The sequence below is a fragment of the Thermodesulfobacteriota bacterium genome (assembly GCA_025062045.1).
Lineage (GTDB): Bacteria > Desulfobacterota > Syntrophorhabdia > Syntrophorhabdales > JANXAF01 > JANXAF01.
In genome coordinates, this window is record JANXAF010000001.1 from 229,237 (window position 1) to 333,843 (window position 104,607).

At 42.2% G+C, this 104,607-nt stretch carries 106 protein-coding genes, 2 tRNA genes and 2 pseudogenes (1 of these 110 only partly in view); 28 read left to right on the forward strand and 82 right to left on the reverse strand.

What is annotated here, in order from left to right; genetic code table 11:
• From NZ583_01120 to NZ583_01160, 9 genes are all read right to left on the reverse strand, one after another.
• Positions 1–370, reverse strand: the beginning of a protein-coding gene (locus NZ583_01120) for an ATP-binding protein (protein MCS7280219.1). The gene continues 1,271 nt to the left of window position 1, outside the view; the window shows 370 of its 1,641 coding nt (coding positions 1–370); it begins with the start codon at positions 368–370; its stop codon lies beyond the left edge, outside the window.
• Between the two features lie 71 nt (positions 371–441).
• Complete coding sequence (locus tag NZ583_01125) at positions 442–654, reverse strand: hypothetical protein (protein MCS7280220.1); 213 nt, start codon at positions 652–654, stop codon at positions 442–444.
• A gap of 1 nt (position 655) precedes the next feature.
• The gene (locus NZ583_01130; protein ID MCS7280221.1) at positions 656–1,564 is read right to left on the reverse strand and encodes a hypothetical protein; all 909 of its coding nucleotides are present in this window, start codon (positions 1,562–1,564) and stop codon (positions 656–658) included.
• A gap of 227 nt (positions 1,565–1,791) precedes the next feature.
• Complete coding sequence (locus NZ583_01135; protein MCS7280222.1) at positions 1,792–4,293, reverse strand: alpha-amylase family glycosyl hydrolase; 2,502 nt, start codon at positions 4,291–4,293, stop codon at positions 1,792–1,794.
• Positions 4,290–4,997, reverse strand: coding sequence for an ABC transporter ATP-binding protein (locus tag NZ583_01140; GenBank protein MCS7280223.1), 708 nt, complete (start codon positions 4,995–4,997; stop codon positions 4,290–4,292). Before NZ583_01140 ends, NZ583_01135 begins: the two co-directional genes overlap by 4 nt.
• A complete protein-coding gene (locus NZ583_01145; GenBank protein ID MCS7280224.1) occupies positions 4,990–5,760 on the reverse strand; it encodes an ABC transporter ATP-binding protein in 771 nt (256 codons plus the stop codon). Before NZ583_01145 ends, NZ583_01140 begins: the two co-directional genes overlap by 8 nt.
• Positions 5,757–6,695, reverse strand: coding sequence for a branched-chain amino acid ABC transporter permease (locus NZ583_01150; protein ID MCS7280225.1), 939 nt, complete (start codon positions 6,693–6,695; stop codon positions 5,757–5,759). The genes NZ583_01145 and NZ583_01150 overlap by 4 nt, the downstream gene beginning before the upstream one ends.
• Entirely contained in the window at positions 6,692–7,582 is an 891-nt protein-coding gene (locus NZ583_01155; GenBank protein MCS7280226.1) for a branched-chain amino acid ABC transporter permease, read from the reverse strand. Before NZ583_01155 ends, NZ583_01150 begins: the two co-directional genes overlap by 4 nt.
• Positions 7,583–8,704, reverse strand: coding sequence for an ABC transporter substrate-binding protein (locus NZ583_01160; protein MCS7280227.1), 1,122 nt, complete (start codon positions 8,702–8,704; stop codon positions 7,583–7,585).
• 119 nt (positions 8,705–8,823) lie between these two features.
• Here NZ583_01160 and NZ583_01165 point away from each other — a divergent pair, with 119 nt between their 5' ends.
• Both NZ583_01165 and NZ583_01170 read left to right on the forward strand, forming a co-directional pair.
• Entirely contained in the window at positions 8,824–10,095 is a 1,272-nt protein-coding gene (locus NZ583_01165) for a hemolysin family protein (GenBank protein ID MCS7280228.1), read from the forward strand.
• Positions 10,092–11,513 (forward strand): glycosyltransferase, encoded by a 1,422-nt coding sequence (locus tag NZ583_01170; GenBank protein ID MCS7280229.1) that lies wholly within the window; start codon positions 10,092–10,094, stop codon positions 11,511–11,513. Before NZ583_01165 ends, NZ583_01170 begins: the two co-directional genes overlap by 4 nt.
• On the opposite strand, the gene NZ583_01175 is transcribed toward NZ583_01170, so the two are convergent.
• The 3 genes from NZ583_01175 to NZ583_01185 form a co-directional block, all read right to left on the reverse strand.
• Positions 11,491–13,443: a DUF3488 and transglutaminase-like domain-containing protein gene (locus NZ583_01175; GenBank protein MCS7280230.1), complete on the reverse strand. Its 1,953-nt coding sequence runs from the start codon at positions 13,441–13,443 to the stop codon at positions 11,491–11,493. The two genes, NZ583_01170 and NZ583_01175, sit on opposite strands and share 23 nt — an antisense overlap.
• Positions 13,430–14,206: a DUF58 domain-containing protein gene (locus tag NZ583_01180; protein ID MCS7280231.1), complete on the reverse strand. Its 777-nt coding sequence runs from the start codon at positions 14,204–14,206 to the stop codon at positions 13,430–13,432. The genes NZ583_01175 and NZ583_01180 overlap by 14 nt, the downstream gene beginning before the upstream one ends.
• Positions 14,207–14,295: 89 nt before the next feature.
• The gene (locus NZ583_01185; protein ID MCS7280232.1) at positions 14,296–15,219 is read right to left on the reverse strand and encodes a MoxR family ATPase; all 924 of its coding nucleotides are present in this window, start codon (positions 15,217–15,219) and stop codon (positions 14,296–14,298) included.
• A 200-nt stretch (positions 15,220–15,419) separates the two neighbouring features.
• On the opposite strand from NZ583_01185, the gene NZ583_01190 reads away from it, so the two are divergent.
• On the forward strand, positions 15,420–15,860 hold the full coding sequence (locus NZ583_01190) for a thioredoxin family protein (protein ID MCS7280233.1): 441 nt from the start codon (positions 15,420–15,422) through the stop codon (positions 15,858–15,860).
• Positions 15,857–16,543, forward strand: coding sequence for a cytochrome c biogenesis protein CcdA (locus NZ583_01195; protein MCS7280234.1), 687 nt, complete (start codon positions 15,857–15,859; stop codon positions 16,541–16,543). The genes NZ583_01190 and NZ583_01195 overlap by 4 nt, the downstream gene beginning before the upstream one ends.
• On the opposite strand, the gene NZ583_01200 is transcribed toward NZ583_01195, so the two are convergent.
• The 23 genes from NZ583_01200 to mraZ all read right to left on the reverse strand — a co-directional run bounded on the left by NZ583_01200 (position 16,527) and on the right by mraZ (position 39,190).
• A complete protein-coding gene (locus tag NZ583_01200; protein MCS7280235.1) occupies positions 16,527–17,123 on the reverse strand; it encodes a CDP-alcohol phosphatidyltransferase family protein in 597 nt (198 codons plus the stop codon). The two genes, NZ583_01195 and NZ583_01200, sit on opposite strands and share 17 nt — an antisense overlap.
• A 6-nt stretch (positions 17,124–17,129) precedes the next feature.
• Positions 17,130–18,221: an inositol-3-phosphate synthase gene (locus NZ583_01205; GenBank protein MCS7280236.1), complete on the reverse strand. Its 1,092-nt coding sequence runs from the start codon at positions 18,219–18,221 to the stop codon at positions 17,130–17,132.
• Positions 18,222–18,282: 61 nt separating this feature from the next.
• Positions 18,283–18,843: a Fe-S-containing hydro-lyase gene (locus NZ583_01210; protein MCS7280237.1), complete on the reverse strand. Its 561-nt coding sequence runs from the start codon at positions 18,841–18,843 to the stop codon at positions 18,283–18,285.
• Positions 18,844–18,860: 17 nt separating this feature from the next.
• Positions 18,861–19,700, reverse strand: a complete 840-nt coding sequence (locus NZ583_01215) for a fumarate hydratase (protein ID MCS7280238.1) — start codon at positions 19,698–19,700, stop codon at positions 18,861–18,863.
• Positions 19,701–19,702: 2 nt separating this feature from the next.
• Positions 19,703–21,046: an NADP-dependent malic enzyme gene (locus tag NZ583_01220; protein ID MCS7280239.1), complete on the reverse strand. Its 1,344-nt coding sequence runs from the start codon at positions 21,044–21,046 to the stop codon at positions 19,703–19,705.
• A gap of 79 nt (positions 21,047–21,125) precedes the next feature.
• The gene (locus tag NZ583_01225; protein MCS7280240.1) at positions 21,126–21,899 is read right to left on the reverse strand and encodes a hypothetical protein; all 774 of its coding nucleotides are present in this window, start codon (positions 21,897–21,899) and stop codon (positions 21,126–21,128) included.
• Positions 21,900–21,920: 21 nt separating this feature from the next.
• The gene (locus NZ583_01230; GenBank protein MCS7280241.1) at positions 21,921–23,423 is read right to left on the reverse strand and encodes a radical SAM protein; all 1,503 of its coding nucleotides are present in this window, start codon (positions 23,421–23,423) and stop codon (positions 21,921–21,923) included.
• 101 nt (positions 23,424–23,524) lie between these two features.
• Positions 23,525–24,679, reverse strand: coding sequence for a cell division protein FtsZ (gene ftsZ, locus NZ583_01235; GenBank protein MCS7280242.1), 1,155 nt, complete (start codon positions 24,677–24,679; stop codon positions 23,525–23,527).
• 13 nt (positions 24,680–24,692) lie between these two features.
• Complete coding sequence (ftsA, locus tag NZ583_01240; protein ID MCS7280243.1) at positions 24,693–25,937, reverse strand: cell division protein FtsA; 1,245 nt, start codon at positions 25,935–25,937, stop codon at positions 24,693–24,695.
• Positions 25,934–26,578 carry an FtsQ-type POTRA domain-containing protein gene (locus tag NZ583_01245; protein ID MCS7280244.1) on the reverse strand — a complete coding sequence of 215 codons (645 nt, stop codon included), beginning with the start codon at positions 26,576–26,578 and terminating at the stop codon, positions 25,934–25,936. Before NZ583_01245 ends, ftsA begins: the two co-directional genes overlap by 4 nt.
• A 53-nt stretch (positions 26,579–26,631) precedes the next feature.
• Positions 26,632–27,534, reverse strand: coding sequence for a D-alanine--D-alanine ligase (locus NZ583_01250; protein MCS7280245.1), 903 nt, complete (start codon positions 27,532–27,534; stop codon positions 26,632–26,634).
• Positions 27,527–28,420: a UDP-N-acetylmuramate dehydrogenase gene (gene murB / locus NZ583_01255; protein ID MCS7280246.1), complete on the reverse strand. Its 894-nt coding sequence runs from the start codon at positions 28,418–28,420 to the stop codon at positions 27,527–27,529. The genes NZ583_01250 and murB overlap by 8 nt, the downstream gene beginning before the upstream one ends.
• Positions 28,405–29,793, reverse strand: a complete 1,389-nt coding sequence (gene murC, locus NZ583_01260; GenBank protein MCS7280247.1) for a UDP-N-acetylmuramate--L-alanine ligase — start codon at positions 29,791–29,793, stop codon at positions 28,405–28,407. Before murC ends, murB begins: the two co-directional genes overlap by 16 nt.
• Entirely contained in the window at positions 29,790–30,851 is a 1,062-nt protein-coding gene (murG, locus tag NZ583_01265) for an undecaprenyldiphospho-muramoylpentapeptide beta-N-acetylglucosaminyltransferase (GenBank protein ID MCS7280248.1), read from the reverse strand. Before murG ends, murC begins: the two co-directional genes overlap by 4 nt.
• The gene (locus NZ583_01270; GenBank protein ID MCS7280249.1) at positions 30,848–31,642 is read right to left on the reverse strand and encodes a hypothetical protein; all 795 of its coding nucleotides are present in this window, start codon (positions 31,640–31,642) and stop codon (positions 30,848–30,850) included. The genes murG and NZ583_01270 overlap by 4 nt, the downstream gene beginning before the upstream one ends.
• On the reverse strand, positions 31,639–32,973 hold the full coding sequence (murD, locus tag NZ583_01275; protein MCS7280250.1) for a UDP-N-acetylmuramoyl-L-alanine--D-glutamate ligase: 1,335 nt from the start codon (positions 32,971–32,973) through the stop codon (positions 31,639–31,641). The genes NZ583_01270 and murD overlap by 4 nt, the downstream gene beginning before the upstream one ends.
• Positions 32,970–34,046, reverse strand: a complete 1,077-nt coding sequence (mraY, locus tag NZ583_01280; protein ID MCS7280251.1) for a phospho-N-acetylmuramoyl-pentapeptide-transferase — start codon at positions 34,044–34,046, stop codon at positions 32,970–32,972. Before mraY ends, murD begins: the two co-directional genes overlap by 4 nt.
• A complete protein-coding gene (locus tag NZ583_01285) occupies positions 34,046–35,401 on the reverse strand; it encodes a UDP-N-acetylmuramoyl-tripeptide--D-alanyl-D-alanine ligase (protein MCS7280252.1) in 1,356 nt (451 codons plus the stop codon). Before NZ583_01285 ends, mraY begins: the two co-directional genes overlap by 1 nt.
• Complete coding sequence (locus NZ583_01290) at positions 35,388–36,839, reverse strand: UDP-N-acetylmuramoyl-L-alanyl-D-glutamate--2,6-diaminopimelate ligase (GenBank protein ID MCS7280253.1); 1,452 nt, start codon at positions 36,837–36,839, stop codon at positions 35,388–35,390. The genes NZ583_01285 and NZ583_01290 overlap by 14 nt, the downstream gene beginning before the upstream one ends.
• On the reverse strand, positions 36,836–37,582 hold the full coding sequence (locus NZ583_01295) for a hypothetical protein (GenBank protein ID MCS7280254.1): 747 nt from the start codon (positions 37,580–37,582) through the stop codon (positions 36,836–36,838). Before NZ583_01295 ends, NZ583_01290 begins: the two co-directional genes overlap by 4 nt.
• Positions 37,579–37,872, reverse strand: a complete 294-nt coding sequence (locus NZ583_01300) for a hypothetical protein (protein ID MCS7280255.1) — start codon at positions 37,870–37,872, stop codon at positions 37,579–37,581. The genes NZ583_01295 and NZ583_01300 overlap by 4 nt, the downstream gene beginning before the upstream one ends.
• 8 nt (positions 37,873–37,880) lie before the next feature.
• The gene (rsmH, locus tag NZ583_01305) at positions 37,881–38,750 is read right to left on the reverse strand and encodes a 16S rRNA (cytosine(1402)-N(4))-methyltransferase RsmH (protein ID MCS7280256.1); all 870 of its coding nucleotides are present in this window, start codon (positions 38,748–38,750) and stop codon (positions 37,881–37,883) included.
• Positions 38,750–39,190: a division/cell wall cluster transcriptional repressor MraZ gene (gene mraZ / locus NZ583_01310; protein ID MCS7280257.1), complete on the reverse strand. Its 441-nt coding sequence runs from the start codon at positions 39,188–39,190 to the stop codon at positions 38,750–38,752. Before mraZ ends, rsmH begins: the two co-directional genes overlap by 1 nt.
• A 134-nt stretch (positions 39,191–39,324) precedes the next feature.
• Here mraZ and NZ583_01315 point away from each other — a divergent pair, with 134 nt between their 5' ends.
• Genes NZ583_01315 through lptE form a run of 9 tightly spaced genes read left to right on the forward strand, consistent with a single transcriptional unit; the run spans position 39,325 to position 49,226 of the window.
• Positions 39,325–40,212, forward strand: a complete 888-nt coding sequence (locus NZ583_01315; protein MCS7280258.1) for a tyrosine recombinase XerC — start codon at positions 39,325–39,327, stop codon at positions 40,210–40,212.
• Complete coding sequence (hslV, locus tag NZ583_01320; protein ID MCS7280259.1) at positions 40,187–40,744, forward strand: ATP-dependent protease subunit HslV; 558 nt, start codon at positions 40,187–40,189, stop codon at positions 40,742–40,744. The genes NZ583_01315 and hslV overlap by 26 nt, the downstream gene beginning before the upstream one ends.
• Positions 40,741–42,066, forward strand: coding sequence for an ATP-dependent protease ATPase subunit HslU (hslU, locus tag NZ583_01325; GenBank protein MCS7280260.1), 1,326 nt, complete (start codon positions 40,741–40,743; stop codon positions 42,064–42,066). Before hslV ends, hslU begins: the two co-directional genes overlap by 4 nt.
• Positions 42,067–42,906, forward strand: coding sequence for an acetylglutamate kinase (gene argB / locus NZ583_01330; GenBank protein ID MCS7280261.1), 840 nt, complete (start codon positions 42,067–42,069; stop codon positions 42,904–42,906).
• Positions 42,907–42,911: 5 nt separating this feature from the next.
• Positions 42,912–44,165 carry an aspartate aminotransferase family protein gene (locus tag NZ583_01335; protein ID MCS7280262.1) on the forward strand — a complete coding sequence of 418 codons (1,254 nt, stop codon included), beginning with the start codon at positions 42,912–42,914 and terminating at the stop codon, positions 44,163–44,165.
• Positions 44,122–45,027 carry an ornithine carbamoyltransferase gene (gene argF, locus NZ583_01340; GenBank protein ID MCS7280263.1) on the forward strand — a complete coding sequence of 302 codons (906 nt, stop codon included), beginning with the start codon at positions 44,122–44,124 and terminating at the stop codon, positions 45,025–45,027. The genes NZ583_01335 and argF overlap by 44 nt, the downstream gene beginning before the upstream one ends.
• A gap of 15 nt (positions 45,028–45,042) precedes the next feature.
• Complete coding sequence (locus NZ583_01345; protein MCS7280264.1) at positions 45,043–46,248, forward strand: argininosuccinate synthase; 1,206 nt, start codon at positions 45,043–45,045, stop codon at positions 46,246–46,248.
• Positions 46,249–46,254: 6 nt separating this feature from the next.
• Positions 46,255–48,732, forward strand: coding sequence for a leucine--tRNA ligase (gene leuS / locus NZ583_01350; GenBank protein MCS7280265.1), 2,478 nt, complete (start codon positions 46,255–46,257; stop codon positions 48,730–48,732).
• Positions 48,723–49,226, forward strand: a complete 504-nt coding sequence (gene lptE, locus NZ583_01355; GenBank protein ID MCS7280266.1) for an LPS assembly lipoprotein LptE — start codon at positions 48,723–48,725, stop codon at positions 49,224–49,226. Before leuS ends, lptE begins: the two co-directional genes overlap by 10 nt.
• Positions 49,227–49,231: 5 nt before the next feature.
• On the opposite strand, the gene rpsT is transcribed toward lptE, so the two are convergent.
• Both rpsT and NZ583_01365 read right to left on the reverse strand, forming a co-directional pair.
• A complete protein-coding gene (gene rpsT / locus NZ583_01360) occupies positions 49,232–49,516 on the reverse strand; it encodes a 30S ribosomal protein S20 (GenBank protein MCS7280267.1) in 285 nt (94 codons plus the stop codon).
• Between the two features lie 50 nt (positions 49,517–49,566).
• A complete protein-coding gene (locus NZ583_01365; GenBank protein MCS7280268.1) occupies positions 49,567–49,851 on the reverse strand; it encodes a PxxKW family cysteine-rich protein in 285 nt (94 codons plus the stop codon).
• 140 nt (positions 49,852–49,991) lie between these two features.
• On the opposite strand from NZ583_01365, the gene NZ583_01370 reads away from it, so the two are divergent.
• From NZ583_01370 to NZ583_01390, 5 genes are all read left to right on the forward strand, one after another.
• The gene (locus NZ583_01370; GenBank protein MCS7280269.1) at positions 49,992–50,411 is read left to right on the forward strand and encodes a CoA-binding protein; all 420 of its coding nucleotides are present in this window, start codon (positions 49,992–49,994) and stop codon (positions 50,409–50,411) included.
• A 30-nt stretch (positions 50,412–50,441) separates the two neighbouring features.
• The gene (locus tag NZ583_01375; protein MCS7280270.1) at positions 50,442–51,434 is read left to right on the forward strand and encodes an NAD(P)H-dependent oxidoreductase; all 993 of its coding nucleotides are present in this window, start codon (positions 50,442–50,444) and stop codon (positions 51,432–51,434) included.
• 178 nt (positions 51,435–51,612) lie between these two features.
• Positions 51,613–52,638 carry a TRAP transporter substrate-binding protein gene (locus NZ583_01380; protein MCS7280271.1) on the forward strand — a complete coding sequence of 342 codons (1,026 nt, stop codon included), beginning with the start codon at positions 51,613–51,615 and terminating at the stop codon, positions 52,636–52,638.
• A 47-nt stretch (positions 52,639–52,685) separates the two neighbouring features.
• On the forward strand, positions 52,686–53,162 hold the full coding sequence (locus tag NZ583_01385; protein ID MCS7280272.1) for a TRAP transporter small permease subunit: 477 nt from the start codon (positions 52,686–52,688) through the stop codon (positions 53,160–53,162).
• Positions 53,163–53,166: 4 nt separating this feature from the next.
• Complete coding sequence (locus NZ583_01390) at positions 53,167–54,471, forward strand: TRAP transporter large permease (protein MCS7280273.1); 1,305 nt, start codon at positions 53,167–53,169, stop codon at positions 54,469–54,471.
• Between the two features lies 1 nt (position 54,472).
• Here the strand turns inward: NZ583_01390 and NZ583_01395 are convergent, their stop codons facing one another.
• The 6 genes from NZ583_01395 to NZ583_01420 are packed head-to-tail and all read right to left on the reverse strand — an operon-like array spanning position 54,473 to position 59,271.
• A complete protein-coding gene (locus NZ583_01395; GenBank protein ID MCS7280274.1) occupies positions 54,473–54,979 on the reverse strand; it encodes a flavin reductase family protein in 507 nt (168 codons plus the stop codon).
• A 9-nt stretch (positions 54,980–54,988) separates the two neighbouring features.
• Positions 54,989–56,614, reverse strand: a complete 1,626-nt coding sequence (gene recJ, locus NZ583_01400; GenBank protein MCS7280275.1) for a single-stranded-DNA-specific exonuclease RecJ — start codon at positions 56,612–56,614, stop codon at positions 54,989–54,991.
• A complete protein-coding gene (locus NZ583_01405; GenBank protein ID MCS7280276.1) occupies positions 56,608–57,468 on the reverse strand; it encodes a dihydroorotate dehydrogenase in 861 nt (286 codons plus the stop codon). Before NZ583_01405 ends, recJ begins: the two co-directional genes overlap by 7 nt.
• Complete coding sequence (locus tag NZ583_01410; GenBank protein MCS7280277.1) at positions 57,450–58,208, reverse strand: dihydroorotate dehydrogenase electron transfer subunit; 759 nt, start codon at positions 58,206–58,208, stop codon at positions 57,450–57,452. Before NZ583_01410 ends, NZ583_01405 begins: the two co-directional genes overlap by 19 nt.
• 6 nt (positions 58,209–58,214) lie before the next feature.
• On the reverse strand, positions 58,215–58,691 hold the full coding sequence (gene rimI / locus NZ583_01415) for a ribosomal protein S18-alanine N-acetyltransferase (GenBank protein MCS7280278.1): 477 nt from the start codon (positions 58,689–58,691) through the stop codon (positions 58,215–58,217).
• Between the two features lies 1 nt (position 58,692).
• On the reverse strand, positions 58,693–59,271 hold the full coding sequence (locus NZ583_01420; GenBank protein ID MCS7280279.1) for a molybdenum cofactor guanylyltransferase: 579 nt from the start codon (positions 59,269–59,271) through the stop codon (positions 58,693–58,695).
• A gap of 145 nt (positions 59,272–59,416) precedes the next feature.
• On the opposite strand from NZ583_01420, the gene NZ583_01425 reads away from it, so the two are divergent.
• The 4 genes from NZ583_01425 (at position 59,417) to amrB (ending at position 61,981) form a co-directional block, all read left to right on the forward strand.
• The gene (locus NZ583_01425; protein MCS7280280.1) at positions 59,417–59,695 is read left to right on the forward strand and encodes a TIGR04076 family protein; all 279 of its coding nucleotides are present in this window, start codon (positions 59,417–59,419) and stop codon (positions 59,693–59,695) included.
• Between the two features lie 2 nt (positions 59,696–59,697).
• A complete protein-coding gene (locus NZ583_01430; protein MCS7280281.1) occupies positions 59,698–60,024 on the forward strand; it encodes a transcriptional regulator in 327 nt (108 codons plus the stop codon).
• Between the two features lie 101 nt (positions 60,025–60,125).
• Positions 60,126–60,731 carry a TetR/AcrR family transcriptional regulator gene (locus tag NZ583_01435; protein MCS7280282.1) on the forward strand — a complete coding sequence of 202 codons (606 nt, stop codon included), beginning with the start codon at positions 60,126–60,128 and terminating at the stop codon, positions 60,729–60,731.
• Between the two features lie 47 nt (positions 60,732–60,778).
• Positions 60,779–61,981, forward strand: coding sequence for an AmmeMemoRadiSam system protein B (amrB, locus tag NZ583_01440; GenBank protein ID MCS7280283.1), 1,203 nt, complete (start codon positions 60,779–60,781; stop codon positions 61,979–61,981).
• Positions 61,982–61,983: 2 nt separating this feature from the next.
• Here the strand turns inward: amrB and NZ583_01445 are convergent.
• Positions 61,984–62,057: transfer RNA gene (locus tag NZ583_01445), tRNA-Pro, on the reverse strand.
• Positions 62,058–62,183: 126 nt separating this feature from the next.
• Here NZ583_01445 and NZ583_01450 point away from each other — a divergent pair.
• Positions 62,184–63,449 (forward strand): coproporphyrinogen III oxidase family protein, encoded by a 1,266-nt coding sequence (locus tag NZ583_01450; GenBank protein MCS7280284.1) that lies wholly within the window; start codon positions 62,184–62,186, stop codon positions 63,447–63,449.
• Here the strand turns inward: NZ583_01450 and NZ583_01455 are convergent.
• Genes NZ583_01455 through NZ583_01465 form a run of 3 tightly spaced genes read right to left on the reverse strand, consistent with a single transcriptional unit; the run spans position 63,431 to position 64,539 of the window.
• On the reverse strand, positions 63,431–63,589 hold the full coding sequence (locus NZ583_01455; protein MCS7280285.1) for a hypothetical protein: 159 nt from the start codon (positions 63,587–63,589) through the stop codon (positions 63,431–63,433). The two genes, NZ583_01450 and NZ583_01455, sit on opposite strands and share 19 nt — an antisense overlap.
• Before the next feature lie 13 nt (positions 63,590–63,602).
• Complete coding sequence (locus NZ583_01460; protein ID MCS7280286.1) at positions 63,603–63,887, reverse strand: zinc ribbon domain-containing protein; 285 nt, start codon at positions 63,885–63,887, stop codon at positions 63,603–63,605.
• Between the two features lie 52 nt (positions 63,888–63,939).
• A complete protein-coding gene (locus NZ583_01465) occupies positions 63,940–64,539 on the reverse strand; it encodes a hypothetical protein (GenBank protein MCS7280287.1) in 600 nt (199 codons plus the stop codon).
• A 72-nt stretch (positions 64,540–64,611) separates the two neighbouring features.
• Here NZ583_01465 and phoU point away from each other — a divergent pair, with 72 nt between their 5' ends.
• Positions 64,612–65,292, forward strand: coding sequence for a phosphate signaling complex protein PhoU (gene phoU, locus NZ583_01470; protein ID MCS7280288.1), 681 nt, complete (start codon positions 64,612–64,614; stop codon positions 65,290–65,292).
• A gap of 7 nt (positions 65,293–65,299) precedes the next feature.
• Here phoU and NZ583_01475 read toward each other — a convergent pair.
• Positions 65,300–65,376: transfer RNA gene (locus NZ583_01475), tRNA-Met, on the reverse strand.
• Positions 65,377–65,427: 51 nt separating this feature from the next.
• On the opposite strand from NZ583_01475, the gene NZ583_01480 reads away from it, so the two are divergent.
• Entirely contained in the window at positions 65,428–66,888 is a 1,461-nt protein-coding gene (locus tag NZ583_01480) for a GAF domain-containing protein (protein ID MCS7280289.1), read from the forward strand.
• A gap of 20 nt (positions 66,889–66,908) precedes the next feature.
• On the opposite strand, the gene yqeC is transcribed toward NZ583_01480, so the two are convergent.
• The 19 genes and pseudogenes from yqeC to NZ583_01575 form a co-directional block, all read right to left on the reverse strand.
• Positions 66,909–67,640, reverse strand: a complete 732-nt coding sequence (yqeC, locus tag NZ583_01485) for a selenium cofactor biosynthesis protein YqeC (GenBank protein MCS7280290.1) — start codon at positions 67,638–67,640, stop codon at positions 66,909–66,911.
• A gap of 23 nt (positions 67,641–67,663) precedes the next feature.
• Positions 67,664–68,128 carry a hypothetical protein gene (locus NZ583_01490; GenBank protein MCS7280291.1) on the reverse strand — a complete coding sequence of 155 codons (465 nt, stop codon included), beginning with the start codon at positions 68,126–68,128 and terminating at the stop codon, positions 67,664–67,666.
• The gene (folE2, locus tag NZ583_01495; GenBank protein ID MCS7280292.1) at positions 68,121–68,918 is read right to left on the reverse strand and encodes a GTP cyclohydrolase FolE2; all 798 of its coding nucleotides are present in this window, start codon (positions 68,916–68,918) and stop codon (positions 68,121–68,123) included. The genes NZ583_01490 and folE2 overlap by 8 nt, the downstream gene beginning before the upstream one ends.
• Complete coding sequence (locus NZ583_01500; protein MCS7280293.1) at positions 68,915–69,286, reverse strand: 6-carboxytetrahydropterin synthase; 372 nt, start codon at positions 69,284–69,286, stop codon at positions 68,915–68,917. The genes folE2 and NZ583_01500 overlap by 4 nt, the downstream gene beginning before the upstream one ends.
• A gap of 35 nt (positions 69,287–69,321) precedes the next feature.
• Complete coding sequence (gene rplC, locus NZ583_01505) at positions 69,322–69,969, reverse strand: 50S ribosomal protein L3 (protein MCS7280294.1); 648 nt, start codon at positions 69,967–69,969, stop codon at positions 69,322–69,324.
• Positions 69,970–70,065: 96 nt separating this feature from the next.
• Positions 70,066–70,854 carry a phosphate ABC transporter ATP-binding protein PstB gene (pstB, locus tag NZ583_01510; protein ID MCS7280295.1) on the reverse strand — a complete coding sequence of 263 codons (789 nt, stop codon included), beginning with the start codon at positions 70,852–70,854 and terminating at the stop codon, positions 70,066–70,068.
• A complete protein-coding gene (gene pstA, locus NZ583_01515; protein MCS7280296.1) occupies positions 70,848–71,768 on the reverse strand; it encodes a phosphate ABC transporter permease PstA in 921 nt (306 codons plus the stop codon). Before pstA ends, pstB begins: the two co-directional genes overlap by 7 nt.
• 8 nt (positions 71,769–71,776) lie before the next feature.
• Positions 71,777–72,679 carry a phosphate ABC transporter permease subunit PstC gene (gene pstC / locus NZ583_01520; GenBank protein MCS7280297.1) on the reverse strand — a complete coding sequence of 301 codons (903 nt, stop codon included), beginning with the start codon at positions 72,677–72,679 and terminating at the stop codon, positions 71,777–71,779.
• A 166-nt stretch (positions 72,680–72,845) separates the two neighbouring features.
• On the reverse strand, positions 72,846–73,847 hold the full coding sequence (locus NZ583_01525) for a PstS family phosphate ABC transporter substrate-binding protein (GenBank protein MCS7280298.1): 1,002 nt from the start codon (positions 73,845–73,847) through the stop codon (positions 72,846–72,848).
• Between the two features lie 80 nt (positions 73,848–73,927).
• Positions 73,928–75,649: an ATP-binding protein gene (locus NZ583_01530; protein MCS7280299.1), complete on the reverse strand. Its 1,722-nt coding sequence runs from the start codon at positions 75,647–75,649 to the stop codon at positions 73,928–73,930.
• A 6-nt stretch (positions 75,650–75,655) separates the two neighbouring features.
• A complete protein-coding gene (locus NZ583_01535; protein MCS7280300.1) occupies positions 75,656–76,339 on the reverse strand; it encodes a response regulator transcription factor in 684 nt (227 codons plus the stop codon).
• A gap of 44 nt (positions 76,340–76,383) precedes the next feature.
• Positions 76,384–77,079, reverse strand: a complete 696-nt coding sequence (locus NZ583_01540) for a hypothetical protein (GenBank protein MCS7280301.1) — start codon at positions 77,077–77,079, stop codon at positions 76,384–76,386.
• Positions 77,080–77,273: 194 nt separating this feature from the next.
• Complete coding sequence (locus NZ583_01545; GenBank protein ID MCS7280302.1) at positions 77,274–77,660, reverse strand: 4Fe-4S binding protein; 387 nt, start codon at positions 77,658–77,660, stop codon at positions 77,274–77,276.
• A gap of 72 nt (positions 77,661–77,732) precedes the next feature.
• Positions 77,733–78,050: pseudogene (locus NZ583_01550) on the reverse strand (hydrogenase iron-sulfur subunit).
• A 98-nt stretch (positions 78,051–78,148) separates the two neighbouring features.
• Positions 78,149–81,247: pseudogene (locus tag NZ583_01555) on the reverse strand (CoB--CoM heterodisulfide reductase iron-sulfur subunit A family protein).
• A 34-nt stretch (positions 81,248–81,281) separates the two neighbouring features.
• Positions 81,282–82,070, reverse strand: coding sequence for a formate dehydrogenase accessory sulfurtransferase FdhD (fdhD, locus tag NZ583_01560; protein ID MCS7280303.1), 789 nt, complete (start codon positions 82,068–82,070; stop codon positions 81,282–81,284).
• Positions 82,067–83,218: a (Fe-S)-binding protein gene (locus NZ583_01565; protein MCS7280304.1), complete on the reverse strand. Its 1,152-nt coding sequence runs from the start codon at positions 83,216–83,218 to the stop codon at positions 82,067–82,069. The genes fdhD and NZ583_01565 overlap by 4 nt, the downstream gene beginning before the upstream one ends.
• A gap of 2 nt (positions 83,219–83,220) precedes the next feature.
• The gene (locus NZ583_01570) at positions 83,221–83,772 is read right to left on the reverse strand and encodes a (4Fe-4S)-binding protein (protein MCS7280305.1); all 552 of its coding nucleotides are present in this window, start codon (positions 83,770–83,772) and stop codon (positions 83,221–83,223) included.
• A 10-nt stretch (positions 83,773–83,782) separates the two neighbouring features.
• Positions 83,783–85,747, reverse strand: coding sequence for an aldehyde dehydrogenase (locus NZ583_01575; GenBank protein MCS7280306.1), 1,965 nt, complete (start codon positions 85,745–85,747; stop codon positions 83,783–83,785).
• A 189-nt stretch (positions 85,748–85,936) separates the two neighbouring features.
• Here NZ583_01575 and NZ583_01580 point away from each other — a divergent pair, with 189 nt between their 5' ends.
• Complete coding sequence (locus NZ583_01580; protein MCS7280307.1) at positions 85,937–86,152, forward strand: dodecin family protein; 216 nt, start codon at positions 85,937–85,939, stop codon at positions 86,150–86,152.
• A gap of 42 nt (positions 86,153–86,194) precedes the next feature.
• Here the strand turns inward: NZ583_01580 and groL are convergent, their stop codons facing one another.
• From groL to rpsU, 14 genes are all read right to left on the reverse strand, one after another.
• Positions 86,195–87,823, reverse strand: coding sequence for a chaperonin GroEL (gene groL, locus NZ583_01585; GenBank protein MCS7280308.1), 1,629 nt, complete (start codon positions 87,821–87,823; stop codon positions 86,195–86,197).
• 19 nt (positions 87,824–87,842) lie between these two features.
• Positions 87,843–88,133 (reverse strand): co-chaperone GroES, encoded by a 291-nt coding sequence (gene groES, locus NZ583_01590; protein ID MCS7280309.1) that lies wholly within the window; start codon positions 88,131–88,133, stop codon positions 87,843–87,845.
• 185 nt (positions 88,134–88,318) lie between these two features.
• Positions 88,319–89,251, reverse strand: a complete 933-nt coding sequence (locus NZ583_01595) for a DnaJ domain-containing protein (GenBank protein ID MCS7280310.1) — start codon at positions 89,249–89,251, stop codon at positions 88,319–88,321.
• 2 nt (positions 89,252–89,253) lie between these two features.
• Positions 89,254–90,072, reverse strand: coding sequence for an ARMT1-like domain-containing protein (locus NZ583_01600; GenBank protein MCS7280311.1), 819 nt, complete (start codon positions 90,070–90,072; stop codon positions 89,254–89,256).
• 73 nt (positions 90,073–90,145) lie between these two features.
• Entirely contained in the window at positions 90,146–90,421 is a 276-nt protein-coding gene (locus tag NZ583_01605) for a 4Fe-4S dicluster domain-containing protein (protein MCS7280312.1), read from the reverse strand.
• Positions 90,418–91,701, reverse strand: a complete 1,284-nt coding sequence (locus tag NZ583_01610; protein MCS7280313.1) for an FAD-dependent oxidoreductase — start codon at positions 91,699–91,701, stop codon at positions 90,418–90,420. The genes NZ583_01605 and NZ583_01610 overlap by 4 nt, the downstream gene beginning before the upstream one ends.
• A complete protein-coding gene (locus NZ583_01615) occupies positions 91,702–92,682 on the reverse strand; it encodes an electron transfer flavoprotein subunit alpha/FixB family protein (GenBank protein ID MCS7280314.1) in 981 nt (326 codons plus the stop codon).
• Positions 92,683–92,692: 10 nt separating this feature from the next.
• Positions 92,693–93,457, reverse strand: a complete 765-nt coding sequence (locus tag NZ583_01620) for an electron transfer flavoprotein subunit beta/FixA family protein (GenBank protein MCS7280315.1) — start codon at positions 93,455–93,457, stop codon at positions 92,693–92,695.
• A 19-nt stretch (positions 93,458–93,476) separates the two neighbouring features.
• A complete protein-coding gene (locus NZ583_01625; GenBank protein MCS7280316.1) occupies positions 93,477–94,625 on the reverse strand; it encodes an acyl-CoA dehydrogenase family protein in 1,149 nt (382 codons plus the stop codon).
• 78 nt (positions 94,626–94,703) lie between these two features.
• On the reverse strand, positions 94,704–96,221 hold the full coding sequence (gene rpoD / locus NZ583_01630; GenBank protein ID MCS7280317.1) for an RNA polymerase sigma factor RpoD: 1,518 nt from the start codon (positions 96,219–96,221) through the stop codon (positions 94,704–94,706).
• 21 nt (positions 96,222–96,242) lie between these two features.
• Complete coding sequence (gene dnaG / locus NZ583_01635; protein MCS7280318.1) at positions 96,243–97,934, reverse strand: DNA primase; 1,692 nt, start codon at positions 97,932–97,934, stop codon at positions 96,243–96,245.
• A complete protein-coding gene (locus NZ583_01640) occupies positions 97,931–100,231 on the reverse strand; it encodes a Smr/MutS family protein (protein MCS7280319.1) in 2,301 nt (766 codons plus the stop codon). The genes dnaG and NZ583_01640 overlap by 4 nt, the downstream gene beginning before the upstream one ends.
• Before the next feature lie 24 nt (positions 100,232–100,255).
• On the reverse strand, positions 100,256–100,702 hold the full coding sequence (locus NZ583_01645) for a GatB/YqeY domain-containing protein (GenBank protein ID MCS7280320.1): 447 nt from the start codon (positions 100,700–100,702) through the stop codon (positions 100,256–100,258).
• A gap of 4 nt (positions 100,703–100,706) precedes the next feature.
• Positions 100,707–100,916 (reverse strand): 30S ribosomal protein S21, encoded by a 210-nt coding sequence (rpsU, locus tag NZ583_01650; protein ID MCS7280321.1) that lies wholly within the window; start codon positions 100,914–100,916, stop codon positions 100,707–100,709.
• 230 nt (positions 100,917–101,146) lie between these two features.
• On the opposite strand from rpsU, the gene NZ583_01655 reads away from it, so the two are divergent.
• Positions 101,147–103,504, forward strand: coding sequence for an ATP-binding protein (locus NZ583_01655; protein MCS7280322.1), 2,358 nt, complete (start codon positions 101,147–101,149; stop codon positions 103,502–103,504).
• Positions 103,505–103,591: 87 nt separating this feature from the next.
• Positions 103,592–103,924 (forward strand): pyridoxamine 5'-phosphate oxidase family protein, encoded by a 333-nt coding sequence (locus NZ583_01660; GenBank protein ID MCS7280323.1) that lies wholly within the window; start codon positions 103,592–103,594, stop codon positions 103,922–103,924.
• A 54-nt stretch (positions 103,925–103,978) separates the two neighbouring features.
• Here the strand turns inward: NZ583_01660 and NZ583_01665 are convergent.
• On the reverse strand, positions 103,979–104,607 hold a 629-nt coding region (locus NZ583_01665; GenBank protein MCS7280324.1), incomplete at its 5' end, for a hypothetical protein.

Below are 104,607 nucleotides of genomic sequence, written 5' to 3' on the forward strand. Positions count from 1 at the left end.
AAGCCTCAGCCTCTTTAGCCACCATTTTCCCTATCTCATCCTTGTCAGAGGAGAACATTATCTTTCCTTCTTTGTTGAAAATCCTAACCTTCTTTATACCTTCTTGGTGTCCGACCGTCTCAATCGAGTAATAGATCGCTTCGCGGTAGTTATGGAGCATGTCGAATTTTAAACTTTTCGTGAGGGTTTCGCTTAACTGCTTTGCTCCAAGAATGGCCTGATCGACCATCTCCCGCTCTTGGGTTTTAATATTGATGTATGTGAAGACCCCTATTACCAGAACGGCTATAAGGGCTACCCAGAAGGCAAGCCTAAATCCAAGACTTTTTATGAAAAAGTATCTCTGGATTCTTCTTATGGAATTTACCAATCTTCGAGATTTATACCATAGAGCTAAGGCCCATTTCAATGACCTGCTTTTGTTCTCCTCTAGTTTCTCACCTAGGATTTTGGTTCTCCACCATCGGCCATCGTAAAACCGAGTGCCTCTTCAAACCTCACACCTTCCAAATTGGCAAATACAGGTTTTACTTCTTCCCTTAATGCAAATTTAGACAAACCTACAAAAACACCCGCAAGTGGTAGTATCACGACGAACAAATAAGCTATTCCAAAGACAGCCAAAGAAAGTATCATTACTACGAAGGGGTTCATGTTAAACCTCCTTTCCTTTAAGGAATCTTCCAACTATCTCTTTTATCCTGTCCTTCTCCACTATTCGAGCCCTTAAGTCCTTGGTGAGCTCTCCTCCGTCGACCATCGTTCTTAAACTACCTTCTCCAAGCAACTGCCGTAACTCTCCTATGTGTCTGTCGAGGATCCTTTTCATCCCTTCCGCATCTAGAATTTCAAGATCGCCTTCTATTTTTACCTCCAAGATCCATCCGTATCCGTAAGGATCCAGATTTATCATGTTTGGAAATTCATAAAGCCTCTCGTTGACCCCTAAAACCTGCCCGGCAACCGGTGTGGGAACTTCAAATACTCCCTCCTTTAGCTTGAACCGAACTAGCCATTCACCCGCTTGAATCCTGTCACCTTTTTCCCTTGTGAGGACTTGACTTACATCACCGAGGATGTACTGCGCGAAGTCATCTACACCGAGACGGAAAACACCATCCTCCTTTTCAACCCAGATGTGATTTTGCAAGTATCTTTTTGCCTCATCGATTAGAAAGCCCTTATACCTGATTAAAGTCCGTTTTGTGTCCTTGCCGGCCATTCTTGTGTACACTGGGCAGGACTCATAACCACCTGTATTGCACGGTGAAGCCATAAGGTGGTTTGCGGCTATCTTCTTTAGAGGATAGGCCACACAGAAACTTATTACCTCAAAACCCACAAAGGGACAGATGTTTGAGTCTCTTTCGAGATTCATCTTCTCTCTATCAAAGAATGGACATTCTTTGTGTTTCTCTTTGAGGCAGAAGTTTTCAGTTTCTGAGATCCTCTCCACAGGCAACATCTTTCTTAGGGGGAAGTTCTTGCAGTAAATAACTTTCTCGTCTCTTAAGAGCGGACATCTTGTCGTTTTTGCTTTTAATTCCTTGTCTCTCACTTTCATGCCCTCCTGTAATTTTTAGCTGCAAGGAATATGCCGGATTCAATTAGCCTTTTTTGAGGAGAAAATAGGACAAGGACACTTTTTCTTCGTGTGGAACTTATAGACAGATTTTTTTGTTTCTTGTCAGTTGAGAATTGAAAGGTGTATAAATATTCATCACAGTCTATTTTTTCAGCATCGATAAGGTTTACGTGAGTAAGTAAACTGTTCTTTTTTGTTTCGGAAAATTAACTGTGGCCTATGTCAGTGAAGACCAAACATTCGTAAGGTCCAAGTCTTATGTGTAGACCCTTATTTATCAACTCTTCAGTTGAATACCGGTACTCTAAATTTTTTCTCTCGTCCCTAAGCACGGTATAAAGACCTTTTCTCTTTGAAATCCCAAGTGCGTCAGAGATTTTAACTTTGAGAAGATCTACCTTACCTGAAGTTTTCTTGACTTTTTTGGGAACAGAACTCCTTATCCAGCCCGATGTGACTTTGTTTTTGTTATGGTAGATAACTAGTGCAGTTTTATCCCCTCTCGAGTTGGAATACACAAAGACATCTTCGTCTATGCTTCCGTCATCTTTGACGAAATCGTAAAAAAAGAAGTTTTTCGTACTTGAGAAGAGTTGTCTATTCTTAAGAATGAAGAATATTTCCCTTTCGTGCCTTTTTACAAAGGCTTCGTTTTCTTCCTCATCAAGATAGGGTCTTTTGAACTCCATCCCGTATTTCTCTTTAAACCCTTCTATCTGGCCATGCCCGAACATAGGAAGACCTGGAAGAGAAACCATCATAGTACAGACACCGAAATACTTATCGTTTAGGCCAAACTGCTCGTATGCTGTTTTCTCATCCGGATTCGTCATAAAGTTAACAAAACGTTTCAAAATTTCTGGATCGAATTTCAAAGTGTTCTTTATGATCTGTCTATACTTTGCATTTTCTTCATCTCTCAACATGTTCATAAAGGCACTGTTGTAAACTCGATCCATTCCTAATTCCTTTATAAAAAAACCTTCGAGAAGCCAAAAAGCCTCAGCTATGAGTAATGTCTCTGGACTTTCCTCTTTTACTTTTTTGACTACATCCTTCCAGAACTCGGAAGGCATATACTTGTCGAATTCCTCCTTTGTCATGGCAAACTCAGCCCTTGTGGGGATTGCACCGCCCTTTCCGGGTTCCGGAAACCATAGCCTCTGGTAGTGCATTTTTGTTAAAGTCATGGCGGCATCAAATCTGATAATGGGGAATTTTTTTGCAATCTCAACTATCAATCCCAAAACCGCATCCCTTACATCTGGTATCAGGTAGTTGAGTTGTATTGTGTCGTTCCATGGCATCCCTGTTCCATCGTTACCGTGGTAGATGTAGACCACTTCGCCTGTGGCTTTGTCTACTCTTTTACATACGACTGCCGCATCTGTTCTGTCATAGTAGTGGTCCTCTATGAATATTTCGAGGCCAGGGTCTAATGAAAGATTGTGAAGGGAGAATCTGTACCAAGGATACGGATTGTCGTATCTATAGATAAACCACTTCGGCTTCTCCACCATCCATTTTGAGTAAATACCCATATGGTTGGGCACCATATCACATCCAAGTTTTATCCCGTGCTTTTCCGCTTTCCTTTTTAAATCCTCGTAGGCAGACTCACCCCCTAAGTCCTTTGCTACAACGTAATCGTATATGGAATATGCGGACGCAATAGCCTCTTTGTTTCCGCAAAGGTTCTTTATCATCTTGGAAGCAATGCTTCTTTCCCAGATACCGATAAGCCAGATCCCATTTATGCCCCTCTCTCTCATAAGGAGAAGTTCTTCCTCCGGAATCTGATCGACTCTCTCAATTGGTCTACCGTATTTTTTGGAAAGCTGGGAAAGCCAAACGTGGGTATGCTTCGCAACCAAAACAAGACTTTCCATCCATTCTGGTTCTGGGATGAGTTCTGCCTCTTCCAATAGATGGGTATAATCGTATACATCGTGCTTTTTCGGTTCCAAAAAGAAGAAAACCTTCTCTTCTTTTACAGAGTCGCTACCTTTTTTCAGCTTGAGGAGAAGGTCCCCTAAAAGGTATCCCCAGTTTTTCACTATGTAACCTATTTGTCCATCCAGTGAGTGAGGTTCGTGATCGATCGGACTTAAAAGCATCTGTAGAAGGTTTTGTTTTAATGGACCGAACGGTTCCTGATTGTCGAAAAAGTCTTTGGTCTCTTTTATAACTTTGAGATACTCGCTTTCCCTTTTTAATATCTCATCGCTTATAAAATCACTCAGGAAAGAAAAGGCAGGATTTATGTTTTCGAGCCAAAGAACGAGAATCTCTTCAAGGATAAGCTCTCTTTTTTTTGGATCGATCTTTAATCCTTCTAAATATTCCTTTTCCGTAATGTCACCAAGGTATACCGGAGACGGAGGAAACTCACGGACAAAAAGAGAAAAAAGATGCTCAATGACTGTCTTTCCCAGTTTTTCCACAAGAAAATGATAAAGTTCCTCGAATACAGTCTCCTTCACATCTTTTCTATAAAGCGAGATTACATAATGGAGAACTTCAACAATCACTCCGACCGTAAAGACATGGCCAGGCTTGAGGTTCTTTTTTGTTTTTTCGTTGTATTCATAAACGAAATTCTTGGTCGCTGAAAGATCAGCAAAGACTATATTTCCAGAAAGAGAATAAAGTTGCCTGTCAAAACGTAAAAGATCGCGCATCTTTTTCGAAATGTGAAATTCTCTCATAAACCTAGATAAGCTTCCACAACTTTTGGATTAGTTTTTAATTCCGAGGATACTCCTTCCATGAAGACCCTTCCGTTTTCTAAAATATAGACCCTTTTAGAAACATCTAGCGCAATGTGAGCGTTCTGTTCTACCAAAACTATAGAGATTTCACTTTCCCTTTGTATCTTTTTTAGGAGCGAGAATATCTCTTCTGTTATAACGGGGGAGAGCCCCATCGACGGTTCGTCAAGTAAAAGGACCTTAGGAGAACCCATAAGGGCCCTCCCAATGGCAAGCATCTGTTGTTCCCCTCCTGAGAGTGTCCCTGCGAGTTGTTTAAGTCTCTCTCTTAGTCTAGGAAAAGTGGTAAGGACGATTTCCAAAAGCTCTGACTTTTTCTTTTTGTCTTTAATGAGATAACCACCGAGATCGAGATTTTCGAAGACCGTCAGATTGGAAAACACTCTTCTTCCCTCGGGGACCATAACTATTCCCCTCTTTACGATCTCATAGGGTTTTAAATTGACTATGCTTTTTCCTTCAAATGTTATGTCACCAGTTTTTGGCTTTATTAGTCCGGCGATGGTTCTCAAAAGGGTTGTCTTTCCCGCACCGTTTGCGCCTATTATGGCTACCGTCTCCAACCTCCCAACACTTATCGAGAGCTGATCTATGGCTTTTATGACTTCATAGTAGACTTCTATTTTTTTTACCTCAAGCATCGAAGTTTCTTCCAAGATATGCTTCTATAACCCTTCTATCCCTCCTTACCTCTTCGGGTTTACCCTCCATGATTTTCTCACCGAAATCCATAACCATGATCCTTTCCGATATTCTCATCAACAAGTCCATCTGGTGCTCAATAATAATGATCGTGAGAGAGTATCTATCTCTAATCTCTAGAAGGAGTTTACTGAGATCAGAAATCTCTTTCGGGTTCATTCCCGCACCAGGTTCATCTGCTAAAATAAGCTCCGGTTCAGTGATCAGTGCCCTTGCTAGCTCTAGCTTTCTCTGCTCGCCATATGGAAGGCTTGACGCAATCGTATCTTTTTTTTTGAGTAGACCGAAGAAATCCAAAATTTCATCTACTTTCTTTTCAGCCTCTTTCTCTTTTTTCAAATACGAGTATGTTCTAAAAAGGGCGGAGAAAAGACTGTAATTGCTTTTGGCGAATGCCCCTAGTGAAACGTTTTCATAGACAGTTAAATTTTTAAAAAGCCTCAAATTTTGGAATGTTCTTGAAATTCCAAGACGCGCAATTGCATACGGTTTAAGCCCTCCAAGTTCTAAGCCCTTGAACTTGATTGAACCTTCCTCTGCTCTATAAATCCCCGTTATCAAGTTAAAAAGCGTAGTCTTTCCGGCTCCGTTGGGACCCATTATTCCAAATACTTCTCCTTTCTTTACGGAGAAGCTCACCCTATCCACAGCCCTTAACCCTCCGAAACTCTTTTTAACATTGACAACTTCAAGGATGTTCATCCGTATTTTTTTCCTAAAATACCCTGAGGTCTAAACATCATTATCAGGATAAGAAAAATCGGTATGAACACCCATCTAAGCTCAAGTACTTCGTCAGGAAGGATTATCCTCAGTCCTTCTATGAAACCGACCCAAAGAAGTGAAACGTATACCGTTCCATTTATGCTTCCCATCCCTCCTATTATCACTATCATGAGAAAATCGATCGATCTTAGAATGTCAAAATTGGAAGGATGGAGAAAACAGTAAAGATTCGCATAAAGCGCACCTCCGCATCCCGCAAGAAAGCACCCGTATGTGAAAGCGAGTAACTTCATCCTGGGAGTATTGATCCCCAAAGATAGGGAGGCAAGCTCATCCTCCTTTATCGATTTTAAGAAAAGGCCGTATGAAGAACTGACTAGATTGCGGGTCATAATATGTAAAACTGTGGCAAAAAAGAACGATATTTCCAGAGTGGTCAATTTTGGAATCCCAGAGAACCCTCTCGATCCTCCCAAAACTTCTATAACCCTGTCGGAATTATCAAGGAGTACTCTAACGAGTGTTCCAAAACCCAAAGTGGCAATTGCTAAAAAATCCTCTTTAAGCCTCAATATGGGTATGCCTATAAGACAAGCACATGCTCCACTTACAAGACCAGAAATGATGACGATTGGGATAAAATATAACGATCCGTCGATGCTCAATGACTTAGTAATAAAGGCACTCACATATCCGCCTATTCCATAAAAGGCCGCATGTCCTAGCGAGAATTGGCCCGTATATCCGTAAATAACATTAAGACCTTGGGCTGCAATCATAACTATTGTGGCGTAAATGATTATCTGCTGAATGTATGGGCTGACCCATCCGGTGAGAAAAAGAAGCTTTAAAGACGCGTATATTACGATAATTTTAACTAATGTACTTTTTGCCTCGCTGAAAAGTTTCATACTTTTTCCACGATTCTTCCGAAAAACCCGTTGGGCCTTATAAGAAGGACAAAAATAAGAATGAGGAAAATGAACGCATCCCTCAAAGTCGACGATATGAAGGCAGAAACAAAAACCTCAGATACTCCTATCACCAGTCCACCGAGGACTGCGCCATGGATCGCTCCTATTCCTCCTAATACTGCTGCTATAAAGGATTTTATTCCGGGCATAATTCCCATGAAAACGTTTATCTGGGGATAGGCGATCCCATATAAGATGCCTCCGATTCCCGCAAGAGATGCACCCACAACAAACGTAAAAGAGATTATCCTATCCACATCTATACCCATAATGGAGGCTACTTCTCTGTCCTCTGAGATGGCCCTCATAGCTCGCCCATATTTTGTTTTATAAACAAGGATGTAAAGAGCAACCAGGGACAAAAACGTGGTAAAAAAAATCGTTACCTGGACGTTCGTGATACTTACGATTTTTAAGTTATAGGCCTTCACCTCGAAAGGCCTTGGAAAGGCGATATAGTCAGGTCCGAACATCTGCTTAAGACTTAAAAAATACTCAAGAAAAAGGGAAACACCAACAGCTGTGATAAGTAGAGAGATTCTCGGAGCATTTCTTAAAGGTTTATAGGCTATCTTTTCAATCGAATAACCTAGAATTGACGTTACAAGCATGGTGATGAAAAAGACTAAAAAAAGCGGGATCTTTGTCTTCGCCAGCAAAAAATAGCCGGTAAACGCTCCAACCATAAAAACGTCACCATGCGCAAAATTTATGAGCCTTAGAACCCCGTAGACCATCGTGTAGCCCAAAGCGATCAGTGCGTAAACGGAGCCGAGCTGAAGCCCGTTTACACACTGATCAAGGATGTAGAGAAGCGTTTCCATTTAGGGATTAATCGTTGTTACGTACTGGATCCTGTCTTTTTCTATTTTAAGGATAACTACGGATTTCACGGCGTCTCCATTTTTATCAAAATTTATCCTTCCCGTTACACCGTCAAAGTTCTTCATAGCAACCAGTGCCTTTCTAATCTCTTCTCCCTCTAAACTTTTGGCACTGTCTATGGCTTTAAGAAGGATAGAAGTAGCGTCGTAGGTTAAAGCGGCAAGGGCGTCCGGAACAGTGTTATGCTTCTCTTTATATTTCTTTATGAACTTTTCTGCAACAGGGTCCTTCCTCTCGGGAGAGTAGTGATTTGTAAAATAACCCCCCACTATCGCATCCTTCGCTATCTTTAAAAGCTCGGGGGAGTCCCAACCATCTCCACCTATGAGGACTGATTTAAGACCCTTTTCCCTTATCTGCTTTGCGATAAGACCCACCTTGTTGTAGTAATCGGGAAGGAATATGACGTCAGGCTTTTTCAGTGCGATCTTCGTGATAAGGGCGGAAAAATCGACGTCATCTTTTTGGTAGGATTCGTAGGCTACAATTTTTCCGCCTCCTTTCTTAAATTTTTCGCTGAAAAATTCCGCAAGCCCCTTCGAGTAATCGTTCCCAACATCGTAAAGGACTGCCGCCTGCTTAGCTTTTAGTTCGTTGAGGGCGAAGGTTGCGGCCACACTCCCTTGGAAAGGATCAATAAAACAGGCGCGGAAAACGTAAGGCTTTCTCTTTCCGTCCTGAACAGTGACTTTAGGGTTAGTGGCAGTTCCGGTTACCATCGGAACTCTGTTATTGTTAGCAACCTCACTTACAGGGATAGCAACCTTGGATGTTAATGGACCAACAATGCCTCGGACCTTGTCTTGAGTTATGAGCTTTAATGCTGCGTTGGTTCCCTCGGTCGGATCGTTCTTGTCGTCAGCTATTTGGGTTTCAAGCCTATACTTTCCCTTCTCTTTGTATTCTTCGCAAGCAAGCATAAAACCATTCCTTGCCGATTCGCCGAAAGTTTTTACGTCTCCTGTAAGGGGCGCTATAAGACCGATTTTGACAGTCTCTTTAGCATACGCAAAAGCCGAAATTAAAAAAATTAAAAGAATGGCAAACCTTAAAGATTTCATCCGTACCTCCTTTTTGGTTTTTTGTTTGAATTTAAGGATAAATTAAACTTGGTGTCAGTGTAAAGTGGTGAGATGACTTTTTTCTTTTGGGCGAAAATTTTGTGATATTATATGGCTACATGGAACTTGAGATTCTCCTTATCCTTGTTTTAATAGTCCTAAACGGCATATTTTCCGCAGGTGAGATATCGACTATCTCCGTCCAAAAAAGCAAACTCAAATCAATGGTAAAAGAAAAGAAGGACAAAGCTGCGGAGATGGTCCTTAACACTAGGGAAAATCCAGAAAAATTTTTGTCTTCCGTGCAAATTGGGATAACACTATTTGGGACTTTGGCATCCTCGCTTTCTGGTATTATTGCTGTTGAAAGACTCAAACCCTTCCTCAAACCTTACTTTGGAGCTTTTTCTGAGTCAGTTTCGCTTGCCATCGCAGTGATTTTCATGACCTATCTCTTTTTAGTATTTGGGGAGCTTGTTCCAAAATCTATAGCTCTAAGTTACAGAGAGAGGGTCGCAAAAAAGACGGTCCCTTTTATCCTCTTTACATCAAAGCTCTTCTTCTTTTTTGTCGCTCTTTTGAGCCTTTCCACAAAGGCAGTGCTTAAACTTTTCCACATCAAAAATACAGACGATAGCATAAGCGAAGGAGAGATAAAGCTTATGATCGAAGAGAGCAGGCGAAAGGGGGTTATAGACAAAACCGAGGAAGAGATCTTTCACGGTGTTTTCAAATTTGCAAAAAAGTCGGTAAAGGAGATAATGGTTCCCAAGCCAAGGGTTTACAGTGTTGACTTAAAAAGTTCTCCGGATGAGATTCTAAACTACATAGTGGAAAACGAATTTTCCCGTTACCCCGTATATCAAGACGACAAAGACAATATAGTTGGGGTTGTTTACTATAAAGACATAATGAGGGAAGTTCAAAAAACCGGTACCTTCCATCTCGAAAAGATAATGAAAAAACCGTACTTCGTTCCAGATACCATGGAGATAAGCAAGCTTTTCAAGGAAATGCAGAGAAGGCACATCCACATGGCCATAGTCGTCAACGAGTATGGGATAAACGTGGGGATAGTCTCACTAGAGGATATCATGGAGGAGATCTTCGGAGAGATAATGGACGAGACGGATGTGGAAGAGGACATAGAGAGGTTGAAAAACGGCTCCTACATGGTTGATGGTTCAACCGCAATAGAAGATATAAACGAAGCGCTAAAACTGGACCTGCCCGAATCGCCAGACTATGAAACTGTGGGAGGTTTTATATTAAAAAGCCTCGGAGAGATACCGAAGGGGGGAGAGGTCCTTTTACACGGGAAATTTAAACTTACAGTGCTAGGCACTGATGGAAGGCGAATTTTAAAAGTCAAGATAGAACCGATCGAATGAGGCCTTTAACTTTAGTTATTCTTCCAAGCTTTCTGGGAAAAGAGGCCAAAGATGACGATTTACCTCTAAATAGAGATGCCTTCCAGGATGTCAAAATTGTAAGTCGGGCCAACCCTTTGGAGAAAATTTTAAAAGAGATAAGGACCGATTACTTTTTTGTGGCCTACGAGGGAGAAAAAGTTGAGATCTCTGAGTATGGGATCTCAGAACTATTAAAGAAGATTGAACTCAAAGATGCAGGCATTGTTTATTCTGATTACATTTGCGAAAAAAAGAGATTCCAATTAAACGACTACCTTCTCGGAAGTTGTCGAGATGATTTCGATTTTGGAAGTCTTATGGTTTTTTCAACGGAGAAGGTAAGGGCCGTCCTTAAAAAGTACGGAAATTTAAGTTACGAAAAGTATGGCGCATTTTACGATCTAAGACTCAAGCTATCGATCGATTATCCCATAGTTAGAGTTGCAAAACCCCTCTACGAGGTGAAAGCGAAAAGATTGAGATCTCCAAAAGAGGCCATCTTTTTCTATGTCGACCCTGAGAACCTTAATTACCAACTGGAGATGGAGAAAATCTTTACGCGTTATTTAAAAAAGATAGGGGCTTACATCCCGCATGAGAGACTAAAAACTGTTGAGGATACCCAGTGGCAGGGGCCTTACTTAGCCACCGTTGTAATACCTGTGAAGAACAGGGAAAAGACAATATTAGAGGCCCTAAAAAGCGCTTTGGCGCAAAAGACTGACTTTCCGTTTAACATAATCGTAGTCGATAACCACTCTACCGATAGAACAGGAGAAATCGTAGACGAGTTTTCGAAAAGACACAAAAACATCACAAGGATCGTTCCCACATCTTTGCGCCTAAAAATTGGAGGGTGCTGGAATGAGGCAATAAACCATCCTCTATGTGGAAAGTATGCGATACAACTTGACTCGGACGACCTCTACGACCGATCTGACACTCTTCAGGTTCTCGTAGATAATTTAAGAAAGGGAAAGTATGCCATGGTTGTGGGATCCTATAGGACAGTAGACGAGGAACTACGGGAGATTCCACCTTATATCGTAGATCACAAAGAATGGACAGAGACCAACGGACACAATAATCTTCTCAGGGTTGGCGGTATTGGAGCGCCGAGGGCATTTGTGACGCGTATTCTCAGGAAATTCAAGTTTAAAAATCTCTCTTACGGTGAAGACTACGCCATGGCCCTTCGGATATCCAGGGAGTACAGAATCGGTAGGATCTATGAACCTTTATACATGGCAAGAAGGTGGGCAGGCAATACGGATTCGAACATAGATCACGAAGGACTGAGGGTTCTTTTAAGCATAAAAGACAAAATAAGGACACATGAACTAGAAGAGAGGATAAAAATGTGTAGGTCCGATCCTAAGATCTCTGATCAGAAGTAGGTATCGCTTTCTCCATCCTTTTTATCATGTCTTTGATCTTTTTCGCTCCTTCGTTCGTGAACTTTTGATCCTTGTAAACCACCATCTCTATTTCCCTTACAATTTGAAGAGCATGTGTCCTTATTTTTGGCTCCTTTATTCTTTCGGCCATATGTTCAAGCCCTTCATTAGTTTTTCTCGTGTAGCCAAGTTTTTTCAGTTTTTTTGTAAGATACAGGACAAGTCTTTTTTCTTTCGGTATTCTTAATATTGAAATCACATTCAGCGTTACAAATATGGAGGCCAGACCAAAAAGTGCAGTAATTAGAACAAAAATAAAGTCTTTTTTCTTTAAATCCAAAAAGACGCGCCTTATCAGGCTCGATTCGACTGTATTTAGTAGGTTTATCTGCTTCTCCAAGTCGTAGTTAATGAAAAACACAAGCCAATAATAATTTACTAAATCAAGAATCATAAAGGCCCTACTGAGAATTAAGGGATCATCTTTTGAAGCGACATTTGAACTTGGTGATGGGGTTGGATCGTATCTTACCCAACCTACCCCACTCACATATGCTTCAACCCAGCTATGGGCATCTCTGTTTCTCACTAAGTAGTACTTTCCTATCTCGCTATACTCCCCACCTTTGAATCCAACAACAATTCTCGATGGAACACCAACAACCCGTAGCATAATTGCAAAAGCCGATGCAAAAAACTCGCAATTTCCTTTTTTCTTTTCGAATAGGAATCTTTCAATTGCATCTTCTCCAACTGGTAAATCATCCAATGAGTAGGAATACTCACCGGACGTAAGGAAGTTATAGATTTTTTCTATCTTTTCTCGATCTGAGCTAAGACCCATACAAAGATCCTTTGCAACCGCTCTTATCTTAGGAGAAAGCCCGTAAGGAAGCTGCAAATAATCCTTCAGATTCTTGGTATCATCCTTTATTACCGGTGTCAGCTCAGAGAGCACTTCATATCGTATCTTTTCGCCTCTGAAATCCAAAAGTGCAAAGGAGTAATCATCTTTCCCTTTGGCCTCTTTTGAGATGAGAGCGACAGGTTTGTCTAAGGCAAATATATAAGGGGGTTCTCCATCAATAAAGATAGTCTGCTTGAGAAGTCTTCCTCCCTGATAAAGGTCGTACTTGTCTTTAGAGATCCTTCTTTTGACCCAGTTTTTTCCATCAAAATGATCAAGCACTAGACCTCTCCAATAAAGATACTCGTCCTCTAACTTTTCCATTTTTACACGGAATACAATTGATTGATCTTCTTGTATCCTTTCATAAGTACCTAAGGCTATATGCTCCTTTATCCCTGTTTTTGCTCTGTATCTGGCATCGAGAAAGGAAAAGAGCGGATACTCAGTTCTCGGGAGAACAAAAAAGAGTCCAAAACCCATAGCGATGGAAAGAGTAAAGATGAGAAAAGAGAAGAAAAAAAATGTCTTGAATTCTCTTAAAGGAATAGGGACTTTTGCCGTCTCTCTGCTTAAAGTTAAAAGTAAAACGGATGTGCTTAAAAGGAAAAACAGAATGAACATCTGGAATAAAAAACCTAGGTCAATTGCGAAGAGGGCTTTAGAGGAAAAAAGAAGGAGAGTAAGAACGTATATCTGCAGATAGTCCCTGAATCTTTTATTCTCTAGAAATTTTATGGCTGTAAGCAGAATCAAAGCGTTTACACCTTGATCGAGAACATTTTCGATATTAACTGACATAATCGAAAAGAAAAGGACCGATATCGAAAGAACGTTGAGTAGGAGGCGTGGGGGATAAAGCCTTTTCATATCGAAGTAATAAGAGGCCATAACGAGAGATGATGAAAGAAAAAGATATTTGGTTCTTACGTGATTTGAGACATTAAACAACGTCAAAAAAAAGGCAAGATACGTAAGGACTTTTACAACTTTATCCGGTGCCACCTCTTTAAGTTTGTCCATAAAGTGCGAGTTCCTTCAACATGGTCAAAGTTGAGTCCCTCGCATAACTGGGATCATAAATTCTTCCGTTTATCTTTAGACCAACCGGTCTATTATTTCTTCTCCCCTCCACTATTTCGTATGCGACTGCCTTTAGTCTTTCCTCTATGTCCTCTATAGGTACTCTATCAAAATCGATAATAATTGGATGGTTATGGCTCGAAGCAACATTTTTGATTTTGAGTTGACCGGTCTTTGCCGATGCTTTCCAATGGACAAGTTTTATAGGATCACCGTGAACATAGTCCCGAAGGGATAGAATTTCATCGTCAAAACCGTACGGGCTCTGATATTTTGGGTCCTTTGAGTCCCTTCCTTCTGAACTAGAGCCTATGTCAGCCTTTTTCGGCTCGGGAAAGACTAGAAATTCTTTAACTTTTCCTATAGGCTTATACCTTGTGAAGAAGTTAAACGGGAATACCGACGAAAGATAAATTGGGTGCAATCTATTGAGTCCTCTTTTTTCGCATAGGTATGTGAATTCTTTTGTTTTTGTACTATTTCTTTCGATTATCGGAAACAGAATCTCTTTATCGCCTACATGAATTCTAAGAAGTAGGCTTGCGAGAAAACGTTTCTTGTTCATCACGGTTAGCCTTACGAAGAACGGTGTTTTAGCAAAGATTTCATCGGGAGTTTCAATCTTGATTTCGATTTTTTCTAGGTTTCTTTTTCCAAAAAAACCAGAAACTCCCATAAAGCCTAGAAGTGTGGCATCGATCAAGTATAGGAAGTTATTTCCGGTGTTAATGGCAACTATACCTACTAGAATCGTAAAAAGTATGTAAAAAAGTCCAAAAGTCGTTATTTTGATTAAAGGGGTAGCGGGATCTCGGCGAGTAGCGATTTTATAAACTCCTTTCTGTTTATTCCCTCATATCTCTCTTTGAATATTAGTCTGTGGGGAATTACGTACTCGGCGAGCTCGCAAATGTCTTCTGGAATGACAAAGTCCCTTCCATGAAAGAAGGCGTTGGCCTTCGCAGTCTGAACGATTGTCAGGGCCCCTCTAGTGGATAGACCAACCTTTATGAATTCATGGTTTCTTGTGGCTTTTACGATCCTTAAAACATATTCCAGAATCTTTTCAGAGACGTAAATCCCTTTTTCGATTTCTTCTTGGATTGCGTAAACCTCATCTTCACTGATAGTAGGTTCGATACTTAAAAGCTCCTCCCTTTTTCCCCCAACTCTTAAGATCTCCTTTTCGCTTCTTTCATCTGGATAACCTATTGACAATCTCACGGTAAACCTGTCTAGCTGTGAGTCGGGAAGTGGAAAAGTCCCGAACTGTTCAATGGGATTCTGTGTGGCTATTACACAGAATAGCCTGGGAAGTCTGTGGGTTTTTCCATCCACGGTAACTTGGCGCTCCTCCATTGCCTCAAGTAGAGCACTTTGCGTTTTTGGCGGAGCCCTGTTTATCTCGTCACATAGAACAATATTGTTAAATATGGGACCTGGGTGGAACGTGAATGACCCTAAATTCTTCTCATATACAGAAACTCCGGTTATGTCGGTTGGTAAAAGATCGCTTGTGCACTGGATCCTTCCGAAACTTAATCCGAGACACTTGGCAATGGCTATGGCAAGTGTAGTCTTTCCAAGCCCTGGAAGGTCCTCTATGAGTAAGTGACCCTTGGAAAAAAAGGTAAGAAGTGCAAGTCGAAGAGCCTTCTCCTTTCCGTGGATGTAAAAGGAGAGGCTCTTTATGATCCTTTCAATTGTTACGTTCACTCGCGGTTTATTATAGCACAGAGGGCAAATCTCTTCGAATTAAAGTCCCAGAGTTTAATTTTAGGAACTCATTTGTAGAGCTTGACTCTTAAAAGCGAAAAAGACGAACTCGACTTACAATGGAAAATGGCAAGTTTTTTAGATTCGAAAGTCCCATATTTGCTTTTTTCAAAAAAGGCGGCTAAATTACTCAAAGATCGATGAGTCAAAAGATCCCAAAAACTATCTTTGTAGTCCTATTTTTCTTTTTTTCATCTATTTTCACTTACGCCCAAGACTACGATTCAGAACTCTCAAAGGCAAAAAAGGAGGATAAACCGGTCATACTTTACTTTTACAGCCGGTACTGTCCTATCTGTGACCTTATGGAGAGAAACGTTATACTAGACAAGACGGTAAAGAAGATCCTTGACAGAGACGTCGTCTTCGTTTGGGTGGATGGGGAAAAGAGGAAAGATCTTGTAAAAGCCCACGGAGTGTGGGGATTTCCGACCGTTCTTTTGCTCGAACCGGAAGGAAAGAGAATAGCTATTTTGCCGGGTTACGTGCATAAAGAGATATTTTTGAAAGTCTTAAACTACCTCAAAGGCAAACATTATAAAAAAATACCGCTTAAGGAATACTTGGCAAAAAAGGGATGATCGATGCTCTTTACTCTTTTTTTGCTGGTCTTTTGACTTTTTTTTCCCCTTGTGTCTTTCCCCTTTTACCTTCTTATCTCGTATTTATTGGCGCAATAAGTCTAGATGATCGATCTTCTGAGTTCATAAAAGGAAAAAAATCGATTTATCACACCTTAGCTTTTATTGCCGGGTTTTCCTTCGTATTCGTATCTTTGGGGCTTGCAGGTAGCGCCATCGGTAACTTCCTTCTTGCTTACAAAGAGTATCTAATCCTTACCGGCGGGTTAATCCTTGTAATCTTTGGCTTTTACACGTTAGGGCTTTTAAAAGTTCCTTTTCTTTCACGTTACCTAGTTTTGGATATGAAGCACAAGCCTCATGGAATCCTTGGCTCGTTTGCCGTGGGAATTACATTTACACTGGGATGGACGCCTTGCTTGGGACCTGCGGTCTCTTCCGTTCTTATTTTGGCGATGACAAGCGGCAGTACACTAAAAGCCGTTTTCTTTCTAGCCTTGTACAGTTTAGGTTTAGGAATTCCGTTTTTTATCTCTTCTTTTATTTTGGAGAGACTTCTCGCCTACTTTTCAAGATTGGCAAAGTTTACGAGATACTCGAGGTTCATTCTCGGGGTTCTCATCTTAACAATAGGTGCTACACTGCTTTTGGGGATCTACCGCCCCTTTATTCCGAGACCCTAATGAGTTGGGTGGCTTTCCTTACAAATATGACCCTCTGTAACACGGTTATATGGGACAGAATTGCAAGTATAATCACAATGTATTCGACTAAACCGAAAATCAGTCCAAAAATGAGGAGAATGGTCCTTTCAGGTCTTTCGAGAATTCCTGTGTTGCATGTGAGACCTTCGGCCTGTGCACGGGCTTTAGCGTATGGAATTATCGCAATGCCAATGCTCGCAACTATTGTGGCCACAACTGATGAAATCTCCCCGCCTCTGAGAAAATGTATTCCTATTCCCGAAATGACAAGAAGATCGGTGTAGCGGTCAAGCACAGAATCAAGAAACCCACCAAAGACCGTGACCTTTCTTGTATTCCTTGCCAAGGCACCGTCAAGAAGATCGAAGTAGCCCGATACAATTAAGAAGATCCCGCCGATCTTGAGGTAATCAAATACTATTGAAAGGAATGAGAAAAGACCGAGCAAAAAACCGAATAGAGTAATAATCGTAGGGTTTATGTGTTTTCCTAAAAAGAAAATACGGAAAATTTTAATGACGTAGGGGTCGAGAGAGTGGCCAATTTTCGCACTCAGCAAAAGTGTCTATCTCTCCCTTTCTCCTCTTATAAACTCCTCAACCATTTGTTTAGCTACGCTGTCCGGATACTGCTTTATCGGATGTTTCATCGTGTATGCAGAAATAGACTCCAACACTCCCCCTACCTTTCTGTCCCTCGCTACTTTACAACATCTTATGGCGTCTATTATACAGCCCGCGCTATTAGGAGAGTCCTCAACAGACAGTCTGAGTTCTAGACTGACTGGCACATCCCCGAATATCCTGCCCTCCATTCTTATAAAGCAGACTTTATTATCCAACTGCCAAGGGACGTAATCGGAAGGACCGATGTGGATATTTTCCTCGGGAAGAGGAATATCGAGTTGGGATTGAACAGATTCAGTCTTGGAAATCTTTTTCGATTTTAGCCTTTCCCTATTTAGCATGTTGAGGAAGTCAGTGTTACCTCCTGTGTTGAGCTGGTAAGTCCTGTCTATCTTTACTCCCCTGTCAGAGAAGAGTTTCATTAGCGTTCTATGAATAATCGTTGCTCCGATCTGTGACTTCACATCGTCTCCCACTATTGGGATATTCTTTTCCTCAAACCTTTTAGCCCAGGTCTCATCGGATGCTATAAAGACTGGCATACAGTTTATGAAGCTGACCCCCGTTTTCAAACAGCACTCGGCATAAAATGTCGTAGCCTCTTCCGATCCTACAGGAAGGTAGTTGATAAGTATCTCTACCTCTTTTTCCAAAAGAACCTTCTCAACATCCACGGGCTTTTCATCAGCCACAACAAAAGTTCTGTGGGGAGGATAGTCCTTCATATGTGGAGAAACACCATCGAGTACAGGTCCCATCATGACGATGGTGTCATATTCTGGAATATCCCTCGTGATAACCCTAGTACAGTTTGGCGGCGCAAATATGGCTTCGTGAAGAGGCTTTCCGACCTTTCTTGCGTCCACATCAAAGGCCGCAACAACCCTTATGTGTTTTGGTTCGTAACCGCAAATGCTGTAGTGCATAAGTCCTATCGGCTCATTTTGCGGGTTGGAATAGTAATGTATACCTTGGATAAGGGAACTGGCACAGTTACCGACACCAACTATTGCGACCCTTATCTCTCCCATTTTTCACTCCTGATAGGATACGGTTTTTTAAATCATTTACAACGAAAAGTCAAAAATATGCTTAATCGACGACTCTGAATTTTCTTATCCCTTCTTCATATAGGTCTCGCCCGTAAATATCATTTATTACGACAAGGGGCATCTCTTTAACCTCGAATACATAAATCGCCTCGGGCCCTAAGTCTTCAAAAGCAACGAGCTTTGATGTAACCACACTTTTTGAAAGTAAAGCACCCGCCCCACCTAACGCGGCAAAGTACACAGCCTTGTAGTGAACTATCGCTTTTTTAACTTCTTCAGATCTTTTCCCCTTGCCTATCATACCTTTAAGGCCCCGCGCAAGAAGCATCGGCGTGTAAGTGTCCATCCTGGAGCTCGTCGTTGGTCCGCAAGATCCTATCACTTTTCCAGGTGGCGTAGGGGTCGGTCCGCAATAGTATACAACTTGTCCTGAAAGATCGACTGGTAACTCTTCTCCTCTACTTATGAGCTGAGCGAACCGTGCGTGTGCCGCATCTCGCGCTGTAAATATCTTTCCACTGAGATATACCCTGTCTCCTGCGTGGAGATCACTTACTATTTCGTCCGTAAGTGGTGTCTCTATCATCTTTTTTTCTGCCATTTTTGTCTCCCTTTGGGCTATATGATCCTTTCCCTTACTCTGTGGGCATGGCATTGTATTGCAACTGCCACAGGTAACGATGCGATGTGACAAGGCATGGCTTTAATATGGACATCTAAGGCTGTAACTCTTCCTCCATACCCTTGAGGTCCAATTCCAAGCTTATTTATCTCATTTAGGATTTCAATTTCGAGCTTGGCTAAATAGTTATCGGGGTTTCTCACTTTATAAGGCACAAAAAGGGCCTCTTTGGCTAGAAGAGCGGCCATCTCAAGATTGCCGCCAATGCCTATTCCAACAATTAAAGGAGGACAGGGATTAGGCCCCCCTTTCCTCACCATTTCGAGAACAAAGGCCTTGATTCCTTCTGCGCCCTGTGCTGGGGTGAGGACTCTAGCCTCGCTGTAATTTTCACTACCTCCTCCCTTCGGTAAAACGAGTATCCTTATTCTGTCTCCGGGTACTATTTTTTCGTGGATTATTGCAGGAGTGTTATCTCCGGTATTTTTTCTCGTAATAGGATCGCACGTAGAACTCCTAAGATAACCTTTTTTATAGGCCCTTCTCACTCCTTCGTTGATTGCATCCTCAAGATTGCCGCCAACGAGGTGGACATCCTGTCCTATCTCCAAAAAAACACATGCAAGTCCCGTATCCTGGCATATGGGGATTCCCTCTATTTCTGCAATCTCCGCATTTTTAAGCAAAGATTCTATGACCTCTTTGCCTATCTCCGACTCTTCGTTCATAATCGCATCTCTGAGTGCCAGTATGTGTTCGGAAGAAAGTTTCAGGTTTGCCTCTATAAAGAGGTTCTCAAGGGTTTCTGTAATAAGACTGACATCCACCTCTCTCATTCTCACTCCTCGTATATCTTTATAATTCCTTTTTCCATTAAAACTTCGACCTCTTCCCTTGCTCTTTTTATCTTCTCCTCCGCCATTTTGTAAAGCTCATTCTCCGAGAATGAGAGCTTTGCCACCTTCTGCTCAATAGCCTTCTTTGCCACGGCTACCGCCACTCTCGGAAATACTTCCCATTCCTCCATAGTGGGCAAAAGATAATCTTCGTGGATACCTTTGTCCTCTGCACATTTTGCAAGCTCATATGCCGCGGCTATGCACATTTCGTCCGTTATCGTTCTCGCTCTCACATCAAGAGCACCTCGGAATACGGCCGGAAACCCCAAAGAGTTGTTAACTTGGTTGGGAAAGTCGCTTCTACCCGTTGCAACTATCCTTGCACCTGCTTCTTTAGCATCCCATGGCCACATCTCTGGTATTGGGTTTGCGCATAAAAAGGCAATAGCGTTGTCAGCCATCTTACTTATCCAAGACTTTTGAATTACGTCTGGACCAGGAGTGGAAAGGGCAATAAGAACATCCTGTCCGACGAGGGCCTCCTCTATTCCACCATCCCTATTTTCTGCATTTGTTATCTTTGAAAATTCCAACTTCTCTTTGTGGGCCGTTTTTATATCGTCCCTTTTTCTATTCAGAATCCCTTTACTATCGACTATTATCATTTTTTGTGGATTTACACCGGCCTTTAATAGTATCTTTGCTATACACACGTTAGCGGCACCAAAGCCAACAAGGGTTATCTTTACATCCTCTAGCCTTTTTTTTACGATTTTGAGTGCGTTTATGAGCCCTGCAAGCGTGACTAGAGCCGTCCCCTGTTGATCATCGTGCCAGACAGGAATAGGGGACTCTTCTCTTAGCTTCTCAAGTATGTAAAAGCATTTGGGATTTTCTATATCCTCTAAGTTTATTCCGCCAAAGGCCGGGCTAACAAGTTTTACAGTTCTTATAAACTCTTCGGGATCTTTGGTATCGAGACATAAAGGGAAGGCATCTACACCACCGAGGTACTTAAAGAGGATCGCTTTTCCCTCCATAACAGGTAACGCGGCAAGTGGACCAATATCTCCCAGACCCAGTACCCTTGTACCGTCGCTAATCACAGCCACGGTATTTCCCTTGTTTGTATGCTCAAATACCTTGTCAGGGTCTTTAGAGATCTCTTTGCAAGGTTCTGCAACTCCAGGTGTGTACCATATGGCGAAATCCTTAAGACTACGGATAGCACACTTGGGCACAACTTCCAACTTTCCTTTATATACCGGATGGAGCCTTAGGGCATCCCTTGCCGGTTTTTTTGCCTTTTCCAAGAGTTCTTCTTTGGTGAATTTAGCTTCCATATGCTTCCTCCTTAAGAAATTGTACACATAATGCGGAAAAAGTAAAAGAAATTTTTTTCGTCCTACCTAAGTCCAACTTTTAGAATATCTTTTCTTTTCTGAAGGCTAAATACTTTTTTTCTATGAGATTAAGGGGCTTTTTTAGGAGGGAAAAATTTTGACCGAAGGTGTACAGCACATCACTCAATCCGACCTTCTTTGCATCCTCGTGCATCGCTGCTAAATGGTAATAAAGGGCGCCTTTCTCTTCAAATTCCTTTATGAGTTCGCTTACAGTTTTCTTTTTGATCTTCGATTGTGATTCTGCCATTTTTCGGACGTAATCCGGAAAGATTCCGCATAAGAATAGGATTGTGTCTGCTATCCTTCTAAGTAACGGAAACCTCTTTTCCTCCTCGAGGAAGTTCAATTCTTCCTCTAAAGCCTCAACATCTAATCCGCTCTGTTTGAACTTGTAGACCTTTTTTTTGACTATTAGGTAAAGTACAAAGGACTTTACTTTAGAAAAGGAGGCGAGAAGGACCGCAAGGTAGTCGCGTATTTCTTTCCTGTCTAAAATCCCGGAGAGGACGTCTGTATCGAACACATATACGCTGTACATTCCGTGTTTCTCCAAAGTGTAACTCTCCCATCTGAGTTCCCTGTGTGCCCTTTTGATCAAGATCTTGAAGAACAAAAACGGCGAGATTCGGACAAAAGTCTCGTCTTCGTTCATAACCCTTCTAAAAAGGCTTTCATCCGCAAGTAACTCTTCCAGATTTTCTTCCTTTGCGACGTAATGCTCGGGTAAGGAGAGTGTTTCGGAAATGAACTTTAAATCTTTTTTATTTAGCTCCGGAACCCAGTTCCTCACAAAAAAAGATTACACCTATTTCTATGTTTCCTTCAACATCTCAAAGTAGAGTTCATACTCCTTATAAAGTTCTTCCTTCGGCTGTCCCGTATCTATGAAATCCCAAGGAAAGATTTCTTCCTTTTTCCTTCTTCGGGAGGTGTAAAAGAGCGGATTTATGGCACTTTCTACTATAATTTTCCTTAGGCTTTCGCCTTCGGCGAGTCTAGTTATTATGGAATTAACTCTTCTATCGCCTCTCGCAAAGACCCCTTGTATAAAGCTATACTTTACGGACTCATGGGTAAAGAAAGTCCCCCCGAGCTTGCCTAATTTCTTCTTTAACCACCTTATCTTCTCTTCTAATGAATCTACGGTTTCCATCTCAGCCCATTGGAGCGGGGTTTTCGCCTTTGGTACGAAAGGGCTTATGTGGACCGTAAGCTTACTTATGGATTTTTTAGGTGCCATCTTTTTTACCATGGTGTGCTTGACTCTCTTTACAAGATCAAAGATAGCCTCAATGTCCTCTTTCTTTTCTCCCGGAAGACCGATCATAAAGTAGAGTTTTAAGTTGAAATTTCCAATTTCCAGAATCTCTTCAACTCTTTTCAATATCTCTTCGTCGGAAAGAGGCTTTCCTAAGGCCTTCCTAAGACTGTATGATCCAGCCTCAAGTCCGAAAGTTAGGGTTTTTACGTCGTCCTTTATGTTCTCGATAACGTCTTTTGCTACTTTGTCGATTCGCAGAGAGGGTAGATGCACCTTCTTGCCCTGGGCTTTAAGTTGGGAAATCATCGATGAAAGATCAGGAAGAAAAGACAATCCCCCTCCTATTATTCCTATGTCTTTAAACTTTTGCTTACTAGCTAGAAGAGCTACATTTTTGTCAGCCCTGAATCTATACACGTTGCCCATGAGGCAGAACCTGCACCGGGATGGGCATCCGCGCGTACCTTCAATCATGTACATCTCTGCGAATTCAGTACTGTCAGATACTATTGCAGAATGAGCAAGGTCGACTCCTCGGTGGTATTTGACTTGAATTCTAAAACCATGGGGGGTGAAAGAATCAATCGTGCCATCTTTTGCATATTTAACGTCAAGGGATGACGGATTGTAAACCCATGGAAAGGACGAAAGCTCCTCTATAATTGTCTTTCTTTTTTTACCCCTCACTTTTAGGTAGAGATCCATAAATTCAACGATTGTGGCTTCCACATCTCCAAGGATAAAGAGATCGAAAAAATCGCTTACAGGCTCAGGATTCGCAATAATTGTGATGCCTCCTCCGACGATTATCGGTTCATCTTCTTTTCTCTCTTTCCTTCTCAAAGAGATCCCAGAATCCTTAAGGATTGATACGATGTTTATGTAGTTCAGTTCGTAAGAGATACTGAAAAAGAGTATTTCGAAAGAGTTAAGTTTCCGTTTGGTCTCGACCGAGAGAATATCTCCTTTTTTTTCGAAAAAAGCCCTTTCACATACAACCTCATCGAAATTGTTAAGGGTCTCATAAAGGGCATGTATTGCGAGGTTCGACATCCCAGTAAAATACGAATCCGGGTACACCACACATACTGGGACTTTTGCCCTCCATTTTTTTAAGATTAACCCACTCTCCTCCACTTCCAGTTCGATGAGTATCAGTCAGCCTGCTTTCTCATAAAAGTCGGTATATCGTAGGTTTCATCAGTAAAATCGGTAATCTTCGTTTTCTTTTTTATCTCCGGATAGTTTACCCTCACGTTTTTCCTAATAAAAGGGGGTAGATCGTCCTGGTTAAAGAGTACGGCATGCTTTATCTTTTCTTTCAGTTCGTCTTTTACTTGCATTTTCTCTTCAAATCCGGTGGCAATGACTGTTATTCTTATTCTGTCCTCCATACTATCATCGAAGACAAGACCCCAAATCACCTTTGCTTCTGGATGTGCCTGTTCCTGGATCATGGAAGAAGCTTCGTTTATTTCGTAGAGCGTCATGTCCTTGCTTCCAGTTATGTTTATAAGGACACCTCGGGCCCCATTAATCGATATGTCTTCTAGTAATGGACTGTAAATCGCTTTTTGAGCCGCTTCTTTTGCCCTGTTCTCCCCCTGCGCCTCTCCAACCCCCATAATTGCCATTCCCTTTTCTGACATTATGGTCCTTACATCTGCAAAATCCACAACTATATGTCCCGAACCTACTATGAGATCTGAGATGCTGCGTACTGCGTTCATGAGAACCTCATCGGCCTTATAGAAGGCCTGTATTATCGACATATGCTTTCCTCCTATGGCCATAAGCCTCTGATTCGGAATAGTTATAAGCGAATCAACCCTCTGTTTTAGCTCTATCACACCTTTTTCAGCCTGTTGCATTCTTATCTGTCCCTCAAATGCGAATGGCTTCGTCACTATTGCGACTGTAAGAGCGCCAAGCTCTTTGGCCACTTCCGCTATCACAGGAGAAGCCCCTGTCCCCGTACCTCCACCGAGACCGCAGGTTATAAAAATCATATCAGCACCTTTTAGATGCTCCGTGATTGTGTCTATGTCTTCAAGTGCCGCCTTCCTGCCGACTTCCGGGTCAGCACCAGCACCGAGTCCTCTCGTAAGTTTAGAGCCGATCTGGATCTTTATAGGGGCCTTACAGAGACTCAATGACTTAAGATCGGTATTTACAGCGATGAACTCTACCCCCTTGATTTTAGCCTCCACCATGTTGTTTAAGGCATTACAGCCTCCGCCTCCTACCCCAACTACTTTCAAATTCGCAGAGAAACCGTGACTCTCATCTAGATAAAAGGCCTTGCCCATTCTCTCTCCTCCTTTAAAATGTTTCTATAAACCATCTCTTCATTCGACTTAGGATGTTTTTCGTTTCCATGAGGTATCTTGGGCCACTCTTTCTTTTTTTGCCCTTTGATAAAAGCTGCCTATATCCGTAAAGTACAAGCCCAACTCCTGTGGAATAGATTGGATTATTTATCACATCCACGAGACCACCTACCCCCTGTGGATAGCCTATCCTCACTGGCATATCATTAAAGACGTTTTCAAAAAGCTCGGCGATCCCTTCCAGATTAGAAGTCCCACCTGTAAGGACAGCACCAGAGGCGAGTACTTTCTCGGTGCCTGATTTTTTAATCTCTTCGTAAATCATTCGACCTATTTCTTCCACTCTTGGTTCTATTATGTCGGCCAAGGTCTTCCTCATAAGAACTCTCGGTTTTCTTCCGCCCACACTTGGAACTTCAATCGTCTCATTAGTTCCCACAAGAGCTGAAAAAGCACAACCGTATTTTTTCTTTATCTTTTCAGCCTCTTCTAGGGGTGTTCTTAATCCTATCGCTATGTCGTTTGTTATGTTGCTCCCTCCAAATGGGATTATGGATGTGTAACGGATACTACCATTTGCGAATATGGCGATATCGCTAGTTCCCCCACCGATGTCTATTAGGGCTACTCCTATCTCCTTCTCCTCCGGACTCAAAGTTGCTTCCGATGATGCAAGTTGACCGAGAATTATATCTTCCACTTCCAGTCCTGCCACTCTCAAACATTTAAGTACATTCTGGACCGCTGACACACTTCCCGTTATGATATGTACTTTCACCTCCAACCTTACCCCTTGTATGCCTAGGGGGTCTTTTATTCCATCTTGATCGTCCACAATGTACTCTTGAGGAATCACGTGGAGGATCTGTCTGTCAGCCGGGATAGCTACTGCTTTTGCGGCATCTATAGCCCTCACTATGTCATCCTCTCGCACCTCCTTGTCTCTTATTGCAACAACCCCGTTGCTGTTGAAACTCTTTATGTGCGATCCACCTATCGATGCGACACAATGGGTTATTTTTATTCCGGCCATAAGTTCGGCTTCATGTACCGCTTTCTTAATCGAGTTTATGGTGCTGTCCATGTTGACTACAACCCCCTTCCTCAAACCGGATGATGGGTGGGAACCGATACCTACTATGTTGAGTTTTTCGTCTGAGACTTTGGATACAATGACGCATATCTTAGTTGTACCGATATCCACACCCACAATCACATCGTCTTCCCTAACCATCATCCCTCCCCTCTTTCCCGGATGATCGCCCCTTTTTCAAAACGAGCATCTATGCATTTTATAAGGACACCTCTTCTTTTCGCATCTTCCATGACTTTAAGCGCCTTCTTTAACCTTTTTTCAAAATCCTCTCGCCCTAGCAGAATCTCAACGCTATCTGTTGTTACAACCCGGACAGCTTTCCGAGAATAGACAAGTTCAGCTATAAAATCGGATTTTACGATGTTTTGGGCTACCCATCCCTTAAGAAGGATTAACCCTTCTTTTAAATTTTCCTCATTCTCCGCGTGTATTAGTGGAAGCTTGCTCTTTTCTCTGAGCATAAGATCCCTAAATGGTCTACCCTCCTCATCGACGATTTTTACGGTTCCGTCGGGTTTAGCCCAAAGCGCTGTGGGCGATTTTTCTCTTATCGCAATGTGTAAGTAGAAAGGATAAACCCTCTTCACTTTAACTTCCGCCACGTAAGGATGGGCCATAAGTGCTTTTCTTATGGTTTGGGTGTCAAGGTTTAGGATACTTTTACCCAATTTCGGAAGGACAAGCGAGATTATCTCTTCCTCCTTTATTTGGTCACATCCTGAGACCTTTATCCCTTTGAGCCTTAAGATAGGTTCCTCTTTGATAAACAATGTAAAGACCACAGGAAATGAGATTAGAGAAACCGCAATAAAAAACGAAATATAGACCATCTTTCTCATAGCTTCAAGGAAGCCGCTAAAAGTACTTCTTCCACCAGATCTTCAAATGTACCACCAAGATGTCTCCACGCCTTTGGAACGAGCGAAGTTTCTGTCATTCCTGGGCATGTGTTCACGTCAATTACGTAAGGAGTGTCACCCTTTACGATCATGTCTATTCTCACGCACCCGGAAAGTTCAAAAATATCGTATATCTTCAAAGCGTACTCATAGGCTTTATCTTCCACATCTTTTGGCATTCCTGAAGGAATAATGTATTCTGTCATCCCAGGAGTATATTTGGCCTCGTAACTGTAAAATCCTGATTTCGGTTTTATCCTGATTGAGGGAAGTGTCTTTCCGTTTACTATGCCAATTGTGATTTCATCTCCCGAAACGTACTCTTCGATGAGGATCTTCCTATCGTACATAAATGCGGTTTTTTTTGCTCTTTCTAAGTCCTTCTCATCAAAAACGAAGGATACGCCCACGGTTGAACCCTCGTTAGCGGGTTTCACTACGCACGGAACGAAAAATTCGCACTCTTCATTCATCCTTACTATCTTGTAAGCAGGTGTCGGCACCCTTATGGCTTCGAGTAACCTCTTCATTATAGTTTTATCCATGGATATGGAAGAACCCAGTACTCCAGAACCTGTGTACGGGATTCCCATAATCTCTAGCAGGCCCTGGACCGTTCCATCTTCTCCCCATCTTCCGTGGAGGGCTATGTATGCGACCTCTATTCCTTTTTCAAGTAGTTTTTGGGGAAGGCTTTTGTCCACATCGATCGGTTCACTTTTATATCCTTTCATTTTTAGGGCAGAATCGATGGCTTTCCCGCTTCTTAGGGAGATTTCCCTCTCAGAAGACCTACCACCCATAAGCACACCTATTTTCTTTCTTTTCATTTCAATCATCGAATCCCCAAAATTCTACTTCCTCTTCTAATTCAACCCCTTCTTTTTCGTAAACCTCTTTTTTTATCTTTTCGATCAAGGACTTTACCTCATATGCCTTAGCCCTTCCCAGATTCACTATGAAATTGGCATGCTTTGTAGACACACAGGCATCTCCTACCCTAAGCCCCTTAAGATTGGCCTTTTCAATGTACGTCCACGCGGGTATCCCACGGACTGCTTTAAAAATAGACCCTGAAGATGGCATATCCATTGGATGCCTCTTTATTCGTTCGCTTAAAACCTCATCAATTACTCCAATTATTCTTTGCCTGTCTCCGTATTTGAGGCTTATCTCAGCCTCGATTATTAAAGTTTTTGAAGGAATCGATGAATACCTGTACGAAAAATTGAGGTTCCTTTTACTAAGCTTAAAGATCTCACCCGAAGCTGACATACACGTGACACTCACGATAGCGTCAGAAATGGAAACCCCAAAACTTCCTGCGTTCATCTTTATCGCCCCACCCACTGTCCCAGGGATCGAATAGAGTCTTTCGATTCCACTAAGATTCAGACTGGCCATCTTTAAGATCAGGTCCTTAAGTTGGTAGCCGGAAGAAACAAAGACCTTTATGTTATCTCCGTTTCTTCTGATCGATAAACGTCTAATCCGAGTAAGTCTTATTATGGCTCCTTGTAGTCCTTTGTCACTCACTATCACGTTAGTTCCGTTCCCAAGAATGCGCCACTCGATCCCTTCTCCGTTTAAAATTTTCAACACTTCAATAAGATCTTGAAAATCGGATGGGTATATAAGGTACCTTACCGGACCGCCGACTCGCATGGAAGTGTACTTGCTCATTTTCGCATTTTCTATTACCGTGCCTTTTATATTCCAGACCATATCTCTTTGAGTCTATCTGCCACCTTATATATGTCTCCTGCTCCTAATGTGAGAACAAGGTCACCGTCTCTTACGAATCCGAGTATTTTTTCTGTAACCTCATCCAGTGTTTCAACGTAATAAACCTCTGCTTTAGTATTCGCCTTTATACTTTCCGCCAAAGCTCTTCCAGAAACGCCCTCTATCTTTGGTTCTGATGCGGCGTAGATCTCAGTGACTAAGAGAATATCAACGCCCTCAAAGGAGGTTGAAAACTCCTTCATTAAGGCTTTCGTTCTCGTGTATCTGTGTGGTTGGAAGGCAACTATTATCCTTCCTTTACATATTTGCCTTAATGTACTTATCGTAGCCCGTATCTCAGTCGGGTGATGGCCATAATCATCAATGAGCACGATCTTTCCACTGAACCTTATTTCCATCCTTCTTTGAATCCCCTGAAAGTTCTCCAGAGCTTCTTTTATTGTTTTGAAAGGGATATCGAGTTCCAGACATGTGGCTATGGCGGCAAGACTATTTACAACATTATGGACTCCGGGCATAGAAAGTCTCACCCTGCCTATGGGTTCTCCTTTTACTATGACTGAGAAGTCTGTGTTAAAACCATCCATCACTATCTTTTCTGCTTTGACATCCGCACAATTTGAAAGCCCATACGTTACATACTTCCTTTTGAGATTTGAAAGTAAACTTCGCAGATGGATATTATCGATGCATATGACATCTAGACCGAAAAATGGAACCTTGTTGAGGAAATTTTCAAAAGCCTTTTTTATCTCCTCTATGCCGCTGTAATAGTCAAGATGTTCGAGGTCTATGTTTGTAGCAACAGCTACGACTGGCGAAAGGAGCAAAAATGAGCCATCACTTTCGTCGGCCTCCGCAACCAGAAACCTTCCCGTTCCGAGTCTTGCATTGGAACCTATGCTTTTCAATTTCCCTCCTATGACGCAGGTCGGATCATATCCTGCGTGATTAAGTATCGTTGCAATAAGAGAAGTGGTCGTGGTCTTCCCGTGAGCTCCACAAACAGCAATTCCAAACTTCATTCTCATAAGTTCGGCGAGCATCTCAGCTCTAGGAATAACTGGGATGGATAACTCCTTTGCCATTTGAATCTCCGGATTGTCCGGCCCTACAGCCGAAGAAACAACAACAACGTCCACATCTTTTACATTTTCTTTACTATGGCCATAACTTATCTTTGCTCCAAGCATTTTTAGTCTTTCTGTGAGCTCGGAAGCTTTAATATCGGATCCTGAAACCGAGTAGCCAAGGTTTATAAGAACCTCAGCTAACCCGCTCATACCGATTCCGCCTATTCCAACGAAGTGAATCTTTTTCACCTTATGAAATGTTTGGTTTTCGAATTTCATGACCCTAAACCTAGAATCTCATTAGCAATCCTTTCTTCCGCGTCATCTACATAAATCTGTCCCATTCTCTCTCCCATGGCTTTTAGGATGTCTGGATTTCTCGAAAGCTCCATAAGCTTCCTGTAAAGCACCTCCCCTGAAAGCTCACCGTCCGCAATAACGTAGGCAGCACCCAATCTTTCAACGTAAAGCGCGTTCTTTAGCTGGTGCTTACCGGCAGAATAGGGATAGGGAACCAAAATAGCGGGTTTCTTAGTACAGGCAAGCTCAAATATGGTACTCGAACCCGCTCTCGAAATGACAAGGTCGGAAAGACCCAAATAATATCCCATTTCTTCTGTGAAAGAAAAGATTTCCCCTGAGATTGAATTTTTTAAGTAAGCCTCCCTCACCCATTCTAAGTCCTCACTACCAGTCTGATGATAGATCGCGAATAGATCTCTATCATCAATGAGGGGAAGAAGCTCCACCATGGCCTGATTTATCCTTTTTGCTCCTCTACTTCCTCCAAATACCAGTATTCGAAACTTTCCGTTAGGCTTTTTGTGTGTGGCTTTCTTTATAACTTTTCTTACAGGATTGCCGGTATACTTGTAGTTCCTTATACTATATAGCTTTGCTGTTTCTTCAAAGCTCAAAAATATCTTTTTTACGCCTCTATAAAGGATTCGGTTTGCAAGCCCTAGAGTGAGGTTCTGCTCGTGCAAAAAGCAATCTACCCCTACGAGTTTGCCCGCCAATATACAAGGAAAGGAAACAAATCCACCCATTCCTAGTATGGCATTAGCCTTCTCTTTTTTTACTATCCGAAGGCAGTCTAGGATCCCCATTAAGACCTTTGTTAGCGTTTTTGCTTTTGTACCTAAATTTTTTCCCGCGAACTGACCGGTCCTTATTGTAACTAATCTGAAACCGTATTTCGGAACTATGTTCGCTTCCATTCCCTTGTCTGTGCCAAGAAAAAGTACCTCAGCACCTTTCTCTTTTAGTTTTTCAGCTATAGATATACCCGGATATATGTGACCGCCCGTTCCACCCGCGGCAATTATCACTTTCATATAAGCTCCGTTTCTCTTTTCATAATTGGTCCAGCACTAATTATGAGAATCGTAGCCAAAATATTTTTTTCCTTGAAAAGCCCGCATCCAAAACCAAGACCGGTCAAAAGAATCACGTCAAAAACAACAGAAAGCATTCCAAAAAAGAAAAGTAAGATTGCGGGATTCTCATCCTTAGTCCTTACAAAAAGGAAAAAGCTCAGACTAAAAAGACAGAAAGAGGCAAAAAAGAGAAAAACCTTTTGAGACTGAGAAAGGCTCGGCCTTTCCCCAAAAACGTTGAAGTCCCCCATCCAAAGAAAAATCCCTAAAAAAACGGCAAATAGAATGAGACACGCGAGTCTTTTTGTGCTTCCCAGAGTATAAAAATAGGCAATCCCCGCAAGACACAGAGGTTTTATAAGCGGCAGCTTGCCCACACTGAAGAGGTTTACTGCGGAACTCAGATAAACTACGATTAGCGGAAGGCACGATTTCAAAATTCCCCTTTCATCCATAAAACAACACCCCAAAAAAAGAAGAATCGAGCAGACAGAAATCGTTGCCACCGCATGGGGTACTATTGGAACCTCAAAAAGATTGGGAAAAAAAGGTAAAACTAGGCTCATCAATAGACTTAGTGCCACTACTACGTATTTTGCAAAGTAAAGGTATTTCAATCTCAATTTACTCACAAATAACGTAAACAAGGACCCAGAAAGGATAGTCAAAAGACTCTTGAGGTTTATCTGGCCTAAGTATCCATAAAGCAAAAACGCGCTTAGTATGATCAAAAGAACTTTTTTCATCATAAGGCAGAAACTATCTCTTTAAATCTATTTCCCCTATCAACGTAGTCTCTGAACATGTCAAAACTGCTGCACATGGGAGAGAAAAGAATCACATCTCCGCTTTTTGCCAATGAGTAAGCTTTTTTAACCGAAGATTCGAGATCTTTCTCCAGTAAACACGTTATAGCATGGCCAATTTCATCTAGGATCCTTTTTTTAGCTTCTCCGAATAGCACAATTGCCTTTATCTTTTCCTTTTCGGAAAGAATGGGAGTGTAACTTCCCATCTTGTCCTTTCCGCCGGCAATAAGGATAACAGGTCTTTGAATCCCTTCCAGAGCCCTCTTTGTAGCATCCACGTTCGTTGCCTTTGAGTCATTGATGAAGATCACTCCGTTTATTTCCCGGACAAGTTCTGTTCTGTGGGGAAGTCCTTTAAATCTCGAAAGACACTTTTCCACCGTCTCTCTTTTTATGCCATAAAGGTGAGCAACAAGCACAGATGCCATAATGTTTTCAGTGTTGTGAACCCCAAAAAGCGGAGAAATGGACCTAGGATATCTCTCCTCCGTCCCATTAATTTTTATTACGATCTCATCTCTTTCAAGGTAGGCACCCTGCGCAAGAAGATCCTTCGATGAAAAAAGATAGGTTCTGGCCCTTGGTCTTACTTTCAAATCCAAAGCCTTGTTTAGAACTGCCAAGTCTTCTTCCTTTTGGTTTTCAAATATACGAAGCTTCGCATTTACATAATCAGAAAAACTGGCGTATCGATCGAGGTGGTCTTCTGTGATATTGAGGAGCACACTGCACTGCGGTCGAAAGCTTTCTATGGTCTCAAGCTGAAAACTGCTAACTTCAAGTACGATGAACTTAGCGACTTTTTTTCCCGCCACGTATTCGATCAAAGGGTTCCCGATATTGCCACCCACGAATACGTCTTTATATTCTTCTGTAAAGATTTCCCCAATAAGAGTCGTAACTGTGGTCTTTCCGTTTGTTCCTGTGATAGCTATTATCGGCTCTTTTATAAATCCAAAGGAAAACTCAAGCTCACCGGTTATTTTTGCTCCTTTCTGTTTAGCCTCTTTTATGACGGGTGTTTTTAGGTCAACACCAGGGCTTACAATCACGAGATCGTTTTCAAGGAAGTCTTCAATTTTGTGACCACCTAGGTGTGCGCGAAAATTAAAATTTTTTAGCTTTTCTAACTCAGATTCGAGCTCTTTTTCGCTCTTTATGTCTGTTACCGTAACTCTCACTCCTTGCATGGCGAGAAATCGAACAAGGGCCACCCCTGTTCTTCCCAACCCGACAACGAGAACTTTTTCTGGTAGCTTTCTACTTCTCATCTCAGTTTCAGCGTACTCAAAGCTATAAGGGCAAGAATAATTGAGATTATCCAGAATCTCACAACTATCTTCTCTTCACTCCAACCTTTTAGTTCGAAATGGTGGTGGATCGGTGCCATCCTAAAAATCCTCTTCTTTTTCCACTTATATGAAATCACCTGGATTATCACCGAGAGTGTCTCCATAACAAAAATCCCACCTGCAATCACAAGGAGTATTTCCTGCTTGATCAGTATGGCTATAACCCCTAAGGCCGCTCCCAACGAGAGTGAACCCGTATCTCCCATGAAGAGTTCCGCAGGGTGTGCGTTATACCACAAGAATCCAATTCCGGCACCTAGCATCGCTCCACAGAGGATCGTAAGCTCCCCAGCTCCTCTCACATAAAAGATCTGAAGGTATTGGGCAAATTTTACGTGGCCTGCTAGATAAGCAAAAAGCATAAATGTTCCGCAAACAATAAGGACCGGTCCTATGGCGAGTCCGTCGAGACCATCCGTTAAATTGACACTATTCGAAGCCCCAACAATTATAAAAACCGAAAGGAGAATGTAAAAAAGGCCAAGATCGGGTGTTATGGTTTTAAAGAATGGTAAAGAAAGACGGGTGTTGAAATCGATTCCGTAGTATATGTAAAGGCTTAATGCCACAGCTATAAGGCACTGTAAGAGAAATTTGGTGTTTCCCCTTATTCCTTTACCAACCGGGTTTTTAAGCTTCATCAAGTCATCGATGAAGCCTATTCCTCCGAAAAGTAAAAGCGCCAAAATGACTATCCAAACGAGTTTATTTCTCAAATCCGCCCAAAGAATTGTCGGAATGATGGTAGAAAGAAGGATAGCGAGCCCTCCCATCGTTGGAGTATCCCTTTTTACCATATGCCTTTCAGGAACGTCTTCCCGTTTTCCGCTTTTAATACGCCAGTGATTGAACTTCTTTATGAGGTAAGGGGTGAGAATGAAGCTTATTACGAGAGCTGTCATAATCGAAAGGAAAGTTCTGAAGGTTATGTATCTAAAGACATTAAAAGCTGATATTGAGTCGTGTAGACCGTAGAGGATTTGAAAGAGCATCAGATAATCTCCTCAACAATCTTGTCCATGTTCAAGGCTCTAGAACCTTTAATTAGTACGCAATCTCCTTCCTTGAGTACTGAGGTAAGCTTCTCAAGTAAGCCTTGTATATCTTCAAAGTAAAAAACGTTTTCTTTTTGGGCCTCAAAATAAGCGTCGTAAATCTTCTCACCGAACAAAAAAACACAGTCAAAGTTCATACTCTTTATGTGCCTTCCAAGCTCCCTGTGATAGTAAGATGAGTATTCTCCGAGTTCGTTCATGTCTCCGAGAACAAGAATCTTTTTTCCTTCGCACGGGAGTAAACTTAAGGTTTTTACGGCTTCGTACATGGAAGCAGGATTCGCATTGTAGGTATCATCAATAACGGTGTAGCCTCTCTTCGATCTTTTAGGACACATCCGCATAGGATAAGGTTCAAATTCTTCAACACCCTCTGCTATCTTATCTTGCCCTACGCCAAGGATGAAGGCGACTAAGGATGCAATAAGAACATTGTAAAGGTTATGGAAGCCTATGAGTCTAGTTTTAGTACGTATTTTTTCTCCCATAAAGTCTAACGTAACCTTATAGCCTTGCCAGCCCAAATCTTTTTCCACCGTCAAGGAAAAATGTCCAGGATTTTTTATTCCGAAATAGAGTGTCCGTTTTTTCTCATCTTTATAATTCGTCAGAAGCTTATCGTCTCTGTTTACGAGAATCGTTCCACCGTCTTTCGTGTATCTAAAAATGTCCAGTTTCTCGTTAAGGATCCCTTCTATACTACCTAAACCTTCAAGGTGAGCTGGGTTCACGTTCGTGATTACTGAGACATCAGGTTCTACTATCTCTGTGAGTGTTCTTATCTCACCCGGAAAATTTGTTCCTAATTCGAAAACCCCTACTTTTGGACTTTGCTTAATCGAGATAAGCTTCGAGCAAACACCGAAGATGTTATTGTAATTCTTCTCGTTAAATTCTATGGAGAAAGCCTTTTTAGTTATGTTCACAAGGATTTCCTTGGTTGTGGTCTTTCCACAGCTTCCTGTTATGGCGACAAATGTGGAATCCAAAAGCTTTCTTCTGAAACGGGCAATGTCAATAAAGGCTCTGTTTGTATCATGAACGGTAATTATTGTTCCTTCTGTGTCTTTAACCCTTGCTACCTTACTCTCTTCACAAAGCGTTCCTCCTCCTTTTTTCTCAATGGCATCTCTTATGAAATCGTGGCCGTCAAATCTTTTGCCTTTGAGAGGGATAAAGAGTTCGCCTTCCTTTATCGTTCTCGAATCAGTCGATATTCCTGGGAAAGATTCTTGTTTGAGTCTGTAGAGTTTTCCACCTGTTGCCGAAATGATGTCTTTATAGTACCACACGGAGGGCCTCCTCGATCACTTCTCTATCACTAAAATGGAGAACTTTATCCCCCACTATCTGGTAGTCTTCGTGACCTTTCCCTGCAACCAATAAGACATCTTCAGGGTTCATAAGTTTTACCGCCTCGTAAATGGCCTCTTTTCTGTCAACGATAATTTTATAGTTATCTTTTATAGCACCCTTCCTTATCTCTTCGATTATGAGCAATGGATCCTCACTTCTCGGGTTATCGGAAGTTATGATGGAAAAATCAGCAATGGTCGTCGCAATTCTTCCCATGATTGGCCTTTTTTCTTTATCCCTGTCACCTCCGCACCCGAACACAACTATAAGCCTTCCCTTTTTTAACTCCGATAGAGTTTCTAGAACCTCCTTTAGTGCATGAGGTGTATGAGCGTAGTCAACAAATATTTTATAGCCTTTAGAGTTTTTTATTCTTTCCAACCTCCCAGGCACACCTTGGAAAGCCTCAAGACCCCTTTCTATCTTCGTCCTTTCTATTCCAATAACCTTAAGAGCCAAAGATGCAGCAAGGATATTGTAAAGGTTAAACTTTCCGATAAGATTAGATGAGACTTTCAACTTTTCCTTTAAAACTGTGATTTCCGCCTCTATTCCTTCCAGCGTCTGCTCGTATCTCAAAACTTGAGTATGGGTGCCCCTTTTTAAGCCAAAAAAGTAGGTTTCTATTCCATTGCCTGTGATAAAATAGGAGACATTCGGGTCGTCACCATTTAAGATTGCAATCTTTCTTGGTTTTAGGCTTCTTTTCAAGTAGTAATTAAAGAGGAGAGCTTTTGCCTCTCTATAGTTTGAAAAACTTCCGTGGTAGTCTAAATGATCATGGGAAATGTTGGTAAACACACACACATCGAAGTGGACACCCTCAACCCGCTTCTGGTCAAGGGCATGCGAAGATACTTCCATTACCACATGGGTGATTTCGGCCTTCCTCATCTCGTTAAAAATGGTCTGAAGTTCAATTGCTCCGGGTGTTGTATTCTCCGATTTGAATATTCGATTGCCGTATCTATGAAATACGGTGCCTATGAGACCGGTTTTTATTGAGTCTGAAGAGAGGACATGATCTATTAGGAAAGCGGTTGTTGTCTTTCCATTCGTCCCTGTGATTCCTAAAACAAACATATTCTTTGTCGGCTCTTTAAAAAATCTCGATGCAATTTCTCCTATCGATCTCTCCACGTTTTTTACACGAACAAAACAAGGAACATTTACGTATCCGTCCATGTCCGTTATGATTACTTTTGCGCCGGAAGCTATTGCCTCGCCTAAATATGGCGCATTTTTCTTAGTGAGGAAGAAAAGGTAGCCCTCCCTTACAAGACGGGAGTCCTTCGATATTCCGTTTACCCATATGTCCTTAGAACCTATAACTTCTTCTATGTCCAGTTCGACGAGCAAATCTTTAAGTCTCATGGCCGATTGAGCGTCCCCCAAAGGACACATTCAGTCTCAGAAGTCACTTTTTCGTAAGGGAGCGGTCTTTGGTCTTGAACCTCTCCGAACCCGAAAACTTTTATCTTCGTGGTGTACTGGTTTATAAGATATATGGCCTCTCTTATCGGATAGCCTCTTAGGTCCGGCATTATCCAGTGCTTGGCCGATGAATTAGCCTCCTTTTTTTCGACGTGTCTTTCTTCTTCAGCCGAAAAAACGCTTGCGTATTTTTCATAAAGTTCAGCTATCTTCTCTTTTGTTATAAAGTACCCTTTTCCGAGAAGGATGTCTTCAGTATTCAAATTCTTTGGAACTTCAATCCCCTCTTTTTCCAGAAAGCGTAAAAGGTAAGTCTTTCCAAGAAGTTGGAAAAGACTTTTCAGACCCTCTTTGTCCTTATGCTCGATTATTTCTAAGGGCTTTTTACACGACATATTATCACCACTTTCGACCAAAATCAAATAGTCTTTGTCTATCTTTCCTTCGGATATCGCACAGAGAAGGAGGACCGATGCAAAACTGAAAGGGTTATCGCTAATTGAGTACGACAGGTGTCGGCTTTTATGGGTTTCAAGGATTTCGGCCGATGTTGGAGTCCTAAATTTTTCAGATTCTGTCCTTTTTAGTTCCATTTTCCTATGGACGTCAAAGCCCAAAACCGAATATATGAGAGTGACCGTTATGAAGACGAATAGGGCTCTCCTGTTCGTTTTCTTTTTCATCTAACAACGTAGACGTCTTCCTCTTTAGCCTTTTTTAATCCTAGTCTTTCCTGTGCAACAAGAGTCAGGAAACGTTCTCGAGTAATTGTGGCAATCTCTGTCCGTAACTGCTCGTTTTCGAAACTAAGATTCTTTTCGATTTCAAGTTTACTTATTAGCTCTCCTTTGAGTGAGCCACAAAAGCTATTAAGCAAAGAAAAGATCACGAAAAAAAGTGCTGACAACACCCAATAGATGATCAAGGTACGGTTGACTCTTTTCCGTTTTTTTCTAGACCCCAAAACTCCCATAATCCCCCCTAGATCTTTTCTGCGATTCTTAGTTTTGCGCTTCTCGACCTTGGATTTTGGAGTATTTCCTTCTTTTTTGGGACGATCGGTTTTTTTGTTAAAACCCTCAGAGATTTTTCGTCCTTGAAGAATCCTTTGACGATCCTGTCCTCCAAAGAGTGAAAAGATATGACCCCAATCCTTCCCCCCTTTTTTAAAATTTCAGTCGCGCGACAAAGTCCAGCTTTGAGGTTATCGAGTTCTTCGTTAATTGCTATCCTCAGAGCCTGAAATGTCAAAGTAGCCGGATGTATTTTCCCCTTCTTTCTTTTCGCGTGTATAATGATCTCAGCAAGTTCTTTTGCGGTAGTGATTTTCCTTTCTCTTCTGGCCTCTACTATCGCTTTTGCAATCCTAGATGCTTCTTTTTCCTCTCCGTACTTCTCTATAATCTCTTTAAGTTTCCGTAATGGATAAGTGTTCACTATATCGAAGGCTGTAAGAACCCCTCTTTTATCCATCCTCATGTCTAGAAACTCATCTTCGTAGAAGCTGAATCCCCTTTTTGAGCTCAGCTGATAAGAGGATACCCCCAAATCGAAAAGGACAGAATCGACCTCCTCAATACCGATTTTCCTTAAGATGACGTCAATACTCCTGAAGTTTTCTCTTAAAATCGTTATCCTCCCAGAAAAAGGTTTTAGCCTTTCTCTGGCCAATTCCATCTGCTCTTCATCGATCTCAAACCCTATTATCTTTACGAACTTATACCTCCTTAATATTTCGTATGAATGCCCCCCACATCCAAGTGTCGCATCAACGAATATCCTCGTCTTTTCACTTATTAGCCCCTGGATAACTTCCTCTAAGAGAACTGGCACATGGAAAAGATCTTCCATCAAAGTCCGAGTTCTGAGACCATGTCGACGATCTTTTCGAAATTAGACGTAACTTCTCGAACTAGCTCATCCCATCTTTCCTTGCTCCATATCTCGATCTTCTTATTCATCCCTATTATGACGACCTGTTTCTCTATTTTCGCGTACGATTTCAGGGACTGTGGAATAAGGATTCTCCCAAGTCTGTCGATTGGGCACTCGCACGCACCTGAAAAGTAGAATCTTAAAAACGTCCTTGCCTCTTTCTTGAGGTTCCCGATCCTCGATATGTTCTCTTTTATCGCTTCCCATTCTTTTTTTGGATATGCAACTATGCAACCATCGAGATTGGTGAGGATAAGGTTAAGATCGTAGTGACGCGCGAGTACTTCCCTAAACTTAGCAGGAATACTCACCCTGTTTTTGTCGTCGAGACTATACTCGTATCTACCCTCAAACATTTAACACCATATACCACACTTTACCACATCAACTATACGCCCACACTTGGAGGATGTCAAGTTTTTTATCTCAGATTTCCCTGCGCTCTTATTCACTTGATTATTGCCGAGAAAGTTATAAAATAATAAGCCTCATGTCTCAAAAGAATCTCCGTCTTCTTTTACAGGATTTTCTGAGTTACCTCGAATATGAGAAATCTTACTCTCAAAATACCCTTAAGGCTTACAGAAGGGATATAGAAGAGTTCCTTTTCTTCTTGGACAGAAAAGATTATGGCTTAGAGGATCATCACGCAATCAGGGCCTACTTGATTGAAAAATACAAGGCCTTAAGAAAGACCTCTATGTGTAGAAAAATTTCGGCCATCAAATCCTTTTATAGGTTTATGAAGAAAAAGGGACACATAGATGAAGATCCAACCTTCCTCATAAAGAGTCCGAGACCTGAAAAACTCCTTCCCAAATTTTTCACGATCGATGAAATCTTCAAATTTCTCGATTCGATTCCCGATAAAGGGATCTTACAGAAAAGGAACAAGGCCCTCTTCGAACTTTTATACTCCACGGGGATCAGGGCTCAGGAGGCTCTAAATACGAACGTAGAGGATATCCATTTAGAGGGAATGTGGCTTAAAGTTAAAGGGAAAGGTGGAAAAGAAAGGATAGTTCCGTTTGGGGAAAAAGCAAAAGTAGCAATTGTGGAGTATTTACAAGAGAGGGCTAAAATATTTCCTTACAGGGATAATGATCCTCTCTTCGTAAATAGATACGGAAGGCGTTTATCTTACAGGGGACTACATAGCATAATGAAAAAGTTAAAACGGATCTCGGGCATAGATAAAAACCTGGCATTACACAGCATCCGGCACTCCTTTGCCACCCACATGCTGGATGGGGGAGCCGATCTGAGATTCATCCAAGAACTTCTTGGCCATTCAAAGCTCTCTACCACTCAGAGGTACACACATGTATCTATCGATAAGCTCATGGAGGTATATGATAGGGCGCACCCGAGAAAGTAAGATAAAACAGACTACCATCCTCTGTGTGAGAAGGAAAGGATCTGTAGCAATGGGTGGAGATGGTCAAGTAACGTTTAGCAATTATGTAATGAAGCGGGAAGCAAAAAAGATTAGAAAAGTTTACAAAGACAAGTGTCTTGCCGGGTTTTCGGGGGCAAGTGCGGACGCTCTTACACTTCTCGAGAGGTTCGAAAGAAAGATGGAGGAATACGCGGGTAATCTCATGAGGGCCTCTGTTGAACTGGCAAAGGACTGGAGAACTGATAGACTCCTAAGGAGGCTCGAAGCCTTCCTTGTCGTTGCGGACAGAGAACACACACTAATCCTAAGCGGAAACGGTGACGTAGTAGAGCCAGACGATGGAATTGCCGCAATAGGCTCAGGGGGACCTTACGCTTTAGCTGCTGCCCGTGCTCTTTTACGACACACCGATCTTAGCGCATCAGAGATCGTAAAAGAGGCTATGAGAATAGCTTCTGAGATATGCATATACACCAATGACAACATAATAATCGAGGAAATTCCTCTATGAAGACTTTAACACCAAAAGAGATAATGGAGGAGCTCAATAGGTACATAGTCGGCCAGGAAAAGGCAAAAAGGGCCGTCTCAATTGCTTTACGCAATAGGTGGCGTAGGCAGATGATACCAAAGGAGTTACGCGATGAAGTAGCGCCCAAAAATATAATAATGATAGGACCAACAGGAGTTGGAAAGACTGAGATAGCAAGAAGACTCGCAAAGCTTGCAAATGCCCCTTTTTTGAAGGTTGAGGTGACAAAATTCACAGAGATAGGTTACGTGGGAAGGGACGTGGAATCTATGATACGGGAACTTACGGAACTGGCTGTGAACATGGTCAAAAAAGAGGAGCAGGAAAAAGTAAGAGAGAAGGCAAGACAGCTTGCCGAAGAACGCCTTCTTGACCTACTTCTTCCAAGAAGATCAGAAACTTCCGAAGAGCAGGTTTTGACCAGTCAATCCAGGGAAAAACTCAGGCAGAAACTCCACTCAGGCCAACTGGACGATAAGTTTGTTGAGATAGACGTACCAGAGAGTACGATCCCTGTTGTTGAGATCTTTGCTGCTCAAGGTCTTGAGGAGTTTGATGCTCAACTCAGGGAGATCTTCAGCAACATCCTGCCTAAAAGGACCAAAAAACGCAAAATGAAGGTTAAAGAAGCGCTCGAATATCTAACGCAAGAAGAGTCGAAAAAGCTAATAGATATGGACAAGGTGACAAAGGAAGCGATAGAGAGAGTGGAACAGGCAGGAATAATCTTTCTTGACGAGATAGACAAGATAGCAACAAGAGACAAAACTTACGGACCCGACGTTTCAAGGGAAGGAGTTCAAAGGGATATACTTCCTATCGTTGAGGGAACTACCGTTACGACAAAGTACGGGATGGTAAAAACTGACCACATCCTTTTTATTGCCGCAGGCGCATTCCACATGTCAAAACCATCTGACCTTATCCCTGAACTTCAAGGTAGGTTCCCCATAAGGGTAAATCTGGACCCTTTGACGAAGGAGGATTTCTTTAGAATCCTTACAGAACCTGAAAATGCCCTTATAAAACAGTATAAAGAACTTTTAAAGACCGAAGAAGTTGAGTTGGAGTTCGAAAGGGAAGCGATCTACGAGATAGCGGAGATAGCCCAAAAGATAAATGAAATGACGGAGAACATCGGTGCAAGAAGGTTATACACGGTTATGGAAAAGCTCTTGGAGGATATCTCCTTTCACGCGCCCGAGATGAAAGGTCAAAAGGTAGTTATAACTAAAGAGTACGTAAGGGAGAGGCTTTCAGAGTTCTTAGAAAAAGAAGACCTAAGCAGGTATATTTTGTAGATGAAAGAGAAAATAGCAGTACTTCTTGAAGCGTTACCTTACATAGTTAAGTTTCACGGAAAGACTTTTGTCATAAAGTACGGCGGGGCTGCAATGGAGGAAGAGGCCTTAAGAAAGGAATTTGCAAGGGACATCGTGCTTTTGAACCACGTGGGCATAAAGACTGTGATCGTCCACGGCGGAGGAAAAAAGATAACTAAGTTTCTTGAAGAGCTAAAAATATCGAGTTCATTCATAGATGGCTTGAGGGTAACCGATAAGCAAACCTTAGAGATCGTCGAAATGGTACTTTCGGGAAGCATAAATAAGGAAATAGTGAAATACATAAACGAGATGGGAGGGAGGGCGATAGGTCTTTCTGGTAAGGATGGTAGGCTTCTTTTGGCAAAAAGAGTGGAAGACGAAAGACTCGGTTTTGTCGGAGAAGTCATCTCAGTGAACGCTGAGATGATTGAGAGTTTAAATGAGATGGGATATATCCCTGTTATAGCCCCTTTGGCGGATGGCCTAGATGGGCATACTTACAACGTAAATGCTGACACAGCCGCAGGTTCGATTGCGGCAACATTAAAAGCTGAAAAACTCATTCTTCTTACCGATGTTGATGGGATCATGGACGCTTCCGGGAACCTCATTTCTGCTCTCAATGTGGAAGAGATCGATACATTAATAGAAAAAGGGATAGTAAAAGGCGGCATGGTTCCTAAATTAGAGTGTGCCAAAGAGGCTTTAAGGAAGGGTACTTGTAAAGTTCATATCATAAATGGAAACGTACCGCATGCTTTGCTTCTTGAGATATTTACGGATTCAGGTATTGGAACCCAAATCTCAGGAGAATAGAAGGGATGCAGGACAAGATCATCTCCAAGGCTAATGAGCTACTGGCAAATACTTACAAAAGGTTTCCCATAGTCGTCACACGGGGTGAGGGATGCTGGGTGTGGGATTTGACTGGCAGGAGATACTTAGATTTTATAAGCGGTATCGCGGTATGCAACCTTGGACACACCCACAGAGGTGTGGTAAGTGCTATAGCCTCTCAGCTTGAAAAACTAACCCATATTTCGAATCTTTTTTACAATGACGTGCAGGTTAAGGCGGCGGAGATGCTTATCGAGCATTCTTTTGGCGATAAAGTCTTTTTCTGTAATAGTGGCGCTGAGGCAAACGAAGCGGCCATAAAATTAGCACGGAGGTATTCTTACAAAAAATACGGTCCTTCACGGTTCAAGATAGTAACGATGGAGAATTCATTCCACGGAAGGACCCTCGCCACCCTTTCTGCTACAGGTCAAAATAAGGTGAAAGAGGGTTTTGAGCCCCTCCTTCCCGGTTTCATCCATGTCCCTTTTAACTCGAAGGAAAAACTGGAGGAAGCGATAAACGAAGGGGTATGTGCGGTTATTATTGAGCTTGTGCAAGGTGAAGGGGGTGTTCGTATTGCCGATTTCGACTACGTGCAATTCTTAAGGGAAATCACAGAGAAAAACGATATCATTTTGATTGTCGATGAGGTCCAAACTGGCATCGGCAGGACCGGAAAGCTCTTTGCTTACGAACACTACGGGATAGAGCCAGATCTTATGACCCTTGCAAAGGCGCTTGGAAATGGTTTTCCCTGTGGAGCCCTTGTCGGTAAGGAAAGATATATGGAGGTACTAGAGGTCGGAACGCATGCATCCACTTTTGGGGGTAATCCTCTGGCGGCAAGCGCAATTTTTGCGACATTGAACACCATATTCGATGAAGGACTCCTTACTCACGCCCAGAAAGTTGGAGATTACCTGGGGCAGGGTCTTGCAAATTTAAAGGAGAGGTTCGGTGTCATTAGAGAGATTCGAGGATTGGGGCTCATGTGGGGGATAGAGATCGAGGGAGACGGTGAAAGATTGGTGCGCGATTTCTTCGAGGAAGGGATACTTATAAACTGTACGCAGGGAAATGTACTTAGAATCCTTCCACCCCTTATAGTTGAGGAGGAACAGATAGATCTTTTTTTGGAAATTGCAGAACGGATTATGGGAAGGTACGAGAACCAAAGGGGGTTAGCGAAAAATGAAAAGAGACTTCACAAAGCTACTCGATATAACCATCGATGAGGCAAGATCGATCCTTGAAAGAGCTAAAGAATTAAAAGACTACAAGAAGAGAAGAGTACCCATCAAAACACTCGAGGACAAGATTCTCGCCATGATTTTTGAGAAGGCATCAACTAGAACCAGGATTTCCTTTGAGGTAGCCATGAGGGAATTGGGCGGACACGCTATCTCGCTAAACGTTTCCGAAACACAGATGAGTCGTGGTGAACCATTAAAAGACACAGGCCGCGTACTAAGTAGATACGTAAGTGCTATACTGATTCGAACCTATAGTCAAGAAACAGTCGATGAGCTTGCGAGGTGGTCCACTATCCCTGTGATTAACGGCCTTTCAGACAAATATCACCCCTGTCAGATCTTATCAGATATATTTACGATAGAGGAGCTAAAGGGAGATATAAGGCGACTCCGGATAAGTTACATTGGTGACGGTAACAACGTAGCGAATTCTTTAATCGAGGCTTCCATTCTTTTTGGTTTTAAACTTAGCCTAGCAAGCCCTGAAGGTTTTTTTCCTGATGAGGAATTAACAAAGAGGGCAAAAAGGGCGAATCTTTTGGACATGACAACGAATCCAGAGGACGCGGTGAAAGGAGCGGACGTAATTTACACTGATGTGTGGGTTTCAATGGGTCAGGAAAAGGATTCAGAGAGAAAAAAGGAGGTCTTCAGGCCTTTTAGAATCGACGACAATCTCTTAAGAAGAGCAAAAGACGATTCAATAGTACTACACTGCCTGCCAGCCCATAGGGGAGAGGAGATAACGGACGAGGTATTTGAAAAATTTCAGGAGGCGATCTTTACGCAAGCCGAAAATAGGTTGCACGTCCAAAAGTCTCTCCTTGAATGGCTTATGGCTTAAAGCTTGGAGGGAATCATGGATCGAATAAGAAAGGTTGTGCTTGCGTATTCTGGCGGTCTTGATACTTCTGTAATCCTTCACTGGCTTAAAGAGAAGTACGACTGCGAGGTAATCGCTTACGTTGCGGACATAGGCCAAGAGGAAGACTTCCAAGAAATAAAGGAAAAAGCATTAAATACAGGCGCAAAAAAGGTGTACATAGAAGACCTAAAGGAGGAGTTCGCAAAAGACTTTATATTCTTCGCCATAAAAGCCTCCGCTATTTACGAGGGACAGTACCTTTTGGGTACTTCTATTGCGAGGCCACTTATAGCAAAAAGGCAGATCGAGATAGCCAGAATGGAGAATGCCGATGCTGTTGCGCACGGAGCGACGGGAAAAGGAAACGATCAAGTGAGATTCGAGCTCACTTATTACGCCTTTGAGCCAGATATAAAAGTCATAGCTCCTTGGAGAGAGTGGGATTTCACATCCAGAGAAGAGCTGATCGAATACGCGAAAAAAAACAAGATTCCAGTAAGCGTTACCAAAGAGAAACCGTATAGCATAGACAGAAATCTCATGCATATAAGTTATGAAGGGGGCATCCTCGAAGATCCATGGCTCGAACCGGAAGAAGACATGTTCCTTCTTACAAATTCACCTGAAAAGGCCCCGGATAGACCCACTTACCTTGAGATTTCGTTCGAGGACGGGACTCCAGTAGCCATTGATGGAAAAAAGATGTCTCCGTATGAAATAGTCTCATTTTTAAACAAAGTTGGTGGAGAAAATGGAGTGGGAAGGGCTGATGTGGTGGAAAACCGTTTTGTTGGGATGAAATCTAGGGGTGTTTATGAGACGCCCGGTTGTACTATTCTCCACATCGCCCATAGGGCAGTAGAATCTATAACTATGGATAGAGAAGTCATGCACCTAAGGGATAGTCTCATCCCTAAAATTTCCGAGCTTATCTACTATGGATTCTGGTTTTCTCCCGAGATGGAGTGTATAAAAGAGTTTGTGGAGAGCTCTCAAAAGGGCGTCACGGGAATAGTGAGGGTAAAGTTATATAAGGGTGGTTGCTACGTTGTTGGTAGAAAGTCTGAAAAATCCCTGTATTTAAAGGACTTGGCAACCTTTGAAAAGGGAAAAATGTATGACCAAAAAGACGCAACCGGTTTTATTAAACTCAATTCTCTTCGTTTGAGAGTTCGCAATCTCGTAAATAGAGGAGGATGATTCTGTATGAAAAATTACGACCATGAAGAGATTGAGAAAAAGTGGCAGAGGATTTGGGAAGAGAAAAAGCTGTTTAAGGCTACGGAAACCGGTGAAAAACCGAAGTATTACCTCCTCGAGATGTTCCCTTACCCATCTGGAAGGATCCATATGGGACATGTGAGAAACTACTCGATTGGGGACGTTCTTGCGAGATATAAGTGGATGAAGGGATATAATGTCCTCCATCCGATGGGATGGGACGCTTTTGGAATGCCTGCGGAAAACGCAGCGATGGAACACGGTATACATCCCGCGGAGTGGACTTATCAGAATATCGAGTACATGAAAAGTCAGTTAAAAAGGCTCGGTTTTAGTTACGACTGGGATAGGGAGATAACCACATGCGATGTGGAATATTACAAATGGGAACAGTGGATGTTTCTCAAGATGTATGAGAAGGGGCTCGCCTATCGGAAAAAGGCACCCGTTAACTACTGCGAAAAATGCACAACGGTGCTAGCGAACGAGCAAGTAATCGACGGAAGGTGCTGGAGGTGTGGAGAGCAGGTTATTCAGAGAGAACTCACCCAATGGTTCTTTGCAATAACAAAATACGCCGATGAACTATACGAATTCTGTGACAAACTCAAAGGCTGGCCTGAAAAGGTAAGACAGATGCAGAAAAACTGGATAGGCAAAAGTGACGGAGCCGAGGTCGATTTCATATTGGAAGATGGCAGACCTTTAAAAATATTTACCACAAGACCTGACACCCTTTTCGGAGTTACATTTATGGTACTAGCTCCGGAACATCCGCTTTCCGAAGAGCTCCCTAAGGGGACGCCGTACGAAAAAGAGGTAAAAGCATTTATAGAAAGAACGAAAATTCAAAGCAGGTCCCAAAGGCTGGAAGGGCTTACGGAGAAGGAAGGAGTCTTTACCGGAAGGTATGCAATAAATCCTTTAAATAATGCGAGGGTTCCTATATTTGTTGGGAATTTTGTACTTATGGAGTACGGGACCGGTGCAATAATGTCTGTTCCGGCCCACGATCAGAGGGATTTCGAGTTTGCCAAAAAGTATGGACTTCCCATAGTCATTACTATTATGCCCTACGACAGGACTCTTGACCCAGCTACAATGGAAGCCGCCTACGAGGGCGAAGGGTACCTTGTAAACTCTATGGATTTTAATGGAATGGACAACAAAGAGGCAATTCCGAAGATAGTCGATTTTCTTGAAAAAAAAGGGATTGGAAAAAGAGCAACGTACTATCGACTTAGGGATTGGGGCATTTCGCGGCAGAGGTACTGGGGGGCACCCATACCGATAATATACTGTGATGAGTGTGGAATAGTTCCGGTACCCTATGAGGATCTTCCAGTTATCCTACCACTCGATCTTGAAGTGAAAGTGGTTGGAAAATCTCCGCTTGCTGAAAGTCAGAGCTTTTACGAGACCGAGTGTCCTAGATGTAAAAGATCTGCCAAGAGGGAAACCGATACGATGGATACCTTCGTTGAGTCTTCTTGGTACTTTTTGAAGTTCACGTGTCCACATTATAAAGAGGGTCCTTTGGATAAGAAACTCGTCGACTATTGGATGCCCGTAGATCAGTACATAGGGGGAATAGAGCACGCAATCCTCCACTTGCTGTACTCTCGCTTCTTTAATAGAGTCCTAAACGAGCTCGGTTTCGTAAAAGTGAGGGAACCTTTTGAAAATCTCCTCACCCAGGGGATGGTTATAAAAGACGGTGCAAAAATGAGTAAATCGAAAGGAAACGTTGTGGATCCCGACTATCTAATAGAAAGATACGGAGCAGACACAACAAGACTCTACTGTCTCTTTGCCGCCCCACCGGAAAAAGATCTCGATTGGTCAGACAGGGGTGTGGAGGGATGCTATAGGTTCCTTCAGAGGCTTTGGAGGTTTGTCTCGGAAAGAGAAGAGAGTCTCAAAAAAGTAGAGACTATTCTCACAGTCTCGGAGAAATCGTCTAAAGACAGAGAACTCACTTTTAGGATCCACAAAACCGTAAAAAAGGTGACAGAAGACATAGAGAGATTCCATCTCAATACCGCAATTGCATCGATCATGGAATTTCTAAACTTCCTCTATAAACTTCAAGAAGAGAAAGGCACGGATGAGATATCCCCGGAGCTTCTCAAAGGTGCGGTATGGACGATTCTTAAGCTTCTTTACCCTTTCACACCGCATATAACCTGTGAACTCTGGGAGATGACAGGGGGAAGATTGGAAGAACTAATTGATGGATGGCCTGCATACGAAGAGAAATATACAACCGAAGAGACAGTAACGATTCCGATCCAGATAAATGGCAAGCTGCGGGATACGCTAATAGCAAAAAGGGGGTTGAGCGAAGAAGAATTAAAGAGTATGGTCTTTTCACTGGAGAAAGTTAGAAAGTACACGGAGGGAAAGGAGATAAAGAAGGTGATAATTTTGCCAGACAAACTAGTAAACATAGTATGCCAGTGAAAATCTTTTTAACCCTTATTGTAGTTACTCTCATTCTTTCCTCATGCGGTTATCAAATCGTCAAAGAAAGGGGTCTATATAGTGGTGAGATAAAATCGATATACCTCTCCGGTTTTAGGAATGAAACCTTCGATCCCCACATATCAATGTACGTGACACAGGCATTCTCGTCCGAACTTATATCTCTGGGCATCTTCGACATAAATAGACCCGCCTTCGATGCAAAACTCGAAGGTCTTATACGGAAGATTACAGTAACACCTAGAACTCTGGATAAAAGAGGGTTTGCACTGGAAAAAAACCTAGAGATGGAGCTTGAGATCTCGCTTACGGCCAAAGATGGAACACTAATAAAGAGATGGCTCCTTACGGACACTGAAATTTTTAGGGCAGATAACCCTAACTACGAGGATTACTACAAAAGGGAGGCGATTCAGAGGGCCGCAGCGAAGATTGCAAGACGGTTCTCCTCCCTCATCCTTATGGAGTACTAATACAATCAGGCACTTCCTTGAAGGAGCTTATTTACCTTTTTTGTGAACCTTGAAATCTTTCTGGATGCTGTCCTTCTGTGGATAACGCCTTTGCTTTTTGCTTTATCGATCATAGAAATGGCCTTTCTTACTAGCTCGTCTATTGTTTTAGGATCTTTTTTCTCTTGGATCGCAAGAAGGGCCTTCTTCATGTACGTCTTCATTGCCGATTTGATGCTGGCATTCCTTATCCTTCTTGCTTCAGCCTGTCTCGCCCTCTTTAAAGCCGACTTATTCTTCTTTTTCTTCAATCTTGCCTCCCTTTATGTCACTAACTAACACGAACTTAGAGCTCTGTCAATCACTTCCTTCCAGCACTCCTTTTTGATGCTTTAAGAGGATTTATCTTCTGTTCTTCCTGCTTTACAACCCTCTTCACATGGGTGGCCATCGGGCAAAGACCATTCTGCCATTTCAGTGCTGGGTATGGAAAACTCAGACAATACTTTCCTGAATCAAATTCCTTAACCCTGGCACAACCTTCACAATTTTCCACAATTGGATAACAAGAACCACCGTTGAAGGAGCAACCAGTCTTTTTCATAAAGACGCATTCCACACCTTTCTTTACTGTTTGGCAAACCATGCTTACCTCCGGTGTACTCAAATTTTTCTAGGTTTTAACCAGGATGAAAACTGGCTCGTTATTAAACAAAATTTTTTGAAAAATGTCAACAACTAAGGAATATTGACAAGGCGATTCCTTAAAAGTATGCTTTTTAACGGATGCCTCTTTTGGAAACCGACGACAGTATCAGAAAGATTCTAGAGACCGCGAGAAAAGTTGCTGTCTTTGGTATAACTAAAGATCCAAACAAACCCAGTAATTTCGTACCAAAAGCTCTAAAAGAAAAAGGATTCTCTCTTGTAGGTATCAATCCGAGATATGCGGGCCAACAAATAGAAGGAATAAAAGTTTTTGGTTCTTTATCCGAGGTTTCTGAAGAAATAGATGTCGTTTTGGTATTTAGGCGACCAGAGGATCTGCCTGAAATAGTAAATCAGGCCGAACTCAAAGGGTTTAGAACATTTTGGATGCAACCTGGCACTGTAAACGAGGCCGTAAAAGAAGATCTCATAAACAAAGGTTATAATGTGGTTGCAAGAAGGTGTATGAAAATAGAGGCCGAGAGGTTACTGAGATGAATGTCTTTAATTCCATTTGAGGAGGGTCCATTGGCTTTTGTTCTTTTTATACTTGGGAGTCCTAGAAAGAACGGAAGTTCTGAGAGGCTTCTAAATCTTTTTCAGGAGGAAATGGTTGATAGAACGGTAATTTCCGAGACCGTCCGTGTGGGAGACTTGCACATATCGGCGTGTCAGGGGTGCCGTTTCTGTGAGGTTCACGGTGTTTGTAGAATTAAAGACGACATGGAAAGGATTTATCACCTTTTTAGGGAGTCCGATCTCATCGTAATCTCGACTCCTGTTTTCTTTTATAACGTTCCGTCCCAGCTCAAAGCCTTAATTGACAGAACCCAGACACTTTGGGCAAGAAGGTATCGTTTCGGATTAAAGGACCCCAAAGCCGAAAAAAGACAGGCTCTGTTTTTAGTTGTTGGCGCCACCAAGGGCCAGAAATTGTTTTCCGGAGTTGAGCTTACCGCCAAGTACTTTTTGGACGCTCTCGGAGCAAGATTTTTAGGCCTTCATGGCTTAAGAGAGGTGGAAAAACCTGCAGACATCGATTCCTTTCCTCAATTCGTGGACGAACTTAAAAGAAGGGCAAAAGATTTACTAGAGGATCTGACGAAGAAAAAGAGAATTCTCTTTTTGTGTAGGGAAAATGCTTGCAGAAGTCAGATGGCGGAGGCTCTTTTTCAGCACCATGCCAAGGGAGAATTTGAAGCTCTTAGTGCCGGTGAGAGCCCTGCCTCGTTCGTTAATCCGAACGCAGTTGAAGCCATGAGAGAGGTTGGAATCGATATCATGTTTAGGCGACCTAAAAGTTTGGAAAGGTTGAATAGTATGTTTCCAATCGATTTTGCCATCACGATGGGTTGCGAGGGTTCTTGCCCTGCTTTCATTGCAAAAAGAGTATTCGAATGGAAAATTGAGGATCCTAGTGGAAAGCCATTGGAAAAATTCAGGGAGGTGAGAGATACGATCGATAGAAAGATTATTGAGCTTTTGAAGATTATAGAAAAGGAAGGCGTTGGAAATGGGTAGTTTTTTTTCGTTCTTTAAAGCGTTATGAGTTCTGACTGGTCTACGATGAATGGGGTCTTAAGTGGTACTGACCTAAACTTTAATATCTTGACAAAAAGCGCAACGTGAGGTAAACGATTAGGGAAGAATTGTATACAAAACGTCTCTTTAAGGGGGGACAGTAAAAAAGGAGGGGAACATGAAAAGGTCTATAAGTATCCTTATTACGCTCAGTCTCATTTTTTGCGCCTATTTGGCTATCTCCAAAATCTCTTTTGCGCAGCAGATAGTCTTAAAATACGCTAACTTCCCACCTGCCACAACATTTCCCTGTGTTCAGATGGAGAGATGGGCAAAAGAGCTTGAGAAAAGGACAAACAACAAGGTAAAGGTGCAGACTTTTCCCGGTGGTACGCTGCTTTCTGCAAGAAATATGTTTGACGGTGTAATAGCAGGAACAGCCGATATAGGAAATTTCGCCATGAGCTACCATCCTGGGAGGTTCCCAGTAAGCGAGGCAATAGATCTGCCTATCGGGTTTACGAGCGCAAGGGCGGCAAGTATGTCACTTATCGATCTTTTAGAAAAGTATAACCCCAAGGAATTTGAACAGGTAAAGGTTCTTACTGCCTTCACATGCCCTCCTGCGGATTTCATGACCAAAATCCCCGTAAGATCTCTAAAGGATATAAAAGGTATGGAGCTCAGAGCAGCAGGCACTGGCGCAGAAGTATTAAAGAGACTCGGTGCAGTCCCTGTTGCTATGCCTCAGTCTGAAGCACCTGAGGCGATCCAAAAAGGGGTTGTAAAGGGGAATGTATCATCGATGGAGATACTTAAGGATTTTAATTTTGCTGCCTATCTACCATACGCTACGGAGGCAAACCTCTTTGTTGTGAGTTTCGCAGTTGTTATGAATAAAGATAAGTGGAATGCTCTCCCGGAGGATGTGAAGAAAGTTATGGAAGACCTAAGAAGGGAACAGGCCGAGTGGACGGCAACGTATGTGGATAATCACGTAAAGGAAGCCCTAAAGTGGGCAAGAGAAAATTACAACCACCAGCTTTTTAAGTTACCTCCAGAGGATATAGAGGAGATAAGAAGGCTTACAAGACCAATGATAGATGATTACATAAGAAGGGTAACAGCGCAAGGACTCCCAGGAAAGCAGATTATAGACGACGTGTATAGGTTCAAGGAGAAGTACGAGAGGATCTATAAGTAAAATTGTCCGCGGGGTAAACCCGCGGACCCTCAAAAAAAGGGGTACGGATGGGTGGGCTTAAAGCTTTAAGTTTGCACATAAATAAGTTCTGCGCTTTTTTAAGCGGGATCTGTATCGTTATATTGACGGCTCTTGCTTTGGGAAACATGATTTTTAGGATTGTCTATAGACCGATTCAGGGTTCCTATGAACTTATAGGTTTTTTCGGTGCTGTCTCCGTTGGGCTTGCTCTTGGTTACACCCAGATGAGGAAGGATCATGTAATAGTTACGATTCTTAGCGATAAGTTTAATTTAAGACTTAGAAGATTCTTGGATAGGATTTCATACACTGGAAGTGCCCTTTTTTTCGTCATATCCGGGTGGCAAACTTTTAGATGGGGAACGAGGCTTCTAAAGACAGGCGAGCTTTCTGAGACATTAAAGATTATTTATTATCCCTTCGTATACGCTCTCGCTTTCGGATTTTTTGTCATAGCCTTTACCCTAATCGTCGATCTTTTACTCACTTTAGAAAGGAAATAGCGAAATGACCCCACTGGACGGTCTTATAGGTACCCTCTTTATGCTTTTTTGTATGCTTTTTTTGCGGATTCCTGTTGGCTTTGTAATGGCAATAGTTGGATTTTTGGGTATGGGATACGGAGTTTCTTGGAAAGCAGCCCTCAACATGGTAGGAACCGACCTCTGGCATACATTTTCCGCTTACGGGCTTACGGTTATTCCGATGTTCGTACTTATGGGACAGATATGCTTTTACTCACAAGTAAACGAAAGACTCTATGGAACCGCGTATAAATGGTTTGGAAGCATAAGGGGCGGGCTCGCCGTAACTACAATAATGGCTTGCGCTTCTTTCTCAGCTATATGTGGCTCCAATACCGCAACAGCTGCCACTATGACAGCTGTAGCCCTTCCCGAAATGAAAAAATACCGGTACGAGCCTCTCATAGTAGCTGGATCTATTGCATCCGGCTCAACTCTTGGCGTTGTGATTCCTCCAAGTGTGGTACTCGTTGTTTACGGCTTATATACTGGAACATCCATAGCGAAACTTTTTTTCGGAAGTTTTGTTCCTGGACTTATACTCGCAGCAATTATGGCAATAATAGCCTTTCTTTTATGTGCCATAAAACCCGAGCTCGGGCCTGAAGGACCGCGCTCATCATGGCAAGAAAAGCTTAGGTCCTTACCTGATGCGTTGGACATGGTTTTACTTTTTGGAATCATAATGGTGAGTCTTTACGCTGGAGTTTTTACGCCTTCGGAGGCAGGCGCTGCTGGATCTTTTGTGGCAATAGTCATTGCACTTCTAAGAAGGAAATTAACGCTTAAAGGATTCTTTAATGCTCTCATAGATACTTTGAGAGTTACCTGTTTGATATTCATGCTTATAGGCGGGGCCACTTTATTTGGACGATTTTTGGCAGTAACAAGGCTTCCTTATGTGGCTGCCGAATGGGTTGCCTCATTGCCATATCCAGCCTGGGTTATCCTTTGGGCAATGATCGCAATCTACATAATCGGTGGATGCGTAATGGACGCTTTAGCCTTCCTTTTGATCACCATACCGATATTTTATCCCGTTTCCCAAAAACTCGGTTATGACCCTATATGGTTCGGTGTCGTCCTCACTGTCGTAACAACAATGGGGGCCGTTACCCCACCTGTCGGTATTTCGGCTTACATTGTTTCGGGCATATCAAAGGAGATTCCTCTCTCCGTCGTATTCAGGGGGATTTCGTTCTTTCTTCCCTCCTACATAATGACGCTCATACTTCTAAATCTCTTTCCCTCCCTCGTTACTTTCTTTTCTGGCCTTGTAAAGCATTAATTTAATCTTTAACGAACGTTGGCGCATTCTTTGCCGTTTTACCTCCCTTTATCTTGTGGTAGTAATCGTAAGTTAAAGGTTCGAGATCCGAAAGTACTTCCGCATTCTCTACTTTTCCGACAAATATCGTGTGTGTCATGACTTCCAGCTTTTTTTCAAGTCTGCACTCTATGAACGCTATCCCATGATCCAATACTATGGGCGCTCCGGTGAGCCCTACTCTAAAGTTTAAATTCTCAAACTTGTTAATCTCCCTTCCCGATCTGAAACCGAATCTCCCTATAAATTCGAGGGGTGTATGTATGGAGAGTACGGTTATCGAGAATACTTGGCTCCTATCTATAAAGTCGTGCGTTAGATTATTCTTGTTTATGCAAACCGCAAAAGTTGCAGGATCAGATGAAACTTGGAAAACTGTATTCGCTATCTGGCCGTTCAGGCTCGAATCTTTCCTCGAAGCGATAATGTAAACCCCGTAGCTTATCTTTTGAAATGCTTTTTTATTCATCCTACCTCCTTATTCTATAAAGTCTCTAATCAAGAGGTTTACGAAAACCTCTCCCATCTCCTCTTTTAGGAAAGGCGTTACAATTATTCCTCGTACCTTTTCCTTCAGAGAATCAAAAGGCTTTGCCATGTAGCCGTACCATATTCTCTTTTTCTTATCCAATATCTTTACTTTTCCTCCAGACTCGTAGATTGCTTCTGGAAAGAGAAGGATTCTCGGTGGAGGGTTGCCATATCCAAATGGTCCAAGAAGCTCTAGTGCCTCAACAGCTTCTCTACTTAATTCGTCAAAATTTGCCTCAGTATCAAATGGAATTTCTTTTTTCTCGTATGAGATGGATTCAAGAATAGATTCAAAGGCCAAAGAGAATTCCTCAAGACTTTCCCTCGTGAGGGAGAGTCCGCAAGCGTACTTATGGCCACCGTATTTTAAAAGGAGATGTGAGATTGATTTGAGAGATTCGAAAAGATTTATCTTCTCTGGTGCCCTACCTGAACCCTTAATCACACCATCTACCGACGTCAAAATTATAGCTGGTTTTGCGTGGGCCTCACAGAGCCTTTGAGCCACTATTCCCAAGACTCCTATATGCCAGTCTTCCTTAAAAAAAACTAGGCATTTCTTTTCATAGAGATCTACTTTTGCCGTAAAGGCGTTTATTTCATTTAAGATCTTCTCTTCCATAGACTGTCTCATCCTATTGTCCTCATTGAGCTCCTCTAAAAGGCGGATCGAAATCTCAGGATCTTCTTCGATCAAAAAATCTAGGGATTTTTTCGGCCGGGAGACCCTTCCCGGCGCATTTATCCTGGGAATGATAAAAAATGTGAGGATATAATCGTCGAGTCTGTTTCTGGGTATAGTCTTCGTCTCGTAAAATGATTTAAGCCACTGCCTTGGTTTTTTTTTCATCATCTCAAACCCGAATTTCACGATCAACCTGTTCTGTCCAGTCAAAGGTACAACGTCTCCGACTGTGCCTAAAGTGACAAAATCGAGTTCATTTTTTAGATTGATAGGGAAATGTAACTTGCCCATCTTTAAAAGTTCTCGCCTTAGTGCAATAAGAAAGAAGAATGTGACGCCACATGCGGCAAGATCCCTCGTGGGAAAGGAAGAGTCCTCTCTTTTTGGATTTACAAACGCATATGAAGGCGGACCTTCATCTTTTACCTCATGGTGGTCGATTATAACAGTGTCCATTCCTAAACTTTTTGCAAGTTCTACTTCTTCCGCATTTGTCGATCCGCAATCTAGCGTTATTAGAAGTCTATTACCTCTCGCAAAAAGTTTTCTTACTGCTTTTTCGTTAAGTCCGTATCCTTCCATCCTCGTTGGGATGTAACATTCAAAGTCTATACCTAACTTCTTGAAGAAATTGACAAGAAGAGCACAGGATGTGATCCCATCTGCATCGTAGTCACCATAAATCGCAATCTTCTCGTTTTTTGTAATCGCTTCTACTACCCTTTTTACAGCCAAGTCCATATCCGGAAGAAGATACGGGTCCGAAAGGTCTTTAAGATCCGGAAATAGGAATTTCTCCGCCTCTTCCTTTGTGCGTATTCCTCTCGCAAGCAAAACCCTTGCCACAACCGAAGGCAGGCCAAAGTAACTTTTTAGGTCCTCTACCATTTTTGGCCTCTCTTAAAATAAGCTTTTAAGCCTTTTACTATCTTCGGGATAGCAAGAGGGTCGAGAAAGGTGGCTGTCCCGACCTGGATAGCTGAACAACCGGCCTCTAAGAAAAGGATCGCATCTTTTACGTTCATTATCCCTCCAGCTCCAACTATCGGAATTGGTAAAGATCTTTTACAATCGTAGATGGCTTTTAGTGCGAGAAACTTAAGGAAAGGCCCAGATATCCCCCCTCTTACCAAGGTATCTCTTTCTTTCCACATTCCAGGAAGAGTATTTATGAGCGTTAGGCCGTCTGCTCCCGCCTCATAAGCCGCATAGGCAATCTCCACTATATCGGTTACTTCTGAGGAAAGTTTTACCAATACCGGAATTTTAGTCACGGATTTAAGTCCGCGAACTATCCTTCCAACGATTTTTGGATCCTTTCCAAAAATAATTCCACCTTGTTTGACATTAGGACAGGAGAGATTTGCCTCCAAAGCCAAAACAGCCGGATTTTCACCTATAAGTCTACCACACTCGACGTACTCATCCTCCGTAAACCCAAAGATGTTGAGTATCACGGGGGTTTTACGTCTTATGAAAAATTCTGTATACTCCTCGAGAAATCTTTTAATTCCAAAGTTTTGGAGGCCTATCGAATTTAACATCCCGAATCCGAGATCGAGTATACGGGGCTGGGGGTTTCCCTTATGTGGAAACACGGATAAGCCCTTTGTCACGAAGGCTCCAAGAGTACTTATCTTCCACAATCTTTCTATTTCCTTTCCGTATCCAAGGGTTCCCGAGGCGTTCATCACGGGATTCCGTAATTTTTTTCCAAAAAGCTCTAAAGGGAAAGTTCCCATAGGCTGAAGACTGGGCCTTCGTAACATACCCTCTTTATCGGATCCTTCGGATCTAAAGTTTCCACTACACATCCGAAACAGAGTCCCATTCCACATGCCATTCTCTCTTCGTATAGAACCTGGCATGGAAGTCTGTATTTCAAAAGAGCATCTTTTAGGCTTTTGTACATCTCTTTGGGCCCGCAGGCGAAGATTTCCACATCCTTATTCTTAAGATCATCGATCTTTTCCCTAAAAAGGGAGATCACATCCCCCTTCTTGCCGTAAGTCCCATCCAACGTAGATATGAATAGATCATAATTTGTGAGGTTTCCAAGTAACGAAAGGTTGGAAGAAGAAGATGTTCCAAAAAAAATCCAAACGTTCTTTTTTAGGCTTTTTATAAGAAGATTGACCCCCGCTACACCTATACCACCGGCGATAACGACGTATAATTCTCGCTCAGTTATACTGAATCCTCTACCGCAAGGTCCAAGAATGAAAGTCTTTTCGCCTCTCTTCATCTTGCTTAAAACCCTTGTTCCAACTCCTTTCACTTTGTAAAGGATAGAAATTGTGTCTTTTTCGCATTCGTAAGCTGTGAAAGGTCTCCTCAAAAATACCTGAGGTCCCTGTATTTTTACCATCACGAACTGGCCTGGTCTAAATGCGGGGATCCTTCCCTTTACTTTAGCTTTTAGAAGGAAATGGTCCTTTATAACTTCCCTGTTTTCGATAACGGTAACTTCCATGTCTTTCATGGTAATTCAAAGTCTTAGGCGCATAAGAAGTGCATCTTCTTTGGTGTCTTGGTAGTAGCCTTTCCTTCTTCCGATTATTTCGAAACCGAACTTTAAATACAGATGGATCGCCACGAAATTATTCTCTCGAACTTCAAGAAACACGTATTTTACGCCCCTCTGTTTGAGAGTTGAAAGAGTATACGAGAGAAGTTTTGTTGCGTATCCCTTTTTACGAAATTTTGGGTCCACCGCAAGACTCAACACATGGCACTCGTCATATGCCAAAAGACACATGATATATCCCACTATCCTTTCATGCACCTCGAGAAGGTAATTTAAAGCAATGGGCGAGCATATCTGCATTTTTAAGGTTTCTTTCGTCCATGGAGAAGGAAAGGATGCTTTTTCAATCTCAAAGATTCTATTTATGTCCTCAATCTCGATCTCTCTTATCTTCGAATCCTCTTTTTTATACTCGAGTTCTGAAAAATTTTCTTTCATATCAAAAAAGGGAGGAGAACCTAACTAGATCCTCCTTGGAGTTTATATTTGCAAATACTGAGACTTTTCCGTTATAAAAGAATGGGTTATCAAAGAGTGTTTTGACGTTAAGGTACGGAAAAACGGATTGTATCTTCATAAAGCCTGAGGCGAGGCTTTTTACAAAGAATGGGATGCACCTTCGGCTGTAGATAGCGTGTAACGGTTCGAATCCTTTTTCGGTCCTGGGAATTACTACATCCTCTCCCCTCAAATTATCAACTACATAACGTACGCTTTTTTCGGTAACGAATGGCATGTCACAGGCGAGAACAAAAGTGTACTCTTGTTCGCTACACACAAGGGAAGTAACGATTCCAGATATAGGGCTCCTAATATTTATTAGGTCCCGTACTACTCGTGCTCCAATTCCCGAGAGAACTCTGTGATTGTTCGTCACAATTATAATATCATCGAAGATCCTTCTCGCCACATCATACACATAAGTTATCAAGGCCTTCTTATTGAATTCGATTGTAGCCTTATCGTGTCCCATTCTCGTGCTTAAGCCACCTGCTAAAATAGCACATGAGATAGGCACGGCGAATCTTTATTTAGCATCTTTTGTAGAGGGAGTAAAGGATTCCCGTTTTTTGGGATAGCAAATCTACATTTAGGATCTTATTGACATTGGCTAAAGCGAATTTGCTATCATATTTTCGTCAGTTAAAATCGAAGGAGGGGTTATGGCGAGGGATCCTGAGATCGGATATAGAATTTTAGGTACAATAGTCAGTGTTAAAGGAAAATGTAACGCCGGCCATTTTGTGGGAGAAGAGTTCGAAATATCCTGTCACAATCCGGCAGGTCTTTGCGGTTTCTTTTACTACCACATCTTTCCCAGTCTTGCGACCTTTCAATTCGGGGGGTCCATGCCTTGGTGGGGTAGTGACACGATTGAGCTTTCCTGTCCAGACAAAAACAATGAGGTCATCATTCGCCTCTTTCGGCAAAAAAGAAGTTGAAGATGGGCGAAGCTGAAAAAGAGGAATTAGAACCAAGAACGAAAACGCTAAGGCAGGACATAATAGAGGCTTTAAAGGTCCAAAGTATGTCACTTAGAGAGATTTCTAAGGCTGTAGGGATCCCCGAAAGTGAGGTTCTTTCACACTTAGGCCACATAAAAAAGACGATAGCTAAATTAGGGTACGTTCTTGAAGTTTCACCCGCTCAATGTCTTTCTTGCGGTTTCATTTTCAAAAAGAGGGACAGACTGAAAAAGCCGGGTAAATGTCCCTCCTGTCGAAGTACGTTTATAGAGCCCCAGATCTTTAATCTGAAAAAAAATAAATAGATGCTTGATCTTAGAAAGACGTAGATATCGTCCTTTTGAAACCTCAAAAATTTTTTCTCTTGACATGGTCTTTTGAATTTAATACAAATTTCGTAGAATCGATGTCTAATGATAAACTAATTGTTAGGTCAAAAAAAGAAAAGAAAGCTATTCATATCGCTAAAGTTGCTGCCAAGCTTTTCAGTAAGAAAGGATTCCTGGAGACTTCGATAACCGATATAGCAAAATCTTCAAGGATGAGCAAAGCCAACATTTATTACTATTTTGAGGACAAAAATTACTTACTAACATACATACTCAACAGCTTTTTTGATACTATTCTTTCTGGGACAGAAGTGTACGAAAGTCAGAATCTGAGCTGGGAAGAAAAACTTAAACTGTTTATAAAGAGGCATGTGGACATCTATGTTCAGAATACGCCTCAGGCAAAGGTACTCTTTAAAGAGGTCAATAATCTGGACTTAAAAAATCGAAAGATAATGAGGCAGAAAGAGAGAAAGTACTTTGAGATCTTAAGAAATATTGTTGCTGGCTATTTAGGGGATAAGGTTCCAAAAGAATATGTGACTGCTTTGACCTTTTTTATACTTGGAGCCTGCAACTGGATGTACCTTTGGTACGACCCGAAAAAGAAGATAACGCCGGAAAAGATATCGGAAATGATCTTCCAGGTATTCAAAAACGGGATATCCTCCTTTATCCATTAGATTCGTCTCCTTGACAAACATTTCCGTCAAAATTAAGCTTAGACAGAATGGAGTGTCCAAAGTTAAGGCCCGTTGAGATGGTCCCGGTCAAGGATGGCCAAAAGGAGCTGATCCTTATCCGGGATCCGGAAGGCATACTGGAGGAAAATTTAGTAGTTTCGAAGGATGTGGCCTACCTTTTTTGCCTTATGAATGGGAAGAGAACTTTAAGGGATTTGCAAGCTGAATATATGAAAGCTTTTGGCGAGCTAATATACATTGAAAAGTTAAATGATCTTATAGCATCGCTGGACAAACACTTCCTTTTGGAAAACGAAAATTATTACGGCCGTTTAAATACGTTAAAAAGAGAGTACGAGGCTTCGCAATCTCGACCCGCTTATCTTGCGGGAAAAAGTTATCCGGCAAATAGAATGGAACTACTTCTTTTTCTTGATTCATTTTTCTCAGAAAAGGAAAAGAGGGCAAAGCTTGAAGGAAGAATCACAGGCGTTCTCTCTCCTCATATTGACTATTTGAGGGGAAGGGACGTTTACGTAAGTACCTACGAGTACTTAAGAAACTTAACGATACCCCTCATAGTAATATTTGGAACTTCCCATAAGGTGTCAGAAAAGCTTTGGAATATTTCGATTAAGGATTTTTTAACTCCTATCGACAGGGTTCCCGTATCCAACGACTTAAAAAAGTTGATATCCGGCAACAAGGTTTTAAAAGATTACATTTGCGAATGGCCCCACAGGACGGAACATTCTATAGAATTACAGCTTCCGCTTTTACAGTTTACGATTCAGAACGAATTTGAAATCCTTCCGATTCTTACTGGTTCGATGCACGAATATGTACTTGACGAAAAGAACCCAGACGACGGAGAGATCGAGGATCTTGTATCGTCTTTAAAATCCTGTCTCGATACCTACGGAAAACCTCATATTGTCCTTTCAGCAGCCGATCTTGCGCATATAGGTGCCCAATTTGGGGATGAATACCCTCTTGACATTTGGACCCTTAAGAGTTCCCAGGCAAAAGACGAAAGGCTTTTGGAAGCTGTAAAAGAGTGTGATGCGCAAAGGTTTTTGAATCTTATAAAGGAGGAGAAGGACAGAAGGAGAATTTGCGGGCTTGCCCCCATATATTTCCAGTTAAAAATGGTCAGTGGTTCCCGCTGTCAAATTACAAAGTACAAACAGTGGACTGATGGGGCATCGTCCGTTAGTTTTGCAGGTGCAATATTCTATACTGATGAGTAAAATCGGGAAGACAGGATTTGAACCTGCGACCCCAGCGTCCCGAACGCTGTGCTCCCCCGGGCTGAGCTACTTCCCGAATGTTTTTATTATACCACAAAGATGATGGAGAGTAACCAAGCTCCCATTTAGGATTTACTTTTTTGTCAATCCAACTTTTTCTAATTTGACAATCATAAAGCCAGAAAAGTAAGATTAGTCTCCTATGATACGCGAATTTCTTATTACGAAGGTCGCCAGGGCGAAAATTAAAAGATTGCTCAACTTCGATTTCGCAAAAAAGGTCCCTTTTGGTGAAAAAAAACATAGATTACCAATCCTTATGTACGTGCACGTGCCTTTCTGTGAAGAGCTCTGCCCTTACTGTTCCTTCCACAGATTTCCACTCGAAAGAGAGACTGCAAAAGCGTATTTTTCAGCTTTAAGGAAGGAGATCCTCCTCTATAGAGACCTGGGTTTTGAGTTCGAAGGCGTATACATCGGAGGGGGAACTCCAACTGTACTTATAGATGAACTTCTAGAGACGCTAAGACTTATTCGTTCGAGCTTTAAAGTTAAAGAAATATCCTGTGAAACGAATCCCAATCATCTAAAAGATGAATACCTAAAGCTGCTCTCCGGTGAAGGAGTAAAGAGGCTTTCCGTTGGTGTTCAGAGTTTCGACGATCAAATTCTTAAGTCAGTGAAAAGGTTCCACAAGTATGGAAGCGGAAAAGAGATAATTGAAAGGATTTACGCAACTACTGGTTACTTTCAGACCTTAAACGTCGATATGATCTTTAACTTTCCCAACCAGACCCTAAAAAGTTTAGAAAATGACATCCGGATCCTCAACGAGATCCCGGTATCTCAAATCACATATTACCCTCTCATGGTCTCTTCAATGACAAGAAAAAGTATGGAGGCGAACTTAGGTAAGCTCGATTTAAGAAAGGAGAAACTCTTCTACGAGACAATACTCAAAGGTCTAAGTAAAGAGTTCTTCCCTGCTACAGCCTGGTGCTTCTCCAAGACGACAGGGATGATAGATGAGTACGTTGTTCGTTACGACGAGTACGCAGGTTTGGGAAGTGGATCGATCGGGTATATTGATGGCTTCGCCTACGCCAATACCTTCCATTTAAGGAAATACATAGACGGAGTAAAAAAGGGGGAAATTCCTGTTGAGGGAATCCGCAAATACACAAGGAAAGAAAGGATGCAGTATGACTTTCTTATGAAACTTTTCGGTCTGAGGCTGAATTTGGCGGAACTCAAAAAAAAGTATGGTAGAGCAAGTATGTTTCTCATCCTGCCGGAGCTTTTTTTCTTTAGTGCTTTAGGGGCTTTAAAATTTGACAGAGAAAGAATATCGCTTACCAATTGTGGTCTTTACTTCTGGGTAATAATGATGAGGGAGTTTTTTACTGGCGTTAATAACTTTAGGGACTTCCTCCGCAATCTACCTCAGGCTCATGCCGGTTTAAGTTGAGCGACATTCCTCTTTATTATTTTTCCTTTATGCTTTGGAAAGTCCACCTTTATGTACGCTGTCTTTTCAAAGAGCTTATAAATCACACCCTCCTTCTCTTTTTTTGCGAAACTGAATTTTACTCTGTCTCCCACCTTCATCTCTACCTCCTCCTTACTCCTCCGCCTTCGTCGAAGTTCCCTCTGGTTTTGGCTCCCTAAGTTCCGCCTTCTTTTTCACAATCTTTTCTAAGTTCTCGCTTTCCCATATCGGTTCCGTTTTCCTTTTGTAATCGGTAGCATACCACCCTGATCCCTTTAGGTGAAAACTGCACTGGGATATAAGTTTTTGAACCTTCCCATTGCAAAACCTGCAGGTGTTTAAAGGTTCCTCCGTTATTTTTTGGAATATCTCGAAAACCTTACCACAATCTAGACACCTGTATTCGTAGATCGGCATATTCTCCTCCATGCAGGCTTTTTATAGAATATAGTGTCCGCTATATCCGTGGTCAAGGGGATGATCTCTTCAGTTCAATCCATATTCCCCCTTCTTCTGAAACTCTCGCGTTTTCATTTAGGCCAAACTTTTTTATGAGCGACACTACCTCATCCTTGCTTACATTAATCCTTTTTAGTTGTGAATTTAAAATCTTTGACTTCGGTTTTATAGACTCTATGATTTCCGGGGGCGTGTCCTTTCCGAATCCACCTCCGATTACTGCAGTCCCACCTCTTTTTAGAACCCTATAGATACTCAAAAGATCGACTTCAAAGATAGAGGGAAAAAAGAAAGCCCCTCTGAAAAAGATAAAATCGAAATATTCCCCTTGTATACCTTCAAGAGAAAAAGTGGTTGAAATGATTTTTATGTTTTTTAATCCTCTTTGTTTGACCTCGTCTCTGTACACTTCATCCATCCCTTCTGGGAAGGAAAGAATGTATAGTTCGGTGCCCAAATTACTTTTCGAAAATTCGTAAATTACCCCACAGAAGGGACCCATTTCTGCTATTCGTTCAGGATAAGAAGAGCAAAATGTTGCCGCAAACTGCGCAAGGTATGGAAAGACAGGTTCCCAGAGTTGGTTCAGTTCTTTTATTTTCTCAATCAAGGATTTCTGTTGCTTTATAAGGGCTGACGTGTAAAATTATTATAGTTTACCTGAAAAAATAGGGGGAAATCAATGAACGGTCACATCTCCAAAACATTTGATCAAGAGCTCAAAGAGCTAAAAGAGGGGCTTTTATATGAGGGAAGTCTCGTTGAAAAGGCCATAGATAACGCCATAAAGGCTTTACTTGAGAGAGATTCGAACCTTGCAAGAGAGGTAATATCTAATGACGATATACTTAACGCTAAGGAAGTTGAACTAGACGAATTCTGCCTGAGGCTTCTCGCACTGAGACAGCCCGCAGCCAAGGATCTCAGATTCATAACTACGGCAATTAAGATAAACTACGATTTAGAAAGGATAGGGGATCTTGCGGTCAATATATGCGAACGCGTCTTAGAATTAAACCAGGAACCACAACTTAAACCGTACATAGATCTGCCCAAAATGGCAAAGATAGCACAGCAGATGGTCAAAGAGAGTCTGGATGCTTTCGTAAGGGAGGATGTGGACCTTGCGCTTAAAGTTGCAAAAGATGATGAACTAGTTGATCAGCTTCTCGATCAGATTTTTAGGGAGTTACTAACTTATATGATGGAGGATCCAAGAACTATAACAAGAGCCACAAGGCTCATCTTCATATCAAAATATTTAGAAAGGATCGCCGATCACGCGGTAAACATAGCAGAATTAGTGATATTCATGGTAAAGGGAAAGATTATAAGACACATGAAACCGATTCCAGAAGCTTAAGTTTTTTTGGTTGCGGGGGGCAGATTTGAACTGCCGACCTTTGGGTTATGAGCCCAACGAGCTACCAGACTGCTCCACCCCGCTAACTTTGATTTTAAATCATGTCTGGGCTTATGTCAACAGGAGTTCTTTTCTATGGACGTTCTAAAAAGACTAAAAGAAATAGGTATTGCGCTGTCGAAAGAAAAAGACATTATGAGACTTTTTGATATGATAGTAGAATCTGCTATGGAATTTACAAAATCTGACGGAGGAACACTTTATATCGTCTCTGAAGACAAAAAGAGTTTAGAGTTTGCAATTGTCAGAAACAAAACACTTGGTATCCGGACAAACGGGATAATATCCCTTACGCCCTGGGAGTCTGTGCCTTTATTAAACGAGGATGGAAGTCCCAACTACTCTAACGTCTCCTCCTACTGTGCTCTGACAGGTAAGACAGTAAGTATAGACGACGTTTACGATACAAAAATCTTCAACTTTGAAAAAACGAAGGATTTCGATTTAAAAGCAAATTACAGGTCCAAATCGATGCTTGTCGTTCCCATGAAGAACCATGAAGCTGAAATAATAGGCGTTTTGCAATTGATAAATGCAAAAGATGAAATAACAGGAAAAGTAATTCCATTTTCTCAAGAAGATGAAGAGCTTATCGAGTGTCTGGCTTCCCAGGCAGCCATAGCTCTCACAAATAGAATGCTCATTAACGATCTTGAAGAACTTTTCCAATCCTTTATAAGAGCCATAACGTCCGCCATAGATGAAAAGTCTCCTTACACGAGGGGCCACGCAGAAAGGGTCACTCAAATTGCAGTAATGTTAGCACAAAAGATAAACGAAACGAATTTGGGCCCTTTTGCAAACACCTATCTTACGGATGATGAGATAGAAGAAATAAAGATCGCTGCGATCTTACACGATGTGGGAAAGGTGTCCATCCCGGAACATATACTAGACAAGGCCACAAAGTTGCACTCTCTTCTTGATAGGATAGAACTGATAAGGCTAAGATACGAGATTTTAAAAAGGGAGTACGCTTTCTTCCCTGAAAAACGGGAGGAGCTAAAAAGCGAGATGGAACTCTTAGAAAGGATAAATTTAGGACTAGAGCCCGTAACCGAAAGCACTGTTGAAAAATTAGAAAAAATTGGTGAAAGGACGTGGCAATCGGATAGAGGAGAGGAGCCATTCTTAAAAGAAGAGGAGCTACAAAGCCTATGCGTTAAAAGGGGAACCCTCACAGAAAAGGAAAAGAAAATAGTGAATAGCCATGCAGAGATAACCTATAAAATTCTTTCTAACCTCAGATTCCCGAAAAAGCTAAAAAACGTACCGTTTATTGCCTCTTCCCACCATGAAAAGTTAAACGGCAAAGGCTATCCTAGGGGCATCGATGCAAAGTCTCTTCCCTTACAGTCGAGAATTATATCCATAGCCGATATATTTGAGGCCCTAACTGCAAAGGATAGACCTTATAGAGCTTCAAATACTCGATCCGAGGCACTAATTATCATGGAAAAAATGGCCAAAGACGGAGAGATTGATAAGGACCTTTTTGAACTCTTCGTAAGTAGCGGAATTCCTGAGCTATTTTGAAATCTTCGCCTGTCAAAAACCTATAGATACTCCTTTTCAAGCTTGTAAAATATACCGTATTTGAGACTCGAAACAAAAATAAAGTCAGGATCCGTTCTTGCTCCAAGCATCCTGGAGATTGAATAAATTTTAGTCTTTTCCCTTATGGTATCGTACTTATTTAGGCAAATTGCGTATCTTTTGCCAGATATCCGTCTTACCATCCCCTTGCACACAATAGATACAAATCTCTCTTCATCGATTACGCTTTCATCACTAAATCTTTCCATCTCCTTTAAAAGTTCCCACCGGAAAACAACGTCTTTCACCTTTTTTCCCAGACCATCAAGTCCACAGATAACTATTACAAAATCAGACGAAGGGGGGATTACTGGTTCATGCTCAGCACAGTATTTTAGCGGCCTTCCTTTTGCTCCATCTCCCTCGACAAAAATAACATCATAAAATCTTTTTAGCTTCGCTAAAGTTTCTTCTGATACGGAGTGCAATTTTCCATCTTTGAGTTCCCCTCCTATCCTTAAGAGAGGTCTAAGACTCAATAGTTCTTCGGTTAGCTGACTCTCGAGTAGGTAGGGCTCTTTTGCGAGAATCTTTGTCGTCGTGGTCATTACAACCGAAAACCCTTTGTCCTTAATTTCCTTAGAGGCACATTCTATAAGGGTAGTTTTTCCGCCAGCCCCTATGACAGTTATTAACTTGTACCCGGAAAGAAGTGAAAAAAGATCCTTCACCCTTTTTTGGTGAAAGATCATGGAGTCTTTCTTGATTCTACGGTTTACTTCTCAGGACCCCTTGGTGAAGGACTGATACCAGCCTGTGGGCCAACAGAGATCTCAACGTCCGTTGTGAATCCTTCTCTGCTTATCTTTATAGTGCAGGTCTTATCGTCTTTTGCATAGTTGAGCATTATCTCCCTGAATCTAAAACTGTTCACAAACCTCCACCCATTTTTCGACATGTTAATTTTAAAGTAGTTCTGTAGAGAGTCCACATCCACATTTCCCCTAAATACCAAAACACCCGCCTTAATACCAGGAGACTCGTAAATAAAACTCCTATCTGATACAAGCTCGAGCTCCTTTGGAATAGGAATATCCGGAAAGTTATAGAATACTTGGTTTAGAGCAGGTCCTTCCTTTGCCTTTTTTTCTCCCTCCGCTACTTTTGCTTTCTCGAAATGGGCGCAGCCAAATAGTATAAGACCCATAATTAACCCTATTATTGTTAATCCTTTACTCATGGCAACCCCCTTTTTCGTTGTTTCTTTCAATAAAGGCATAAGCGTTGTGATTATGGATACTTTCAAGATTCTCCGCTTCTATGGCGAACCATGTGAAATTGTTATCCTTCGATAGCTCAATGGCTATGTCCCTGACCACATCTTCTACAAACTTTGGATTCTCGTATGCCTTTTCTGTTACGTACTTTTCATCCTCTCTTTTTAAGACAGAATAGATGTCCGAACTTGCACAATTCTCTATGGTGTTTATCAAGTCCTCAATCCAGAAAAACTTTTTGAACTTGACGCTCACCCTAACAATTCCCCTTTGGTTATGGGCTCCATAATTCGATATCTCTTTTGAGCAGGGACATAAGGTATTTATCGGAACAGAGACAGATACTATGAACTCTTTCATTTCATCAGCCTCGTTCATAGACCCGATAAAAGCACATTCGTACTCAAGGTAACCAGGTGTCTTACTCACAGGGGCTTGCTTTTTTATGAAGTAAGGGAACCTTATCTCTATGTGAGCCTTTTCTGCGTTTAGACGCTTCTTCATCTCTTTTAAAATACCCGGGAGGTTCTTCATATTTATCATGTTCTTGTTCTCATGGAGTATCTCCACGAAACGGCTCATATGCGTTCCCTTAAAATTGTGCGGAAGGTTCACATACATGTCTATGGTTGCGACAGTGTGCTGAATACCGTTTTTTTTGTCGAGAACAACAATAGGGTACTTTATATTTTTCACTCCCACTTTATCGATGTCGACCATCCTATGATCTTCCATGTTTTGGACGTCTATCAATTATCCTCCCTATACGAAGCACAACTGTTTTCGGATTCCCAGACACGGACTTCCTTTAGTCTTAGTTTCTTTTCTTTGACTTTCGGTTCGAGTTTGCTAAAGATGTAATAGGCTACCGACTCCGCTGAACTAGAGTTGGTTTTGAAGAAATCTAATTCGTTTAGATACTTATGGTCTAATTCCAATAGGATGTCTCTTAAAGCAACCTTTAGTTCCCTAAAGTCGATAAGCAATCCGTCTTTTAGATTTTCGCCTTCCACAAAGACTTCTACCACGTAATTGTGACCGTGAAGTTCTTCACATTTTCCCGCAATTCCAGAGAGACGGTGCGCCGCAGAGAACGAATCTTTTACGCTAACTATGTACATCGAACTTCCCGCTATAGACAGATTGAGAGAAGAGATTATGGTTTTTTCTTCGCCTTTCTTATGATGACATATCCGTTTGTGGGTCCAGGAATGGCTCCCTTTACTAGCATCACATTTAAATCCGGTTTTATGTCCACAACCTTAAGATTCTGCACTGTCACCTTTCTCATTCCCATGTGACCTGGCATCTTCTTCCCTTTCATGGTGCGACCAGGTGTCATGTTCTGGCCTATGGAACCTCCGTGTCTGAAGTATTCGTGTGTCCCTCTTGATGCAGGAGCTCCACTGAAACCATGCCTTTTTACGACACCCTGGAACCCCTTTCCTTTTGAAGTTCCTGTCACATCAACATACATTCCCTGCTTGAAGACATCCGCTACATTGTACGATTTACCGATTTCAAAAAGTTTCAGTTCTTCCTCATCGACCTTAAATTCCCTTATGAATCTCAGTGGCGGTGTCCCTGCTTTTTTGAATAGTCCTCTCATAGGTTTGTTAACCCTTTTTACCTTAGTTATCTCATCGAAACCAACCTGAATCGCGTTGTATCCGTCCCTTTCTACAACTTTTTTTCTGATCACGTAGCAGGGCCCTGCCTGTATAACTGTCACGGGAACTATGTTTCCCTGCTCGTCAAAGATTTGCGTCATTCTGAGTTTTTTTCCAAGTATACCAACGGGCATCTTGATACCTCCCGAGAAGTTGGGAAATCTTACATTAAAAACCCTGTAATGTCAAGGAAACCAAGCCCGAAGTCACTTAAAGCCCACTTCAGCTACCTATCCAAATCGTCCAGTGATGTAATCTTCCGTTAGTTTCTCCTTAGGATTTGTAAATATCCTGTCCGTCTTTCCAAATTCGATGATCCTTCCCAGATACATAAAGGCTGTATAATCCGAGACTCGCGCAGCCTGTTGCATATTATGCGTGACTATTAAGATTGTAACCTCCTTTTTGAGCTCTATCATCAACTCTTCTATCTTTGCCGTAGCGATAGGATCCAGTGCGGAGGTTGGTTCATCGAAAAGAAGGATCGCTGGGTTAGTTGCTAAAGCCCTTGCGATACATAGCCTCTGTTGTTGACCACCCGAAAGGTCATAGGCAGGCTTGTGGAGCCTGTCTTTCACCTCATCCCAAAGTGCCGCGCTTTTTAACGATTTTTCTACCACCTCATCGAGGTAACTTTTTTTGTTTATTCCCCTGATACGGAGTCCATATACGACGTTCTCGTATATTGATTTCGGGAAAGGGTTCGGTTTTTGAAAAACCATAGTTATTTGCATTCTCACTTTAATAGGATCCACATCGCTCGAAAGGATGTTAACCTGTTCGGGGTAAAGGATGATTTCACCCTCGTATCTGTTTCCTGGATAGAGATCGTGCATTCTGTTGAAACATCTCAGAAAGGTTGTCTTTCCACATCCCGAAGGTCCTATAAGAGCTGTAATCTTTCCTTTAGCAATAGAAAGGTACACGTTTTCCAATACCTTGTTTTCGCCATAGTAGAAGTTCAAATTCCGTACTTCAGCTTTAACCTCATCACCTGGTAACTTTTCTCCGTCTACCATCTTATCCTCTTCCTATACCTGTACCTTATGTAAATGGCAAGACCGTTCATAAGAAGGGTCATGACCATAAGAACGATGCAGGCTGCAGCCGCATTCATGTGGAAACCTTTCTGAGGCCTAGAAATCCAATTGAATATTTGTACGGGCATGACTGTGAAACTGTCAAATAGCCACTTAAACGATATAAAAGGAAACTCACCACTTATCGGTGGAGAAGGAAGAAACGCGATGAAGGTCAAGGCACCAACCGTAATAAGCGGTGCCGTCTCGCCTATTGCCCTCGATAGCCCTATTATTATTCCGGTAAGGATACCTCCCATTGAATAGGGAAGTACATGGTGGCGCACAGTCTGCCACTTCGTAGCCCCGCATGCGTACGAAGCCTCCCTTATCGATTGTGGTACCGACCTTATGGCTTCTCTTGTGGCGGTAATTCCTATGGGCAATATAAGTAGTCCTAGGGCTAGGCCTCCAGTAAGTATGCTCTCTCCGAAATCTAGTAAATAAACGAATAGACCAAGCGCAAGAAGACCGTATATTATAGATGGGATCCCTGCAAGGTTCGCTATGTTTATCTCAATGAGATTAGTGAGCCAATTTTTCTTAGCGTACTCTTCGAGGTAAATTCCAGCACCAACTCCAAGTGGTATTGCACAGAAAGCGGTGACAAACATCACAGCAAAACTTCCGACCCATGCCGATAAGATTCCCGCCTGTTCCGGAAACCTGGACGGAAAAGATGTAAAAAACCTCCAGTTGAGCCGGGACGCGCCATCAATGAAGAGGTCTATAAGAAGTACAAGTATGAGCCCAAGTCCTATAAAGCAGAACAAAAGACCGAATATTGCAAAAATTTGATCCAAGTACTTCGCTACTCTTATGTGTTCATTTATGTGGTTGGGCTCTTTTAGCATAAGATGCTTTAGTACCGTTCCATGAATTTCATTTTCAGAAAAAAGCTTACCACGTTTGCAGCTAATGTTATGATAAAAAGAACGAGTCCCACAGCGAATATAGTGCTGTACTCTAAAGTCCCGTGTGGGACATCACCGAGGCTTACTTGAACGATATAGGAAGTGAAAGTTTGGACAGGCTCTAAAGGATTTATCGTCCAGTTAGGCATCATTCCAGCGGCTATTGCGACTACCATCGTCTCCCCTATAGCCCTCGAAATACCCATTATGAACGCAGCAGCAATCCCAGAGAAGGCTGCCGGAACCACAACACGGATGGCAGTTTGAAGTCTCGTTGCACCCATTGCGTACGAACCTTCCCTTATACTCATTGGAACTGCTCTCATCGCATCTTCGCTGACTGAGCTCACATAGGGAACGATCATTATACCCATTATAATCCCTGGGCTTAAAGCGTTAAAACCGGACAAATCAGGAATGAATTTCTGTAAAAGCGGAGTTACAAATAAAAGGGCGAAGTATCCGTAAACGACCGTGGGAACAGCGGCAAGTAGCTCAAGAATAGGTTTTAAAGCCTCTCTCAGTTTCGCCGGTGCGTATTCGCTTAGATAAATGGCCGTTATAAGTCCGACCGGAAGAGCAACCATCAAAGCGATCGTTGTCGTAAGAAAGGTACCAGCAACAAGCGGAAGAACACCGAATTTAGGTTCGGCAAAAAGGGGAGTCCATTGGGTCCCCGTTAGGAACTCTTTGATCGATACTTTCCGGAAAAATCCGTAGGAATCATAAAAAAGTATAACAACGATGCTTATGGTCACAAAAACAGAAAAAGCTGCGCAAAAAAAGAGTGAGGCAACTATCGCTTTCTCTTTGATCCGACTAGGTGCTTTCACGCTCCGGAAATTTCGCATTCAGAAACTTTTTAAACCTTTGGCTTCTTTTTGTCAATAAATTCATTCGTAGGGGCCCTTCTCAATCCAAGTTCGGAACCGAAAAAAAGGTTTAAAATTTTCTTAAAGTTATGAGAAAGGCAGGGTTTTACCCTGCCCTTTGGAATGACGACTGATGGTTCAAATACTATTTCTTCGCTTCCCTTCTTAAGAGTTCCTCTATGCTCAATCCAACCTCAGGCTCCCCTCCAAAGACAGACCCTGTAACCCCTTTGGTGAATCTTTCTCTCACAAGCTCATAGGCCTTTGGAGGAAGGGGTATGTAACCTACCTGCCTGGCCAGTCTGGGCACATTCCTTATATAAAATTCCACAAATTCTTTTACTTCCGGCTTTTTTAGCGAGGAGACACTCACATATATGAAAAGGGGTCTTGACAGTGGCTGATACGATCCGTTCATAACAGTCTCATGCGATGGAAGTACCGCCTTTCCGGTCTTTGGATTCACAATAGGAACAAGTTTTAGCTTGTCTTTGTTCTCCTCGTAGTATGCGAGGCCAAAGTATCCAAGGCTATACTTATCGCCAGCTATTCCCTGAACCAGCACGTTATCGTCCTCACTGGATGTGTAATCTCCTCTGGATGCCTTTGCCTTTCCCACGATAGCCTCAGTGAAATAATCGAACGTTCCCGAATCTACACCGGGACCGAAAAGCTTAAGAGGCGCGTTGGGCCACGTAGGACGGATCTGGTTCCATCTCGTAATCGTACCCTGGGCCGCTGGCTCCCAGATCTTTTTCAGTTCTTCCACGGTCAGTTTGTCGACCCAGTCATTCTTCGGGTTCACCATAACAGCCAACCCGTCGTAAGCAATCGGGAGTTCTATGTAATCCACACCTCCAGCTCTGCAAGCTTCGATCTCAGCTTTTAGAATTGGCCTCGATGCGTTAGATATATCGATCTCTCCCCTACAGAACTTTTTAAATCCCCCTCCGGTTCCCGATATCCCTACTGTTACTTTAATTTCACCTTTTTTTGCCTTCTGGAACTCCTCACCCACCGCCTCAGTTATAGGATACACTGTGCTAGAACCATCGATCTTTACGATCTTTCCTGCGCCAAATGCCAACTCGGAAGCAAAAAACATCGCAACCGCAAAACATATAAGTAGCATTTGCTTTAACTTCATGGGACCCTCCTTTATAGATTTTTGCCACAATGGCCGTAAATAGCTTACCGTTCCAACATTAAGATATTTTTAGGAAAATGTTAATTTTCTGTTAAACTTTGCTCGAATCGAAGAGGAAGCCTAACGGTGAAACGACTTCCCTCTCCCGGAGAACTTTTTAATTCAATAGTTCCATTATGAAGCATAACTACGTGCTTTACAATGGAAAGGCCCAGTCCCGTCCCGCCGAACTTTTTGGATCTGGATCGGTCAACGACGTAGAACCTTTCAAATATTCTTTTGTGGTCTTTTTCAGGTATTCCTATACCTGAGTCCTCGACAGTGATTACGGCAAAATCTTTCTCCCTTTTTATTGTAATTTTTATGTATCCTCGATCTGTGTACTTAACTGCGTTATCTATAAGGTTTACGAAGATCTGCTCGATCTGAAACTTGTCCGCTTCCACCTTTACACCTTTTTCAATGTCCACAATTAGGTCTAGACTTTTCTCTTTGATCTTCTGCTCAAAGAGTTTGAGTATCGGTTCAAAAACTTCCCCTAAGTCTACCTCTTCGATCTGCATTAAATGTTTTCCCTCTTCTAATTTTGAAAGTACAAGAAGGTCGTTTACGATTCCTATAAGTCTCTCCGTGTTTCTCTTTATTATTTCCATGTAGGTTTTCGCACTCTCCGGTATCTCGCATTCCAAAGTCTCCACAAATCCCTTAATGGCACTGAGTGGAGTCCGTAGCTCGTGAGACAAATTTGCTATAAAGTCTTTCTTCATCCTCTCTACTTCCACTATATCTGTTACGTCATGGAAGACGTATAACCTTTCTCCATTTTGATTTATGGCCGATCCTGTTATTCTGAACCTTCGCCCCTTAAGTTCAAGCTCTTTTTTTACCTGGGTTCGTCCACTCCTTATAAGGAGAGAGTGTTCCTTTATAAGGTCATGGAACGCCGCATCCCTTATCACTTCAAAATAGTGCATCCCTTGCTTTAACCTTTCATCGACGAGAGCGGAAAATGAGTCGTTAAAAAATTCTATCTTTCCTTGATGGTCGATTACTAGAATCGGGTCGGATATTGCCAAAAGCACCCCTTCGCTGATTTTTATCCGCTTAGATATGTTTTCTAGGTCATTTTTTAGCTTCTTTATCATTTCTTCAAATTCCAAAGGCAACTTTCCCTTGATCTCGTGAAATATGGCAACATCTTTTAAGCCGTGATTAGCTATCTTTTTTGCGCCATCTCGCATAATGTTGAAAGGCTGGTATACTCTTCTGAGAAAGACGAGAATGAAAACTAGTATGGCAAGGAGAATAATGGATGGGTAACCGTACACCAAAAACACGTAATATGGACTATTCTCAATAGAGTCTACGAAGACGATCGTCCCTAAAACTGAGTTACCTCTCTTTATCGATTTACCGAAAAAGAGTTCCTCTTTTCCATTGATCCTAATCCTCAATGTCCCATTTTTAATTGACTGACCTTTTTTTAACTCGGAAGCAATTTCGTATAAGTCTTTGGATCCTTCATAAGACGTATAAATGACATTCCAAGAAGGATCAAAGATGATAACTTTCAGTCCGGTTAAATTTTCAAACTCAGAGATCTCTCCTTTTAGAATTTTTAGATTTTTTCCCGAGATAAGGGACGCGACTTTCTTATCAAATAATAACGCCATCCTTTCTATACTTTGTGAACGTTCGTCAAATAGGATCGAATCTAGGAACTTTGCCTGAAAAGGAGCAAAGAGTAAGGCAATAGCAAAAATTGAAAGTAAAAAAGGATGTTTAATTGAAGAAACTGCCAAAACCTCTTAATCCTTCTCCAGCTTGTAACCTATGCCCCGTACGCTTTTTATACATTTTCCCATATCTTTTAGCTTTTCCCTTATGTGCCTTATATGTACATCTATCGTCCTATCGACCACTACCTTTTCGTCTCCCCAAAGATGGTCAAGGATCGCCTCCCTTGTGAGCACGATACCTTTCTTTTTCATTAGAAGTTCCAGTATTCTAAATTCGGTTGTTGTAAGTTCCAGCCTGTTCCCGTCGAGATAAGCTTCATAGCTTTCCGGATACACGAAAAGCCTGTTTTTTAACTCTAAAACTTCACTGGTCTTTATCGAATATGCTCTTCTCAGTACTGCCTTTGCCCTAGCTAAAAGTTCCCGTATCGAAAACGGTTTTGTTACATAATCGTCCGCACCAACCTCAAAGCCCACGATTTTGTCTGTCTCGTCAACTTTTGCCGTAAGCATAATCACAGGAATTCTAGAATACTTCTCGCTCTTTTTCAGCTTCTTGCAGACTTCAAACCCATCCATGTCAGGCAGCATAAGGTCCAATATTATGAGGTCCGGTATCTCTTTTACTATCTGATAAAAAAAAGACTCCGCAGAAGTAAAAGTTTTGACTCTGTACCTTTCCTTTGTGAAGTTTATCCTTATGAGTTCACATATATCAGCCTCGTCGTCTAGAACGAATACAAGCTCATCCATAAGGTATGGCTTTTTTAGACATTATAACTTTGTAAAAAGCAATGTCAACCTCGGCCAAATGTTCGAAGCATACTCAACGGATTCTCGCTTATACACGTTTCTATAAGTTCTGCATCGAATCCTGCCTCTATTAATCTTTTAGCGCAAAGAGAAAGCGGTGCGTCACCTCCCTCGAGTCTTTTTTTCTTTTTGTTGTTTTTCAAGGTGCCGCGAAAAGAATCCGAAACGAGAATTATCCGGTCATTTTTTTTCATTCGGAAGACAAGTTCAATCGTTTTAATATCTAGATGGTTCAGGTCCCCTATCACCTCAACATAAACATCCCTTTTTAAAAGTCCGAATCCGGCAATCCCTACGTTTCTGTGGTGGAAAGGTTTCATCGCATTAAAGATATGGGTTATTAACCGGGCACCATTTTTATACGCCTCTTCCGCCTCTGTATATGTAGCCTCGGAGTGGCCCATACTCACAATGATTCCCTTTTTTGTAAGAAGCTTAATGAGCCTCATTGCACCATCAAGCTCCGGTGCGACCGTTATGACTTTCACTACATCGTAGAAACCTTCCAAAATCTCTTCCAACTTTTTTTCATCCGGTTTTAGAAAAAACCTTCTATCCAGGGCTCCGCACCTTTTCTCATTCAAAAAGGGTCCTTCAAGGTACACACCTAAGATCCTGGCAGTATCAGAATAAGACGAATCTTTTCCAAGATAGTCCATCGCCTTTTTTATAACCTCCATGTTTTGACGCATCCTTTCTATGGGACCAGGATAGACTGCAAGAAGAATGTTACGGGTTCCGAAAGAGAAATGAGTCTTTGCGATTCTTAAAATCTCTTCGGGCGATGTAGTATCCGTACTTAGCCCTAGAATTCCATGTGTGTGGATGTCAGTGATCTCTAAGTCCTTTTGGCCCTTTCCCGAAAGAAAAACTCTTAGGCCACCTCCTTCTCTTTATCCTTTCTTAATATCCTTTTTTCTTCGGGAAGGGGTGGAGGCACAGGAACACCAACGAGTTTTAAAACGGCTTTGAATTTAGGAGGACATACATCAAGGCACGTTCCACACTTTACACATTTTTCCTGATCTATTATATGGACCATCCCTTTTTTGCTGTCTATTGCTTCAACAGGACATCTTCTCGCACACGCCATGCATGCATGGCATCTTTCAGGATCTATGTAGTAAGATGGAACATCTCTCAAAAGCGACTCGATCTCTTCTTTTGTGAAGAAGCTTTCCCACTTTTCAGGTGAGTTTTTATCGAGTCTCGTTTTGAGTTTTTCCCTCTTTTCAATCTTTATGTAGGGGATAAGCTTCATCACTCTCTCTATCTTTTCTTTAAACTCCTCATCTGAAATCTTTTCTCCTATCCCGATAGGTCCAAGTTCCCTTATCTTCGATACCATTTCGTTAACTGTCTCTGCAAAATACTGACCCATGCTGGCGTTCATAAACTCGATTCTCAATCTTTCAGGAAATATCCCTATGTTCTCCATTATCCTTTTTGCAAGAAGAGTCATAGTGAGAGCATGGTAGTTTCCATGGGTTATGTAGTTACATTCGTCAAGCCTACAACCAGCTATATAGACACCGTCTAATCGGTTAAGAAAGGCCCTGAATATGAAGGTTAAATCGACCCTTCCTGCACACATAATCCGTATTATCCTTATATCAGGTGAGTACTGCAGCCTGGAAACTCCAGCCATATCCGCTGCGCCGTACCCTCACCAATGGCAAAGGAAAGCAAGAATTTTAGGTCTAAATTTCCCTGGGTTTTTCACTCTATCTCACCTCCTTTAAACCCTCTTTAAGATGCCACCTCTTTTACCTCTTCGAATACGAATCTTTCAGGATTTGCCGCATCGATCTGTGCGAACAACTGCTCGTCCTTAAAATGTTTTAGCTGAATAGCACCGGTCGGACATTTGGAATTACAGAGCCCACACCCTTTGCAAAGAACAGGGTTCATCTTTGCCTTTTTCCCCTGCTTAGTCTCGATTATCTCTATAGCACCGTATGTACAAACTTCGCTACACGCTCCACATCCTATGCATCTTTTCTCATCGACAACGCACACTGAACCGGATGCCACAACCGTATCATGGGATATGAGCGTTATTGCCCTTCCTGCGGCGCCATAAGCCTGGCTTATCGCCTCGTTTATGAATTTCGGATAGTGGGCGAGTCCGCAGAGATACACACCGTCTGTACCGAAATCTACAGGTCTTAGCTTCACGTGTGCCTCTTTGAAGAAGTTATCGAGGCCCAGTTGCAAATTAAAGAAGGAGGCGATCTCTTCATTCGTTGAGGGAGCCACAATAGCCGAAGCAAGTGAAACTATATCTGCATCTATCTCCAAATATTTGTCGAGTATAGGCTCGAAGACTATGACTTTTAAGTACTCTTTCGCTCCTTCCCTCACGACTCTAAGAGAAGGTTTTCTTTGAGGTTCGTACCTTATGAACCTAATTTCCCTTCTTTGGGCTTCCCTATAATAGTCTTCCTTAAACCCATAAGTCCGCATATCCCTAAAGAGGATATAGATATCAACATTCGGATTTATCTCCTTAAGCCATAGCGCATTCTTTACCGATTCTGCACAGCAGACCCTCGAACAGTAATTTCTCTCTTCATTTCTCGATCCAACACACTGGATCATGACTACTGTATTTGCTTTGAGAACCTTTTCGTCCTTTTTCGCTATGAGCTCTTCGAGTTCCAAGTTCGTAAAAACTTTATCTGACTCTCCGTACATGTACTCATTTGGTTTCAGTTCCTCCGCACCTGTTGCGATGATCGTGGCACCATGTTTAATCTCGAACTCTCCCCTCTCAGATTCAATCTTTGTTACAAAGTTCCCAACATATCCTGAGGCAGATATGATTTTCGAACCCAAAAAAACATGTATACGCGGTTCGCTATAGACTTTCTTTATCAGATCTTTTAGATAGGCCTGGACATCCATACCTTCGAGGGTGTAATAGATCCTTCTCGCTATCCCTCCCAGCTCTTTCTCCTTCTCGATAAGAAAGACTTCAAAACCTTGGGACGCGCAGCTTATGGCGCTTGTCATACCCGCAATCCCTCCTCCTACTACGAGCACCCGCTTATCAACAGGTAGTTCGAACTCTTCAAGAGATTCCAAAAATAACGCTCTCGCTAAGGACATCCGCACAAGATCCTTAGATTTTTCGGTGGCGTCCTCTTTTTCCTTTGAGTGCACCCATGAGCAGTGCTCTCTTATGTTCGCAAACTCAAAATAATACTGGTTCAATCCTCCTTCCCGCAAAGAATCCCTGAATGTTGGCTCGTGCGTTCTTGGTGTACAGGCGGCAACTACAACTCTATTGAGATTGTATTCTTTTATAGCCTCCATTATCTGTTTTGTCGATTCCGTCGAGCATGAGAAGAGTTGGCCAGCCACATGCACGACGTAAGGAAGTTTATTGGCATATTCTATGACGGAGGGCACGTCCACGACGCGCCCTATATTTGCCCCTCAGTAACAGACAAAGACACCGACCCGCGGTATTTCGTCTTTAACATCCTTTTCCGGAGGATAGATCCTTCTCTTTGTAAGCTTGCCTCTACGGTAATTTAGCAGCTCCCCACACTTGGAGGCAGCCCCGCTTGCACCGAAGACAGCCTCTGGAATATCTAGCGGACCTATGGATGCCCCACATACAAAGACACCTGGCCGGTTCGTCTCAATAGGTGAAAATGGTTGGGTTTTTACGAAATCGTGCTCGTTTAGCTCAACTCCTAACTTCTGAGCAAGGCTTCTCACATTCTTGGGGGGACAGAGTCCGACAGCGAGAACGACCATTTCGAATTCTTCCTCCTTCACCCCCTCCGTTGTCGAATACCTGATCGTTATGTTGTGTGTTGAAGGGTCCTCCCGCACTATGTTAACGAAGCTTCTTATAAACCTCACTTTTGGTAAGCCTTCCGCCCTCTGATAAAACCTCTCAAAGTCCTTTCCGTACGCCCTTATATCGTTGTGAAAGACCACACATTCTGCATCCGGATTATGATCTTTAGTGAGGATTACCTGTTTTTGGGTATATGTGCAACAAACAGCAGAACAGTAACTTTTACTTCCCTTGACCAGATCCCTAGAACCTACGCATTGGATCCATGCTATCTTGTTTGGGTGCCTAAGATCTGAGGATCTTTTTATCTCACCCTCGTAAGGTCCTGTGGAACTTAGGATTCTCTCATAGTCCATGCTGGTCACAATATTTTTGTACACCCTATATTTGTAGTCCCTTCTTAAGCGCGGATCATAAGGATCAAAACCCCACGCAATTACTATGGCGCCGACATTTATATCCACTTTTTTTGGCCTGTCTGTGAAATCTATAGCATTATGCTTGCAAACCGCCTCGCATATCTTGCACTTCTTTTCTTTGAGGTAGAGACAGTTCTCATCGATGTACGTGATAAGCGGGATTGCCTGTGAAAAGTATATGTGTATTGCCTTGTTTTTAGAGATCTCTTGGTTGAAAGGATCCGGAATTCTGACAGGGCAATAATCAACACAGGCACTGCATCCAGTGCATTTGTCTTCCCTTATATACCTTGGCTTTTTAAGTATCGTTACCGTAAAGTCGCCTGCCTCACCCTCTACATGCTCGATCTCTGTGTAACTTAGAACCTTTATGTTTGGATGCCGGCCGACCTCGACCAGCTTAGGGGAAAGTATTCAGATAGAACACTCATTAGTGGGGAATGTCTTGTCTAGTTGGGCCATATGGCCGCCGATGGAAGGGGCACTGTCAACAAGAAAGACTTTGAACCCTGAATTAGCCAAATCTAAAGAAGCCTGAATTCCGCTAATGCCCCCTCCTATGACAAGCACATCTGCATAGTCTTCCCTGTCAACTGGTGGTCTTATTTTTGGCATCTCTAAAATCTTTCCATCCATTGATGCCTCCGGTTTATCTGAACTTTATTCTTTCAGGATTCGAAAATATTGAAAATCCGTTTTTTTTTGCGTGACCAATCAAAGTGATACCGAGATTTTTTGCGTGATCGACTGCACCCTCTGTCGGGGAACGCCTGCTCACAACTAAAGGAACACCGAGCTTTGCTCCCTTAAGGATCATCTCTGAGGAAACCCGTCCCGTTGTAATTAGAATCATCTCCTCTATCCGAACATTACTTTTTAAAGCCTCGCCTGCGAGTTTGTCGAGAGTGTTGTGCCTCCCAATGTCGTCCGCCACAAAGACAAGATCTTTTGATCGCGCAAGGGCTGAGGTATGGATCCCACTTGCCTGTCTTCGTTCCTCAACGTATCCTGTGAAATTCTTTATAGCTTCTACGAGTTCATCCGCAAAGAAACAGATATCCGAATCCACCTTTTTAATCTCTTTTTCGAAGATTGCTCCTCCACCCAATCCCACAGGTACCGTCCTTCCTTTTGGTGAAAGGGAATTAGCTCCCAAAATCTCCACATCAACTTCGTTTTTATCGTATGACCAGACCATCTTTTTTAGATCGTCAAGTCCAGAAATGAACCCCTCCAGGTACAGATACCCAATGACTAAGAACTCAAGCTTTATGGGAGTACAAAGGATATTCACCAGTTCAACGCCGTTAATTTTAAGTTTTAGCTTCTTTTCTCTAGGGATTGTTGCAAAGCCTTGAGAAAGATCACCTTCAAAGAAAAAATCACATGGAACGTTTATCGTTTTTTCTTCCACCTTCGTCGTCTGGATTGTGCTCATATAACCTCGTCTAGAATTTCAGCTATATCCTTTACCTCAATTCTGTCGCTCAAATTCATTACCAGTCTCGAGTCCTCGAACGCCGTTATGCAATACGGGCATGATGTAACGAGCTCTTGAGCTTCAATCTTTGCAGCTTCTTCAATCCTTAAGTTTGAGAACCTCTCCTCCTTTGGGGTTTCCATCCACACTCTCCCTCCCCCCATTCCGCAACATAGGCTGTCTTCCCTTGAATCTTTTAATTCCACAAGCTCAAGTCCCGGGATAGACTTAAGGATCTCTCTCGGCTCGTCAAATATTCCGTTATGTCTACCCAAATAGCAGGGGTCATGATAGACAACCCTTTTTTTGTACTCTTTTTTTATTTTGAGTCTTCCGTTTAAAAGAAGTTCGTATGCGACCTCCGATAGGTGGAGCACCTCAAAGTTAACTTTTAATTCTGGATATTCATTTTTGAATGTGTGGTAGCAATGCGGTGAGGAGACTATGATTCTTTTCACGCCGCTATCCACAAAGGCCTTTATGTTTTCCTTAGCTAGGCGGATAAAAAGATCCTCATTTCCGGATCTCTTAATGCTCTCACCGCAGCAATTCTCTCTTTGTCCCAGGATTCCAAAGTCAATCTTTGCCTTGTTAAGAATATTGACGACCGATCTTGCCACCCTTTTCAATCTAGGATCGTATGAAAGGTAACAACAGGTAAAGTACAGATACTCGGTCTTGTCATTATGCTCTTTTACTGATAATCCGGAAGCCCATTCATTTCTTTTCTGCCTTTCTTCATTGAAAGGATTTCCTTGCCACTGGAGTCCCTGAACTATCGACCTTATAGGCTTTACTGGACCAGGAAATATTCCATATTTGGTGGCTATCCTTCTTAAAGCGACCATATCTTCTATCTGCTTCACATCTCGAGGGCATATAACCGGGCATCTACCACACGTTGTGCACTTCCATATTTCTTCCTTTTCTACCTCGCTAAGTCCGAACGTAGCCTCGCGAATAACCTTTCTTACACTGAAATTCGAAACCTCATTCCAGGGACAAACAGTATCGCACTTCCCGCACTGGAAGCAGTTCGTTACAGCTCTTCCTCCGCACTCTTTTATCTCATCTATTACTTCCTTGAAAGGGGCTAAAGTCTCCATTTTTACTCTTTTCCACCTAGTCTATATACGGCGTTGAGGACTTTGTCCCAGCCATATCTGTCTATGAGCGCCTGGACGCCAGTATCTATCTCATCAGGCTTTGTTTCCTCTTCAACTTCTTCCTCCTTCTCCTCATAGGTTATGGCATCCACAAGACACCACTTTGCGCACATAGGCTTATCGAGGGGTGGATCGCTCTCACACATGTCGCATTTAAGTGGAAGGCCAGTGTCGGGCTCTTTAAAGATGTCTCTCGAAGGACAGGAGGCTCCACAGAAACTACACACGCTTATTCCATCACCGTAGCTACTCTGTGGTCTCTCTTCTAAAAAGTATACAGGTCTTCCCGCGCACTCGGCACTCGTATAAAAACTCGATTTTACTGGAACAAAAACGTTTTTCAGCTCATTCCTGAAAACGTGGATCCTGGATCTTGCGAGGTTGACACTACTGAACTTGGGATTTGCGTGAAATGCAGCACAAGCAACTTCGCAAGCTTTACAGCCCATGCATTTGTTAAGATCGATTTTTAGAACTTTGACCTTCCTTTTCATTTCAACCCCTCTATTCGCTCAGTATTCCCCGTTTTACAAAGTCTTCATAGACATAATCAAGTCCTAGCTTTTTAAGTGTCTCCTTTGTTGGTATCCCTTGGGAATTCCATCCTCTGTATTTGTAGTACTCATCCATAAGCTTCTTCTCATATTCGGGGAACCTTTTTTTCCAGTGATCCTCTGGAGGTTTTTCATCCTCTCTTCTAAGGCCCCTCCTTATATTGTTAGCCCTCACCAAGTTTCTGACCCGTGTAGCAATCTTCCAGAGTTCATCTTCATCAACCTCGAATCCCGCACCGTATGACACAAATAAAGGAAGATTGTGAATGTGATACGGAGGCTTTATCGGGAATGATGATACACCAGCACAAAGCCCTAATGAATCATCTATGTAATGCATAGTCTCCTGCCATTCCACAAGCTCACACACAAGGTCAGGGGGAGGCCAGAACGGAAAAGTCTTTCCCTCTTCGCCCCACTCCAATATGAACTGCTTAAACCTTTCCTCTTTTCCCGTTGGTATCTGTATCCAGTCCTTTACAAACTCCTCTCTCCACTCCCTCGGTAGAGGCGCCTGTGGTATCTGTCCTTCTATTTGCGTTATATTTGCCTTTTCCCCTGTAGACCACATTATGTAATAAATCGGGTTTAGCATTCCCAGTTTTATCGGTACCTGCTCGTGTTTCTTTATCGTGTTATGGTCAAAGGCTTCCGCCCCTCGCCCAATCTTTCTTGCAGCCCAGTAGACTCCGTCCGCTAAAACGTCTCCTATACCTTCTCTTCTCACTATTCTTTCCAAAAGCCAGAAAAACCTTTCCTTTTTATCCTTTGGAAAACCTTCCATCTCACTTTCTGTAAGTATTCCATTCTCGTAAAGTTCTATGGCAAATGCCATGACCTGAGGTGCAGTAAAGCCGTCAACACCGTAATGCTGCGCCCGAGATAGTATCTGGAAGCCAAAGTCAAGATCGTCGACTTCGGCCGCCATAACGTAAGTCAGCTTTGTAAAGCATTTAAGTATATAGGTTGGATATCCTGGAACCTCTATTATTCCGGCGCACCTTACAGGGCAATTGTAACAGCTAATCAGCCTCTTTCTCACACTTTCCATCGTTTCTGCCCATCTTTTTTCTATATCCTTATTCCAGAACCCTTTTCTCCTGTACCTCGCATGACCCCAGGCGAAGCTATCGAGGTGCCATTCCTCATCGTGGAGAGCCATCTCCTGGGGTGAACCGATGTAAGCCAGTATTGGAGGTACACCAGGTATCGGATTGTTCAGCCTGTACTGTATGTACTCTAGTACTTTATTACATTCATTTATGAACTCTAAAGGTTTTGCCACATTTATGTCCTTTGTTCCCCTAACAGCCACTGCCTTTAGTTTTTTGTCACCCATTATCGCTCCGAGACCGAGTCTACTAGCGCTTCCTCTGTGGGTTTCAATGGATGCGAAGTAAACCCTGTTTTCGCCGGCTAGGCCTATTGAAACGATCTGAGCCCTGGGTTCGCCAAGCTCCTCTCTTATTGTTTCCGCAGTCTCATAGGTGCTCTTTCCTTGGAGGTGTCTGGCATCTCTTATTTCGACTTTGTCGTTGTTTATCCATATGTAGACCCAGTCCGGGGCTTTTCCTTTTACAACTATCTTGTCGTATCCAGCGAATTTGAGCTCCGGAGCCCAGTAACCTCCCATTATGGAAAAACCGAAAAGAGAGTTTTGAGGAGAAATTGAGGTTATGATTGTTCTATTTGCAGCGGGAGCCGGAGTACCGACAAGGAGTCCCGCGCTAAATATGAGAAGGTTTTCCGGGGAAAAGGGTTCGACATCCGGTGAAATCCTATCCCAAAAGATCTTAGCGTTTGTGCCTAAACCCCCTAGATACACTTGCGTTGTCTCTGGGTCAGTCTGAACTTTCTCAATGTTTCCAGTGGAAAGATCTATCTCAAGGATATAACCGGTTTCCGCGTACCTCATCTCGAATCTCCTTTTAGGGTTAATCTTTATGAATTAGGTAACATTCTAAATCTCTAGCACACAATCTGTCTTGAGTCAAGAGAAAAAATGAAATAATTCACAAGCTCGCAAGTCATTTATTTTCAAACTTTTTTCTTGACACTTCCAACATTACTGATAGAATTTAGGTAAAAGGCAAGGGAGGGTTTCATGAGCAACAGTGTCTACAAAATAATTGAAGTTGTCGGAACAAGTACCGTTTCTTGGGAAGATGCGGCCAAAAACGCTGTTGAAATGGCCTCCAGAACTCTTGAGGATCTAAGAATTGCCGAGGTCGTAAGGCAGGATGTCACTATCGAGGACGGAAAGGTAAAGCTTTATAGAGTAAGGCTTAATCTTTCATTCAAGTACCATCCAGAGCTTTAATCTAAATTAAAAAGGGGAAGGGATTTCCCTTCCCCTTTTATCTTAGTACATGTCCCCCATTCCGCCTGGAGGATGAGGGAATTTTTCCTTCTCTTTCGGCTTTTCGGCAACCATGGCATCCGTTGTAAGAAGGAGCGAAGCAACCGAAGCCGCATTCTGGAGAGCAATTCTCGCCACTTTCGTCGGGTCTATTATACCAGCCTCCATCATGTCGTCCACATAGATCTCTCTTTGAGCGTCGAAACCAAAGTTACCGGATGCTTGTTTAACCTTTTCAACAACAATAGAACCGTCGTATCCAGCGTTCTGTGCTATCCATCTTAGCGGTTCCTCAAGGGCCTTCTTCACTATTTGAACGCCGAACTGCTGTTCACCCTCTAGTTTTAGTTCCTCAAGTTTCTTTATGCATCTTATGTAAGCCACCCCACCACCCGGTATAATTCCTTCCTCAACAGCAGCCTTGGTCGCATTGAGGGCGTCTTCGACACGGGCTTTCTTCTCCTTCATTTCAGTCTCCGTAGCGGCTCCCACGTTGATCACTGCAACCCCCCCGACAAGTTTTGCAAGCCTCTCTTGTAGCTTTTCCCTGTCATAATCAGACGTGGTTTCCTCTATCTGGGTCCTTATCTGTTTTACCCTGGCTTCTATTGCTTTCTTGTCACCGGCACCATCGACGATTGTGGTGTTATCCTTGTCAATTACAACTCTCTTTGCAGATCCAAGGTCCTTAATTGTTACGTTTTCGAGTTTTATTCCTAGTTCCTCAGAGATAACCTGTCCGCCCGTAAGAATCGCTATATCCTCAAGCATAGCCTTCCTTCTGTCTCCAAAGCCAGGAGCTTTCACAGCCGCAACCTTTAAAGTACCTCTTAGCTTATTCACAACGAGTGTTGCCAAAGCTTCCCCTTCCACATCCTCTGCGATAATCAAAAGCGATCTTCCCATTTTGGCAACCTGCTCGAGGATTGGAAGAAGATCTTTCATATTGCTGATTTTCTTTTCGTGAATGAGTATGAGCGGTTCCTCTAATACGGCCTCCATCTTTTCAGGGTTGGTTATGAAGTAAGGAGAGATATAACCTTTGTCAAACTGCATACCCTCTACGATCTCGAGGGTTGTCTCCATGCTTTTAGCCTCTTCTACAGTTATAACTCCCTCCTTTCCGACCTTGCTCATCGCTTCCGCTATTATCCGACCAATCTCAGGATCGTTATTGGCCGATATGGTTCCAACCTGAGCTATCTCCTTCTCATCCTTTGTTGGCTTAGACATTCTTTTGAGTTCTTCCACAACGACCTCAACCGCTTTGTCTATTCCCCTTTTGAGCTCCATTGGGTTGTGCCCAGCAGCAACGAGTTTTGCACCCTCTCTATAAATCGCCTGTGCGAGCACAGTTGCGGTTGTTGTACCGTCTCCTGCCACATCACTAGTCTTACTTGCAACCTCTTTGACCATCTGAGCGCCCATGTTCTCGAATTTGTCTTCAAGTTCAATTTCCTTTGCCACAGTCACTCCATCTTTTGTCACTGTGGGTGAACCGAAGGACTTCTCAATGATGACGTTTCTTCCTTTTGGACCCAAGGTGACTTTTACGGCATCAGCAAGGGCGTTTACTCCTCTAAGTATTGCTTCTCTTGCACTCTGATTATACTTTATCTCTTTTGCAGCCATAGGATCTCCCTCCTTCTCTTTAATCTTCTACAATTGCTAAAATGTCATCTTCTCTTAAAATCAGATGTTCTTCTCCTTCGATTTTGATTTCAGTCCCTGCATATTTGCCGAAAAGTACCCTATCTCCCACTTTTACGCTCAAAGGTATCTTAGTTCCGTTATCGAGGTATTTTCCATCTCCAACAGCAACCACTTTTCCCTCTTGTGGTTTCTCCTTAGCTGAATCTGGAATTATAATTCCGCCCTTTGTCTTTTCCTCCTCCTGAATCCTTATCACAAGAACTCTGTCGTGCAATGGCCTAACCTTCATCATATCACTCTCCTTTCTTGATTTTTATTAGCAATCGCCCTTAAAAATTGCTAACTGAAATATAATAACGACCTAAATCTTTGTCAAGGGGAGAGATCCGGTTTCCAGAAAAATTTAAGAAGCTTTTAATTCCAGTACGAAGAAGGCGCCTTTTAGGCTTTGTATATGTTGAGTATATACCAAATTTACAGGCCCTCTTTTCTTAACTCTTCGATTAATCTCCTTTGCCTTTCTGTGAGTTTTTTGGGAATTTCGACTATCACTTCCACGTACTGATCACCGTTTATATTCCTTTTCGGGTCAGAAATACCAAGCCCTTTAAGTCTCATCTTTGAGTGGCTAGCAATCCCCGGAGGAATCTTTACCTTTTTTGGCCCCGAGATGCTCGGTACCTCAACCTCACCACCTAAAAGTGCATCGGTGAGCTTTATGTTCTTTGTCACGTATATATCATACCCTTCCCTTCTGAATACCGGATGTTCTCCGACTTTTATTGTTAAGTAAAGGTCACCAACCTCTCCTGTTATTGGATCCCGATTTCCCTTTCCGGGAAGTCGCAGCTTGGTACCTGTGGAAACCCCAATCGGAATCTTCACATTCACCTCTTCAAGCCTTCCATTTCTCACAAAAGAGATTCTTTTTTCGGCACCTTTTACCGCGTCCATGAATGGGATTTCAAGCTCGTAGTGGATATCCAGCCTTCCTTCAGATTTCTGTTCCCGTGTTACGAAGTCCCCAAAGTTGAAATCGAAGAACCTTCTTTTAGTTTGTGCTCTTCCAGGCTCTCTTCCAAATATTATGCTGAAGATATCTGTACTTCCAAAGCCCAGATCTCTAAAGAGATCACCGATGTTAAAACCGCGAAAGATGTCCTCTTCTGTGTAATACTTATGAAAATCGGTCATTCCATACGTGTCGTAATGTTTTCTCTTCTCCTTGTCACTAAGTACCGCGTAAGCCTCATTTATCTCCTTAAATTTTTCCTCAGCCTCTTTGTCTCCAGGGTTCCTGTCGGGATGGTATTTAAGTGCAAGTCTTCTATAAGCCTTCTTTATCTCCTCATCGGTTGCGTTCCTCGGAACCCCCAATATTTCGTAGTAATCTTTTTTTGCTGGCATAACTAACCTTCCCTGTATATGGCAACGTACTTGCCCATCGGATAGCCGGTAGATCTCATAACTTCACGGCATTTAATCTTCATGATATATAGTACGGGTCTTCTCGAAAATTCCGTAAGTGTCTCGTAGTTTCCCATTCCCTTAGATATTACAAAGGTTTCTCCCTCAAACAGATCCTTAAGCTGACCTTTGAGGTCGCTTTCTTTTAGCCCAACTTCCCCTGTATCTGTGGATAAAAACCGATTGAAGAACTCATATAACCCGTATCTTTCCACATCCCGCATAGATAGATCGTTTTGGACAGGTCTTTCTCTTACGACGTAGTAAACAGTCTTTCCCATCTTTTCTAATAAGTCAATAAGTGGAAGGTCAAAGAAAAAGTCCGAAACGTTATCACCGAGCATTAAAACGTCTTTCCTTTTTACAAGCTCATTTTCTATTCTGTCCATGTCCGCAAAAAAATCCATTTCCTCCCAGTTGTATTCCGGCTCAATAAAAAAGTCTGAAGAATTTCCTAAAGCTGAAAATTTCAAAACCCAAAAAAGATCATGGGAAAGTCTGCTTTTAAGACGCGATGATACATCTTTTGCAAGTTCGATTTCTCTAAGTTTTATTGACGCGTAGGGGTCTTCAACACCGTACTTCGCACTTATTGCATGCAATACCAGATTTGCTATGCTTGGGGGTGTCCTTTCACTTCCCCATTCTCTTCTTATTAGGTCCTCAAACTCTTCAATATCCGAACCATCAACTCCAATTAGCTCTAGAGTCCTTCTTGCAAGCCCAAGTATACAGGGAAAGCAAGAATCTCCAACCTTCATCTTCCAATTAAAAGATAAGAACGATCCTTCGCCGTTTCAACGTAAAACGGAAGTAAACACGACCTAAGATCCCTTAACCGTACCTATACTGAACACCATATTCTCCGCGAGGATAACGCCAAAGAATAGCACCTTTTACACAGGCGATCATGCATGTCCCGCATTCTAAACATCCGGAGTGCTCAACGGTTACTTCATTGGTCTCCTCGTTATACTTGTAAAGATTTCCGGGACAAACGATTAGACAGTATTTTTTTTCACAGTTACTACAAATTTCGCCCTTTATTTCAATGTGGCTTTCTCTGTCAATTTTTACTATGTTTTTGGCAAGTTTTTCCTCGACCTTCATATCTTTTTCGCAGAAAGTAAAACCTTTATTGTCCTTAGGCTTACCATCTCCTTAATAAAAGGCCAGAGAATATCCCATGTTTTCCCTTTTGGTCCACAACCAAAATAGGTGAGCTTTTCTAAGATCGCTGGAAACTTTTCTGGATAATGCGCGAAAATATCATCGTTATCCAAAAAATCCGGCATATGACGGAATGTATTGAGATCTTTGAGGACAAAGCTCTCCTTTAACTTATCCGCGTATCCTTTGAGGACGCTTTCGGAAAAGTCGCCTTTGTCATAAGCCTCTTTTATGGTTTCTGCGGCGAGTATCCCTGAAACTATCGCAAAGTCCATACCACGGACCGTAAAGCCCATATTGAGCGCCAACCCAGCCGCATCTCCAACGATAAGGACGCCATTCCCATAGAGCTTTGCGCAACCTCTAAAACCTGCCTCTGGGATTAAGTGGGCTGAGTATTCCAGAGTCTCTCCTTCACGGATGAGGGTTTTTATCTCAAACCTCTCCTTAAATCTTTCCAAAAGCTCGTACGTTTTTATTTTGGGGTAGGCGTTTATGACAGAGCTTATTTTGACGACAATCCCTAAAGAGACTGTATCTATGTTTGTGTAGAGGAAACCACCACCGAATATCCCTTCTGTAACATCTCCTATGAAAAGGTGGGCAACGCCTTCCCGTTCTCCAACGTTAAACCTCTCATTTATCGTGTTTGCGGAAAGCCCGATCACCTCTTTTATTCCCACGGCATAGTCGTTAGCTTTAAGCTCCTCTTTCAGTCCGAGTCTTCTCGTAAGAATAGAGAGAGCACCCTCTGCAATCACAACGACATTGGCGTAGAGCCTCTCGTCACCAACTGTAACACCATCTACCTTTCCATCAGTCATAATTAAACCGTCAACTCTGTACTTTGGCACCACAAGGACCCCTTGAGCCAAAAGTTTTTCCGCTATGTGCTTGTCAAGCCTTCCTCTAAGTACCGTGTAGCTGTGGTTTTCGTATCTTAGTTTTTCAGATGTGAAGTCAAAGGTTAAGGAACTATTTTTTGCAAGAAGCGTCCATCTTTCCCTCACAATTTTCCTTTCCAAAACCGAATCATCGAACATACCATCCATATATGGATAGACCGGATTAAGATATAACCTACCCCCAGTCATATTTTTTGTGCCAGGGAATTCGCCCCGTTCTAATACGAGAACGCTCAACCCACTATCCTTTAACCCGTAGGCGCAAGAAAGTCCAGCAAGGCCTCCACCCACAATTATCACATCCAGCCTTTCCATCTAGATCTCTTCTTTTGCCTTTTTCAATTCTTCCTTAAGGAGAGGTAGAATTTCGAAAAGATCATCGATTATCCCGTAGTCAGCGATATTGAAGATGGGAGCATTGGGATCCGAATTTATCGCAACGATCGTCTTTGAAGAGTCTATTCCCATTGTGTGATGAATTGCTCCGGAGATGCCACATGCTATGTATAGGAGGGGGGATACCGTCTTTCCACTCTTTCCGATCTGCTCTTCGTAACTTCTCCACTTTGCGTCCACAACGGATCTTGAGGCCCCAACCCTTCCACCCATTATTTCCGCTATCTCTTCGAGTATTTTAAAGTTCTCAGGAGATCTCATCCCTCTTCCGCCGCAGATTACAAAGTCTGCTTCCTCCAAAGCCACTTTCTTTTCCTCTTTCTTTTCCGATCTCAAGAACTTAATTTTAGGGTTCTCTTTTATGACCACTTCCTCCTTCAAAACCTCTCCTTTTGAACCTTTCTTGGCGAGCGGAAAACTGTTCGGCCGTACGGTTACGACTGCTTTTTTTTCGCCTTCAAGAAAACTAGTCGATATAACCCTTCCTCCAAAGAGAGGCTTTTTGAAAAATAGGTTTCCGTCCTTCATCTCAAGTCCGGTTATGTCCGCAACTATCGCCCAGTCGAGCATACATGAAACTTTTGGGAGTAAGAACCTACTATAGCCCGTGTGAGGTCCTAAAATGAAAGAAAACCTAAATTTCTCAACAAGTGAAAATAACGCACTCGCGTAGGAGTGCAATATGAAGTCTTTGAGTCTCTCATCATCTACGACTATTACAAAATCTACATACTCTTTTAGGTCTTCGGCTTGTGATTCAACTCCGTAACCTAATAAAGCCGCATAAAGCTTAGAACCGAACGACTCCTTAAGTCTATTACCCACCTCTAAAACTTCGTACGACACCTTTCTCACACTATTATTTTTGAGCTCCACATAGGCCAAAACGTCATTTACCATTTTTGCACCTCTATAAGGCCTTTGCTTCTTCTTTTAAGAGAGCCACAAGCTTTGTGACCTTTTCTTTCGGTGTTTTACCCTCGATGATTTTCACCGCTGGCCTTTTAGGTGGAGGTTCGTATCCTAAAATTACAGTCCTTGGGGAAGCAGAAATAAGGGATGTGGGCTCTATCGATGGAATCTGGGCCCTCATAGCCTTCATGACACCCGTTATGGCGGGCACTCTCGGCTCGTTTATCCCTTTCCTTAAAGAGAAGACTGCGGGTAACTCAACCTTATAGCTTAAAAGCTCACCATCGATCTCCGAATCAACAGTCACGGTCTTTTCGTCTTCGAATTCCATTTTCACAACCGAACCGACGTAAGGGACATCTAAACTTTCCGCAACTAGAACTCCCATTATCCCATTTTCGTCATCCATTGCCCTCTCTCCACAGAGAATCATGTCGAACCCCTCATTTTTCGCGAAGGTAGCAAGTATCTTTGCCGTATAACCTGGGTCTCCGATTCCGTATGTTTGCGCCTCTATGAGTATCCCTCTATCACCACCCATAGCTATGGCGGTTCTAAGCACTTCTTGAGCCTTTTTTGGCCCGTAACTTACGGCAACTATCTCGCAACTCTGCCATTTTTCCTTTATTCTTATGGCCTCTTCGATGGCAAACTCATCAAAGAAATTAAGACTGAATCGTTCTTCATAGTCTATTGATTTGCCATCATCCTTTATACTGAGCTTCGCTTCCGAGTCTAGGATCTGTTTAACAAAAACGAGCACCTTCAATTTTCTCCTCCGGTTATAGCTTCCCGATTATACTCCTTCCTATAAAATCCTTCAACACCTCGTGTGTACCCCCGCCGTATAGCAAAAATCTCGCATCCCTAAAGTACCTTTGCGGATTATATTCCCGCGCAAACGCGTTTGCCCCAAAAATCCGTGTCACTTCGTCGACAACCTTTAGACAAACCTCGGTCGCGAACATTTTTGCCTCAGCCGCAATTATCCTCGCATCCATCTTATTCTCCAATAACCATGCTCCGTAATAGACTAGAAGCCTTGCCGCATTCATAAGGGCGTCCATTTCGGCAAATTTTTCTCTTATGAGCTGATAGTTACCTATGGGCTGACCGAAGGCAACCCTCTTTCTTGCGTATTCGAGCCCTTCCTCATAGGCGGCACGTGCCAAGCCTAGTGCCATCGCACCTGTCATAAGCCTTACCTCTTCAAGTATCTCCCCTATGTATTGCATACCCTTTCCAAGTTCCTCACCTAAAAAATTCTCGTCTGGCACCCATACATCATCGAAGATCAGTTCACCGGTTACTGTTCCTCGACAACCGAGTTTATCTATTATCTGGCCTGCAGAAAAACCGGGCATCCCTTTTTCAACTAGAAAGAAGTTGAGCCCTTTCACACCAAGAGACGGGTCGACAGTTGCCAAAACCGTGCAGAAATCGCAGATCGGCCCGTTGGTTATCCACATCTTCGTTCCCTTGATTCTCCAGCCATTTCCATCCTTTATAGCCCTTGTTCTCGTTGCGGCAAGATCGGACCCGGAATGGTCCTCAGTGAAACATATGGTGGCTATCTTTTCACCCCTCATTGCCGGATAGAGGCATCTCTGCTTTACGGCCTCACTCCCGAACCTATAAATAAAGTAGGTTCCCATAAGAATGTTCATTATGACACTCTGGGCAAATCCCACAGATCCTCTCGTTATCTCTTCGTAAAATATCATGCACATGATTTTATCCGCGTTCATCCCCCCTATTTCTTCTGGATAACGAAGTCCAAGGTATCCTAGCTTCGCAAACTCTCTCCAAAGATCCCAAGGAAACTCATCTTTTTCGTCTATCTCCTTTGCCTTTGGAACTATCATTCTATCTACTGTTTCTTTTATCGTTTTTCTAAAAAATTCCTGCGCTTCTGTGAGCCTGAAGTCCATATTTTCACACCCCTTTTTTTGACTTTGTATACAATATTTTAAGGGGTTCTATTTGTCAAGAAAAAGATCTCCTGCTTTTTAAGCTTCGAGAAAGGGGTATATCTTTTTTGCTCTTGTTGGATGCTTCAGTTTCTTTAGAGCTTTTGCTTCGATCTGTCTTATCCTCTCCCTTGTCACTTCGAAAATCTGTCCAACTTCCTCAAGTGTGTAATGCTGTTTCTCCCCTATTCCAAACCTCATTCTTATAACCTTTTCCTCCCGCGGACTCAAGGTTGCAAGAATTTTTTCTATTTGCTCTCTCAAATCGTTCAATATTGCGTAGTCCTGCGGCGATGGGGTTTTTTTGTCCTCTATGAAGTCGCTTAAATGGCTATCCTCCTCATCGTTAATCGGAGTTTCTAAGGAAATCGGTTCTTTTGTTATCCGAAGAACCTTTCTCACTTTGTCCGGAGGAAGACCGATACGGGATGCTATCTCTTCTGGACTCGGTTCACGCCCATTTTCTTGGACTAGTTCTCTCGAAATCTTTATAATTTTATTTATCGTTTCAATCATGTGAACCGGAATCCTTATTGTCCTTGCTTGATCAGCGATCGCTCTCGTGATTGCCTGTCTGACCCACCATGTCGCATAGGTACTGAACTTATAGCCCCTTTTGTACTCGAATCCTTCCACTGCCTTCATAAGGCCTAAATTCCCTTCTTGAACGAGATCCAGAAATGAGAGGCCTCTGTTAAGGTACCTCTTAGCTATGCTCACAACGAGTCTCAGGTTCGCTTTCACAAGAACGTTTTTGGCCTCGGTATACCTTCTTTCCGCATCCACAATCCGGGACACGTATTTTTTAAGTTTTTTTGAAGAAATTCCTGCCTCCTTTTCTATATGTTTGAGAGCTCTTTTTAGCTCTTTCTTCCTTTCCTCATCCGCACTCCCCATCTCCCTTTCTATATCTTCCACTTTCGCAAGAAGGCTCTTCATCTCTTTTATTATCGATTCCGTTATCTTTTTGCCAAGACTCAACTCTTTTATTATGTTTTCAATCTCCTTTAGGTGTTCTTTCTTTTCTTTTTTGTCTTTCGCTCTATCTAGCCTTTCTTTTGCCTTTTTCAATTTCTCTAAAAGGTTTATGACCCTTTCCGCTTCATCTTCAATTTCGCCTTCCTCCTCGAAAGAATCGAATGTGATCTCCCGTAAGATCGAACTCGTCCTTTTGAGCTTAGGCAGAATGTCGAGTAACTCCTTTACAGTTCCTGGGTACGAGATTAGCACCTTATTCATCTCCCTCTTTGCCTCTTCAATTTCTTTTGCTACTTTTAATTCCTCTTCCCTCGTCAAAAGTTTTAGATTTCCCATTTCACGGATGTAATGTCTTACAGGATTCGTGATGTCGTCCTCGTATCCACTTCCAATAGCATCATCCAAAAGTCCTTCAAACCCATCTTCCACAAAAGAATCGAAGGGTGCCTCATCGAGATCGAAACTCTCTATCTCTTCAAAGATACCTCCTTGTTCTTCGGTTTTACTCAATAAATTTAGAACCTCGCCATCTTCGTGCGAGTCCTCGTAGGGAAAGTAAACCCTAAGGTCCTCGTCCATTTTAACCCCCCTTTAATTTAACTACTTGAAGGTTGTTAAAACCTTCTTCTTTTCCGCAAGAATCTCAAAGATCCTCTTTTCATCCTTTTCTTTTTCTGCCAATTTCAGCTCTTCCGTGAGAGATCTTAACTTCTCTTTAGCACTTTTTTGCTTTATGTATTTCACATAATCCTCAATTAATTTCCTTTTGGCATCGCTTTCGAGCTTTTGCGTTTCAAAGACACCGGAAATTATGGAGATACGCAGATCCTCGTCACCGATCTCACTTAAGTATCTATTGATATGGAAATTTGAACTTCTAATCCCTATCTCAAAAAATCTCTCTATCAAAGCCTTAACTCCAACGTCAGGAATCCTTTCCACTACCTCCTTGAGGCCTGACGAATACGCAAGATCTGGATCATTAAGGATTATACCTATGATAGTTTTATTTACAGGCACCAAACCTTTACTCTCATTAGTTTCCGTCTCATCCTTTTTCATCTTCTGCCTAAGCTCATCCCAAAAGATGTTTTCGTCTAAGCCCGTAAGTTCAGAAACCCTTCTCACATAGAGCCTCTTTTGCAAATTGTCCTTCATCTGTTCTATATAGGGCATAACATCCCTTATGAAAGCCAGTTTTTTTTGGGTCGTCTCCATACCACGAGTTTTTCTTAGATGTTCAAAATAGTACTCAAGGATTGGCAATCTTCTATCTAGCAAAGATTGTAAAGCTTCCAAATCTCCTTTCCTCACAAGGCTATCGGGATCTTCACCTTCTGGGAGTAACACCATCTCTCCATTCACATTCAAGGATGAAAAAATGTCCATGGCCCTTAATGCGCTCTTTATCCCAGCATCGTCTGGATCTAACATAAGGGTTATGTTTTCAGTATAATTTTTTAGTCTTCTTATTTGCTCTTCAGTAATTGCGGTTCCCAAAGAAGCAACAACATTTTTTAGCCCGCATCTAAATAACGATATCACGTCGAAATAACCTTCAACTATTATCGCCAAGTTCTTTTCAAGGATATACTTTTTTGCCTTGTCTAATCCAAAAAGAACGTTCCTTTTGGAAAAAACAGACGATTCCGGTGAGTTTATGTACTTCGGCAGCCTATCATCTATGCTTCTTCCCCCAAAGCCAATCACTTTTCCATTTACGTCAAAAATGGGGATGATGATCCTTCCCCGAAATATATCCTGAATCCCCTTTTCTGATATTTTAAAGATCCCGGTAGAAAGAAAAACATCTTTTGGGATATTGGAAGTCGAAAGAAATTCATCGATCTCTTTTCCGCTAAAGCCAAGTTTAAACTCTTCTTGGGTTGCTGGATCTATCCCCCTTTCCTTCAGATAGTTGAGAGCAGTTTCATTATTTTTCAGGCACCTCTGATAAAAGACCAGAAGTTCGGCCAGCGCATCGTAAACCGAAGATGTTTTCGCTTTCCAGTCCTTAAGGGGTATTCCGTATTCTCTCGCTATGGCTTCAGTAGCATCATGAAAATCGAGGTTCTCCACCTTCATCATGAAGTTTATTGCATTTCCACCTGTCTGACATCCAAAACAGTAGAAGAGTTGTTTTTCTGGACTCACTGTAAATGAGGGGGTCTTCTCCTTGTGAAAGGGGCATAGTCCAACAAAATTGCGGCCAGATCTTTTAAGCTTTACGTACTTAGATACGATGTCGACTATGTCTATCTTTTCTAAAAGCTCAGCGATCCCGTACTTCATTTGAGATTTACGACCGTCACACCGGGATTTTTGTCGTCAGGTTTAAAATCCATTACATATTTCGATGTTGACAGATATTCCCTGACCTTTGACATGAGCTTTCCTGTCCCTATTCCGTGAAGAATTTTTACCCTTGTTACCCCGTTTAGAATAGCCCGGTCCATAAATCGCTCGAGGGATTCTATGGCATCTTCAACTGTCATACCTCTAAGATTGAGATTCCACTCGTTTAAATTCTCATTAACTACTCTTATTTCCGGTCCGCCCTCTTTTATGACTTCCTCTCTCCCATCTAGCTTTATTAAGTTTTTTCTATCAATCTTCGTCCTCACATTCCCAATTACTATCTCATAAAGGTCATCATCCAAGATTCTAGATACGTAACCTTGGCTTCCTATGTTTTTAATCCTTACCAGGTCTCCGACTTTTATATCTTCAAGCAGTTCTTTCTCTTCCCTCTCAACCTTTAACGTTCCTTTTATCGCTTTTAATAAAGTCGCAGCCCGCTTAATGGAAGCCCTTTCCTTTTTTGATATCTCTTCCTCTACCTCTTTGATTTTGGTCTCTAATTCTTCTATTTTTGATCTAAATCTCTCCTCTATCTTCTTTAAGATCTCTTTTTTTCTTTCGCTTACGGATTCGAGCTTTCTTTTGAGGGCTGCCTTTGTCGCGGCAATTTCCTCTTTTTCCTTTTCAAGAGTTTCTTTTTCTTTTTTTAAAGATTCTATAAGATCTGTGAGTATGTATTCTTGCTTACCCAGATACTCAACGCTCCTTTGTACGATCTTTTCCGGAAGACCAACAAATCTCGCCACATCTAAAGCACAGCTTGTACCCGAGATTCCATATATGAGCCTGTATAAGGGCACCATTCTTTCCGTATCGTAGGCGCATGCTACATTTTCGGCAAATTCTTTTGTAAAACCATAGCCTTTGAGGTGGGCAAGGTGTGTGGTTACAACTATCTTACAGCCCTTCTCCACAAAGGCATCGATTACCGCCATAGAGAGAGCAGAGGCCTCCTGGGGGTCTGTTCCTCCTCCTATCTCGTCGACGAGAATAAGTTCACCACCTTCTGCGTTCTGGTAAATATCTCTTAAACCTATTACGTGGGACGTGAAGCTACTTAGGTCTTTGGATAGGTCTTGCTCGTCCCCAATCAGGGCGTATATTTTCTTAAAAAGAGGGATTCTAGCCTTATAAGATGCTGGCACGAACATACCAGAATACGCCATAAGAAGAAGAAGTCCGATTGTCTTTAAAGCGACAGTTTTTCCTCCTGCATTGGGACCACTGATTATGAGGACGCTTTTATCTTTTTTGAAGATTATGTCTATAGGCACGACATTATCACCCTTGTAACTCCGTAAAATGGGGTTTACCGCATCTTTTACGTAGAGATCTCCAGATTCTACGACCTCTGGTCTGACACAGCTAAAGTCAATGGCAAAGGAAGCCAAAGACGAAAAAAAGTCAAGTTCCTTTATAAGCTCAATGTTTCTTTTAATAATCAATATCTGGTCATTCACCTGAGATGTAAGCTCTTTAAGTATCCTTTCCTCTTCCTCCCTCTCCATCTTTTCAAGCACGTTTATCTCGTTATTGAGCCCCACACATTCGATAGGTTCCACAAATGAAGTCTTAAGCGTATGAGAGTAATCGTGGACGATCCCCTCGACGGCCTGATTGAAGTTGGGTTTCATGGGGATTACGTACCTTCCGTTTCTGATTGTAATGTAATTATCCTGAAGGAAGTTTCTGAACCTATCACTCTCTATTAGCTTTTCCATATACCTTTTTATCTTTGACCTTTTCACCTGGAGCTCTTTTCTTATCTCCAATAACTCGAAAGACGCGTTGTCCTCCACGTACCCTTCCTTATTTATAATTTTTGCGATCCTTTTCTTTAGTTCCGGAAGCGGATCGAGACCCTCTAAAACCCGCGTTAAGTATCTACCCCTTTTGGGAAGCTTCCTCAAAAAGACGGCGAGGTCATGAACTGACTGTAGAAAAGACTCGAGTAAAAGAAACTCTTTAGCTTCCAAAAAAGTGTTCCCGATCGAAACCCTCTTTACAATTTCCCTTATGTCTGGGATTCCAAAAAGGGGAAGCTTGCCGTATCTACTGATAACTTCTAGAACTTCTCCTACGACTTCGTGTCTTTCTTTTATAATCGCTATGTCGTAGGTCGGTCTCAATTCCAGTATGGTTGGAGGTGCGTACTCGGTCTGGGCATATGATTTTAAAAGATGGAGGATCTTTAAGTAATCAAGGTAGTGTAATGTATTGTCTGGCATAAGTGCTTCAAAAGCTATCCGTTATCATTGAGATAGCCTCTTGAGCACCATTTCGTTTAGGGTCTTTCCGTCTATTCGTCCAGGATAGTTTTCCATTATAAGCTTCATAACCTTGCCTAAGTCTTTTTTATCCTTTGCCCCAACATTCCGGATAGTATCTTCCACAATCCTTTCTATCTCATCATGGGTTAGAGGTGGGGGCAAAAGTTCCTTTAAAATTTCGAGTTCCTTTTCCTCTTTTTTTACCAGATCCTGCCTTTCCCCTTTTTTGAAGCTTTCAATCGACTCTTCGTGCTGTTTAATTAGGCTCTTTACAATCTGATAGATTTCCCCTTCCGTTAGCTCTTTTCCCTTTTCGATCTCTTTATTTTTGATTTGGGTAAGAAGAATCCTATAAACGGAGATCTTTACTTTATCCTGGCTCTTTAGGGCCTGCTTTAGGCCTTCCTCAATTGCCTTTTTTTTCTGCATTACTTTAATACAGGCCCTTCTCCATTATCTTGCGAAGCTTTTTAAGCGCCCTCTTTTTTGCAGCTAGAATCTTTTTCTTCCTTCTTACACTCGGTTTTTCGTAATGTTCACGTTTTTTGATTTCTGAGAGTATCCCTGTCTTTTCACACTGTTTTTTAAATCTTTTCAAGGCGCTTTCTAAGGATTCACCTTCCTTTACTATAACAGCGGGCATACATTTCCCTCCCTCCGTTCTAAGTTTAAGTGGTATATTTAAACCTAAAAGAAGAGAGAGTGTCAATAAATTGCCAAATGGTAGGCTTTATGAGTTTTATCCTTAGCGAAAACGCAGAATCCTGTGCGGAAATCCAGAAAACTCTAATTTTTCGGCAAAAGAACTGAGACTAAGATAAAAAGATTAGTCTGGACTCGACGAGAAAAGAAACGTAAAATTATGACCGAAACATGCGAAAAAGGTTTGAAGCCTTACCGATTTCAAAAAAGACCTTTCTTATAGGATTTATTTCTCTCACGTTGGCTCTATTTTTTTTCTCGATTGTCACCTTCTTTCTAGAAATAGCTGAACTTAAAAACCTCTACGTTTCTCAACTCAGCTCAATTTCAGAAGTGTTAGGAAAGAATCTGGCATCCGCATTAGCGACCGAAAACCGCGAGATAGCAAATTCGGTTCTTAACTCTTTGAAGGAGATGAATAGAATAGAACAGGCAATTCTCTTTGACGAAACAAAGAGGGTCTTTTCGTACTATAAAGCTTGCAACTCTCCTTTCGAAATTCCTGAAAGACTCGACAGATGCGAAAAAGCCCGCTTTCCGATGAGGAAGTTACAGGTCTGCACAGCGATTTTAGGACCTGACGAAAAAAAGTACGTCGGATACCTACTACTTACCGCAGACATTACAGGTTTTTACCGGAGGATAGGGACATATGCTTTCGTTCTTGTTACCTTCTTGGGCCTTACATACATTTTGGCCTCTTCCATCCTTCGCAAAATCACAGGTTCGGTTTACGAACCTTTAAGGGAATTCGTGAACTTTATAAGGGGAATAACTCAAAGTAGGGATTATACACGGCGCTTTAAGTTGGACAACAGGGATGAGATCGGATTCCTCGCAGATGCATTTAACGAAATGTTAGATATAGTGGAAAAGCATAAAGCGGAGCTAGAAAAACACCAGAAGTACCTCGAATCCCTCATCCAAGAAAGGACACGAGAACTAAACATCACTTATGAAAAACTGGAAAAGGAGCTAAAAGAAAAGATTAGGGCTCAGGATGCCCTAATAGAGTCAAAAATGAGATATGAAACGGTTTTTGAAGCGTGTCCGTCCGCCCTCATAATTACCGATCCAAATGGGGTAATAGAGGAAGTCAATAACGCCTTTCTTTTTATGACCGGTTACGAAAGGGAGGAAATTGTAGGAAGAAATGTTATCGACTTTATAGCAGAGGATAAAAAAGAAGTTGTCCGCTCTATGCTAAAGGTCGATTCCTCCGACTGGAAAGGAGAAAAGATTCAAGACACAGAAATAGGAATCGTCACGAAGACAGGGGAAAAAAGAAAGGCAATATTCACAGTTACCCCGATGCCCAAGATGGGTGATCTCCTCTTCTCTATAACGGATGTCACCGAGCTCAAAAGACTTGAAGAGGAACTCGTCCAAGCCCAAAAGCTCGATGCCATTGGTAAGCTCGCGGGAGGTGTTGCTCACGACTTCAACAACCTCCTCACCGTCATTCTCGGTTACTGCTCGCTCATCAAAAACTCTCAGGTTCCGGATAAGATACGAAAGTTCTTGGAATCCATAGAGTCCGCGGCAAATAGGGGAAAAGACCTCACAAGCGGACTTCTAGCCTTCAGTAGAAGACAACCTAGCCAGCCTAAACCTCTGAATGTCAATGAAATAATACTAGAGTTTGCAAAGATGGTAAAACGACTTACGCCACCGAATATAACTTTAGAAATAGAGCTTGTATCTACTGATCCTATCGTGCTTGCTGACGAATCCCAGGTTAACCAAGTGCTCCTCAATTTGGTTACCAATGCAATCGACGCTATGCCGGATGGGGGGAGACTGAAGATTAAAACCGAAATTGTGTCTTTGGACAAAAGACTAAGGAAGCTTCGTGAGCCTGCCCAAGAGGGTCAATATGTGGTCATTACGGTATCTGATACTGGGGTTGGGATCGAAGAAGAGTTTCTCGATCGTATATTTGAGCCTTTTTTCACAACAAAGCCAAAAGGGAAGGGTATCGGTCTCGGCTTATCCATAGTTTACGGAATCGTGAGTCAAAACAATGGATTTATTGACGTTAAAAGTAAAAAAGGTGAAGGCACTCAGTTCTCCATTTACTTTCCTTTGCTGTCCCAGGAAAAGATCGAACCCATAAAACCCGAAAAAGAACCTTCGCAAGACTTGAAAAAGGGTTCGGGCGAACTCATACTCGTTGCCGAGGATGACGAAAATGTAAGGTCCTTTCTCAAGCTCCTCCTTGAGGACTTCGGTTACCGGGTACTTGAAGCTAAAGATGGCAAAGATGCATTGGAAAAATTCTTGGCCCAAAAGGATGAGATTGCCCTGGCTATCTTAGATGTAGTGATGCCGAGGATGACAGGCAGGGAGGTTTATGAGGCAATAAGGAATACTCTACCTTCTCTCCCTGTGGTTCTTATGAGCGGATACGCCTACGATCACATAACTAAAGAAGTTCCACTCGATGTTCCGCTTGTACAAAAACCCATCTCCGTAGAAAACCTGCTCTTCGTTGTAGAGTCAAGTCTAAAGAAAGGGAATCTCGGATAAATGGAGGACCCCATGCAGACAGCTTACGATTTTCTAAAGGAAAACCGGGTATTCTTCATAGCCACTACTTATTCTTTTTGACCAAGAGTGAGACCGTTCGGTTTCATTATGAAGAGGAATGAAAAGCTTTACTTCTGTACAAACAAAAAAAAGGAAGTTTACAGAGATTTGAAAGAAAACCCCCAAATTGAGGTATGCGCTCTTTCTAAAGATACTAAAAAGTGGATAAGGATAAGAGGAGAAGTGATCTTCGATGAATCCGAAGAGGCAAAAGCACAGGTATTCGAAGAAGCTCCCCATCTTCTATCCGTATCCCCTAAAGGAAAGGACGATGAGACCTTCGTTACATTTTATCTTGAGAAGGCATCGGCAATGGAGTTCTCAATAGGAAAAGATCCAAAAAGTATCCCAATCCTTTAAGTTAAAAGTTTCTGTGCTTAAGCTTTTTGCAGAGGAGAGATTTTTTTCCCATGCTTAGAGAAAGATCCTTCTCAATATAGCCTTTGTTACAACGCCGAGAAGTTTTGGTTGGGCAACAAAAAGTTTCAGCACTATTTTTGATAGCTCGTCCCTTGTGTGAGATCTCAAAATAGACATAAACTTCGGATTAAGAATTCTTATGAGATGGTCATAGTCTTCATCTTCAAAAAGATGAAGTATTCTTCTTGCTATTACGTGGACGAGAAGCTCTTTTTTTAACGGTTTTAAAAACTCGTCAACAGGTCTACCCGCAAGAATAGACCTTGCACAAGCAATACCTCCTTTTAGCCCCGAAACGAGACCTCCAACAGTTGTGGCTTTAACCTGTGCGCAGGAATCACCGGCAAAAAGAATCCTTTTCTTTTTCTTGTCCTTATGAGGCATTCTAACTGAGGGGATGGGAACAATCTCTCCTTTTTGCCTCTCTATTACCTTTATCCGATGCTTATTTACAAAGTCCTCAAGGATCCGCTCCGTCTCGTCCTGTGTGTCGGCTATTACTCCGACAACTCCCGATTTTTCCCCTTCGGGAATAAACCAATAGAAGAATTTCGTCTTTTCCACATCAAACCATATGTCGACTATATGCTTGTGCCCGCAATCCGGCATATGGACTCTTACCT

What these genes read in the sequence shown, in the direction of transcription:
- NZ583_01125 (MCS7280220.1), bottom strand. Translation starts at nt 654, where the DNA reads ATGAACCCCTTCGTAGTAATGATACTTTCTTTGGCTGTCTTTGGAATA.
- NZ583_01130 (MCS7280221.1), bottom strand. Translation starts at nt 1,564, where the DNA reads ATGAAAGTGAGAGACAAGGAATTAAAAGCAAAAACGACAAGATGTCCG.
- NZ583_01135 (MCS7280222.1), bottom strand. Translation starts at nt 4,293, where the DNA reads ATGAGAGAATTTCACATTTCGAAAAAGATGCGCGATCTTTTACGTTTT.
- NZ583_01140 (MCS7280223.1), bottom strand. Translation starts at nt 4,997, where the DNA reads ATGCTTGAGGTAAAAAAAATAGAAGTCTACTATGAAGTCATAAAAGCC.
- NZ583_01145 (MCS7280224.1), bottom strand. Translation starts at nt 5,760, where the DNA reads ATGAACATCCTTGAAGTTGTCAATGTTAAAAAGAGTTTCGGAGGGTTA.
- NZ583_01150 (MCS7280225.1), bottom strand. Translation starts at nt 6,695, where the DNA reads ATGAAACTTTTCAGCGAGGCAAAAAGTACATTAGTTAAAATTATCGTA.
- NZ583_01155 (MCS7280226.1), bottom strand. Translation starts at nt 7,582, where the DNA reads ATGGAAACGCTTCTCTACATCCTTGATCAGTGTGTAAACGGGCTTCAG.
- NZ583_01160 (MCS7280227.1), bottom strand. Translation starts at nt 8,704, where the DNA reads ATGAAATCTTTAAGGTTTGCCATTCTTTTAATTTTTTTAATTTCGGCT.
- NZ583_01165 (MCS7280228.1), top strand. Translation starts at nt 8,824, where the DNA reads ATGGAACTTGAGATTCTCCTTATCCTTGTTTTAATAGTCCTAAACGGC.
- NZ583_01170 (MCS7280229.1), top strand. Translation starts at nt 10,092, where the DNA reads ATGAGGCCTTTAACTTTAGTTATTCTTCCAAGCTTTCTGGGAAAAGAG.
- NZ583_01175 (MCS7280230.1), bottom strand. Translation starts at nt 13,443, where the DNA reads ATGGACAAACTTAAAGAGGTGGCACCGGATAAAGTTGTAAAAGTCCTT.
- NZ583_01190 (MCS7280233.1), top strand. Translation starts at nt 15,420, where the DNA reads ATGAGTCAAAAGATCCCAAAAACTATCTTTGTAGTCCTATTTTTCTTT.
- NZ583_01195 (MCS7280234.1), top strand. Translation starts at nt 15,857, where the DNA reads ATGATCGATGCTCTTTACTCTTTTTTTGCTGGTCTTTTGACTTTTTTT.
- NZ583_01205 (MCS7280236.1), bottom strand. Translation starts at nt 18,221, where the DNA reads ATGGGAGAGATAAGGGTCGCAATAGTTGGTGTCGGTAACTGTGCCAGT.
- NZ583_01210 (MCS7280237.1), bottom strand. Translation starts at nt 18,843, where the DNA reads ATGGCAGAAAAAAAGATGATAGAGACACCACTTACGGACGAAATAGTA.
- NZ583_01215 (MCS7280238.1), bottom strand. Translation starts at nt 19,700, where the DNA reads ATGAGAGAGGTGGATGTCAGTCTTATTACAGAAACCCTTGAGAACCTC.
- NZ583_01220 (MCS7280239.1), bottom strand. Translation starts at nt 21,046, where the DNA reads ATGGAAGCTAAATTCACCAAAGAAGAACTCTTGGAAAAGGCAAAAAAA.
- NZ583_01230 (MCS7280241.1), bottom strand. Translation starts at nt 23,423, where the DNA reads ATGTCGAACCTCGCAATACATGCCCTTTATGAGACCCTTAACAATTTC.
- ftsZ (MCS7280242.1), bottom strand. Translation starts at nt 24,679, where the DNA reads ATGGGCAAGGCCTTTTATCTAGATGAGAGTCACGGTTTCTCTGCGAAT.
- ftsA (MCS7280243.1), bottom strand. Translation starts at nt 25,937, where the DNA reads ATGATGGTTAGGGAAGACGATGTGATTGTGGGTGTGGATATCGGTACA.
- NZ583_01250 (MCS7280245.1), bottom strand. Translation starts at nt 27,534, where the DNA reads ATGATTGAAATGAAAAGAAAGAAAATAGGTGTGCTTATGGGTGGTAGG.
- murB (MCS7280246.1), bottom strand. Translation starts at nt 28,420, where the DNA reads ATGGTCTGGAATATAAAAGGCACGGTAATAGAAAATGCGAAAATGAGC.
- murC (MCS7280247.1), bottom strand. Translation starts at nt 29,793, where the DNA reads ATGAAATTCGAAAACCAAACATTTCATAAGGTGAAAAAGATTCACTTC.
- murG (MCS7280248.1), bottom strand. Translation starts at nt 30,851, where the DNA reads ATGAAAGTGATAATTGCCGCGGGTGGAACGGGCGGTCACATATATCCG.
- NZ583_01270 (MCS7280249.1), bottom strand. Translation starts at nt 31,642, where the DNA reads ATGATGAAAAAAGTTCTTTTGATCATACTAAGCGCGTTTTTGCTTTAT.
- murD (MCS7280250.1), bottom strand. Translation starts at nt 32,973, where the DNA reads ATGAGAAGTAGAAAGCTACCAGAAAAAGTTCTCGTTGTCGGGTTGGGA.
- mraY (MCS7280251.1), bottom strand. Translation starts at nt 34,046, where the DNA reads ATGCTCTTTCAAATCCTCTACGGTCTACACGACTCAATATCAGCTTTT.
- NZ583_01290 (MCS7280253.1), bottom strand. Translation starts at nt 36,839, where the DNA reads ATGAGACTTAAAGATTTGCTCGTCGAACTGGACATAGAAGAAGTTATA.
- NZ583_01295 (MCS7280254.1), bottom strand. Translation starts at nt 37,582, where the DNA reads ATGAAAAAGAAAACGAACAGGAGAGCCCTATTCGTCTTCATAACGGTC.
- NZ583_01300 (MCS7280255.1), bottom strand. Translation starts at nt 37,872, where the DNA reads ATGGGAGTTTTGGGGTCTAGAAAAAAACGGAAAAGAGTCAACCGTACC.
- rsmH (MCS7280256.1), bottom strand. Translation starts at nt 38,750, where the DNA reads ATGGAAGATCTTTTCCATGTGCCAGTTCTCTTAGAGGAAGTTATCCAG.
- mraZ (MCS7280257.1), bottom strand. Translation starts at nt 39,190, where the DNA reads ATGTTTGAGGGTAGATACGAGTATAGTCTCGACGACAAAAACAGGGTG.
- NZ583_01315 (MCS7280258.1), top strand. Translation starts at nt 39,325, where the DNA reads ATGTCTCAAAAGAATCTCCGTCTTCTTTTACAGGATTTTCTGAGTTAC.
- hslV (MCS7280259.1), top strand. Translation starts at nt 40,187, where the DNA reads ATGATAGGGCGCACCCGAGAAAGTAAGATAAAACAGACTACCATCCTC.
- hslU (MCS7280260.1), top strand. Translation starts at nt 40,741, where the DNA reads ATGAAGACTTTAACACCAAAAGAGATAATGGAGGAGCTCAATAGGTAC.
- argB (MCS7280261.1), top strand. Translation starts at nt 42,067, where the DNA reads ATGAAAGAGAAAATAGCAGTACTTCTTGAAGCGTTACCTTACATAGTT.
- NZ583_01335 (MCS7280262.1), top strand. Translation starts at nt 42,912, where the DNA reads ATGCAGGACAAGATCATCTCCAAGGCTAATGAGCTACTGGCAAATACT.
- argF (MCS7280263.1), top strand. Translation starts at nt 44,122, where the DNA reads ATGAAAAGAGACTTCACAAAGCTACTCGATATAACCATCGATGAGGCA.
- NZ583_01345 (MCS7280264.1), top strand. Translation starts at nt 45,043, where the DNA reads ATGGATCGAATAAGAAAGGTTGTGCTTGCGTATTCTGGCGGTCTTGAT.
- leuS (MCS7280265.1), top strand. Translation starts at nt 46,255, where the DNA reads ATGAAAAATTACGACCATGAAGAGATTGAGAAAAAGTGGCAGAGGATT.
- lptE (MCS7280266.1), top strand. Translation starts at nt 48,723, where the DNA reads ATGCCAGTGAAAATCTTTTTAACCCTTATTGTAGTTACTCTCATTCTT.
- NZ583_01365 (MCS7280268.1), bottom strand. Translation starts at nt 49,851, where the DNA reads ATGGTTTGCCAAACAGTAAAGAAAGGTGTGGAATGCGTCTTTATGAAA.
- NZ583_01370 (MCS7280269.1), top strand. Translation starts at nt 49,992, where the DNA reads ATGCCTCTTTTGGAAACCGACGACAGTATCAGAAAGATTCTAGAGACC.
- NZ583_01380 (MCS7280271.1), top strand. Translation starts at nt 51,613, where the DNA reads ATGAAAAGGTCTATAAGTATCCTTATTACGCTCAGTCTCATTTTTTGC.
- NZ583_01385 (MCS7280272.1), top strand. Translation starts at nt 52,686, where the DNA reads ATGGGTGGGCTTAAAGCTTTAAGTTTGCACATAAATAAGTTCTGCGCT.
- NZ583_01390 (MCS7280273.1), top strand. Translation starts at nt 53,167, where the DNA reads ATGACCCCACTGGACGGTCTTATAGGTACCCTCTTTATGCTTTTTTGT.
- NZ583_01395 (MCS7280274.1), bottom strand. Translation starts at nt 54,979, where the DNA reads ATGAATAAAAAAGCATTTCAAAAGATAAGCTACGGGGTTTACATTATC.
- recJ (MCS7280275.1), bottom strand. Translation starts at nt 56,614, where the DNA reads ATGGTAGAGGACCTAAAAAGTTACTTTGGCCTGCCTTCGGTTGTGGCA.
- NZ583_01405 (MCS7280276.1), bottom strand. Translation starts at nt 57,468, where the DNA reads ATGGGAACTTTCCCTTTAGAGCTTTTTGGAAAAAAATTACGGAATCCC.
- NZ583_01410 (MCS7280277.1), bottom strand. Translation starts at nt 58,208, where the DNA reads ATGAAAGACATGGAAGTTACCGTTATCGAAAACAGGGAAGTTATAAAG.
- rimI (MCS7280278.1), bottom strand. Translation starts at nt 58,691, where the DNA reads ATGAAAGAAAATTTTTCAGAACTCGAGTATAAAAAAGAGGATTCGAAG.
- NZ583_01425 (MCS7280280.1), top strand. Translation starts at nt 59,417, where the DNA reads ATGGCGAGGGATCCTGAGATCGGATATAGAATTTTAGGTACAATAGTC.
- NZ583_01430 (MCS7280281.1), top strand. Translation starts at nt 59,698, where the DNA reads ATGGGCGAAGCTGAAAAAGAGGAATTAGAACCAAGAACGAAAACGCTA.
- NZ583_01435 (MCS7280282.1), top strand. Translation starts at nt 60,126, where the DNA reads ATGTCTAATGATAAACTAATTGTTAGGTCAAAAAAAGAAAAGAAAGCT.
- amrB (MCS7280283.1), top strand. Translation starts at nt 60,779, where the DNA reads ATGGAGTGTCCAAAGTTAAGGCCCGTTGAGATGGTCCCGGTCAAGGAT.
- NZ583_01450 (MCS7280284.1), top strand. Translation starts at nt 62,184, where the DNA reads ATGATACGCGAATTTCTTATTACGAAGGTCGCCAGGGCGAAAATTAAA.
- NZ583_01455 (MCS7280285.1), bottom strand. Translation starts at nt 63,589, where the DNA reads ATGAAGGTGGGAGACAGAGTAAAATTCAGTTTCGCAAAAAAAGAGAAG.
- NZ583_01460 (MCS7280286.1), bottom strand. Translation starts at nt 63,887, where the DNA reads ATGCCGATCTACGAATACAGGTGTCTAGATTGTGGTAAGGTTTTCGAG.
- phoU (MCS7280288.1), top strand. Translation starts at nt 64,612, where the DNA reads ATGAACGGTCACATCTCCAAAACATTTGATCAAGAGCTCAAAGAGCTA.
- NZ583_01480 (MCS7280289.1), top strand. Translation starts at nt 65,428, where the DNA reads ATGGACGTTCTAAAAAGACTAAAAGAAATAGGTATTGCGCTGTCGAAA.
- yqeC (MCS7280290.1), bottom strand. Translation starts at nt 67,640, where the DNA reads ATGATCTTTCACCAAAAAAGGGTGAAGGATCTTTTTTCACTTCTTTCC.
- NZ583_01490 (MCS7280291.1), bottom strand. Translation starts at nt 68,128, where the DNA reads ATGAGTAAAGGATTAACAATAATAGGGTTAATTATGGGTCTTATACTA.
- NZ583_01500 (MCS7280293.1), bottom strand. Translation starts at nt 69,286, where the DNA reads ATGTACATAGTTAGCGTAAAAGATTCGTTCTCTGCGGCGCACCGTCTC.
- rplC (MCS7280294.1), bottom strand. Translation starts at nt 69,969, where the DNA reads ATGCCCGTTGGTATACTTGGAAAAAAACTCAGAATGACGCAAATCTTT.
- pstB (MCS7280295.1), bottom strand. Translation starts at nt 70,854, where the DNA reads ATGGTAGACGGAGAAAAGTTACCAGGTGATGAGGTTAAAGCTGAAGTA.
- pstA (MCS7280296.1), bottom strand. Translation starts at nt 71,768, where the DNA reads ATGCTAAAAGAGCCCAACCACATAAATGAACACATAAGAGTAGCGAAG.
- pstC (MCS7280297.1), bottom strand. Translation starts at nt 72,679, where the DNA reads ATGCGAAATTTCCGGAGCGTGAAAGCACCTAGTCGGATCAAAGAGAAA.
- NZ583_01525 (MCS7280298.1), bottom strand. Translation starts at nt 73,847, where the DNA reads ATGAAGTTAAAGCAAATGCTACTTATATGTTTTGCGGTTGCGATGTTT.
- NZ583_01535 (MCS7280300.1), bottom strand. Translation starts at nt 76,339, where the DNA reads ATGGATGAGCTTGTATTCGTTCTAGACGACGAGGCTGATATATGTGAA.
- NZ583_01540 (MCS7280301.1), bottom strand. Translation starts at nt 77,079, where the DNA reads ATGGAGGTTATAAAAAAGGCGATGGACTATCTTGGAAAAGATTCGTCT.
- NZ583_01545 (MCS7280302.1), bottom strand. Translation starts at nt 77,660, where the DNA reads ATGAAGCTTATCCCCTACATAAAGATTGAAAAGAGGGAAAAACTCAAA.
- fdhD (MCS7280303.1), bottom strand. Translation starts at nt 82,070, where the DNA reads ATGAGCACAATCCAGACGACGAAGGTGGAAGAAAAAACGATAAACGTT.
- NZ583_01565 (MCS7280304.1), bottom strand. Translation starts at nt 83,218, where the DNA reads ATGGAGACTTTAGCCCCTTTCAAGGAAGTAATAGATGAGATAAAAGAG.
- NZ583_01570 (MCS7280305.1), bottom strand. Translation starts at nt 83,772, where the DNA reads ATGAAAAGGAAGGTCAAAGTTCTAAAAATCGATCTTAACAAATGCATG.
- NZ583_01575 (MCS7280306.1), bottom strand. Translation starts at nt 85,747, where the DNA reads ATGAGGTACGCGGAAACCGGTTATATCCTTGAGATAGATCTTTCCACT.
- NZ583_01580 (MCS7280307.1), top strand. Translation starts at nt 85,937, where the DNA reads ATGAGCAACAGTGTCTACAAAATAATTGAAGTTGTCGGAACAAGTACC.
- groL (MCS7280308.1), bottom strand. Translation starts at nt 87,823, where the DNA reads ATGGCTGCAAAAGAGATAAAGTATAATCAGAGTGCAAGAGAAGCAATA.
- groES (MCS7280309.1), bottom strand. Translation starts at nt 88,133, where the DNA reads ATGAAGGTTAGGCCATTGCACGACAGAGTTCTTGTGATAAGGATTCAG.
- NZ583_01595 (MCS7280310.1), bottom strand. Translation starts at nt 89,251, where the DNA reads ATGCCAGCAAAAAAAGATTACTACGAAATATTGGGGGTTCCGAGGAAC.
- NZ583_01600 (MCS7280311.1), bottom strand. Translation starts at nt 90,072, where the DNA reads ATGAAGGTTGGAGATTCTTGCTTTCCCTGTATACTTGGGCTTGCAAGA.
- NZ583_01605 (MCS7280312.1), bottom strand. Translation starts at nt 90,421, where the DNA reads ATGAAGGTCGAGGAAAAACTTGCCAAAAACATAGTAAAAATTGACAGA.
- NZ583_01610 (MCS7280313.1), bottom strand. Translation starts at nt 91,701, where the DNA reads ATGGAAAGGCTGGATGTGATAATTGTGGGTGGAGGCCTTGCTGGACTT.
- NZ583_01615 (MCS7280314.1), bottom strand. Translation starts at nt 92,682, where the DNA reads ATGGTAAATGACGTTTTGGCCTATGTGGAGCTCAAAAATAATAGTGTG.
- NZ583_01625 (MCS7280316.1), bottom strand. Translation starts at nt 94,625, where the DNA reads ATGGACTTCAGGCTCACAGAAGCGCAGGAATTTTTTAGAAAAACGATA.
- rpoD (MCS7280317.1), bottom strand. Translation starts at nt 96,221, where the DNA reads ATGGACGAGGACCTTAGGGTTTACTTTCCCTACGAGGACTCGCACGAA.
- dnaG (MCS7280318.1), bottom strand. Translation starts at nt 97,934, where the DNA reads ATGAAGTACGGGATCGCTGAGCTTTTAGAAAAGATAGACATAGTCGAC.
- NZ583_01640 (MCS7280319.1), bottom strand. Translation starts at nt 100,231, where the DNA reads ATGCCAGACAATACATTACACTACCTTGATTACTTAAAGATCCTCCAT.
- NZ583_01645 (MCS7280320.1), bottom strand. Translation starts at nt 100,702, where the DNA reads ATGCAGAAAAAAAAGGCAATTGAGGAAGGCCTAAAGCAGGCCCTAAAG.
- rpsU (MCS7280321.1), bottom strand. Translation starts at nt 100,916, where the DNA reads ATGCCCGCTGTTATAGTAAAGGAAGGTGAATCCTTAGAAAGCGCCTTG.
- NZ583_01655 (MCS7280322.1), top strand. Translation starts at nt 101,147, where the DNA reads ATGCGAAAAAGGTTTGAAGCCTTACCGATTTCAAAAAAGACCTTTCTT.